This window comes from uncultured Pontibacter sp., assembly GCF_947502515.1.
GTDB lineage: Bacteria > Bacteroidota > Bacteroidia > Cytophagales > Hymenobacteraceae > Pontibacter.
This window is the reverse complement of sequence record NZ_CANNAI010000002.1, coordinates 576,714-692,056: the sequence shown is the minus strand read 5'-3', so window position 1 is coordinate 692,056 and position 115,343 is coordinate 576,714. Positions and strand designations below refer to the sequence as shown.

At 49.7% G+C, this 115,343-nt stretch carries 98 protein-coding genes and 2 tRNA genes (2 of these 100 cut by a window edge); 47 read left to right on the top strand and 53 right to left on the bottom strand.

The genetic code is table 11. The features are described 5' to 3' along the window. The 4 genes from Q1A54_RS07715 to Q1A54_RS07700 all read left to right on the top strand — a co-directional run. Positions 1 to 130 carry the 3' end of an NAD(P)H-binding protein gene (locus Q1A54_RS07715; protein WP_299986444.1) on the top strand. The gene continues 539 nt to the left of window position 1, outside the view, so the window shows 130 of its 669 coding nt (coding positions 540-669); the start codon falls outside the window, past its left edge; its stop codon occupies positions 128 to 130. 336 nt (positions 131 to 466) lie between these two features. Beyond that, entirely contained in the window at positions 467 to 3,634 is a 3,168-nt protein-coding gene (locus Q1A54_RS07710) for a SusC/RagA family TonB-linked outer membrane protein (RefSeq protein WP_299986442.1), read from the top strand. Positions 3,635 to 3,667: 33 nt separating this feature from the next. Next, positions 3,668 to 5,110 carry a SusD/RagB family nutrient-binding outer membrane lipoprotein gene (locus Q1A54_RS07705; RefSeq protein WP_299986440.1) on the top strand — a complete coding sequence of 481 codons (1,443 nt, stop codon included), beginning with the start codon at positions 3,668 to 3,670 and terminating at the stop codon, positions 5,108 to 5,110. A gap of 77 nt (positions 5,111 to 5,187) precedes the next feature. Then, positions 5,188 to 6,711, top strand: coding sequence for a calcineurin-like phosphoesterase family protein (locus tag Q1A54_RS07700; RefSeq protein WP_299986438.1), 1,524 nt, complete (start codon positions 5,188 to 5,190; stop codon positions 6,709 to 6,711). 69 nt (positions 6,712 to 6,780) lie between these two features. Here the strand turns inward: Q1A54_RS07700 and Q1A54_RS07695 are convergent, their stop codons facing one another. The 3 genes from Q1A54_RS07695 to Q1A54_RS07685 are packed head-to-tail and all read right to left on the bottom strand — an operon-like array spanning position 6,781 to position 9,781. Then, positions 6,781 to 8,604, bottom strand: coding sequence for a M64 family metallopeptidase (locus Q1A54_RS07695; protein WP_299986436.1), 1,824 nt, complete (start codon positions 8,602 to 8,604; stop codon positions 6,781 to 6,783). Next, the gene (locus tag Q1A54_RS07690; RefSeq protein ID WP_299986434.1) at positions 8,601 to 9,104 is read right to left on the bottom strand and encodes a hypothetical protein; all 504 of its coding nucleotides are present in this window, start codon (positions 9,102 to 9,104) and stop codon (positions 8,601 to 8,603) included. The genes Q1A54_RS07695 and Q1A54_RS07690 overlap by 4 nt, the downstream gene beginning before the upstream one ends. Before the next feature lie 26 nt (positions 9,105 to 9,130). Beyond that, positions 9,131 to 9,781 carry an SIMPL domain-containing protein gene (locus Q1A54_RS07685; protein ID WP_299986432.1) on the bottom strand — a complete coding sequence of 217 codons (651 nt, stop codon included), beginning with the start codon at positions 9,779 to 9,781 and terminating at the stop codon, positions 9,131 to 9,133. Between the two features lie 181 nt (positions 9,782 to 9,962). On the opposite strand from Q1A54_RS07685, the gene Q1A54_RS07680 reads away from it, so the two are divergent. Beyond that, complete coding sequence (locus Q1A54_RS07680; RefSeq protein ID WP_299986430.1) at positions 9,963 to 10,814, top strand: endonuclease/exonuclease/phosphatase family protein; 852 nt, start codon at positions 9,963 to 9,965, stop codon at positions 10,812 to 10,814. Here the strand turns inward: Q1A54_RS07680 and Q1A54_RS07675 are convergent. From Q1A54_RS07675 to Q1A54_RS07665, 3 genes are all read right to left on the bottom strand, one after another. Next, entirely contained in the window at positions 10,804 to 12,093 is a 1,290-nt protein-coding gene (locus Q1A54_RS07675) for a serine hydrolase domain-containing protein (RefSeq protein WP_299986428.1), read from the bottom strand. The genes Q1A54_RS07680 and Q1A54_RS07675 overlap by 11 nt on opposite strands. A 635-nt stretch (positions 12,094 to 12,728) precedes the next feature. After that, positions 12,729 to 14,219 carry a DUF5723 family protein gene (locus tag Q1A54_RS07670; protein ID WP_299986426.1) on the bottom strand — a complete coding sequence of 497 codons (1,491 nt, stop codon included), beginning with the start codon at positions 14,217 to 14,219 and terminating at the stop codon, positions 12,729 to 12,731. Between the two features lie 286 nt (positions 14,220 to 14,505). Beyond that, on the bottom strand, positions 14,506 to 16,392 hold the full coding sequence (locus Q1A54_RS07665; RefSeq protein WP_299986424.1) for a gamma-glutamyltransferase: 1,887 nt from the start codon (positions 16,390 to 16,392) through the stop codon (positions 14,506 to 14,508). A 510-nt stretch (positions 16,393 to 16,902) separates the two neighbouring features. Between Q1A54_RS07665 and Q1A54_RS07660 the strand changes: the two genes are divergently transcribed. Together Q1A54_RS07660 and Q1A54_RS20365 are read left to right on the top strand one after the other, a co-directional pair. Beyond that, a complete protein-coding gene (locus Q1A54_RS07660; RefSeq protein WP_299986422.1) occupies positions 16,903 to 18,078 on the top strand; it encodes an aminotransferase class I/II-fold pyridoxal phosphate-dependent enzyme in 1,176 nt (391 codons plus the stop codon). Next, complete coding sequence (locus Q1A54_RS20365) at positions 18,075 to 20,054, top strand: prephenate dehydrogenase (protein WP_366915791.1); 1,980 nt, start codon at positions 18,075 to 18,077, stop codon at positions 20,052 to 20,054. Before Q1A54_RS07660 ends, Q1A54_RS20365 begins: the two co-directional genes overlap by 4 nt. Positions 20,055 to 20,243: 189 nt before the next feature. Here Q1A54_RS20365 and Q1A54_RS07645 read toward each other — a convergent pair whose 3' ends face one another. From Q1A54_RS07645 to Q1A54_RS07625, 5 genes are all read right to left on the bottom strand, one after another. Beyond that, the gene (locus Q1A54_RS07645; RefSeq protein WP_299986420.1) at positions 20,244 to 21,491 is read right to left on the bottom strand and encodes a GTP-binding protein; all 1,248 of its coding nucleotides are present in this window, start codon (positions 21,489 to 21,491) and stop codon (positions 20,244 to 20,246) included. A 3-nt stretch (positions 21,492 to 21,494) separates the two neighbouring features. Then, complete coding sequence (cysD, locus tag Q1A54_RS07640) at positions 21,495 to 22,400, bottom strand: sulfate adenylyltransferase subunit CysD (protein WP_299986418.1); 906 nt, start codon at positions 22,398 to 22,400, stop codon at positions 21,495 to 21,497. Positions 22,401 to 22,407: 7 nt separating this feature from the next. Beyond that, positions 22,408 to 23,124, bottom strand: a complete 717-nt coding sequence (locus tag Q1A54_RS07635) for a phosphoadenylyl-sulfate reductase (protein WP_299986416.1) — start codon at positions 23,122 to 23,124, stop codon at positions 22,408 to 22,410. Further along, complete coding sequence (locus Q1A54_RS07630; RefSeq protein ID WP_299986414.1) at positions 23,090 to 23,383, bottom strand: DUF2061 domain-containing protein; 294 nt, start codon at positions 23,381 to 23,383, stop codon at positions 23,090 to 23,092. The genes Q1A54_RS07635 and Q1A54_RS07630 overlap by 35 nt, the downstream gene beginning before the upstream one ends. A 105-nt stretch (positions 23,384 to 23,488) precedes the next feature. Next, a complete protein-coding gene (locus Q1A54_RS07625; protein ID WP_299986412.1) occupies positions 23,489 to 23,908 on the bottom strand; it encodes an Rrf2 family transcriptional regulator in 420 nt (139 codons plus the stop codon). A gap of 358 nt (positions 23,909 to 24,266) precedes the next feature. Between Q1A54_RS07625 and Q1A54_RS07620 the strand changes: the two genes are divergently transcribed. Beyond that, positions 24,267 to 26,627: a TonB-dependent receptor gene (locus Q1A54_RS07620; RefSeq protein WP_299986410.1), complete on the top strand. Its 2,361-nt coding sequence runs from the start codon at positions 24,267 to 24,269 to the stop codon at positions 26,625 to 26,627. A 63-nt stretch (positions 26,628 to 26,690) separates the two neighbouring features. Here Q1A54_RS07620 and Q1A54_RS07615 read toward each other — a convergent pair whose 3' ends face one another. The 5 genes from Q1A54_RS07615 to Q1A54_RS07595 all read right to left on the bottom strand — a co-directional run bounded on the left by Q1A54_RS07615 (position 26,691) and on the right by Q1A54_RS07595 (position 30,839). After that, entirely contained in the window at positions 26,691 to 27,104 is a 414-nt protein-coding gene (locus Q1A54_RS07615; protein ID WP_299986408.1) for a cytochrome c, read from the bottom strand. A gap of 1 nt (position 27,105) precedes the next feature. Continuing rightward, positions 27,106 to 28,578: a PQQ-dependent sugar dehydrogenase gene (locus tag Q1A54_RS07610; protein ID WP_299986406.1), complete on the bottom strand. Its 1,473-nt coding sequence runs from the start codon at positions 28,576 to 28,578 to the stop codon at positions 27,106 to 27,108. A 282-nt stretch (positions 28,579 to 28,860) separates the two neighbouring features. Further along, entirely contained in the window at positions 28,861 to 29,589 is a 729-nt protein-coding gene (locus tag Q1A54_RS07605; RefSeq protein WP_299986404.1) for a LytTR family DNA-binding domain-containing protein, read from the bottom strand. Then, entirely contained in the window at positions 29,558 to 30,595 is a 1,038-nt protein-coding gene (locus tag Q1A54_RS07600; protein WP_299986402.1) for a histidine kinase, read from the bottom strand. The genes Q1A54_RS07605 and Q1A54_RS07600 overlap by 32 nt, the downstream gene beginning before the upstream one ends. Then, complete coding sequence (locus Q1A54_RS07595; RefSeq protein ID WP_299986400.1) at positions 30,588 to 30,839, bottom strand: hypothetical protein; 252 nt, start codon at positions 30,837 to 30,839, stop codon at positions 30,588 to 30,590. Before Q1A54_RS07595 ends, Q1A54_RS07600 begins: the two co-directional genes overlap by 8 nt. Positions 30,840 to 30,944: 105 nt before the next feature. Between Q1A54_RS07595 and Q1A54_RS07590 the strand changes: the two genes are divergently transcribed. From Q1A54_RS07590 to Q1A54_RS07580, 3 genes are all read left to right on the top strand, one after another. After that, entirely contained in the window at positions 30,945 to 31,862 is a 918-nt protein-coding gene (locus Q1A54_RS07590; protein WP_299986398.1) for an ABC transporter ATP-binding protein, read from the top strand. Continuing rightward, positions 31,859 to 35,452, top strand: a complete 3,594-nt coding sequence (locus tag Q1A54_RS07585) for a M1 family aminopeptidase (protein ID WP_299986396.1) — start codon at positions 31,859 to 31,861, stop codon at positions 35,450 to 35,452. Before Q1A54_RS07590 ends, Q1A54_RS07585 begins: the two co-directional genes overlap by 4 nt. An 88-nt stretch (positions 35,453 to 35,540) precedes the next feature. Further along, complete coding sequence (locus Q1A54_RS07580) at positions 35,541 to 37,250, top strand: arylsulfatase (protein WP_299986394.1); 1,710 nt, start codon at positions 35,541 to 35,543, stop codon at positions 37,248 to 37,250. A gap of 110 nt (positions 37,251 to 37,360) precedes the next feature. Here Q1A54_RS07580 and Q1A54_RS07575 read toward each other — a convergent pair whose 3' ends face one another. The 4 genes from Q1A54_RS07575 to Q1A54_RS07560 all read right to left on the bottom strand — a co-directional run bounded on the left by Q1A54_RS07575 (position 37,361) and on the right by Q1A54_RS07560 (position 43,475). Next, positions 37,361 to 38,413: a c-type cytochrome gene (locus Q1A54_RS07575; RefSeq protein WP_299986392.1), complete on the bottom strand. Its 1,053-nt coding sequence runs from the start codon at positions 38,411 to 38,413 to the stop codon at positions 37,361 to 37,363. Positions 38,414 to 38,573: 160 nt separating this feature from the next. After that, positions 38,574 to 40,226, bottom strand: coding sequence for a bifunctional metallophosphatase/5'-nucleotidase (locus tag Q1A54_RS07570; RefSeq protein ID WP_299986390.1), 1,653 nt, complete (start codon positions 40,224 to 40,226; stop codon positions 38,574 to 38,576). Positions 40,227 to 40,838: 612 nt separating this feature from the next. Continuing rightward, positions 40,839 to 40,910, bottom strand: a tRNA-Glu gene (locus tag Q1A54_RS07565). Between the two features lie 141 nt (positions 40,911 to 41,051). Continuing rightward, entirely contained in the window at positions 41,052 to 43,475 is a 2,424-nt protein-coding gene (locus tag Q1A54_RS07560) for an ABC transporter permease (RefSeq protein ID WP_299986388.1), read from the bottom strand. 243 nt (positions 43,476 to 43,718) lie between these two features. Between Q1A54_RS07560 and Q1A54_RS07555 the strand changes: the two genes are divergently transcribed. Both Q1A54_RS07555 and Q1A54_RS07550 read left to right on the top strand, forming a co-directional pair. Next, positions 43,719 to 45,107, top strand: a complete 1,389-nt coding sequence (locus tag Q1A54_RS07555) for a sigma-54 dependent transcriptional regulator (RefSeq protein ID WP_299986386.1) — start codon at positions 43,719 to 43,721, stop codon at positions 45,105 to 45,107. Further along, positions 45,097 to 46,458 (top strand): ATP-binding protein, encoded by a 1,362-nt coding sequence (locus Q1A54_RS07550; RefSeq protein ID WP_299986384.1) that lies wholly within the window; start codon positions 45,097 to 45,099, stop codon positions 46,456 to 46,458. The genes Q1A54_RS07555 and Q1A54_RS07550 overlap by 11 nt, the downstream gene beginning before the upstream one ends. A 5-nt stretch (positions 46,459 to 46,463) precedes the next feature. Here the strand turns inward: Q1A54_RS07550 and Q1A54_RS07545 are convergent, their stop codons facing one another. After that, positions 46,464 to 47,327: an SDR family oxidoreductase gene (locus Q1A54_RS07545; RefSeq protein ID WP_299986382.1), complete on the bottom strand. Its 864-nt coding sequence runs from the start codon at positions 47,325 to 47,327 to the stop codon at positions 46,464 to 46,466. A gap of 184 nt (positions 47,328 to 47,511) precedes the next feature. Here Q1A54_RS07545 and Q1A54_RS07540 point away from each other — a divergent pair, with 184 nt between their 5' ends. After that, complete coding sequence (locus Q1A54_RS07540; protein WP_299986380.1) at positions 47,512 to 48,834, top strand: DUF5103 domain-containing protein; 1,323 nt, start codon at positions 47,512 to 47,514, stop codon at positions 48,832 to 48,834. 223 nt (positions 48,835 to 49,057) lie between these two features. Here Q1A54_RS07540 and ychF read toward each other — a convergent pair whose 3' ends face one another. Both ychF and Q1A54_RS07530 read right to left on the bottom strand, forming a co-directional pair. Continuing rightward, positions 49,058 to 50,155 (bottom strand): redox-regulated ATPase YchF, encoded by a 1,098-nt coding sequence (gene ychF / locus Q1A54_RS07535; protein WP_007657540.1) that lies wholly within the window; start codon positions 50,153 to 50,155, stop codon positions 49,058 to 49,060. Positions 50,156 to 50,287: 132 nt separating this feature from the next. Next, a complete protein-coding gene (locus Q1A54_RS07530; protein WP_007657542.1) occupies positions 50,288 to 50,644 on the bottom strand; it encodes a DUF3276 family protein in 357 nt (118 codons plus the stop codon). Between the two features lie 148 nt (positions 50,645 to 50,792). On the opposite strand from Q1A54_RS07530, the gene Q1A54_RS07525 reads away from it, so the two are divergent. Together Q1A54_RS07525 and Q1A54_RS07520 are read left to right on the top strand one after the other, a co-directional pair. Beyond that, positions 50,793 to 51,203: a septal ring lytic transglycosylase RlpA family protein gene (locus tag Q1A54_RS07525; RefSeq protein ID WP_299986376.1), complete on the top strand. Its 411-nt coding sequence runs from the start codon at positions 50,793 to 50,795 to the stop codon at positions 51,201 to 51,203. Positions 51,204 to 51,215: 12 nt separating this feature from the next. Beyond that, positions 51,216 to 52,127: a DUF58 domain-containing protein gene (locus Q1A54_RS07520; RefSeq protein WP_299986375.1), complete on the top strand. Its 912-nt coding sequence runs from the start codon at positions 51,216 to 51,218 to the stop codon at positions 52,125 to 52,127. A gap of 31 nt (positions 52,128 to 52,158) precedes the next feature. Here the strand turns inward: Q1A54_RS07520 and Q1A54_RS07515 are convergent, their stop codons facing one another. The 3 genes from Q1A54_RS07515 to Q1A54_RS07505 form a co-directional block, all read right to left on the bottom strand. Then, positions 52,159 to 53,235, bottom strand: coding sequence for a hypothetical protein (locus Q1A54_RS07515; protein WP_299986373.1), 1,077 nt, complete (start codon positions 53,233 to 53,235; stop codon positions 52,159 to 52,161). A 500-nt stretch (positions 53,236 to 53,735) separates the two neighbouring features. Further along, positions 53,736 to 54,368 (bottom strand): DNA-3-methyladenine glycosylase 2 family protein, encoded by a 633-nt coding sequence (locus Q1A54_RS07510; RefSeq protein ID WP_299986371.1) that lies wholly within the window; start codon positions 54,366 to 54,368, stop codon positions 53,736 to 53,738. Between the two features lie 47 nt (positions 54,369 to 54,415). Then, positions 54,416 to 55,456, bottom strand: coding sequence for a GntG family PLP-dependent aldolase (locus tag Q1A54_RS07505; protein WP_299986369.1), 1,041 nt, complete (start codon positions 55,454 to 55,456; stop codon positions 54,416 to 54,418). A 79-nt stretch (positions 55,457 to 55,535) separates the two neighbouring features. Between Q1A54_RS07505 and Q1A54_RS07500 the strand changes: the two genes are divergently transcribed. Next, a complete protein-coding gene (locus Q1A54_RS07500; RefSeq protein ID WP_040574265.1) occupies positions 55,536 to 55,718 on the top strand; it encodes a hypothetical protein in 183 nt (60 codons plus the stop codon). 107 nt (positions 55,719 to 55,825) lie between these two features. Here Q1A54_RS07500 and Q1A54_RS07495 read toward each other — a convergent pair whose 3' ends face one another. Beyond that, positions 55,826 to 56,323, bottom strand: coding sequence for a metallophosphoesterase family protein (locus tag Q1A54_RS07495; RefSeq protein WP_299986367.1), 498 nt, complete (start codon positions 56,321 to 56,323; stop codon positions 55,826 to 55,828). A 16-nt stretch (positions 56,324 to 56,339) separates the two neighbouring features. Further along, complete coding sequence (gene pyrE, locus Q1A54_RS07490; protein WP_299986365.1) at positions 56,340 to 56,978, bottom strand: orotate phosphoribosyltransferase; 639 nt, start codon at positions 56,976 to 56,978, stop codon at positions 56,340 to 56,342. Between the two features lie 109 nt (positions 56,979 to 57,087). On the opposite strand from pyrE, the gene Q1A54_RS07485 reads away from it, so the two are divergent. Further along, entirely contained in the window at positions 57,088 to 57,768 is a 681-nt protein-coding gene (locus Q1A54_RS07485; protein WP_299986363.1) for an NUDIX hydrolase, read from the top strand. Here Q1A54_RS07485 and coaD read toward each other — a convergent pair. The 3 genes from coaD to Q1A54_RS07470 form a co-directional block, all read right to left on the bottom strand. Continuing rightward, positions 57,722 to 58,201 carry a pantetheine-phosphate adenylyltransferase gene (gene coaD, locus Q1A54_RS07480; RefSeq protein WP_299986361.1) on the bottom strand — a complete coding sequence of 160 codons (480 nt, stop codon included), beginning with the start codon at positions 58,199 to 58,201 and terminating at the stop codon, positions 57,722 to 57,724. The two genes, Q1A54_RS07485 and coaD, sit on opposite strands and share 47 nt — an antisense overlap. A gap of 1 nt (position 58,202) precedes the next feature. Then, on the bottom strand, positions 58,203 to 59,090 hold the full coding sequence (locus tag Q1A54_RS07475; RefSeq protein WP_299986359.1) for a DUF3822 family protein: 888 nt from the start codon (positions 59,088 to 59,090) through the stop codon (positions 58,203 to 58,205). Between the two features lie 65 nt (positions 59,091 to 59,155). Then, a complete protein-coding gene (locus Q1A54_RS07470) occupies positions 59,156 to 59,644 on the bottom strand; it encodes an NUDIX hydrolase (protein ID WP_299986357.1) in 489 nt (162 codons plus the stop codon). Positions 59,645 to 59,681: 37 nt separating this feature from the next. On the opposite strand from Q1A54_RS07470, the gene Q1A54_RS07465 reads away from it, so the two are divergent. The 3 genes from Q1A54_RS07465 to Q1A54_RS07455 all read left to right on the top strand — a co-directional run bounded on the left by Q1A54_RS07465 (position 59,682) and on the right by Q1A54_RS07455 (position 62,067). Beyond that, positions 59,682 to 60,131, top strand: a complete 450-nt coding sequence (locus Q1A54_RS07465; RefSeq protein WP_299986354.1) for a PaaI family thioesterase — start codon at positions 59,682 to 59,684, stop codon at positions 60,129 to 60,131. Then, a complete protein-coding gene (locus Q1A54_RS07460; RefSeq protein ID WP_366915790.1) occupies positions 60,132 to 61,541 on the top strand; it encodes an AAA family ATPase in 1,410 nt (469 codons plus the stop codon). 79 nt (positions 61,542 to 61,620) lie between these two features. Then, positions 61,621 to 62,067, top strand: a complete 447-nt coding sequence (locus tag Q1A54_RS07455; protein WP_299986352.1) for a DUF1573 domain-containing protein — start codon at positions 61,621 to 61,623, stop codon at positions 62,065 to 62,067. 77 nt (positions 62,068 to 62,144) lie between these two features. Here Q1A54_RS07455 and Q1A54_RS07450 read toward each other — a convergent pair whose 3' ends face one another. From Q1A54_RS07450 to Q1A54_RS07420, 7 genes are all read right to left on the bottom strand, one after another. Continuing rightward, positions 62,145 to 62,468, bottom strand: a complete 324-nt coding sequence (locus tag Q1A54_RS07450; RefSeq protein ID WP_299986917.1) for a DUF423 domain-containing protein — start codon at positions 62,466 to 62,468, stop codon at positions 62,145 to 62,147. Between the two features lie 109 nt (positions 62,469 to 62,577). Further along, positions 62,578 to 63,441: a glycerophosphodiester phosphodiesterase gene (locus Q1A54_RS07445; RefSeq protein ID WP_299986350.1), complete on the bottom strand. Its 864-nt coding sequence runs from the start codon at positions 63,439 to 63,441 to the stop codon at positions 62,578 to 62,580. Positions 63,442 to 63,604: 163 nt separating this feature from the next. Beyond that, positions 63,605 to 64,060 (bottom strand): DUF2750 domain-containing protein, encoded by a 456-nt coding sequence (locus Q1A54_RS07440; RefSeq protein WP_299986348.1) that lies wholly within the window; start codon positions 64,058 to 64,060, stop codon positions 63,605 to 63,607. A 42-nt stretch (positions 64,061 to 64,102) separates the two neighbouring features. Further along, positions 64,103 to 64,789, bottom strand: coding sequence for a YggS family pyridoxal phosphate-dependent enzyme (locus Q1A54_RS07435; protein ID WP_299986346.1), 687 nt, complete (start codon positions 64,787 to 64,789; stop codon positions 64,103 to 64,105). A 168-nt stretch (positions 64,790 to 64,957) separates the two neighbouring features. Further along, positions 64,958 to 66,010, bottom strand: coding sequence for a VWA domain-containing protein (locus Q1A54_RS07430; protein ID WP_299986345.1), 1,053 nt, complete (start codon positions 66,008 to 66,010; stop codon positions 64,958 to 64,960). Next, a complete protein-coding gene (locus Q1A54_RS07425) occupies positions 65,991 to 66,902 on the bottom strand; it encodes a hypothetical protein (protein ID WP_299986343.1) in 912 nt (303 codons plus the stop codon). The genes Q1A54_RS07430 and Q1A54_RS07425 overlap by 20 nt, the downstream gene beginning before the upstream one ends. Beyond that, complete coding sequence (locus Q1A54_RS07420; protein ID WP_196118053.1) at positions 66,895 to 67,776, bottom strand: DUF58 domain-containing protein; 882 nt, start codon at positions 67,774 to 67,776, stop codon at positions 66,895 to 66,897. The genes Q1A54_RS07425 and Q1A54_RS07420 overlap by 8 nt, the downstream gene beginning before the upstream one ends. 60 nt (positions 67,777 to 67,836) lie before the next feature. Here Q1A54_RS07420 and Q1A54_RS07415 point away from each other — a divergent pair, with 60 nt between their 5' ends. Next, the gene (locus Q1A54_RS07415) at positions 67,837 to 68,241 is read left to right on the top strand and encodes a DUF4296 domain-containing protein (RefSeq protein WP_299986338.1); all 405 of its coding nucleotides are present in this window, start codon (positions 67,837 to 67,839) and stop codon (positions 68,239 to 68,241) included. Position 68,242: 1 nt separating this feature from the next. Here Q1A54_RS07415 and Q1A54_RS07410 read toward each other — a convergent pair whose 3' ends face one another. After that, complete coding sequence (locus Q1A54_RS07410) at positions 68,243 to 68,599, bottom strand: tRNA-binding protein (protein WP_299986336.1); 357 nt, start codon at positions 68,597 to 68,599, stop codon at positions 68,243 to 68,245. Between the two features lie 183 nt (positions 68,600 to 68,782). Here Q1A54_RS07410 and Q1A54_RS07405 point away from each other — a divergent pair, with 183 nt between their 5' ends. Beyond that, a complete protein-coding gene (locus Q1A54_RS07405; RefSeq protein WP_299986334.1) occupies positions 68,783 to 70,324 on the top strand; it encodes an FAD-dependent oxidoreductase in 1,542 nt (513 codons plus the stop codon). A 70-nt stretch (positions 70,325 to 70,394) separates the two neighbouring features. Here the strand turns inward: Q1A54_RS07405 and Q1A54_RS07400 are convergent, their stop codons facing one another. The 4 genes from Q1A54_RS07400 to egtB form a co-directional block, all read right to left on the bottom strand. After that, positions 70,395 to 70,982 (bottom strand): DUF922 domain-containing protein, encoded by a 588-nt coding sequence (locus tag Q1A54_RS07400; protein ID WP_299986332.1) that lies wholly within the window; start codon positions 70,980 to 70,982, stop codon positions 70,395 to 70,397. A 72-nt stretch (positions 70,983 to 71,054) separates the two neighbouring features. Next, positions 71,055 to 72,395 carry an MATE family efflux transporter gene (locus Q1A54_RS07395; protein WP_299986330.1) on the bottom strand — a complete coding sequence of 447 codons (1,341 nt, stop codon included), beginning with the start codon at positions 72,393 to 72,395 and terminating at the stop codon, positions 71,055 to 71,057. Positions 72,396 to 72,613: 218 nt separating this feature from the next. Continuing rightward, the gene (gene egtD, locus Q1A54_RS07390) at positions 72,614 to 73,621 is read right to left on the bottom strand and encodes an L-histidine N(alpha)-methyltransferase (RefSeq protein WP_299986328.1); all 1,008 of its coding nucleotides are present in this window, start codon (positions 73,619 to 73,621) and stop codon (positions 72,614 to 72,616) included. A gap of 4 nt (positions 73,622 to 73,625) precedes the next feature. Beyond that, entirely contained in the window at positions 73,626 to 74,891 is a 1,266-nt protein-coding gene (gene egtB, locus Q1A54_RS07385) for an ergothioneine biosynthesis protein EgtB (protein WP_299986326.1), read from the bottom strand. A gap of 146 nt (positions 74,892 to 75,037) precedes the next feature. On the opposite strand from egtB, the gene Q1A54_RS07380 reads away from it, so the two are divergent. Further along, positions 75,038 to 76,111, top strand: coding sequence for an o-succinylbenzoate synthase (locus tag Q1A54_RS07380; RefSeq protein ID WP_299986324.1), 1,074 nt, complete (start codon positions 75,038 to 75,040; stop codon positions 76,109 to 76,111). A gap of 82 nt (positions 76,112 to 76,193) precedes the next feature. On the opposite strand, the gene Q1A54_RS07375 is transcribed toward Q1A54_RS07380, so the two are convergent. From Q1A54_RS07375 to topA, 3 genes are all read right to left on the bottom strand, one after another. Further along, positions 76,194 to 78,980 carry a TonB-dependent receptor gene (locus tag Q1A54_RS07375; protein WP_299986322.1) on the bottom strand — a complete coding sequence of 929 codons (2,787 nt, stop codon included), beginning with the start codon at positions 78,978 to 78,980 and terminating at the stop codon, positions 76,194 to 76,196. Between the two features lie 290 nt (positions 78,981 to 79,270). Continuing rightward, positions 79,271 to 79,969, bottom strand: a complete 699-nt coding sequence (locus tag Q1A54_RS07370; RefSeq protein ID WP_299986320.1) for an NAD-dependent deacylase — start codon at positions 79,967 to 79,969, stop codon at positions 79,271 to 79,273. Positions 79,970 to 80,117: 148 nt separating this feature from the next. Then, positions 80,118 to 82,550: a type I DNA topoisomerase gene (gene topA, locus Q1A54_RS07365; RefSeq protein ID WP_299986318.1), complete on the bottom strand. Its 2,433-nt coding sequence runs from the start codon at positions 82,548 to 82,550 to the stop codon at positions 80,118 to 80,120. A 166-nt stretch (positions 82,551 to 82,716) separates the two neighbouring features. Between topA and Q1A54_RS07360 the strand changes: the two genes are divergently transcribed. The 11 genes from Q1A54_RS07360 to Q1A54_RS07310 all read left to right on the top strand — a co-directional run bounded on the left by Q1A54_RS07360 (position 82,717) and on the right by Q1A54_RS07310 (position 96,226). Next, positions 82,717 to 83,205, top strand: coding sequence for a histidine phosphatase family protein (locus Q1A54_RS07360; protein ID WP_299986316.1), 489 nt, complete (start codon positions 82,717 to 82,719; stop codon positions 83,203 to 83,205). Between the two features lie 85 nt (positions 83,206 to 83,290). After that, a complete protein-coding gene (locus Q1A54_RS07355; RefSeq protein WP_299986314.1) occupies positions 83,291 to 84,037 on the top strand; it encodes a ParA family protein in 747 nt (248 codons plus the stop codon). 133 nt (positions 84,038 to 84,170) lie between these two features. After that, positions 84,171 to 88,739, top strand: coding sequence for a HAMP domain-containing protein (locus Q1A54_RS07350; RefSeq protein ID WP_299986312.1), 4,569 nt, complete (start codon positions 84,171 to 84,173; stop codon positions 88,737 to 88,739). Positions 88,740 to 88,753: 14 nt separating this feature from the next. Beyond that, positions 88,754 to 89,347 (top strand): chemotaxis protein CheW, encoded by a 594-nt coding sequence (locus tag Q1A54_RS07345; RefSeq protein ID WP_196115016.1) that lies wholly within the window; start codon positions 88,754 to 88,756, stop codon positions 89,345 to 89,347. 35 nt (positions 89,348 to 89,382) lie between these two features. After that, positions 89,383 to 89,745, top strand: coding sequence for a response regulator (locus Q1A54_RS07340; protein ID WP_007658217.1), 363 nt, complete (start codon positions 89,383 to 89,385; stop codon positions 89,743 to 89,745). 76 nt (positions 89,746 to 89,821) lie between these two features. Then, positions 89,822 to 90,919: a chemotaxis protein CheB gene (locus Q1A54_RS07335; RefSeq protein ID WP_299986307.1), complete on the top strand. Its 1,098-nt coding sequence runs from the start codon at positions 89,822 to 89,824 to the stop codon at positions 90,917 to 90,919. Beyond that, entirely contained in the window at positions 90,916 to 92,550 is a 1,635-nt protein-coding gene (locus tag Q1A54_RS07330) for a chemotaxis protein CheA (RefSeq protein ID WP_196115014.1), read from the top strand. Before Q1A54_RS07335 ends, Q1A54_RS07330 begins: the two co-directional genes overlap by 4 nt. A gap of 12 nt (positions 92,551 to 92,562) precedes the next feature. Beyond that, complete coding sequence (locus tag Q1A54_RS07325; RefSeq protein WP_299986303.1) at positions 92,563 to 93,210, top strand: chemotaxis protein CheC; 648 nt, start codon at positions 92,563 to 92,565, stop codon at positions 93,208 to 93,210. A gap of 221 nt (positions 93,211 to 93,431) precedes the next feature. Next, on the top strand, positions 93,432 to 94,760 hold the full coding sequence (speE, locus tag Q1A54_RS07320; protein WP_299986301.1) for a polyamine aminopropyltransferase: 1,329 nt from the start codon (positions 93,432 to 93,434) through the stop codon (positions 94,758 to 94,760). After that, positions 94,732 to 95,823 (top strand): agmatinase family protein, encoded by a 1,092-nt coding sequence (locus Q1A54_RS07315; protein WP_299986299.1) that lies wholly within the window; start codon positions 94,732 to 94,734, stop codon positions 95,821 to 95,823. The genes speE and Q1A54_RS07315 overlap by 29 nt, the downstream gene beginning before the upstream one ends. Before the next feature lie 70 nt (positions 95,824 to 95,893). Further along, positions 95,894 to 96,226, top strand: a complete 333-nt coding sequence (locus Q1A54_RS07310) for a phage holin family protein (protein WP_196115011.1) — start codon at positions 95,894 to 95,896, stop codon at positions 96,224 to 96,226. A gap of 74 nt (positions 96,227 to 96,300) precedes the next feature. Here the strand turns inward: Q1A54_RS07310 and Q1A54_RS07305 are convergent, their stop codons facing one another. After that, positions 96,301 to 96,633 (bottom strand): four-helix bundle copper-binding protein, encoded by a 333-nt coding sequence (locus tag Q1A54_RS07305; RefSeq protein WP_007658239.1) that lies wholly within the window; start codon positions 96,631 to 96,633, stop codon positions 96,301 to 96,303. Positions 96,634 to 96,802: 169 nt separating this feature from the next. On the opposite strand from Q1A54_RS07305, the gene recQ reads away from it, so the two are divergent. Next, positions 96,803 to 98,938 (top strand): DNA helicase RecQ, encoded by a 2,136-nt coding sequence (gene recQ, locus Q1A54_RS07300; RefSeq protein WP_196115010.1) that lies wholly within the window; start codon positions 96,803 to 96,805, stop codon positions 98,936 to 98,938. 80 nt (positions 98,939 to 99,018) lie between these two features. On the opposite strand, the gene Q1A54_RS07295 is transcribed toward recQ, so the two are convergent. Beyond that, positions 99,019 to 100,518, bottom strand: a complete 1,500-nt coding sequence (locus Q1A54_RS07295; protein ID WP_299986295.1) for a S8 family serine peptidase — start codon at positions 100,516 to 100,518, stop codon at positions 99,019 to 99,021. 525 nt (positions 100,519 to 101,043) lie between these two features. Between Q1A54_RS07295 and Q1A54_RS07290 the strand changes: the two genes are divergently transcribed. Continuing rightward, positions 101,044 to 101,817, top strand: coding sequence for a LexA family transcriptional regulator (locus Q1A54_RS07290; RefSeq protein WP_196115008.1), 774 nt, complete (start codon positions 101,044 to 101,046; stop codon positions 101,815 to 101,817). Positions 101,818 to 101,963: 146 nt separating this feature from the next. Beyond that, positions 101,964 to 102,683: a pirin family protein gene (locus Q1A54_RS07285; RefSeq protein ID WP_007653747.1), complete on the top strand. Its 720-nt coding sequence runs from the start codon at positions 101,964 to 101,966 to the stop codon at positions 102,681 to 102,683. A 66-nt stretch (positions 102,684 to 102,749) separates the two neighbouring features. Here Q1A54_RS07285 and rmuC read toward each other — a convergent pair whose 3' ends face one another. Genes rmuC through Q1A54_RS07270 form a run of 3 tightly spaced genes read right to left on the bottom strand, consistent with a single transcriptional unit; the run spans position 102,750 to position 105,339 of the window. Next, a complete protein-coding gene (rmuC, locus tag Q1A54_RS07280; protein ID WP_299986292.1) occupies positions 102,750 to 104,081 on the bottom strand; it encodes a DNA recombination protein RmuC in 1,332 nt (443 codons plus the stop codon). Between the two features lie 55 nt (positions 104,082 to 104,136). Beyond that, positions 104,137 to 104,808 carry an HD domain-containing protein gene (locus Q1A54_RS07275; protein WP_299986291.1) on the bottom strand — a complete coding sequence of 224 codons (672 nt, stop codon included), beginning with the start codon at positions 104,806 to 104,808 and terminating at the stop codon, positions 104,137 to 104,139. A gap of 57 nt (positions 104,809 to 104,865) precedes the next feature. Further along, on the bottom strand, positions 104,866 to 105,339 hold the full coding sequence (locus Q1A54_RS07270) for a hypothetical protein (RefSeq protein ID WP_299986289.1): 474 nt from the start codon (positions 105,337 to 105,339) through the stop codon (positions 104,866 to 104,868). Positions 105,340 to 105,418: 79 nt separating this feature from the next. Between Q1A54_RS07270 and Q1A54_RS07265 the strand changes: the two genes are divergently transcribed. From Q1A54_RS07265 to gmd, 3 genes are all read left to right on the top strand, one after another. Next, a complete protein-coding gene (locus Q1A54_RS07265; protein WP_299986287.1) occupies positions 105,419 to 106,327 on the top strand; it encodes a DUF481 domain-containing protein in 909 nt (302 codons plus the stop codon). A 253-nt stretch (positions 106,328 to 106,580) separates the two neighbouring features. Further along, on the top strand, positions 106,581 to 107,534 hold the full coding sequence (locus Q1A54_RS07260) for a GDP-L-fucose synthase (protein WP_299986915.1): 954 nt from the start codon (positions 106,581 to 106,583) through the stop codon (positions 107,532 to 107,534). Between the two features lie 53 nt (positions 107,535 to 107,587). After that, a complete protein-coding gene (gmd, locus tag Q1A54_RS07255; protein ID WP_299986285.1) occupies positions 107,588 to 108,700 on the top strand; it encodes a GDP-mannose 4,6-dehydratase in 1,113 nt (370 codons plus the stop codon). Positions 108,701 to 109,124: 424 nt separating this feature from the next. Here the strand turns inward: gmd and Q1A54_RS07250 are convergent. After that, a tRNA-Asp gene (locus Q1A54_RS07250) sits at positions 109,125 to 109,198 on the bottom strand. A gap of 223 nt (positions 109,199 to 109,421) precedes the next feature. Between Q1A54_RS07250 and Q1A54_RS07245 the strand changes: the two genes are divergently transcribed. The 6 genes from Q1A54_RS07245 (at position 109,422) to Q1A54_RS07220 (ending at position 113,968) form a co-directional block, all read left to right on the top strand. Beyond that, complete coding sequence (locus Q1A54_RS07245) at positions 109,422 to 110,372, top strand: acetyl-CoA carboxylase carboxyltransferase subunit alpha (RefSeq protein WP_299986283.1); 951 nt, start codon at positions 109,422 to 109,424, stop codon at positions 110,370 to 110,372. A gap of 199 nt (positions 110,373 to 110,571) precedes the next feature. After that, positions 110,572 to 111,414 (top strand): MBL fold metallo-hydrolase, encoded by an 843-nt coding sequence (locus tag Q1A54_RS07240; protein ID WP_299986280.1) that lies wholly within the window; start codon positions 110,572 to 110,574, stop codon positions 111,412 to 111,414. After that, positions 111,414 to 112,184, top strand: coding sequence for a patatin-like phospholipase family protein (locus tag Q1A54_RS07235; protein ID WP_299986278.1), 771 nt, complete (start codon positions 111,414 to 111,416; stop codon positions 112,182 to 112,184). Before Q1A54_RS07240 ends, Q1A54_RS07235 begins: the two co-directional genes overlap by 1 nt. A gap of 232 nt (positions 112,185 to 112,416) precedes the next feature. After that, entirely contained in the window at positions 112,417 to 112,953 is a 537-nt protein-coding gene (locus Q1A54_RS07230; RefSeq protein ID WP_196114997.1) for a hypothetical protein, read from the top strand. Between the two features lie 93 nt (positions 112,954 to 113,046). Beyond that, entirely contained in the window at positions 113,047 to 113,598 is a 552-nt protein-coding gene (locus tag Q1A54_RS07225) for a 1-acyl-sn-glycerol-3-phosphate acyltransferase (protein WP_196114996.1), read from the top strand. Positions 113,599 to 113,623: 25 nt separating this feature from the next. Beyond that, a complete protein-coding gene (locus Q1A54_RS07220; protein WP_299986274.1) occupies positions 113,624 to 113,968 on the top strand; it encodes an MmcQ/YjbR family DNA-binding protein in 345 nt (114 codons plus the stop codon). An 80-nt stretch (positions 113,969 to 114,048) separates the two neighbouring features. On the opposite strand, the gene smc is transcribed toward Q1A54_RS07220, so the two are convergent. Then, a protein-coding gene (gene smc / locus Q1A54_RS07215; RefSeq protein WP_299986273.1) for a chromosome segregation protein SMC crosses the window boundary here: on the bottom strand, positions 114,049 to 115,343 show its final stretch. The gene runs 2,248 nt beyond the window's last position; the window shows 1,295 of its 3,543 coding nt (coding positions 2,249-3,543); its start codon lies off the right edge, out of view — the gene reads right to left on this strand; its stop codon occupies positions 114,049 to 114,051.

Here is a 115,343-nt window from a genome sequence, read left to right as displayed (position 1 = left end):
CAAACCCTACGAAGACAGGGTAGTCGCGCAAGCCATGGTCAACGCAGGTATAGCCGCCCAGCCCGGTGTGTATACCTATACCTTAGGAGAGGTGTTTAAGCTGGCCGAACGGGAGCACCTGAGCCGGTAGTTTTTTTTCATGGCGCGAGCGTCCACGCTCGTGTCTACTATGGGGAGGCCTCTGGCCTCGTACCAACCACGCATAACTTATGTGTCATTTCGACATGCTGGAGAAATCAGAAATCGGGTATCTACCCTCACATACTCCAGATCTCTCCAGCTTGTCGAAATGACAATACGAATACGTTAGTGTTAAAACATTATCACAAGGTCAAGTTTTTTAAGAACTTCTCCTGATTCCTTAACCTTTATATAGCCTTTCCTTAATATTGGGGTAACCTGCTCAAAATAGCTTTGCGGTAGTTAAACAAACACTATCGCTATGCTATTAAAAACTTCTACACTTTTGAAACGGCACCTGCCGGCTTTGCTGCTTTTGCTGCTTTGCTGTCAGCTGGCTGTAGCACAGTCCCTGTCGGTACAGGGCAAGGTAACGGATGAACAGGGCACAGGCCTGCCCGGAGCCAGCGTGGCCGTGAAGGGCACGACAAACGGCACCATCACCGACGGCAACGGCAATTACAAACTGGCTGTCCGCAACGAAGCGGATGTACTTGTGGTGTCTTTTATCGGTTATTTGCCACAAGAAAGATTAATCGGTAACCAGGAGTTCATCAACATCCAGCTACAGCCAAATCAGAATCAGTTGAGTGAGGTCGTAGTAACCGCCTTAGGTATAGCTCGTGATCAGAAAGCCTTGGGCTATGCGGTGTCGAAAGTGGAAGGTGAGGAGCTCATGAACGCCCGCTCCAATAACTTTGCGAGTGCACTCTCCGGCAAGGTGGCCGGTCTTAACCTGACATCGCCGGGCTCTGGCCCTGTGAACTCAGTGCGCATCTCCTTGCGCGGTGACAACTCCATGGACCCGAACAAGAACAATGCACTGATCGTGCTGGACGGGGTGCCCATGAATAGCGGCATGACCAGTTCGGGCGTGGGCAATGCCTACGGTGCTGGTTCCGGCAACGACGTGCCGATCGACTTTGGCAACGGTATCTCCGACATCAACCCAGATGATATTGAAAACATCACCGTGCTGAAAGGCCCTGCTGCCGCTGCCCTTTATGGAAGCCGTGCGGCCAGTGGCGCTTTGATCATTACCACCAAGTCGGGTGCACGCAATAAGAAAGGTCTGGGCCTGACGGTGAACTCCAACCTGAGTTTTAACGACGTTTTGCGCTGGCCGGATTACCAGTACGAGTACGGTCAGGGAACAGGCCGTGCCTTCAACAAAGAGGGTGATCTGTACTACTCCTATGGTGCCTCCGAAGACGGCGCCAACACGGGTGGTACCAGCAGCGCCTTCGGTCCCCGATTCGACGGGCAGTCTTACTACCAGTATGACCCGACCCTGGAAGGGCAGTCAGCAGAGCGTCAATTGTGGCGTCCTTACAAAGATAACATCAAAGGTTTTTGGCGCACGGGCTCTACTATTACCAATAGCGTGGCGCTGGAAGGCGGCAACGACAAAGGTGGGGCAAGAGCTTCTATCACGCACTCCAAAAACGAATGGATTATGCCGAACACCGGCTTTGAGCGCATTACGGCTGCCCTTAGCCTGAACTACCAGCTGGCCGACCGTCTGAAGCTGAGCTCCAAGGTCAACTTCACGAACAAGCAGAGCGACAACCTCCCCGCCACCGGCTATAATAACCAGTCTATCGCTTATTTCATGATCTTCCAGAACCCGAACGTGGACCTGGACTGGTATGCGCCGATCTGGAAAAAAGGGCAGGAGCAGATCGACCAGGTACACCCTTTCAGCTCGTTCATAGACAACCCATACCTGATTGCCTACGAGATGACCAACGCGCAGCAAAGCTACGGTACGGTAGGTAATATCGCCGCTACTTACGAGATCTCGCCTAAGTTTGAACTGATGGTTCGCTCTGGCGTGGATATGCGCAACGAGGACCGCCAGCAGCGCCGTCCTTACAGCACGCAAAACTTCCAGCGGGGCTATTACAAAGAGCAAAACATCTTTAATTACGAGGTGAACACCGACGGTCTCTTTACATTCCGCGATAAGCTGTCGGACCGCATCGATCTGCGTGCTTCGGTGGGCGGCAACCTGATGGCCCGCAAGTACAAGCGGGTAGAAGGCTACGTGGACCAGCTCAACATTCCGGGCGTGTACAAGCTGACCAATGGCGTGAGCAACCCAATGATGAACACGGTGAGCAGCAACAAACACGTGAACAGCGTGTACGCCTTTACCTCGCTTTCTTTTGAGGACAAGATCTTTCTGGACCTGACCGGCCGCAACGATTGGTCGAGCACACTGCCTACGCAGAACAACTCTTTCTTCTACCCATCGGTGAGTTCCAGCTTTATCTTGAGTGACCTGCTCACCTTGCCACGCCAGGTATCTTACGCCAAGTTGCGACTATCCGTAGCGCAGGTAGGCAACGACACGGACCCTTACCAGACCCAGAAGTACTATGGCCGCAGCGAGTTCCCGGGTTCTGCCACGGTGCCCACCATACTACACAACGATCACTTCAAGCCGGAGATCACGACCAGCTACGAAGCCGGTTTGGAGTACATGCTCTTCGGTGGACGTGTCGGCATGGATGTGGCCGTGTATCGCAATCTGACCCGCAACCAGATTCTGGAAGTGCCGCTGGACCCTACCACCGGCTATAGCCGCGCCGTACTGAACGGGGGAGTGGTGCGCAACGAAGGGATTGAACTAGCCCTGAACCTGCGCCCGATTGACATGGGTGATCTGAAGTGGAAGAGCACCATCACCTGGGCCCGAAACCGCAACAAGGTGATTGAACTGGCCGAAGGCCTGACAGACCAGCAGGTGATCGGGATAGGAGGTAACGCGTCGATCATCGCAAAAGTTGGCGGCACGACGGGTGACATCTACGGTTTCGGCTTTATGCGTGCCCCGGACGGTCAGATCATTTACAATAGCAACGGTCTGCCTGCGCGACCATCTGAGATCCAGTACATCGGCAATGCCTACGCCGACTGGCGAGGTGGCTTCATGAACGAAGTGAGCTATAAGAACTTCCGGTTGAATGTATTGCTGGACGGTCAGTATGGTGGTATCATCTACTCCCAGACACACCACAAAATGAGTGAACAAGGCAAGCTGAAGCATACACTTAAAGGTCGCGAAGATGGCTTTATTATCGGGGAGGGCGTGGTAGATAATGGAGACGGTACTTTCTCACCGAACACCACCAAGGCTAGTTTGCCGGACTACTACGGCGACTACTACCGCCGTGCCAACGTGGAGTCCAATTCGTTCGACGCCTCATACCTGAAACTGCGTGAGCTGCGCCTGGAGTATAGCCTGCCGAAAGCCCTAACGGCCCGCACCAAAGTGCTGCAGGGTGCCAGCATAGCCCTCTACGGTCGTGACCTGGCTATGATCACCAAGTTCCCGATTTTCGATCCGGAAACAGCCGCCCTGAACGGTTCGACCATCCTGCCGGGCGTGGAAATGGGCCAGTTGCCTACACCGCGCACCTACGGCATGAACCTGACCCTGAAGCTGTAGTCTTTCCCCACCAATTTTGAAGAGCTTAACAAGATGACAACCATAAAGAAAAAGTTTTTAGTAATTGCCCTGGCCCTGAGCTGTGTCAGCGTATCCTGCACCGACGAGTTTGAAGAACTGAACATTGACCCAAACCGCATTGAACGCATCAACCCGGGCACCTTGCTCAACCCGATCGTGTACGAAATGTCCAGTTTCAATGCTTCGCGCAGCAATGGCTTTTCATTCGATCTGATGCAGGTGTCGCTGCCTTTTCCGAGCGCCTCTGGTGGCATTCACCGCTACAACCTGACGGAGAGTTCGGGCAACAGCACCTGGAACACCTATTACCGCTGGATCACCAACCTGAAGGAGATGCAGCTGGCGGCGGAGACGGCAAACGAACCGAACTACCAGGCCGTGGCCCTGACGCTGAATGCCTGGGTATACTCGCTCCTGACCGACAGCTTTGGCGACGTGCCGATGGAAGAAGCCGCCCGAGGCGACGAAGGCATCTTCTATCCGAAGTTCAACACGCAGCAGGAAGTATACACGAAAATCCTGGCCGACCTGGAGAAGGCCAACAACCTGTATGACACCGGCAGACCGATGATATACGGCGCGGATCTGCTCTACAACAATAACATCGCAAACTGGCGACGCTTCACCAACTCGCTGCGACTGCGCCTGTTGTTGCGCGTGTCGAAGCGGGGAGAGATGAACTCCTTTGCCAAGATGACCGAGATGCTGAATGATCCGGCTAAATACCCGGTGTTCACCCGCAATGAAGAAGCTGCCATTCTGAACATCACAGGCGTGACGCCTAACCTGTCGCCCTGGGGGCGTGCCATTGACTTTACGACTTTCCGGGCTGCGTCGAAATTCTTCATCGACAACCTGGTCGCTTTCAATGATCCGCGTCTGCCGAAGTTTGCCACACAGGCCCGCTCCAAGGACGGCAGCACCACCATCGGTTACAAAGGTATACCGAGCGGCTACGGCGGCAGCGATTCCCAGTTCGATTACCAGCCTTCTAACCTGAATATCGCTCTGGCTACCGCCCCAATGAAGACCCTGATCATGACCTATGCAGAGGTGGAGTTCATCAAAGCCGAACTGGCCCAGCGTGGCATTACGGGTGGCGATGCGAAGACGCACTACGAGAACGGGGTGAAAGCTGCTATCACACAGTGGGGCGCTACGGTGCCAGCAAACTATTTTGAAAACGAGGCGGCCGCATACGATGGCACCCTGGAGCGCATCATGCTGCAGAAGTATTACGCCCTATTCTTTAACGACAATCAGCAGTGGTTTGAGTACCGCCGCACTGGTTTGCCGGAACTGCCAAAAGGAAGCGACATGCTCAATAACCAGATTGTGCCGGTGCGTTTCCGCTATCCAACCACCCTGCAAACCAACAACCTCGAAAACTACCGCAAGGCAGTTGAGTCAATGGGCGGCGATGACATCAACACCAAAGTTTGGTGGGAAAAATAAGCAACAACCAGCTATGAAAACGGGAGTCGGCGCTGCACAGGTGCTGGCTCCTTTTCATGCACATCAAAACATATCTTATGTCTCAGAAAAGAAGAACCTTCCTAAAATCACTCGGCCTGACAGGTATAGGCCTGACACTGGCACCCAACATCCTGCAAGCTAAGCCTGCTATACCTGCCCGCGGCAAAGACCTGAGCACCGTTAACCTGAGCGGCAAGGTGTCCGCGAATGGCAAAGGTATAGCGGGCGTAGCCGTGACCGATGGCATCAACGTGGTGACCACCGACTCGACTGGTCGCTATGAACTGCTCAGCAATGCCACCGCTGACTTTGTATACCTGTCTATCCCGCGTGGCTATGAGTTCGAAAACGAAAAAAGCATCACCCGCTTTTATAAAAGGATCGTGCCGCAGCGTGGCCGTTTTAAGGCAGACTTTGAGCTGAAGCGCCTGGCGCAGGACGATACCCAACACAACTTTGTGGTATGGGCCGACCCGCAGATCATCTCGAAAGTTGACGCCGAGCAACTCAAGCGTGAGTCGGCACCCGACCTGAAAGCACTGGTAGCAAGCTACCCACAGGACACCCTCTTTCACGGCATTGGCTGCGGCGACCTGGTATGGGACAAGTTCGAGCTTTTTGATGATTACCAGGAGGCGCTGGCCATTGCTGGTATTCCTTTTTTCCAGGTGATTGGCAACCACGATATGAACCTGGAGGCCCGTACCGACGAGGGTTCCGCCGAGAAATTCAAAGAGTTGTTTGGCCCGACTTATTACTCTTTCAATAGGGGGGAGGTGCATTACGTTGTGCTCGATGATGTGTTCTTTATCGGCACTGCCAAGAAGTACATTGGCTACCTGACTGAGCGACAACTGGCCTGGCTGGAGCAGGACCTGGCTAATGTTAAACCCGGTGCAACCGTGGTCGTGAGCTTGCATATTCCGGTCTATACCCGACAGCATGAGCGCAATAAGGAGAAAGAGCCATCGATTGGTGGGGTAGTGTCAAACCGCAAGGAGCTCTACCGTTTGCTGCAGCCTTTTAAAACGCATATCATGTCGGGCCATACCCACTTTAATGAAAAGGTGTTTGAAGGCGACAATATCATCGAGCATGTGCACGGCACGGTGTGTGGCGCCTGGTGGACCGGCCCGATCTGCTACGACGGCACGCCGAGCGGCTATGGTGTGTATGAAGTAAAGGGCAGTGACGTGCAGTGGTATTACAAATCGACGGGTCTGCCGAAAGAGCAACAGTTACGAATATACCCGGTGGGCGCTGTAGCTGCAAAGCCGGAGCATGTGGCCGTGAACGTCTGGAACTGGGACCCGAACTGGAAAGTGGAGTGGCTGGAGGATGGCAAGCGCATGGGCGAGATGGCTCGCGAAACCAGCCTGGATCCACTCTCAGTAGAGCTGCACGAGGGAGCAGCCAAACCTGCTAAGCATAAGTGGGTGGAGCCTTTGCCAACGGATCATATGTTCTTTGCGAAGCCGTCTGGTGGAGCTTCCACTTTTGCTGTGCAGGCAACGGACCGCTTCGGGAATGTCTACCGCGAGGAACTGAAGATTAACAAACTGGAAAGCGCTGTTCGTTAGGTATAGCTTGTTGTCAGGTATAGCATCAGCAGGTATAGCCTGTTTGCATGCTACTGCCAAGCTATATGTCTACTGCAACAAAAGCTTGCGGTCTACATGACCTTTCTCCGTGATCAACCTGAGCAGGTAAATGCCTTTGGGCTGCTTGCTCAGGTCGAGTTTTTCTTTCAGTATACCTGACAGGCTATGCACCTGCTGGCTGAAGATCAATTTGCCGGTCGGGTCATATACCTGCAGGCTAGCCTCGGAGGTGCCTGTTAGCTGTGCCTCGAGCTGGACGATGGTGCTGGCGGGATTGGGGAACAGCTGTATACCTGTTGCCACTTCAGCCTCGTTTGTGTTGGTGCACACGCTCACCGTGATCTCTTTCTCGACCGTGATGGAGCAGACGTTTGCATAGGTATAGGTGATGCGGTGTGTACCCGGTCTAGCCTCAGTTGCATTGAACACGCCGTTCTGCACATGGTTTCCGCCATAGGTTCCGCCCGCCGGAGATCCGCCTGTCAGCTGGAAGTTGGTGGTGGAGGAGCATACCTGCTGGAAGTCAGCCAGGCTGACGGTTGTGAACTCCCAGACGGTGATCGATTTGGTGGCGCTGACACTGCAACCGTTTTCGGAATAGGTATAGGTCAGCTGATGTGTGCCGAGACCTGCCAAAGCGGGATCAAAAATGCCATTCGGCTTTATTCCAATACCCGACCAGACGCCCCCCGCCGGGCTAAAGCCACTTAACTCTATAAGTCCCTGCTTCAGGCAGGCGTTTTCATTCTGACCGGCCTTCACCTCCGGCATGGCTTGCGCCTGTATGTCCAGGTAGGTGCTTGCGGATTGCCCGTTGAAGTTTTGCGCTGCCACCCCAATCTGTCCATTCCTCGGGCCGATGCGCACGTTGATCGTGATGGTGCCTTGCCCTTGTATGATCTCATAGCCTTCGGGCACGGTCCAGGTATAGGCACCCGCGCCGCTCACCGGACTGATGCTGTAGGTTACGGCATCCTGCTGGGCACATACCTTGGTTGGGCCGCTGATCTTGCCCGGCTTGTCCGGTATGGTCACCTGGTTCATCAGGCTGGCGATTCGCTTCGTGATCGTGTCGTTGCAGACCAGGCAGAAATGAATGACTTCGCTTGCCGTGGAAAGGTAACGCATGCTGCAGCGCTGGTGCGGCCGGTGCCAGGTAGGGGACTCTTCATAGGGGTAAATGCCCACACCTGTATTATTCAGCCATTGCTTCCACTTCACGGTTTCAGGAGAGGAAACCTGCGTCATGTTCGGACGCTCACGCGCGTACTGCGGGCCGGCCCAGTATTCATCGGCGAGGTTGGCAAAGGAATGGCCAATCTCGTGAATGGCAATCTCTTTGGAATGAACATTGGTAGAACTGGTGGCATAAGCACCGCCTGATCCGCCGTAGTAGGGACTGTTGACGAGCACGAACACCTGATCGTACTCCGGGAAATTGCTGGCGAGTACAGACGATATGGCCATGTGATTGGTCGGCACGAGCAGCCGGTGTATGCCACCGTAGTCAAAAGTGGAGCCGAAGTAATTGTCTACTTTGGTGATTGGAATAGCTGATTGGTTGCTCTCATCATTGGCAGTGCCCGGGTGACTGGCACCGCTTTGTTTTGAAGGTACTTTGATGGCGAAAACGTTGAAGAAAACTTTGTTCTCCCTGAAAGGCGGTTTGGCAAAGATTCCATCCACGGTGCCCTTCACATCCTCTATGTATTTGCCGAGTTCGTTTGCCTGGTAGCCGTCCGCGAGAAACACAAAGTTGATATACTTGTCCGATGGTCCGTGGTAGAGGATCGTATCGACTTCAAATTTCTGTGCCTGGGCAAGCAGTACACTGCAAAGCACCAGCCATACCGTGATCAATAGCCTTTTCATAGCGTCAGTCTTGCGATTTCTTTAAGTTGTTTGTCTTCCTGTAGCTGTTCGATGAGCAGAATTTCTGTGCCTGGATAATAAGGGGCCCGGAGGGTGAAAGTAGCCTGTTGCAGTTGAAAAGTTTTCTTCTGGAGCTCGCCCGATTCAGCGGCATATTCGAGGGTGTTGGCCAGCGGGTCAGGTATAGCGGTGCTGTAGAGTACCTGCCCGGCTGAGCTTAGCAGAGAACATTGCAGGTCACCGGAACCGTTTTCATGTCCCTGGCGTGCGAGGTTTTTCATCCGGCCATCCGTCACCGTTTTGTTCAGCAATTTCACCGTGCTCTCCTTTGTCAGGCTGTCCCGGCTCAGCTCCAAGTCCAGGAAGATAATCTGGGAAGCGGGGCTTGTCATAGCTTGTCCTCCGGCCTCTGCTGTACTAGCTGTCGTGCTGGAAGTGTGGCTTGTCTGGCAGGCTGCTAAAACCATGAACAGCAAGGGGGTATACAGGTATAGGCGCATCGTATTTCTGATTCATGCATGGTAACTTAGCCAATTCGCCAGGTGATCGTCACGGTTTCGGCTACATCGATATCGTCGGGCTCGAAGTCGGGGGCAGGGGCGGAGGCCTCCATCAACACCTGGCTGTCATACACCGGGTAGTCGTGCTGCTGTGAGCGAATGGTAAGCTCGCGATAGGAGTAGTCAATGTCGAGAATCTCGCGCAACTCCACTTCGGTGGCTTCGGCGATGAGGGCGGCATTCTCTTTGGCTTTGGCGATGGCCTGCAGGATCAACTGCTGCTGGTGACCGCTGGCATCTTTCACACCGAAAGAGATGCTGAAGTCCAGGCTGTCCAGCTTTTTGGCGATCTGGCTGAGCAGTTTGTTGATGAGTTCCTTGTCAAGGGGCAGCTCCAGTTCAAGGCGGTGGGTGGCGCTGTAGCCAAGAAAGTCAGACTTCTCGGTCTTGCGGTTCCACTGGGTTTCTTTGCGGATACCGAAGTCCTTGGTCTTGAGGCTGCTGCGGCTTATACCCTGTGCTTCAATGATGCTGCGCAGTTCCTCTACTTTGGTGTTGAGGGCATCTACTGTTTTATCGTATTCCCACTCCTGTGCCACAGCACTGAAGGATAAGATCATGATATCAGGCGTAACGGAGAGTTTTCCGCGCCCCGTGATCTGTAGTTTGCGTTTCATAGCACTGGTATGTATAAGGTGAATTATTCTCCAATATATAGATTAAATTGAATAATTTGAAAAATTCAACCTTATATACTGTAAAGTTACATACGGGGGAAGGCTATACCTCAAAAGAGTGGGTGAATGCTAGTCCTGAGCTCCGGTAGATGACTATATTTACACTGCTATACCGGAAACTATGGACTTTTTTAATTCAATTCTACCCTTCCTGCTCTGCTTGGTGCTGCTGACAGCCTGTGTGTCAAAATCACCGCAGGGGATGGGGAATGAACAAGGCAAAAAGGTAGTATCGCAGCTGCGTGTCATGAGCTACAACATCCACCATGCAAATCCACCTGCTAGAAAAGGCATGATCGACCTGGAGGCAATTGCCGGGGTGATCCGGAGCGAAGAGCCGGACCTGGTGGCCCTGCAGGAAGTAGACGTGCATATTCCACGATCAGGAAGCGTGCACCAGGCGAAAGCACTGGCAGCGATGCTGGGGATGCATTTCTATTTTGCGAAAGCGATTGATTTTGGGGGAGGGGAGTATGGCGTTGCGATCCTGTCACGCTACCCGCTGTCGGATACCCGGAAGGTGGAGTTGCCTAAAGAGGATAGCCCAAAAGCCGAAGGCCGCGTGCTGGCAGTCGCCACGGTGCAATTGCCCGGCGGGCAGCGCATCCGCTTCGGCAGCACCCACCTCGACATACAGAGCAGTGCCAACCGCCAGCAGCAGGTACAGACCATCAATGCCGTGGCCGCATCTAACAAACTGCCTTTTATCCTGGCTGGTGACCTTAACGACTACCCGGACAGTCCCGCCATCGCTGCGCTGGACGAGACGTTTCAACGTACCTGCCTGGTGGCGTGCGAAGCCACCTTCCCCCAGGACAAGCCGGACCGCATCATCGATTATATTGCCTTCACGCGCTCCGCCAACTTTAAGGTGCTAGCGCATCGGGTGGTGCCTGAGCGCTACGCCTCCGATCACCGACCGGTTGTCGCGGTGCTGGGCCTCTCTGCTTCATCTGGTACCCTTACTCGTTAGAGGCCAGCTGCTCTGTTCCGTTTGGCCAGCTTTCCATGGACAGGATCTTCAGCTTTAGCGCATCGGTTACTTCGTCTGCGATCTGGTTAGGTGACCGATTATAGCGGGTGTTGGCCAGCACCACAAAGCTATACTCGTCGTTGACCCTGGAGAGTACGGCCGTAGTGCCAGGCAGAGAGCCGTAATGGGTCCAGGTATCGCCGCCAAAATAAGTACTCTGCAGCAGGTTGCTACTGATCAGATCAGGTACAGCCGGGTTACGGTCGATCAAAGCCATGAAGCGCATCAGGTCGCCTGTGCTTGAGAGCCAGCCGCCATGGGAGTCCATGCGGGTCATGTTGTAAGCGTAGGGACTGTGTTCTCGCTGATAGTATTTTACTTCCTTAGGTGCTTTTTCCGCTTCCGTATCACCTGCAATGCGCATCCCGACAACCTTGGCCGGCTGCAGAATGTCTTCCTGTATGTATTCCTGGTAGGTCTTGCCTGTCACTTTTTCGATCACCCTGCCCAGGATGCTATAGCCCAGGTTGGAGTAAGCGTTTGTCAGGCCGGGATGGTGATCCAACGCCCGGTGCAGCAACTGCTCGGTTATGATCTCTCGGGCCGTGGTAGCATACTCAACCAGCATGGGGTCGCCTGCGCTGTTGGTCCAGCCAGCAGTATGCGTGAGCAGGTGGTAGACAGTGATTAACCCGATATTCGGGTCGGCCGCAGGGGCCGGAAACTCGTCAGCCAATATGCCCTCCGGACCAAACACCTTGTCTGCCAGCGTCAGCTTGCCATCCTGTATCAGTTTGAGAATGCCTGCGCTGGTAATGGGTTTAGATAAACTGGCAATCCGGAAAAGGCTCTGGTCGCTCACGAGTTCTTCATTTTCCTTGTCTGCGTAGCCATAACTCCGGACAAACACCGGCTCCCCGTTTCGGGTGATCGAGACAGAAATTCCCGGTACGTCATAGCGCTGCATGATCGCATGAAGTGTCTCGTCGAAATCTATGAAAGCAGAGCCAGGCAGCGCTTCCTGCTGCACCACGCTTCCATCCGCTGCCACTACATTGTAGAAAATGCTCTGCTGTTCCACAGCATCTGCGTAGTTGCCTGTAGTAGTTGAGGGTGTGTTGGGAGTTAAAAAGGGAACCACGCCACCTGTGGTAGACCCGCTGGAGATTCCCTGTGCGGCAGTGTTTTTGGGAAGTGAAAGGGAAGGAAACAGACCCGCCTCCAGTTGCTGGATTTGAGAATGCTCTGGTTTTCTGAACTCGCCCTGGCAAGCAAACATGCTACACAGAAGCAGTGCGACAGTCAGCCTTCTGTACATACTGTAAAAGGTAATAGGTACTAAAAATCGTAAAAAGGCGGCGACAACAGGTATAGTTTATACCCTGGCCGTTTTTTCATAGTGTAGGTGTAGAGGGCATTTGAATCTGATCCGCCCGGAGCCTGATTCTGATGCTAATATAATTTGTGCAGGCTTCTGAAACAAAATAAATTTAAAATCGTATTTGCATTATTTTTATTATTTAGGCCTCTTTTTAATCTTAAAAGTGTATTAATTCTATAGGACTTGCTGACATTGCTCTTAATAATTATGATTATTTCTAATGATTAATTGCGAATTTTTAAGAGGTCTTTTGAATGATATGACGTGCTTTTCTATTTCATCGAATTAGGTGAAAAGGGTAGCTGTTGATTATGAGTATCTTATGTTATGAAGAAAGGTATAATTTTGACTATATAGAAAATTAAACGAATTGATTGGATTTTATAAATAATGCCCGAAACGAGAGGCAATCAATTTTTAACAGGATTTACTGCTCGCAAGTTTGGATGTAACAGTTGGGTGAAAAGTAAAAGCCCCGTACCTGTTATGGTTACGGGGCTCTGAAAAGGCAATAATAAAATGAATTGAGCAGTCTACTGTGCCGGGGTGCTCACCTTCTTCTCTTTCGGGTTACGATTCAGGAGTGGCAGTAGCGACACACCCACATAGGCATTGGCACCATAGGGCTTGCCCAGGTTAAAGGCACCACCAATGTTGTCGGAACCGATGTAGAAATTCATGAAACGAACCATCGCGCCCACAGTCAGCACCGAGTAATTGTTTTGCAGGGCAACCGGCATAGCCACTTCAAACTTCCTGAACTCCGCACGTGGCGTAATGGCAAACAACGAATTCTGGCGCATTCCGATCGCATTCTTGCCGCGCACGCCCTGGATCAGGGTAGCATTCGCGTATAGGTTGCGTGTCAGGCGATAGTCCACGTTGATGTGCAGGGCAGTAGGGAGGGCTGCGCGGAAAGAAGTTGTCTTTTCGTTTTCGCTCACGCCCAGTTGCTCGTTCAAGTAGTCCAGCATTTCCTCCGTCGTCTCTGCATCACCGAACTCAGTCAGATTGACTTCCTTGTTTGTGCGCTTCACGTCATAGGCCCACACCAGGTCCGGGTTGTTGTAATTGATGCTACCGACATCCATCAGGGACACGGCCACGCGGTACTTGTATTTGTTCTGCTCCACGTCGGTCAGCACCTGCCCGTTGCGGGTGATCTGGTAATCAGGGTTGTTGGTGCGGTACTCGTAGGTAAAGCCCAGGTCAGCACCCCAGCCATTGCCGGCGCTTTTGCTGCCGAATAACAGGCCCAGCAGGTCGCCGCTTTCGGCTGCGTCAAAATCCGGCATAGCGGCATAGCCATAGCGGGCGTGTACTTTGTCCAGATTCACCACGTAGTCGGCATCACCAGTAACTTCATTTGTTCTCTCCTCAGCCTGCAAATCAGTGTCTTCCAGGTTCAGGTAGGCAGAGGAGCCACCATTCAACCGCTTTACTGTTATACCTGCTTTCACAAAGTGCGGTCCCTGGTCCAGCACGACGCGTGCATAACTGAGGCCAAACTCTGAAAAGGCATTCACATTGAGGTTCATGTTGTTGCCAGTATAGCGCTTGTACAGGTAGCTGTCGTCTTCGCCGTCTGCTACTTTATACAGACGAGCAACTTCCTCTGACAGGTTGTTGGCCTGCGCTGCGGCACGTACACGGGTTGTTACGGCGATGCTGTGCAGGGGGCTCAACTGTACCATCAGGGCAGGACCTCTGAAGTCTGCGCCTGCCATCACGAGCTTCTGCTTGCCATTGAGGTTCTCCTGAATGTACTCGCTCTTGAACTCCTCACCCGTTCGTGCCAGCTTGAACAGCGACATCGGTGCATCGTAGCGCAAGTAGTTATTGGTAGCGCCAAACTCTGCCGAGAACAGGCTCAGGAAGAATTTGTGGCGTGAATCAGCGATGGCTGATGGGTTGGTATAGAGGCTGTTGGTGCCTGCATAGTTGCTGTTGGCTATACCTAATTGTTGTGCCTGTGCTGATTGTGATAAAAAAGGTGATGCCAGCAGGCCAAGGCATAGCCCCATTTTTAAAGCGTAAACTTTTCGATTCATGCAAAGTGAATAAGAGTGAGTAAATAGAATAAGGATAAGTTGTAGATCATAGCCTGGAAAGGCGTGCGTAAGTATGGCATTCAATAAAGGCAGTGTCAGGCTGCACAGAAAATCATCAAAAAAACAATATTTTGCATTCAGAGGCGGCAAAGGTAGTGTTATGGATTGGTTGCGCCAATACCTACATGTGGGTATTTAGTGAAAAAAAAGCCCCTTCGAATGGAAGGGGCTTTGTCGTTGATGGTATGGCAGCTATACCTTACCAGGCAATGCCGTAGTCTTCGCCGTGGTTGCTGGAGCCTCCCCAGAAGCTGCCATGTTTCCAGTCGAAGAAGACGGTATTGATCGGTCCGCTGGTACGGTCGCCAAAGCTCAAGGTATAGCCCATCTTCTTCAGTTCATTGCGGACTGCCTCCGGCGTGTTTTCATTCAGCAAGATGTGGCCGGGCTTGGGTTTGCGGTCATCGATCTTGGTACCGCCCAGCGAAAGCCAGAGCTGGTTAGTATTGAAGTTGGCCGCCTCGGCTGCCTGCTGTACATTCATGCCGAACTCGACCACATTAAGGAAAAACTGCAGCAGGTTCTGGTCCTGCGTGTCGCCTCCCTGTACGGCAAAGGACAGGTATGGCTTGCCGTCCTTTAGCGCCATGGAAGGGGTGAGGGTCACCCTCGGACGCTTGCCCGGCTCCACTACGTTGAAAGGATTGAGCTCTGCATCGAGCACGAAGCTCTGCATGCGCTGGCTCATACCGATGCCGGTGTTACCTGCAATAACAGCCGGTAGCCAGCCACCACTCGGTGTGATCGACACTACCCAGCCTTCTTTGTCAGCTGCTTCGATGGTAGTGGTACCGCGCCACAGTCTGTCCTGGTATTCGGCATCCTCCATAGAAGAACCGCTACGCTGGTCATGGGTAGGGGCAAAGTTGCGGCGCACCGTATCTGGCTCGTAGCCTCTCTTTTTCAGCATTTTCAGGTAAGGATTCTTGCGTCCTTCAAAAGGGTAGGGGTCGCCCGGGCCGATGTTCGCGTCGTTCTTATTATATTGGATCAGACTGGCACGCTGCTTGGCGTATTCCTTACTGAGCAGACCCTTCATTGGCTCTTCCGGCTTGAAGTAAGGATCGCCATAGTAGAAGTCGCGGTCTGCGAAAGACAGGTTCATGGCCTGGTACAAGGTATGGATGTAGCGGGTGCTGTTGTAGCCCATGTCTTTCAGGTCGAAGTTTTCGAGGATGTTGAGCGCCTGCAGCATGGTTGGTCCCTGCGTCCACTGCTGCAGTTTGTATACCTCCACGCCTTTGTAGTTCACCATCATGGGCTCTTCTTCGATCGGCTTCCATCTGGCCAGGTCCTGCATCGTGATCAGACCGCCCTGCTCTTTGGAACCGCGCACAAACTCTTCGGCAATATCTCCTTTGTAGAAGCGGTCGTAAGCTGCCATGATGGCCTCCTTGCGGCTTTTACCTTGTTTTAGGGCTGCTCTCTCGGCTTCTACCAGTTTGGTGAGCGTCTGTAGCAGGTCCTTTTGCACAAAGATCTCTCCGGCATTTGGTGCCTCACGTTCCTCGCCTAAATGCGTCAGGAATACCTTTTTGCTGTAAGGCCATTGCTTGATCAGTTCTTTGTTCTTCTCCATGCTGTTGGCCGTCTGCGCTTCGATCGGGTAGCCTGCTGCCATTTCCATGGCGGGTGCCAGCACCTCTTCCAGGCTCAGGGTGCCGTAATTGGCAAGCATGTGCATCAGTCCTCCTGCTGTCCCGGGTGTGGTAGCGGCCAGCGGACCGTTTTCTGGTGGGAAGTTATAGCCTTTGTCCTTGAAGTACTTGGGTGTAGCACCGGTAGGCGCAACCCCTAAGGCGTTAATGGCAATCACTTTTTTTGTTTTGGGATTGTAGATGAGGGCCTGCGTTTCACCGCCCCAGCTCAGCACGTCCCACATGGTGCAGGTGGCCGCCAGCATGGTACAGGCCGCATCTACAGCATTGCCGCCCTTCTGGAAAGTCATGGCACCGGCAGTGGCCGCAAGTGGTTTGCCGGTGATGGCCATCCAGTTCTTGCCGTGCAGCACCGGCTTCTGGGTCTGCTGCGCCGCTGCCGGGAAGAGGGGCAAGGCCAGCAGGCAAAGTGATATAAGTCGTTTCATTTGTTAAAGTTTAGGGTATCAATTTAGCTAAAAACAGAGTGCTTCACAACTGAGCTGGAATTTGATCGCTTACCGGCTATAATCAATTAACTAATTTAGCTAACAACAGTATACATCAAGCACTGCGATCTAATCCCTTGAAAAAAATCAGCCATAATTTTTTGATTGTAAGGATTATATCAGATATTAGCCAGCAGAAATGAACACAGCAAATAACCATATCACCTATTATAGCTATTACTATTTTACTTTATGTAAATAAGGGTGGCGATGCTATAGGTTGATAAACAGCTATAAATCAGAGGCCTCCCGATCGGAGGCTTTTTTTATGTAATAACATGACGCTATACCTGAACAACTATTTTACTTTTTACTATTACTACTTCTATCGCAGGAAGCAGGCGGGATTTCTATGGTAAAAAGCAAGCTGTTGTTTTGCACTTACAAAGAGTCCCCATTCGGTGGACTCTTTTTTTATTTAAAGCAATTTATTAGCACCTAAAAAAGCAGATGGTGAACATAGCAGACAGATACGGCGATGTGCAGGAGTACTACTTCTCACAAAAACTACGGGAGGTCGCACAACTTAATGCAGCCGGCAAAAACATTATTAATCTGGGTATAGGCAGCCCAGATATGGCCCCGCCGCGGCAGGCGATGGAGGCGCTTTGCGCTGCCGCCAATAATGTCAACGCACATGGCTACCAGGGTTACAAGGGGACACCGGCCCTCCGGCAGGCCTTCAGCGACTGGTACGCTACTTACTATGCCGTTGCCCCGGACCCGGAAACAGAAGTGCTGCCGCTGATGGGCTCGAAGGAAGGCATTACCTATATCTCCAACGCCTACCTGAATGCCGGTGATGAAGTGTTGGTGCCCAACCCAGGGTATCCGGCCTACTGCGCCGCGACCAAAGCGGCCGGTGGGGTTGTGCGATATTATAACCTGCGGGAAGAGACAGGTTGGCTGCCAGACCTGGAGGAATTGCAGCAGCAGGATCTCACCAAAGTAAAGCTTATGTGGGTGAACTACCCGCACATGCCTACCGGAGCGAAGGCGAGCAAAGCAGCGCTGGCTCAACTTGTGGAATTTGCCGAGCTTAATAATATCCTGCTCTGCCACGATAACCCCTACAGCTTAATCCTCAACGACAAACCCGAAAGCATCCTGTCGATCAAGGGTATTACAGCGCATGTGCTGGAACTGAACTCGCTGAGCAAATCGCATAACATGGCTGGCTGGCGGGTGGGTGTACTAGTTGGTCACCGGCAGCATATTGCTAATGTCCTGATCGCGAAAAGCAATGTCGATTCAGGTATGTTCCTGGGTATACAGCAGGCCGCCATCGAGGCTTTGAAACAGCCCCAGGCCTGGTTTGATGAGTTGAACGCACAGTATGCGGAGCGGCGGAAGCTTGTATGGCAAATCATGGACGCCCTGGATTGCAGGTATAGCACTGAGCAAGCAGGTCTCTTTGTATGGGGACGTGCACCGGAAGAAGTGAAAGTGGAGCAGCTGGTGGATCAGCTCCTCTTCGAAGCAGGGGTCTTTATCACGCCCGGTTTCATTTTCGGATCGAATGGGCAGCGCTATATCCGTGTGTCGCTGTGCGCTGACACCGGGCAGCTGCAAAGAGCATTTGAAAGAATCAAAGCATTTAAAAATACTAAAATCAAAACAACATGATCGTAGGCGTAGTAGGTATCGGACTGATTGGAGGCTCCATGGCCATGGACCTCCGGCAACGTGGTTTTGCCAGCAAAATAATCGGCACAGACAACAACCCGGAGCACCTCCGGATCGCAAAAAGTGCAGGCTTTATACAAGAAGAGGGCAGTCTGGCAGATCTGGCCAGTAGCTGTGATCTGATTATTGTGGCTATACCGGTGGATGTCTCCCCGGGCATTGTGCTTACGCTTTTAGACCAGGTAAAAGACGGAGCTGTTGTGCTGGATGTAGGGTCAACAAAAGAGCAGATTTGCCTGGCCGTCGCGAACCATCCGCGCAGAGAGCAGTTTGTCGCCTGCCACCCGATTGCCGGCACCGAAAATACCGGTCCGGGAGCGGCGCACCACAAGCTCTTCGATAACAAAGTGAACATTATTTGCAACGCAAAAGCCTCCGGTAGAGCGGCTGTCCAAAAAGTAGAGGAAGTGTTTGGTGCCCTGAAAATGGAAACGGTGCACATGGAGGCCCGAGAACATGACCGCCATATTGCCTTTGTTTCGCACTTGTCCCACATCACCTCCTTTGCCCTTGGCCTGACGGTGCTCAAGATTGAGAAAGACGAGAAGAGCATTTTCAACATGGCCGGCAGTGGTTTTGCCTCCACCGTGCGACTGGCCAAAAGCTCTCCGGATATGTGGGCGCCCATCTTCAGCCAGAACGCAGGACATGTATCGGCGGCATTGGATGCGTACATCGATCAGCTGCTGCTTTTCAAAGAAACGATTGACGAAGGACTGAGCACCGAAACCTACGACATGATCTCCAATGCCAACCAGATCAGCCGCATATTGGATGGCATCGAGCTTAAGAACCGGCAGAAACCCTTTGCTCCACCGCTCACCGGAAAAGACAAATTGGAGATTGCCCCGATCAACACCTGGCTGCCAGATCTGCAGCGGCCTTTGGTGATCAGCGGTCCCTGTAGCGCGGAGACAGAAGAGCAGGTGATGGAAACCTGCCAGCAACTTGCTGCCACAGGAAAGGTGGATGTGCTGCGAGCTGGCATCTGGAAACCACGCACACGACCCAATAACTTTGAAGGAATCGGCACAGTCGGTCTGGAGTGGCTGCGTAAAGCAAAGGAGGCGACAGGTATGAAAATAGCCGTTGAGGTGGCCAACAGGCAGCATGTGGAGGAAGCGCTGAAGTATGGTGTGGACATTCTCTGGATCGGGGCACGTACGACGGTCAACCCTTTCTCGGTGCAGGAAATTGCGGATGTGCTGCAAGGTATAGACGTGCCGGTGTTGGTCAAGAACCCGATCAATGCTGACCTGGAGCTGTGGATCGGGGCGCTGGAACGTTTGAGTGGAGCCGGTATTACCAAGCTGGGAGCCATTCATCGAGGCTTTGCTAAGTATGGCGAAACAAAGTTTCGTAATGCGCCGCAGTGGCAGCTGCCCATTGAGCTGAAACGTAGAATGCCTGACCTGCCTTTGATCTGTGATCCGAGCCATATCTGCGGCAACCGGGAGTTACTGGCAGAAATTTCGCAGCAGGCGATGGACCTGAACTATACCGGTCTGATGCTGGAAAGTCACATTGACCCAGACAAGGCCTGGAGCGATGCCAAACAGCAGGTGACGCCTGAGCGGCTGGCGGAGATCATTGATGGACTAGTGCTGCGGAACGGCTATGGCGGTAAAGTGGAGGTGGATGACACCTTGCAGGAGCTGCGCAGTCAGGTAGACCAGTTCGACAGTGAGTTGTTCACGCTACTGTCACAACGGATGCAGGTGGTGGAGAATATTGGTAGGTATAAAAAAGAAAACAAGCTGACTATTCTGCAGGCTTCCCGCTGGAACGACGTGTTGGAGAGATCATTTGAGCGGGGAGAGAAGTTGGGCCTGAGCCGGGACTTTATCCAGAAGTATCTCAAAGCCGTGCACCAGGAGTCGATCAATCACCAGAGCGCCATTATGAATGCGCAGTAAGACAAAGGACTGCTACATACTTGCTCTTTTGTCATCCTGTAAGGTTCCTGGTAAAGAGTGCCCTCATCCTCGCTATTAACTTTGGCGTAATTCTGTGATAAAGGAATGTAGAGCAAATCTTATGTAGCTAATTAAATGTAAGAAGTGATTTCAGGTCGCCTCAATCACTTCTTACATTTAAATAAAATACTACTTAATCAGGCCAACTCCCACCGTCGAATTTGTCTGCTCGTCGATGAGGATAAAAGCACCATTGGCTCTGTTTTCAGTGAAGGAATCGTAAAAGATTTCTTTTGCTGTTTTCAGCTGCACATCGGCAATCTCGTTTAGCTTCAGCTCACTTACAGCGCTATCAGCAACCAGCGTCACCACGTCTATCAGGTTGGAGAGTGCGCTGACTTTGGCTCTGGATGTATTCACGCCGTGTTGTAGCAGGTATGAACCGCCCACGCGCAGTGGCTTTTTGTCCATCCAGCAGATGGTGGCTGCGAGCTGCCTGCTTTGCTGTGGCAACTGGCTGATCGGCACGATCATATCGCCCCGGCTGATGTCCACGTCATCCTGCAGCAGTAAGCTGATCGATTCTTTGGCCTGTGCCGCCTCTATCTCACGTCCAAACTTCTCGATTTTGGCAATAGTAGTCTCCTGTCCGCTTGGCAGTACGACCACCCGTTCGCCTTTGCGCAGCAGGCCACTGGCTACCTTGCCAGCGTAGGCTCTGTAGTCATGGAACTCTTCTGACTTCGGTCGCACTACATACTGTACCGGGAAACGGCTTGCTTCCTCTGACAGGTGCTGTTCCAAAGGTATAGCCTCCAGCAAACTAAGTAGTGATATCCCCTCGTACCAAGACATGTGCGCTGACTGACGCACGAGGTTTTCGCCGTAGAGCGATGAGACAGGTATAAAGCTGATCTCCTGTCCCGGAAAGCGTACCTTTTCAGCAAAGGCCATAAAAGCTGCTTTTATTTCCTCAAACTTTGTCTGGTCATAACCTACCAGGTCCATCTTGTTCACGCAAACCACCACGTTCGGAATGCGCAGCAGGCAGGAGATGTAAAAGTGGCGGAAGGTCTGTTCCACCACGCCATTGCGGGCGTCTACCAGGATCATGGAAACATTGGCGTTGGATGCACCTGTCACCATGTTGCGGGTATACTCAAAGTGCCCCGGTGTGTCGGCTATGATAAACTTACGGGTAGGCGTGGAGAAATAAATGTGCGCCACGTCAATTGTGATACCCTGCTCGCGCTCGGCTATCAGGCCGTCTGTCAGTAGCGAAAGATCCACATAGTCGAGGCCTTTCTTTTTGCTGCTTGCCATGATGGCCTCCAGCTTATCGGTGGTGATTGAATTGGTCTCGAACAGGAGTCGCCCGATCAGGGTGCTTTTTCCATCGTCCACACTTCCGGCGGTTGCAATTTTTAGAACGTCCATACCTTAAAAATATCCTGATTGCTTTCTTTTTTCCATCGCCGCCTCGGAGCGCTTGTCGTCTATGCGGGCACCTCTTTCTGATACTGTGGCGCTCAGTATTTCTGCAATAATGTCCTCGATCGCAACGGCAGTAGATTCCACCGCTGCAGTACAGGTCATGTCGCCCACCGTTCTGAATCGGACCATGCGGGTGCTTACCGACTCGTCTTCTGACATGTTCATGAAAGGGGAGTAGGGAAGGATTTGTCCGTCACGCTCAAAGGTTTCGCGCTCGTGGGAGTAGTAAATGGAAGGTATGGCCAGTTGCTCTTCTCTGATGTAGTTCCACACATCCAGCTCTGTCCAGTTGCTGATCGGGAAAACGCGCACATTCTCGCCCAGGTTGATTTTGCCGTTCAGCATATCGAACAGCTCCGGGCGCTGCTTTTTGGCGTCCCATTCGCCGAAGTCGTTTCTGACCGAGAAGATACGCTCCTTGGCACGGGCTTTTTCTTCGTCGCGGCGGGCACCTCCGATGCAGGCGTCAAAGCCAAACTCCTCGATGGCGTCCAGCAATGTGACCGTTTGCAGCACATTGCGGCTGGCGTATTTCCCTGTTTCTTCCACCACTTTCTGCTGATCGATGCTGTCCTGCACATAGCGCACGATCAGCTCCAGGTCCAGTTCTTCCACCAGCTCGTCCCGGAATTGGATGGTTTCTTCAAAGTTGTGCCCCGTGTCGACGTGCAGCAGGGGGAAGGGTATTTTGCCTGGATAGAAAGCTTTATAGGCAAGTCTTACCAGTGTGATCGAGTCTTTTCCGCCGGAGAACAGGAGCACAGGTTTTTCAAACTGTGCGGCGACCTCTCTGATGATATAGATCGCCTCGTCTTCCAGTTCTCTGGGGAATACAGCGTTGTGAGTAGCCATATTAGTTTTATTTATTTGAATAATTTGCATGCAGACCGCATTCCTTCTGGGTCTGTTCCCACCACCATCTACCGGCACGCGGTTCTTCCCCTGGCAGTATGGCCCGGGTGCAGGGTGCGCAGCCTATGCTGACATAGCCCTGGTCATGAAGCTTATTGTAGGGTACCGCGTTATCCTGCAGGTATGCGATCATCTCATCATAAGACCAGTTGATGATCGGGTTGAATTTGATGACCTGGAAAGTCTCGTCCCATTCCAGTAAACTGAAGCTGCTGCGGTTGGCACTCTGGCCGGAGCGCAGTCCGGTTACCCAAACGTCCACTCCCTGCAATGCTCTTGTCAGCGGCAGTACCTTACGGACCTGGCAGCAGGCTTTGCGGTTATCAACTGAGTCGTAAAATCCATTTATACCTTGTCTAGCGACCAGCGACTCCACATCAGAAGCTTGCGGAAAAAAGGGTTCTATTTTGCGTTTATACTTGTATTCGGTGTCTGCCCATAAGGTATAGGTTTCCTGAAACAGGCGGCCTGTGTCGAGCGAGAAGATTCTGATCGGAAGCTGGTCGGAGAAGATGGCATGCGTGATGACCTGATCCTCCTGGCCAAGCGCTGTCGAAAAAGCAACTTTGCCGGGAAATCGGTTGGCTACCCAGGCCAGTGCTTCTGAAAGGGACAGGTCTGCCAGTTCCTCAAGCAGCGACGGGATTTGATTTTTCAAGTTCATGAGCCTCTTTTTTTACTGTGAATCGTTCCCAAATCCGTTCGTGGACATAGTAGAGCAGGATCTTGCTAAAGACCTCAATCGAGCCGATCGAGAAAGCCATTTTAAGCTCACCCGTGATCAGGTAAGAAATAACAATGGTATCAAAAGTGCCCAGGACACGCCATGAAATGGCCTTGGCAACACTTTTGAATTTGCTGTCCTTTTTCTGCGGACGTTGCTTTTTACTAAAAGCTTTTTGGAGATATCGGTCTAGTAGCATAGCGCTGCATTGAGTGCCAAAACTACACAAAACCTACAAACTTAGTAGGGTAGTAAGTCAAAAAAAACTAAAATCAGCTATGTTTAATATTTAAGAGGCTGTTTTTCAGTTGCTTGAGGTGATCAGGTCGGAGAGGGTCTTGTTTTCTACTACGGCCAGAGTCTGGTCTCTTACCTGGCACATGATGATGTGCATGTTGCAAGTCGCTTCATCTGGGCAGTCGGAGCATTTCTCGTAATAGTTGAGGCTCACGCAGGGGAGCCAGGCGATGGGACCATTGAGCAGGCGGATGATTTTGGCCAGTGTGATCTCTTCCGGTTTCCTGATGAGGTAATAGCCGCCGCCTTTGCCCTTTTTGCTACCCAGTATACCTGCTTTTTTCAGCTCGAGCAGGATGTTCTCGAGAAACTTGTGCGAGATGTTCTTACTGGATGCGATTTCCTGGATAAGCACAGCACCCTTGTCCTGGTTTTCGGCCAGGTAGGTGAGGGCATGGAAAGCATACTTGGTCTTTTTGGATAACATAAAAGAGATCGGTATCAGCAGGGCCGGCCTTTTAAAACAGGCTGTGTTATCACAAAATTAAGAAGCTTCCAGCAGAAAACTATCATAGGCACACAAGATTGCAGGTATAGCGGAGCGAAGTTGCGGCCTTGGCCGTTGCTGCGACGTCCTGTAGCTACAGGTTGTAAATAATTGTACCAGCCTGGCACCTAGTTGTTTATACCTGCTGCTGTCTGCTGAACTATACCTGCCAAACAGGCGTAGATGCTCAGAGCCGGAACTGGTGCTGCTGCCGACCCTGAAGCACACGAACTTGTAGCTGCGCTCTGGTTACCAGTGCCAAACTGATCGTAAACGCTTATCCACCAGGTATAAGAATATGTTCAAATTTCTACTCTTGGCTTGTGTGCTTAGCTTTCTCTTTGTTCATGCTGCCACTAGCCAAAGCACACTATACGGCACCGTGAAGGATGAAAATGCTGTTGCCATTCCGGGCGCTTCTGTGCACCTGCTGAACACTACCTTGGGCGCTACATCCGACAGCAGGGGCAGCTACTCGATTACAGGTATACCTGCAGGTACTTACCAGGTGAGGACCAGTGCGCTGGGTTACGCAACGCTAATCAGCTTGGTGACAATAAGTGAGGCAACGCAGCAGCTGGATGTGCAACTCAGGGAGGAGAGCAGGCAGCTGGGGCAGGTGACTGTAACGGCGCAGAAGCGGGAAGAGGACCTGCAGTGGGTGCCGTTCAGTGTCTCAACGCTCAGTGGCAGGCAAGTGCAGGAGTATAGGCTCTGGAATGTGCGTGACATCTCGGCTATCATACCTAACCTCTATGCGGCAGACCCGGGCGATAACCGGCCAGTAATTTCCATCCGGGGCATTACCACCACTTCCTATGATCCGGCTGTAGCTACTTACATCGACGGTGTGAATCAGTTTAGCCTCGACACCTACATGGCCGACCTGCTGGATATTGAGCGCATCGAAGTGCTGCGTGGTCCGCAGGGGACGCTCTATGGAAGAAACGCCATGGGAGGTGTCATGCACTTCATCACCCGGGAGCCTGACAATAAACTCGGAGGATCTGCTGAGGTCAGTGCCGGCAACTTTGGGCAGCAGCGCTACAGCGGCTCCCTGCAGACTCCGGTTGTAAAAGACCAACTTTTGCTAGGTATAGCCAGCTTGCACCGGAGGCAGAACGGCTTCTATACCAACCGCTTCGACAACAGCAATTATGACCGGCAACAGGTATGGATGGGCAACTATTACCTGAAGTACCTGGCAAGTCCCAACCTGAACCTTACACTCAATGTGAAGCACAGCGCCAACCGGAACAGCGGAGCATTTCCCTTGGTAATGGGAGTGGAAGAAGCACTGGAAAAACCATTTGAACTGAATCAGAATGCGGTGAGTGAGATGGTGGATAATACCTTCAATGCCTCCTTGTCACTGCACTATACCTCCCGTCATTTTCAACTATCCTCGCACACCGCCTACCAACGCAACTACAGATACTACGACCAGCCCTTGGATGGTGACTTCTTACCGATAGACGGTATTTCTATTGTAAATGACTTTGGCCGGGACTGGAATAAGGTACAGGTGCGCACACAGGAGCTCCGCTTTACGTCACCGGCTGCCAGCACCTCTCCCTTGCGGTGGACCGCAGGCTTCTATGGCTTCCACAGCGATAGTCCGGTAAAGCAGGGGGTATACTTCGGTGAGGATGCAGCAATGGTTGGTGCTCCTTTCTCTGATTTTAGCAGTGTGAGCATCAACAGGGGTGAAAGCTATGGAGCTGCGCTATACAGCCAGGCAACATACCGGATCAGCCCAAGGTGGGAAGTAACGACAGGGCTGCGCTATGACTACGAGCGCAAATCGCTGCAGGTAAGAGGGGAGCTTTGGATGAGCGAAGCGGAGCCGATAATCACACAGGCAGACACAGCTGCGAAAGCCAGCTTCCGGGCTTTTTCACCTAAACTCAGCCTCTCATTCCTACTGGCAGAGAATCACCAACTGTACGGCACTTACAGCCGTGGCTTCCGGGCAGGAGGCATTACCCAGCTTTCCTCTGACCCTGCGCAGCCGCCGCTTTATGCCTACGACCCCGAAAAGAGTGATAATTTCGAAGCAGGGGTAAAAAGCTTATTTCTGGAGAATCGGCTGAGACTGAACATCGCCGCATATTACGTGCAGGTGAGCGATGCGCAGGTGCCTGTGCTGGTGATGCCCGAGGCGCTTGTTATTACCCGCAACGCCGGCAGACTTAAAAGCAAGGGAATAGAGGCGGAACTGGCCAGTGTACTGCTGCAGGGGCTGGAGGCAGCCTATACCTTTGGGTATACCCATGCTGTTTATACCCACTTGAGCGGAGTTTCGGAAGGAGAGGAGGTAAGGCTGGATGGGAACAGGCAGATCTTTACACCTGATATTACCTCCATGCTGGCACTTCAATACAGCTATCGTCTATACCCTGAGAAGAATGTTAGAATGCTGGCAAGAGGGGAGTGGCATTACCTGGGCACCCAGTATTTTGATCTGGCCAACCAACTGGAGCAGCAGGGCTACCACCTTTTGAATGCCAGGGCAGGCTTTTCATATAAAGGCTATGAACTGATGTTGTGGGGCAGAAATCTGACAAACAAGCGGTATATCGCCTACGCTTACGACTTCGGTGCCGTTCGCCTCGGAAATCCTCGTACCTATGGTATAACCGGGAGCTACCGGTTCTAGACTATACCTATACCTATACCTATACCTATACCTATACCTATACCTGCCGCTGATGCAGGATTTTTATCTGGACACCAGATTCTCATCCAGAGGCTTGTTCTTTTTCATGACCTTGATGTAGCGGACCAGCGCCTCCAGGTCTTCATCCGGAATTTCATGCTCTTTGAAGGAGGGCATTCTTCCCAGGCCGAGCAGGAAAGCTTTGCTTCTTACCCTGAACTTGATCAGGCCTCCTGGAAGGGGCACATTGTTGATCGGCGGTCCCACACCAGCCTCTCCTCCCGGATGGCATTTCTGGCAATGTTGCATAAAGACCAGTTGTCCGCGTTCCAGCTGCTCGGTCTGCAGTGGCAGGGGGCCGCTGACTGGTTCGCCTCTTTTTGCTGTTCCGCATGCTGCTGTTATGATCAGGAGGATAATAAACAGGCAGTAGCTGAGCCAACCTGTAATTGTTTGTATGCTTCTGATGTGCTTCATTTCAATTGCCTCCTTCACTCGTTATTTTCCAAAGTACACCTGTCGCCTGTCTGGGAGCAGGACCCTTTTCTGTCATCGGCATGATGCCAAAATCCACCACGTACAAAGCCTGTCCGCTCGGATCGAATTCCGTGTCAATGGGCCGCTCTATACCGCCGCCACCGATCTGTGAGGCAGGCCCGTTCGTTTTGCCTTTGTTTACGGCAAAATCCGTGATCACCCCGGTTTTTACATCTACCCGCACCACTTTATAGCCAACCGGACCATAAATGCGGCCCACTTCCGGAGCCATGTCACCGAACTGTGCTATAAAGGCCTGCCCTTCGTACCCAAAAGCTGGGCTGGAAGAGAATGAGAAACCGTTTGAAGAAGAGTGAACCCCCAAGGTAGCGACAGGACGGGGAGGTTTGGCAGGATGTTTTGCCAATATGAATTTTGGATCCTCCTTGTTTGTCTGGTAGTCATCTGTATTGAGGGCATCGCCACCAGAGTAGTCCGGCCAGCCATACCAGGTACCACTGTTAACTGCCCAAAGCCAGTCGCCGTTGCCGTAGCCCGGCCGACTGCCGCGGGTATCATAGGCATTGTCTGTCACAAACAACCTGCCCTCCGGCGAGAAAGCCAGGCCGAATGGGTTACGGAAGCCCCAGGCAACCAACTCCATTTCACCCCCGGTAGCAGGTATACGAAAAACAGCACCTGAGCAAGGTATACGCCCTTTGATAATCTGTCCTGCCTGAGAGGCCTGACCGAAGGGGAGGAAAGCCCCCGTCGTAGCCTTGTCTTTGCTGTCGGGTGTGAGCGGGTTGTCCGATTCAAAATTTTGACCGGCCAGTACAATGTCTTCGCAGGGGATATCGTGAAATTCCGGTTTTCGGGAGAGCCAACCATAGTCATAATTGTCGGGTCCCACTACACCAGAATTAGTGGCCGTTCCCTGGCCAAAGTATATATACCCATCATTCCCAACAGCCGGTCCGTTGGTATGGTGGTCACCAAAGCTGGGCAGGTTCTCAACCAGTCTGGTCATTTCTCCATCCGGTGTAATTCTAAGAATTCTGCCACCTTCTATGGTGCCACCCTCTGCAACAAAAAATGCCCCGTCATGGTAGGCAACACCGAGCCAGGGTCCGTTTTTTTCGCCGGCTGCCACCTGGGTTGTTTGTCCATTCGGTTCAATCTTTAGCAGTCGTGGGGTGGTCCATATTTCACCGTAAGAATAGCCTGCTTCTACGACATACACATTGCCTGCATCATCAAAAGTTACACCAGTGGGGTAGGTCAAACCAGTAGCTACAGCTTCCATTTTATACCCTTTTGGCAGAGCCACATCGGTTGGCTGCACAGGTCGTTGTGTGGCCTCAAAACTCTGCTCGCCTCCATAGTGCCCCCTGAGCTTGTAGCAACTCTGGAAAAGCAGCAGGGCCAGCATACAAAAAATGAAAAATGATGAGTGACTGTAAAGTTTTTTCATAGGTAAGAAGCGTCAGGTTAAATGTAACATTCACAATAAGTTACAATTGTAATGTTACGTAATTCACCTTACCAGAGTAGCGTATTACCTCGAAATAATCTGATCGCTGCAGATAATGCAGTGTGCTGCAAAGTATAGGGTCGGATTTTGCTTTTAAAGAAAGACTCTCTGCTCTCAGAATAAAGGCAGACGGGTTAAAGCAATGAACATATTAAAAAGCCTCTACAGCTTAATTTGAAGCGGCTTTTAGAGATTGTGTTAGGAGCTACTTAATAATTCAGCCTAGGTCAATCCTCTTAATTTCTTGTAAAAGCTGTCGCTATAGGTTTCACTTATCGGGATGATCTGATCTGCAATGCTGATCCGGTTCTTTTCGATGTGGACGATCTTATCAATGGCAACCATATAAGAACGGTGTACACGGGCAAAGTCCTGATCTGGCAGCAGTTCTTCCATTCTGGCAAAACTCAGCAGGGTCATGATCTTTTCTTTGGCTGTGTGTATCCTCAGATAGTCTTTCATACCCTCTATGAATAGAATGTCGCGGGTTGCAATTTTTTGAATACGATGCCCGACTTTCAGAAAAATGTACTCCTGCTCATGTTTCGGCTCAGCTGTAATTTCCTTTTTATCCGGCACCTGCCGGTTACCCTGTTCCTGATACAAGCGAAATACCCCTTTGTAGAATCGCTCAAAGGAAAATGGTTTGACCAGGTAATCCTTCACTTCCAGTTCAAAGGCTTTCAGAGCATACTGATCGTAGGCAGTCGTTAGGATGATCATGGGTTTTGGGTTCAGCATAGGTATAAAACTGAGTCCATCCAGGTCAGGCATGTTGATGTCCAGGAACAGCAGGTCGGGCTTATCTTCATCTATCTGAGCGGCTGCTTCCAAGGGACTCATGAAGGTGCCTTTCAGCTCCAGGAAAGGGACTTTCGCTATATACTCTTCCAGTATTTCCTGGGCCAGGTGCTCGTCATCAATTATATAGCAGGTGAGCTTCTCTTTCATGAACCTGTGAATCTAGATTGTGAATTTTCAATGTAACTGTAAACTTTTCGCCCGTACTAATGATCTCCAGATGATGTTGGTCCGGATACAGTAAAGACAGTCTTTTCCGAACATTTGGTAGTCCGATGCCACCCGGTTCTTCCAGCTTATTTCCCTCGTTCCTTCCTTTCGGGTTCTGAATATGGAAGGTAAGGGTATTTTCTTTTATCTCCACCCGCACTTTTATATCACCTGGTTCCAGTCGGGCCGGGCTGTGTTTGTAGGCGTTTTCCATGAGGTGAATGAACAGCAGCGGGGCAATGTGACATGAATCGGTATCTCCTTCTATCTGCAGGTCCACAACCGGGCTCTTTTTATACCGGAGCTGCTGCAGACTCACATAATCTTGTAGGTAGTTCATTTCCCTTGAAAGCGGCACTGTCGGGGCATTGGATTCATAGATCATGTAGCGCATGAGAGAAGACAGGCGCATCACTGCTTCCGGTGCTGCCGGAGCCTGTTTATATACCAGCGTATGAATGTTATTGAGCGTATTGAACAGAAAGTGCGGATTGATCTGTGACTTCAGATAGTATAGCTCTGCCTCCACGGCCTGTTTCTCCAGCTGTTCTTTCCTGATCGTATTAAGCACAAGATTTTCTGTGACCCTGGCCAACCAACTGAGGAAGGTAAAGATGGGTACAATGGAGACCAGTGTCATGGCATATAACTGAAGGAAAATTGGCCAGGCATCCAATGTTTTAGGATGCAACATTAAAAAAGGTAAAGGGCCGGTTAGCATGATTCCTGCTAGCCGGAAGAAATAAGCCTCCCTTTTTCTTTTACCTAAATAGCGGGTGAGGAGAAAGAAATGACTGTAGAAAACATACAAACATGTCAGGATGAAGCCCACGGTCAAGGTAAGCCAGTGGATATCATCCTGGCTCAGTTGCAAGGCTACCAGCAAACTAAACAGGACCCAGAGAACAATGTGGATCAGCGTGAATACCTTTTTAATTCTATTCATAAAACAAAGATATTTTTTCCTGCCATTTCCTTATCACCCATTCGACCGTTGCCTTGTCTCGATCTACGAAATGGAGAGCTGAGGCTGCAAGTACTTTGGCGGAAGCAAAGCAGTCTTTGGTCGATCCATTAGTAGCATCAGCATATTGCTTTTTGCTTTTCAGTGCTACACTATTTCCTTTATTCTGAAAATGAGCGGGATAGATTTCATTCTGTCCCCTTGAGGGTATAGGCTTCTCTGTCATTTCGCTTCTTTCCTGTTAATAATGAAAGCGTGAAAGTATGGGCCAGCTTGATATTTAACGCTCTTATTTTCATCAACAACAAGATTCATATTAATGAACATAACTATGGGAAATCAAATCAGCCTGTCCATCCAAAATGTCTCTAAAACCTACGCCAATGGCGTCCAGGCATTGAACAATATTAACCTGAACATTCCTTCAGGCATGTACGGCTTGCTTGGTCCAAACGGTGCGGGAAAATCTACGCTGATGCGTATACTGGCTACACTGCAGGAACCTGACGAAGGCACCATCACCTTGGGTGAACTAGACGTGCTGCGCCAGAAGGAGGAGGTGCGTCAGACGCTCGGTTACCTGCCGCAGGAGTTCGGTGTTTATCCGAAGACGAGTGCAGAGGACCTGCTGGATTACTTTGCAGTTCTGAAAGGCATCACGAACCGTACAACCCGCAAAGAAGTGGTGGAGCGTTTACTCCGGCAGACGAACCTTTGGGACATGCGCCGGCAGAAACTAGGCGGCTATTCGGGGGGGATGCGGCAGCGCTTTGGTGTGGCAGTAGCATTGCTGGGCAATCCGAAGTTACTCATCGTGGATGAGCCTACCGCTGGTCTGGACCCGGCTGAACGGGTACGTTTTCTTAACCTGTTGAGTGAGTTGGGTGAAAATAGTGTGGTCATCCTGTCCACCCACATCGTGGAAGACGTGTCGGAGCTGTGCACGCACATGGCCATCATCAACAAAGGTCACATACTACTGGAAGCGGCGCCACAGCAGGCTGTTGCCGCACTGGAAGGCAGAATCTGGCGCAAGCTGATCAGTAAAAGCGAATTACCGATCCTGGAGCAGGACTGTAAAATCGTTTCAGTAAAGCTTCTCGGGGGGCACAAACTGGTCCACCTATACAGCGAGGAAAGTCCGGGCAATGGCTTTGAACTGATAGCGCCGGATCTGGAAGATGTTTATTTCAGCACCATGGCCGGATTTCACAAGAGCAATCAGCAAGTAGAGGAGGTAAGCATATGAAATTCCGGAAGATATTTCACCTGGAGTTCGCCTACCAGCTACGCAATGTCTCTACCTGGCTTTACTTTTTGGTGGTGGCGGGGCTCGCATTTTTATGGTTCATAGGCAATTACCTCCCTGATGCACGGGATGGTTATTTCTTACTCAATGCACCCATTGTTATAGCGGCTGTGGCTGTTTTGTGCTTCCAATTATGGTTGTTGGTAGGTGCATCTGTAGCGGGCGACGCAGCGGCCCGGGATGTGCATACGCGTATGTACTCACTTACCTACACGGCACCGGCCAGCAAGGCCGAATATTTGGGAGGACGATTCCTTGCCGCTTTCTTACTCAATGGCATAATCCTTCTCTCCATACTGCTTGGTACTCTTTTCGCCCTGTACTTTTCTGGCGTAGAGGCTGAGGTGCTGGGTCCGTTCCGTCCGGCAGCCTACCTGACGACCTTCTTCTATATCATATTACCCAATACTTTTATTGTAACGGCCATCCAGTTCTCGCTCGCTGCCCTCACACGGCAGGCTATGGTGAGCTACCTGGGTGGGGCGCTCCTTTTCGTGGCTGCGTTCATTTTGGGACAGGTTTTGCAAGACGAGGGCGAATGGGGGAATTTAATTGACCCCATCAGTTTCACCCCAATCATGAGCCAGCTGTCGAATGAATGGAGTCCATTGGAAAAAAATAACCGTCTGCTTGTGCTGGAAGGCTCACTGCTTCTGAATCGCCTTATATGGCTGGGGATTGCGCTGGTCATGTTGACTTATACCTATTTTCGTTTTCAATTCACATATCCTATCTCAGGCGATAAAAAACAGCAAAAGCCTCAGCAAGCTGCCCTGGAGTGGCTGAAATGGAGAACATCAGAATCCCTTCCGCAAGTAAGGGGAGCGTTTGGTTTCTCCACACACCTTCGCCAGTTGCGACTCATCTCCATGAAATCCTTTTTGCAGTTGGCCAAAGGTATAACAGGAATCCCTCTTCTGGCAGCACTGGCCATCCTGATGGGATTTGCCTTGCCTGGAAACCTTAAAGCTAAAGGGGTGCCATTGCTGCCCAGAACAGACTTTGTGCTGGATACGCTCATAGCACCCGTAGCGAGTCTGGATTTCTTCTGGATCATCATCGCCCTGCTTATTATTTACTATGCCGGGGAACTGGTATGGCGGGAAAGGGAAAGTGGCCTGAGCGAGATTGCGAACGCGGCACCGGTGCCGGAATGGGTTCTTTTCCTGAGCAGATTCCTGGCGCTTAGTCTCGTACTTGTGGTATGGCTGGTGTTCCTGATGCTGACTGGCATGGTGGCACAGACAATGATGGGTGCTTTTACCATTGAGATCGGATTATACCTGCAAGTTCTATTTGGGCTACAGTTGATGGATTGCCTCCTTTTTGCCATCCTTGCCCTCTTTGTACATGTGCTGGTCAATCATAAATTCCTGGGACATTTGGTAGCGCTTCTGGTCTTCGGGGGCATCATTTTCGCGACAAACCTGGGCGTTGAGCACAAACTCCTCATTTTTGGAGCCAGTCCAGGTTGGTCCTATACAGATATGATTGGTTTCGGTGCTTCCCTCGCACCCTGGCTGTGGTTCAAATTATACTGGCTTGCATGGGCACTGCTACTGGCAGTGGTAGCGAGACTGCTCTGGGTACGGGGTCGGGAGGGGAGTCTGATTTCACGAATCCATCTGGCCAAGAGCCACTTCACTCGTTCCACTGTGTTGGTTGCTGCCGCTTCAGTTGGGAGCATTCTGCTATTAGGTAGTTTCATTTTTTACAATACCAATGTGCTGAATGACTATATGTCCACGTCTGACACAATGGAGCAGCGGGCTGAATATGAAAAGCGCTACCGACAATACAACGACCGGCCACAACCCCGGTTAACAAGAACTACCCTACACGTTGAGATTTATCCAGAGCAGCGGGAGGCAGAAATACGCGGCACCTATCAATTAGTGAATTATAGTACAGTAGCCATCGACTCTATCCATCTGTCCACTGCTGCCGGAGTCCGAACAAGCAAGATTGCCTTTGACCGGCCAGCTTCACAGGTACTTGCTGACAATGAGCTAGGTCACCAGATTTATGTGCTTTCAGAATTACTTCAGCCCGGTGACTCACTCCAACTCAGTTTTAAAGTAAAAGCTAAAGCTCGCGGCTTTTCAAACAGCGGAGCAGATGCTTCTGTGATGGCCAACGGCAGCAACTTCCGGAATTATGAATTGATGCCAGCTATTGGGTACCAGGATTATCGTGAGCTGGATGATGTTGGATCCAGAAACAAGTATGGCCTTTCTCCTCGGCCCGCTACTCCTTCTCTCTATGATGAGGCCGCGCACAAAGACTCACCCTTTAGCGAGCGTATCTCATTTGAAGCAGTGGTAGGAACAGCTGGTGATCAGACCGTGGTGGCGCCGGGAACGTTGCGCCGTAGCTGGATCACTGGCGGCCGCCGATACTTTCACTATGTTACGGATTCTCCCATTCGAAATGAATATAATTTCTTTTCGGCCAACTATGCGGTGCATGAGGGGAAGTGGCGTGATGTAGCCATTCAAATTTACTATGACCCGGGCCAAACCGAGAATCTGGAGCGCATGGTGCGGAGTATACAGGCATCACTTGATTATTACACCCAACAGTTTGGTCCCTACCCACACCGGCAGATTCGATTCGTCACATATTCCGGATACAGCTTCGGAAACCACGCCGCCCCCATCAATATCACAGCCGGGGAGGGGTTCTTTCTCCTGAATCCGAAGGATGACCCGCGGGGCTTTGATCTGGTGACGGCAGTAGTGGCACACGAAGTGGCGCACCAGTGGTGGGGCAACCAGTTAGACCCGGCCCATGTAGAGGGGGCGGGGCTGCTTTCAGAAAGCCTCGCCTGGTATGCTGCCATGGGTGTGCTGGAAGATAAATATGGACCAGAACAGCTTCAACGACTCCAGAGCTTCTTGCGGGAGGAATATAAAAACCCGCGTACACGTGCTGCTGTACCGTTGCTTCAGGCCAATGACTGGTACCAAAACTACCGTAAAGGCCCCTTCGCGCTTTATGCACTGAGCCAGTACATCGGCAAGGAAAGAATGAATAATGCACTCCGGCGTCTTATCGATAAAAAAGGATCAGGAAAATCACCGCAGCCGACTTCTCTTGATCTTTATCGGGAGTTAAAGTCTGTCACCCCTGACTCGCTTCAGTATCTGCTACAAGATCTATTCGAAAAGAATACATTCTGGGAATTGGGTACGAAGCAAGTTGTGGCGAAGCAAATCCAACCAAACAACTGGCAGGTGATGCTTGAAATTCAGGCTCGGAAGTTTATGGTTGACAGTATAGGTGTAGAGACTAAGGTGCCGATGAATGATTGGGTAGAAGTTGTCGTATTTGCTCCTGCCAAAGCAAATCAGAGTCAAGGCGAAGTGCTTTACCAGAAGAAACATTTCATTAATTCAGATAAGCAGACGATTTCGGTGATGGTACAACGTAAACCTGCCCGTGCTGGCATAGATCCTGACAACCTGCTTATTGACTGGGAGTTAAAGGACAACATCGTAGAGGTGCAGTTGGAAAAGAGCGCCCATTGAGCATCGTAAATTGACAGCCCTACTTTCAAATGTGACGTATTTATAAGCTGCTTAAAGCTGGGTAGTCATTTAGATAAGTTTATAGAAAATGGAAGCGAACTCGTATCAGCGGCAACCTAATTTCCTGCTTATTGTAGTGGATGACATGGGCTATTCCGATTGTCAGCCTTTTGGCGGCGAGATCAGGACGCCCTACATGCAACAGTTGGCGGATAATGGCGTGTGTTTCCGGCATTTTCACACCTCAGCCCTCTGCGCACCCACGCGGGCTATGCTGCTGTCGGGCTGCGACAACCATGATGCCGGACTGGGGAACATGCCGACCGCGCATGCCACCAACCAATACATGCAGCCAGGCTATGAAGGCTACCTAAATGGCGATGTACTGACTCTGCCGGAAATACTGAAGGGAGCCGGTTACCATACCTATATGGCGGGCAAGTGGCACTTAGGTGAACAGGAAGCCTGGCGGCCGCATGCCCGTGGCTTTGAGCGTACGTTTTCTTTTCTGGGAGGTGGTGTCAGCCATTTTTACGACCAGCGAGCCCTGAGCGCCTACGAGCAGCCGCACACCAAGTATACAGAGGACGGTAAAACAGTCGAAAATCTATCTGAAGATTTCTACTCCTCCGAATACTACACGGATAAGATGATGCAGTATCTATCGGAGCAACAAGACGACAGTCCATTCTTCGCTTACCTGGCCTTTACCGCTCCCCACGACCCGTTACAGGTACCCGATAAATGGTTGGATAATTACAAAGGCACCTACGATGACGGGTATGATGCCATCCGGGAACAACGCCTGCAGCGGATGAAGGAACTAGGGCTGATACCTGACGAGCTAAGCCAGAACGAAGGCAGTGGCCTTTTTAATAGTTGGGATGAACTTACCGGTGAAGAACGCAGGGAAGAGGCACGGAAAATGGAAGTCTATGCTGCCATGCTAGAAAACCTGGACTGGAACCTGGGGCGCTTGTTTGATCGTCTGAAAGAGATGAACAAATACGACGACACCATCATTTTCTTTCTTTCCGATAATGGTGCTAATCCCAAAGAGCCCCATTTTTATGCGCCCAACACCGAAGAGCTGATTGAGCAGGAGTATGATAATCGTCTGGAGAATTTTGGGAAAATCAATTCCTTTATCTCTATTGGCGGGTCTTGGGCGGAAGTAGCCAACACCCCTTTGTCCTACTTCAAGTTAACTACCTACGAAGGCGGCACACAGACGCCTCTTATTGTTTCCGGAAGACGAATGCACAAACGCGGCGTGGTTACAGATCAAATGTTGCATGTTACTGACATTTTGCCTACTATTTTAGACTATGCTAATGTTTCTTTCCCGCGCACAAATGAGGATCTGAAGCCACTTTATGGCACCTCGCTGAAGCCTTACCTGCAGGAAGAAACAAAGCAGCCGATCCGAAACAATTTTGACGTGTTGTGTTTCGAAATAGCAGAATGCAAAGCCGTGCTGAAAGGCGATTGGAAGCTCATCTTCATGCCGCCACCTTATGGCAAAGGCGACGAATGGCATTTGTACAACCTGAAAGAAGACATCAAGGAAGAGAATAACTTGGCCGGGCAGTTTCCAGAAAAGTTCAAAGAACTGAAAGCGAACTGGGAAGCATACGCGTGCTCAGTCGGCTACATCCAATCCAATGGTGAGCCTGCTGTACAAAAATTAGGATATGAAGAGTTTTACCGTTTCGATCCAAAGCATCGGCTTCAAGAACATCCGAAGGAGAATAATGCATCATCCAAAGGTGATTCTCCGGCAGACCTGGTCGATTAAACGCGAATGAAACTGAATATTAATGAAGATATCAGGTTTGCTGCTAGCAAACCTGATAATTGTACTTCTTCTTGATATCTGTCTGGTGCGGCTAAGCTTTATGCCCTGCTTTACTTTACTTGTGATGCAATAATTGGCTGAAACGGGCCGTATTTATGCTGCTCTTCTGAAAATCCATCAGAAAAGGGTCCGAATGGGTGGTCATACGGCTTCTTCGAAATATCAGGCCAGTCTTTGCTGATGTCTTTCTTTGGTCTTGGGAGCGAGTTAACATAAGCGGCTACATCCCATGCTTCTTCATCGGTTAGTTGAGGTTTGTCATAGGTTGCTCCCAAAGGCATATTAGCCTTTACATACTTGGCAAAATTTGAAATACGGTATAAGCCCGCTCCGTCGTTGTAGCTGTTTTGTCCCCATAGCGGAGGGTAAACGTATACGGTATTTCCTTCAGGTTTCACTCCTTCGCCATCCTCGCCGTGGCATACCTGATATTTAAGTATGTATAATGCTTTCCCTAATTCCGGACTGGCCGCACGGTCCAGCATCTCTATATCCATCAAACCGGAGCCTTTTATACTTTCTCCTTTCTTAACATCTTTTCCAACCCATTGTATGTAAGCAACCATTGCTTTCATTTCTTTAGAGTCTTTATCAGGTGCTGTTCCATTCAAACTGCGTTCAAAGCAATCGGCTACACGCTTCGTCACATCCTCTTCCACACCTGACCGCGCCCGAACCTTCGGATACGTAGAGGCTACTAAAGCGTAGTTGTTGCCATACGGTTTTGTGCCTGCATCCAAGTGGCAGTTCTGGCAATTCATTCCATTGGATATATGTAGTACACTTCCTTCAGGGCCAAGGTATTGAGCGGTGTTTTTTACTAATTCATGGCCGTATCTGATCAGTTCGCCCTCTGGAGTTGCAGGCAGTGTTGCCAGATCAGGCGCCTTCCAGATTTCTTTGTCAGCTACAGGTAAAACAGGTGCGTCCGCAGTGCTATCTGAGAAAACCTGTGTCAGATCTGGTAGTAAAGTATGTACCGCAGTAAAACGTAAGGCCACTACTATAAATACCAGCAATATTGTGGCGATGGTGCTTAAACCTATCAAACTGGTAAACCTTACCAATAGGTTTCCAAAGTCTTGCTCCTGATCTTTTTTCATGATGAGTTACATAAGGTGAATATCAGTACAAGCTATTGTATAACCATGTCATAGACTGTGATAAATGTCACAGAGGCAGTAATTTTTAATGGTTTTCCTTAAAAATAAAAGAGCAGGAAGTATAAACTCCCTGCTCTTTCGGATACACTAAACTATGCTCTTATCTGAAAACGTAATCAATGTTTGGCAGCTGTGAAAGCACCGGTGACTCCAGGTCCAGTACTTTGGCTCTTCCATCAATCTTAGGAGAAACAGTGCCATTTTTCTTCAGATATTCTTCCATTACGTCATGTACCGTATAGTCCAGTACTTTAGGGTCTTTGGCATTTGGCATACGGCACAGCACATGGTCAGGCTCACCGGTTCTGCGGCAGGCAGCCATGGTATATTCTTTCTTCAGGTCGAGTGGCTTCCCACCAACCGTGATGGATTGCACACGCTCGCCTTTAGGAGCATTTGCTTTGAAGGTCAGTTCCATACCTGAAAAACGGATTACCCAGCCGCCAAAGCGCTCTAGAGGCTTCTCTGCGAACACATTGTGGAGTTCCTGTTCCATCCAGTTTTTAATCTGCTGGCCAGTGGCTTTTCCTGTTTTCACATTCTCGTTCACAGGCAGCATGTTCCAAATGTCGCTGTATGTAATGGGTGCTTTACCCGAAGCATCCGGCACGATCGGGGTTCCGAAACGGAAGCCATTTGAGATGGCAATGTCAGCACCTGTCTTCCAGCGAACGGCGTCGGTGATCATATTATCCAGTGCATTCTCCACTACCAGGTAGCGGTAGAGCGGTTCTGTGGTATAGCCCAGCACACGGTCCATTTGTGTTTTGTAAGGTGCCATCTGCTCATCTACAATTTTCTGCACTACTGGGTCAGCCGGATATTTCTCAGGGTCTACATCCATCAGCTCGTAGCGCTGGTCCACTATTTTTCCATCTTTTATATCCAGGTCCAGACGACCAACAAAGGAACCGAAGCCACCCGGCTCTACCACCTGTGCGTACTTGCGCTTGAGTGGTTTTCTGATTCTTTCGTGCGTATCATTTCCCAATACAAAGTCCACGCCTTCAATCTCAGGCTGATCTGCCAGGTAGATTTGCTTTGAGATACCCAGGTGCGTTACAAGGAACAGGATGTCCACCCCTTTTTCTTCTTTCAGTTCTTTGATAAGTGGCTGGAGGTTATCATCTAGCCCTTTGAAAATAAGCCCTTTGCTGAATACCGGATTTTGGCGTACCGGCACTTCCGGATCGTTATAAGAGATGAAGCCCAGCTTAACGCCTTTTATTTCCTTGATGATATAAGGAGGGTAAAGCAGCTCAGAGCTGGCTTCGTCATAGATATTGGCACATACCACTGGCTTGCCATACGACTCCAGTATACTGCGCATTTTCTGGCTGCCAAAGATCACTTCCCAGTTACCGGGAATCAGGAAATCGTAGTCCATCGCCTTGATGACCGGGGCTATGGCATCTCCTTCCGACATAGCTGCTACGGCGCTTCCCTGTATTAGGTCACCACCGTCCACAATCACAGTGCCTTCAGGATTTTCTGCCTTTACCTGCTTGAAGAGCGTCTGAATGTTGGCTACACCGCCACGTTCTTTGAATACAAATTCTCCGTTCTCCACGAACATTTCCTGGTGAGGCATTAACTGTCCGTGGATGTCGGCTGTCTGCAAGATGGTGATGGTTTCGATGCCGTCTTGGTTGGCTGTTGTTTCTCCCTGCTCTGATGTTTGGCAAGAGCTTAATGCAGCTAAGCCAATAAAGGGTAGGGCAGAAAGTAATGTCTTTTTAAATAGGTTAATCATTTTTGTGTTGTTAAGGTTGGATAACAAGGTATTGCGCCATATACCATTTGTTTTTAGCTGTAGCGGTCGTTCCAGAAGTCTTTCATAGTCTTACTTTATTATTTGATCAACACAAAGATGAGGTACTGCTTGCCGTGGTTCAGTGACATTGGTTACATAAGTCATTTGTATTTTGAATAACAGGCAGACAGGTAAATAAAAAGGCCGCACTTTTCAGCACAGCCTTCATTCTAGTAGTTTACAGTTAAGTCACGGCTAGAGCTTATTGATACTACTTCCACTTCGCCTTTTTCATGTTTCTGCAGCCTACTGCAAGGCAACATTACACCAGGTGGCAACTTCAAAAAACCCTTTTTTCTAACGCAATTGGTAACTCATAGCTTTCAGGTTTTGATGCAGGTTATCAACGATTGTTTGTTCAAAAACGCAGGGTTTACAAGAGTGTTTGAATACTCACAAGCATACCTACAAGGCATAAGTGTCAGTATAAAACTAAGAGTCTTTAAACAGTTGTAATGAGGGGTTTGCTAGACAGAATCCGGAATCTGTTAAACCTTTGTTTAGTGGGGAATAACAAAAAACCCGCTTCAGGTAAAACTGAAGCGGGTTTTGTAGTCCGTAGGGGAATCGAACCCCTGTTGCCAGAATGAAAATCTGGAGTCCTAACCCCTAGACGAACGGACCATTCTGTCGTATTGTGATGCAAATATAGCGGGTAGCTTTTATTTTGCAAAGTCTCCGGTCTTCTTTTTGATAAAAAAACAGCGCATACAGCGTAATTGCCTCACTTTTAGAGAGAAATTTTTTGCTTCATCCTGCACAGTATCACTCTGCTTTTAAAGAAAGAACCGGATTGGCGATAGCTGCCCGTACTGCCTGCGTGCTCATGGTGATCAGTGCAATGATAAGAGTGGCGGCCCCTGCCATCAGGAAAGGGATATACCCGATGCTGATACGGTAGGTAAAGTCCTGCAACCACTCACTCATCAGGTACCAGGCGATAGGGGCTGCCAGCACAAAGGCGATCAGCACCAGTTTAACAAATTCCCTGGAGAAGAGCACTATGATCTGGAACACTGAGGCCCCCATAACTTTGCGTATACCGATCTCTTTGGTACGCTGGGTGGCCATAAAGGCAATCAGCCCATATAAGCCCAGGCAGCCTATGAATATGGCAATGAAAGAGAAAATCTTGAAAAGGGTGCTCTGCCGTGACTCATCTCTGTAGAAGCGATCAAGCGTATCGTCTATAAATTCGTAATGAAATACCGCTTCCGGATAGGCCTTCTGCCATACCTGTTCAAGATGGGCCAGGGCATCCTCTGCCTGTCGCATGTCTATTTTCGCCATCATAAAGAAGTTATCACCTCCACTGGAATAAAAGATGACCGGGTCGATCGGGAAACGGAGTGAATTTTGGTGAAAGTCTTCCACTACACCTACAATAGTTGCCTTCTGTCTGCCTCCATTCAGGTATATACTCTTGCCAATTGCCTCCTCAGGCTGCTGTATGTCCAGTTTTCGGCGCATCGTCTCGTTGATGAGCACTTGCATGACAGAGTCTTTTTCAAAGCCGTCAGCCCTGAACATGCGACCCGTAATGAGCTTGATGTCAAACAACTCCAGGTAATGCTCGTCTGCGGACTTCATGTGTGCCTGGAAAGGTATGATATTTTCTGGGTTGCCAAAGCGAAACGCACTTAAGCGTGTAATTTCAGAAGAAGGGGGCGCAGAGCCGAAAGTAAGTCCATTAAGTGCTGGGTTTTTCAAGATCTCATCCCGAAGCGCTTCTATTTTGTCGCTGTTTTCGCGAGGCAAGGGTACCGTAACGACAGCATCTTTATCGAAGCCCAAATCTTTGTTGCGCAGGTATTGCATCTGCTCATTGACAATAAGTGTACAAATGATGAGAACCTGGCAAATGGTGAACTGTAATACCACCAGACTTCGTCGCAGCGAGAGTCCCCCGACCTCCTGTACCGACATGCGGCTGCGCAGCGCGGCGATCGGTTGGAAGCGCGCTAGCAGAAAAGCAGGGTATAGGCCAGCGAAGAGTGAGACCAGCAGCACCTGCAGCGTCACAAAGAGTAACAGTTGCGGGTTTTGAATAAAACTGAAAGCTATTTTCAAGCCTAGCAGCTGGTTCAGGTATGGTAAAGCCAGCTCTATTAGTATTATAGACACGAGTGTGGCAGCCAGTGTGATCAGCAGCGTTTCACCCAGGAACTGCAGCATAAGTTGCAGTTGGTTGCTGCCCATCACCTTACGTATACCGATCTCTTTCGCCCTGCGCACAGCCAGCGCCGTAGCCAGGTTGACAAAATTGATGCAGGCAGTCACTAGGAGGAGCAAGCCGATCAGGGCCATCGACCAGATCACTTCTTTGGAAATGGTGCGTTGAGAGTAGTTGCCGTATGCCGGATTGAAATGAATATCCTGGAGCGGCTGAAGGTTGATTAGTTCTCTAGCTGTTCGCTTGTCAGGTATAAGACTCTGTATGATATCGTTTGCCTGTTTTTCTGTTGCCTCCACAGCTGCCTTGTCAGGCAGTAAAGCAAATGCTGTATGGTTACTCAGGAGTGTATGCCAGGAGCTGAGATCAAAATTTATAAAGCTCTGCAGGGTAGGATAGGAGACAAGCATCGCGAACGGAAAATCGGTCGTGACCGGAAGGTCAGGTATAACGGCTGCTACCTTAAGCGTTAGTTTGTTGTTGTAGCTGATCACCTTGCCAATCACCTCGTCATCTTCCGGGAAGAATAACTCTGCCATGCTGTTTGTGAGCACCACGTTGTTTGGTTCGCGCATGTAGGGGCGAAGGTCCTGCCCACCTGTGCTGAAACTGAAAATCTCAAAAAATTCCGGTTCCACAAAGGCTAGCTGGCCCGGATTCCGGAAGTGGCGGGGCACCGAGTTGCCATTGCCCGGGATCGTAATCTGGCCATCTGCTTCTGAATATATCTGGGTTATGTTTTCAAAGCCCGGATTATTGTTGCGCAATGCATTGGTAGCCGGAAAGTGAATGGATGTAGTTTGAAAAACGCCATCGGCATAATGCGCATCAATATTCAGCCGGTAAATACGATCACCTTTGCTGTGGAAGGCATCGTAGCTGAGTTCATACTGAATAACCAGAAAGAGCAGGATGCTGCAGGTAATGCCTAGCCCCAGCCCCAGTACATTGAGCAGGCTGTAGCCTCTGCTGCGTAGCAGTGATCGGAAGGCCGTTAGAAAATAGAGCTTTAACATGTCGTGTACAGTTTTAGGAGTGGAACTGTTAGCCTCGTTAAATCCATTGTTGTGCCAGTCCTGCAAAAGGGGCTTTGCCGCCTTTATTAGGTATAGGCGTATTGTTCAACTGACCAGTTGTGGACACTTATTGTCCGTGGCTGGACAGGTATAAGCTATATTTTTCCTAAATTTATCTTAAATTAAGCATTAAACCCGACTGGCATAATTTTCTATCCTCTTTTTCTAAAACCTATACCTGTCATGGAACAAAACCTGGGAAGAATACTAGTTATCGACGACAACGAAGATGTGTTGTTTTCGGCCAAGATGCTGCTGCGCAAATATGCCAAAGAAGTAGTAATGGAAAAGAATCCGAAGAAGATTCCCTTCCTGGTTTCCAATGAAGAGTTCGATATTATTCTCCTGGACATGAACTTTAGCCAGGACATCACGAGCGGTCAGGAGGGTTTTTTCTGGCTAAAGGAAATTCTGAAATATGACCCCTCGGCCGTGGTAGTCATGATCACTGCCTTCGGGGATGTGGAGATGGCCGTGCGGGCTCTCAAAGAGGGAGCAACTGATTTTGTGCTGAAGCCCTGGCAGAACGAGAAGCTGCTGGCCACCCTGACTGCCGCCTCCAAACTGCGCCACTCCTACAAAGAGGTAAATCAGCTCCGGCAGGTAAACCGCACCCTCACCGCCGAGTTACAGAACCAGCAACCGGTCATCACAGGTGAGAGCCAGGCTATGCGCAGTCTGTTCTCCATCATCGACAAAGTTGCCCGCACCGATGCCGACATTCTGCTGCTCGGCGAGAATGGTACCGGAAAAGAAGTCATCGCCCGCACCATCCACCAACGCTCCTCCAGGGCAGATAAGGTGTTCGTGACGGTAGACATGGGGGCCATCACTGAAACCCTGTTTGAGAGTGAGCTCTTCGGGCACAAAAAAGGTGCCTTTACGGATGCGAAAGAGGACCGGGTGGGGCGCTTTGAAGCTGCAAATGGAGGGACGCTTTTTCTGGATGAGATCGGGAATCTATCGCCGGCACTGCAAAGCAAGCTGCTGACTGTACTGCAGCGTAGAGAGATTATCCGGGTAGGCACGAACAAACCCATTCCCATTGATGTGCGCCTGATCTGCGCTACCAATATGCCCTTGAAAGAAATGGTGCAGCGTCACGAATTCAGGCAAGACCTCCTCTACCGCATCAACACGGTGGAGCTGAACCTGCCGCCACTTCGTGAGCGTCTGGAGGACATTCCCTTATTTGCGGATCATTACCTGCAAACGTATGCCACCAAGTATAAGCAGCCACTCAAGCGACTCTCTGACGCCGCGCTGGCTAAGCTGCGTCGCTATACCTGGCCAGGCAATGTGCGGGAGCTGCAGCATGTGCTGGAGCGTGCCTCGATCATGAGCGATAACCGGGAGCTGCAACCCGATGATTTCTTCTTTATACCGGACGAACCAACCTTGTCTGCAAACGCCCCGGCAGCAGTGCCTAATTCCCAAAATCTGGAGGACCTGGAGCGACAGGCAGTGCAGCGGGCCATGCAGCTACATGAGGGCAATGTGTCAAAAGCAGCCAAAGAACTGGGCCTGTCCCGCGGTGCCTTGTACCGAAGACTAGAGAAATATGCGCTTTAACAACTACCGGCTACAGTTGGTGCTGCGGCTCATCATGCTGGCACTTACTGTTTTTGTGCTGGCAAAGGTAGGGCTGGATCCTGCCTACCGGGGCACATTCATTGGTCTTGTGCTCTTCCTGCTGCTACAGGTATTCCTGCTGGTGCGCTTCCATGAGCGTACAAACCGGCAATTCCTTAGCTTCCTGAACTCCATCCGGCACGACGATTTTACAGAGCTTATACCTGTATCGACAGGTGGCAGATTGCACCGGGAACTGGCAGCGGGTCTGAATGAAGTGATGAAAAAATTCAGGGCAGTAAGAGCCGAAAAAGAGGCTCACCTGCATTATTTTGAGGCTATTGTGCAGCACGTTGGTACAGGCATCATCACTTATAAAAACGATGGCAGCATCCTGCTGCTCAACCACGCTGCCCGCAAGCTACTACAGGTCGGCGCACTGCATCAGATACAGGAACTGGCTGATTTATACCCTGACTTAGCCGTTCGCCTTTCTGGACTGGACCATGGCGAGAAGGCCGTAGTTCCGCTGCGACAGGGAGGCTCGGTTATAAACCTGTCGGTGCAGGTGATCGAATTGGTGATGCTGGGGGATAAGGTCAAGCTGGCATCGGTGCAGAACATACAGCGCGAACTGGAGGACAAGGAGATGGAAGCGTGGCAGAACCTAATCAAGGTGTTGACGCATGAAATTATGAACTCTGTGACGCCGATTGCCTCACTCTCAGCTAGTGCCGGTGAGGAGATAAGTGGCTATGTTGATGATACAAATGCTGAAGAGATCACTGTTCTTCGGGATGAATTACTGGATATACGCCAGTGTCTGCATACCATCAGCCGCCGAAGCGACGGCTTGATTCACTTTGTGAATGACTTCCGCAACCTGACCCGCATTACTGTTCCGGAACTGACGTTGATCGATGTGGGGGAGCTGCTCTCAGAAATAAAGACCTTGTTGCGTGAGCAGCTGATGCAGCAGGACATTGACTTTAAGATTGAGTTGCGGTCAGGCAGCAGTCTGTTGCTATCGGCCGACAGAGGTATGGTGGAGCAGGTAATCATCAACCTGGTTAAAAATGCGATGGAAGCAGTTCAGGAAAGAGCCCACAAGCTGATAACTGTACGTGCCTACCTGGACGAGCGAAGCCGCGTGTGCCTGGAGGTGGAGGATAACGGGCAGGGTATGACGGCAGAGGCTACGACCAAGATTTTCATTCCTTTCTTCACTACAAAGAAGAGCGGATCAGGTATAGGGCTCAGCCTGTCCCGTCAGATCATGCGTCTTCATAAAGGCTCTATTTCTGTGCAGTCGGAGTTAGATAGAGGAACTACTTTCATACTGAGGTTTTGATTGGCTCATGAGCTTAGCTGTGGTTCCAGTTCAAAATAGGCCTCCAGCGTACATTGCCCAACTACAGGGGCGACGCAATCTACTTTGCTCACAGCTGTCATAAAAGCCAGTTTGTCGTAGAGGCTACGGCTGAGAAGCCGCACAAAAGGGAGAAGCGTATCCACATAATCGAAGGGAATTTCGGCTACACGTCCATTGTAACCAGCTGCTTCACATACAAGCTGAGCGAGTTCCTGCCGGGTATAGGAGGTAGGGCCGCCAAGCTCCAGGGACTGACTAGGCTTTCCAATGCAGTCGATCGCAATGCGGGCCACATCGCCATCATAAATGGGGTTTGTGAGTTTGTCTCCCTGCCCAAGCTGCCCAATGTGCCCTTTTCTGGCCATAGCTGCCATTTCTTCAAATACTGAAAACAAGGCAACCGGCTTTAGAATGGTATAGGTGAGTGAACTGTGTCGTAAGGCTTTCTCGAAAGAGGCATGTGCCTTAAAATATGCCAACTGCGGATAACGTCCTGCCCCGAATGCCGACACATAAATAAACTGCCGAACACCAGCCTGCTCCGCTTCTTTTAATAAATTGAGATTTGCCTTATAATTGATATCGTGAAACGAACCGCCGCCCTGGTGACGGAGGCTTAGATTTTTGCCCAGAGCTGAGATCACCACATCCACTCCCGTACAGCAGCCTTCCAGCGAAAAAGGTTTTGTTGCGTCGGCAAGTACGAGCTCTTCCGGATCCGGGAAAAGGGACTGTGCCTTTTTCAGATTGCGCGCCAATACACGCACTGCAAATCCATGCTGCTTTAGCTCCCGGAAAATATGCCTCCCCAGGTGCCCGGTAGCGCCGGCCAGTAGAACTTTTTTCATAGTGAAGGGCTGTTTGTTTCGCGTTAATTCCTATACGTGATAAACGATTGATACGCAGTGTATTAAAGGAAAAATACAATGCTCCACTACGCAGTTACTTCAGCTTTGTTCAAAAATTCCTATCTTCGGATATAATTGCGTGGGCTGTGTTTTTTGTAAGCCCACCAGCAGCTGATAGAATTATATGATGTTCTGGAATAAGTTTAGCAACGCCTTTGCGGTAGCTTCTATTTGTCTGGGCCTGGCAGCCTGTGTTCCGCTAGAGCAGCAGGGATATGCCACTTCAGGTAGTACGGCACAGCAGTCTGTACGCTATGAAGACTATGTGTACGATAACAGTATACGCTCTGTGCAGTGTTACCGCGGCACCGGTGGTCCAGAAGCAGTACTGGAGCCTGCCGTTATTTCCATAGGCCAGGAGCAGCCCATTCTGCTAGAGTTCGATCGTCTCAATGCCGGTCCGCAGCGTCTCGTGGCCAAGCTGGTGCACTGCAACGCCGACTGGACCCCTTCCGGACTTAATGACGCACAGTACCTCAACGACTTTAACGAGTTCTTCATTACAGATGTACAGAACTCCATCAACACCCGCGTGCCCTATGTTCATTACCGCTTTCGGGTGCCGCGCGTGAAACTGAGTGGAAATTATGTGCTGCAGGTAAGTGAGGAGGGAGGCAATCTGCTGCTGACCAGGCGAATACTGGTATACCAGAACCTGGTAGCCGTGACAGCCAAACTCGGCATGCCAACCGGTCCGGAGGGCAGAGCAGCCCGCCAGCCCGTAGAGTTCAACGTGTTTTATAAAGACTACGCCTTGGTAAATCCGGCGCAGGAGGTAAAAGCTGTCATGCGTCAGAATCACCGCTGGGATAATGCCAAGGTATACCCAAGGCCGGCTTTTGTACGCGATGATCAGCGGCGACTGGAGTATGTGTTTTTCGAGGCCAAAGATCACTTTCTGGGATTAAGCGAATTCCGTTCCTTTGATTCACGCAGTATCCGCTTTAAGGGCTTAGGTATAGAGCAGATCAACCTAGAAGCTTCGCCCGTGCATATATTGCTGCAACCTGAACGCAGCCGGGCTGGTGCAGCGTATAGCCAGGACCCCGACGCTGACGGTAAAATGTTGTTTGGGAACAGGGAGTATGGTAACTCGATCGTAAATGCTGACTATACCTGGGTGGATTTTGAACTAAAGACAGGAGAGGAGCAAGGCGAAGTATACATACAGGGTGGCTTGACTGACTGGCTGTTAAACGATGAAAGCCGAATGCGCTACGACCAGGAACAGCAGGCTTACAAAGGAAGGCTATTGCTGAAGCAGGGTTATTATAATTACTACTATGCGCTAAAGCGCGCTAATGGACAGGCAGCGGATGCCAGCTACTTTGAGGGGAGCCACTTTGCCACAGGAAACACTTATGACATCCTGATCTATTATCGCCCGCCAGGTTCCCGCGCCGACCTGCTGATCGGGTATGAGGAGATTTTGTTTAATAACAGGTAACAAGACTGCATAAATACCTAGTTGTGGGTATTTCGCTAGATGGGCAGTCGTTTTATATTTGAGTATGACAATAGACTGGTAGGATCTGATATATTTGCTATAAACCTGTCTTCCCTATTACCAACATCGGTGACTATCAGCTTAGAGTTTAGCAGTAAAGTCCATTGTTTACAAAAAAAGGCGGGATTTACCCCGCCTTTTTTATTATTTGAAACTGTGTAGTTTACACATTGAAACGGAAGTGCATGATATCACCGTCCTGCACTACATAGTCTTTGCCTTCGACAGCCATCTTACCGGCTTCTTTGATCTTGGCTTCAGTCTTGTATTCCTGATAGTCCTTGAGTTTGATCACCTCCGCACGAATGAAGCCTTTCTCGAAGTCAGAGTGTATAACACCTGCAGCCTGAGGAGCTTTCCAGCCTTTCTCGATTGTCCAGGCGCGTACCTCTTTCACACCAGCGGTGAAGTATGTGATCAGATTGAGCAACTCGTAAGAAGCACGGATCAACTTGTTCAGGCCAGACTCCTTTAAGCCATACTCCGCCAGGAACATTTCTTTTTCCTCCGGATCAGTCAGCTCTGCGATTTGCGCTTCGATGGAGGCGGATATGAGAACAACCTGCGCGTTTTCGTTTTTCACGTGCTCTTCCAGTGCCTTCGAGTATTCATTGCCGTCGTTCATGGAGTTTTCGTCCACGTTGGCAGCGTAAATCACAGGCTTGTCTGTTAGCAGGTTCAGCTCACTGATCGTTTCTTTATCGTCTTCGGTAGCGTCGAGGCTACGGGCGTTCAGGCCCTGCTCCAAATGATTTTTGTATTTCTCGAGCGAAGCCAGTTCTTTTTTGGCTTTTGCATCACCCGCCTTGGCAGAACGTTGTACCTTGATCATCATTTTCTCGATGGACTCCAGGTCTTTCAGTTGCAGCTCTGTGTCAATGATCTCTTTATCAGAAATAGGGTCTACTTTGCCAGCTACGTGTACGATGTTCGGATCCTCGAAGCAACGCACCACATGGATGATGGCATCTACCTCACGGATGTTGGCCAGAAACTTGTTACCCAGACCTTCGCCTTTGCTGGCACCTTTCACTAGACCGGCAATGTCCACAAATTCGATCACGGTAGGCAATACACGCTGCGGCGTAACCAGTTCTTCCAGGATCTGGAGGCGCTCGTCAGGCACGGTGATCACGCCCACGTTCGGTTCGATGGTACAGAAAGGGTAATTGGCAGATTCTGCCTTAGCATTCGAAATAGCGTTGAACAAAGTGGACTTGCCCACGTTTGGCAGTCCCACGATTCCGCATCTTAGTCCCATTTATCTTTATCTTGTTTTATATCAGGGCGCAAAGATACGAAATTTCAGTCAGTATAGGGCAGGGGCTGGGGGTATAAAAAAAGCCCGTGCTGGAAACACGGGCTCTCGGTCGCTAAACTAAAAACGGGGAGTCTATTCCCACTTCAGTTCTTCATCAAAAGACACCTCGGCATTGGCCACCGGTACCGGAGTTGCCTCGGTTTCGGCTGGTCTTTCGAGGGCGGCGAGGGCCTCTTCAGTCAAAAGTTCGGATTTAACGTGATCGATTGTGCCCTGCAAGGCTTCCATGAACTTCACGAAGTCTTCTTTATAAAGGAAGATCTTGTGCTTCTCGTACGAGAACTCGTCATCCTTGAACTTGCGCTTGCTCTCTGTGATGGTCACATAGAAGTCGTTTGAGCGAGTTGATTTCACATCAAAGAAATACGTTCTCTTCCCTGCTCTTACTCTTTGGGAATAAATTTCTGCTTTGTCGTTGTTCTCTTCCACCGTGTTATAGACGTTAAATTCAACTTTCTGAACCTAAAGCTAACATATTGTTCTGATATATAAAAATTTTTGAATTTAAAATTTAGCCATTTTGCAGCGCTGCAGAGATTTAATTCTATATTTGTCACCGGACCAAATATAGTATAGTATGAATTTGCTTTCACTTATACTAGTATTTCTCTTTTCTTTCAATTCCGGCACGGCCCTTTATTCTGCTGACGGCAAGGCTTCTTACTACGCCGACCGCATGCACGGACACCGAACCGCTAACGGAGAGCGCTATGACAAAACACAGCTTACGGCCGCTCACGCTACTTTGCCGTTCAACACCTATGTGCAGGTAACTAATGTGCGCAACGGTAAATCGGTGATCGTGCGCATCAACGACCGCATGGCACACAGCCGGCATCGCATCATCGACCTATCCAAGGCGGCCGCTCAGCAGATCGAGTTGATCCGGGAGGGAATCGCCTCTGTGCAATTGCACGAAGTTCCCGACGATGGACAACCCGAAATGAAAACCGTCGTTTCTGAGATAAAGCCGTCAGGAAAGAAATAAGCCTATACCTGTATGAAAAAGCCGCTCACCCTAGCCGATATTCAGAAATTTGAGAACATGGAATTTCTGGCCAAGCAGCTGGTAGAGGGTTTTATTACGGGGCTGCATCAGTCGCCTTATCATGGTTTTTCGGTAGAGTTCTCAGAACACCGGCTCTATAACAGCGGCGAAAGTACCCGCCACATTGACTGGAAAGTATTCGCGCGAACCGATAAACTATTTGTAAAACGTTTCGAGGAAGAGACCAATCTGCGCTGCCATATTCTGCTGGATGTTTCGCCTTCTATGTACTATCCGGTAGAAAGTCGTGGTAAACTCACCTTCAGTGTACTGTGTGCTGCTGCCCTGGCCACTCTGCTTCGCAAGCAGCGTGATGCCGTAGGTTTGGTGACTTTTGCAGAAGCCATACGTCAGCAAACGCCTGTTCGCTCCACAGCCTCTCACCTCCATACCTTGTTACTGCTCCTGCAAAAGCAGCTGGAGGAGGCACCATCCCGCGCCCAGACGGATGTCGCTTCTGTCATCCATCAGATAGCCCAGCAAATACCGAAACGATCGCTTGTCGTTATCTTTAGCGACATGCTTGGGCAACACGAAAACAGTGATGCCGTTTTTGCCGCCCTGCAACACCTGAAGCACCAGAAGCACGAAGTGCTGATCTTCCATGTGATGGACCGCCGTACCGAAGAGGAGTTTGACTTTGCCGAGCGGCCCTATGTATTCGTGGATGTGGAGACAGGGCAGGAACTGAAATTACAACCCTCCCAAGTGAAAGCCCATTACCAGCAGGCCGTAAGCAATTACAAGCGCGAACTTGAGCTGAAATGCGGGCAGTACAAGATTGACTTTGTGCCGGTTGATATCAGTGAACCGTTTGACAAAGTGCTCTACAGTTACTTGGTGAAGCGGGCGAAGGTGAAGTAGAATATGTTTATCAAAATTTTATCATTTTAAATTAATCAGCATTACAAAAATCTGTTGAGTTTAAGCAGGATGATATATCGTCAGCAGCTTGTTGAAGTGTTGCATTCCGTGCAGTGCCTCTCAAATCATAGATTGTAACTCCATTTGGATAGTTTTCTTCCAAATAAGTTTCAATAGTGGCTAGTGCTGCGAGAGCCCCAAAGCATTCCGTTCCTAACTGACCTTCAAGCTGCGGATTAGAGTCTAAGTTAAGTTGTAGTGCTGCAGCTTGTAAAAAAGCTTGTCTTAATGAAGACTTTCCTCCTTTTATGTAGAATACTTCACGGAGGAATGATCTGGTATAGGTTTCTCCACCAAGTTCGACTGTTCCGCATGTATATGGCCTTTGTGGTTCTTCACCACATTCACCATTCGGCCATACACTGTTAGGTTTAGCAAACCAATAACCTTGTGTGAAAAGGCAGTGATCCCCATTGCCACCATTTTCGCATACTTCATATTCGAAATAACGTTCAAATGGATATTTGCTATTATCAACTAGAGTTCCAACCCAACTTTGGCCACCTTCTACACCATCACCACCTGAGAGTTGTACATCTGTGGCAATGACAATTCTATTGCCCCTTAAATCATCCACGCTTTCATAACCTAGAGCCGTTGCTATATCTTCAAGTTTGATACATATGGGATCATCATAATTGCTACTAATTTGATGTTGGTAGTTGGTATTCGATTCAAAATGTTTAGGAGATGGGTTTACATTATCGTCATAGATATCTTCTAAGCTTATCCAAAATCCGATTCTTACATTTCCAATTGTACCCGCAGATGCTGTATAATAAAAACATAATTCTCCATTTTCTTCACATACCTCAAAACCGCCAAGTGTTGTCTCTCTCGGATTGAGTACGGGTCCTGTAGTTTTGATAATCTCGAGTTCTCCAGAGCAATTATCACACACTTCTTCTCCATCATCACCAGTATTTTGAGTAATATTTCTTGGACCAATGTTATCAGCCTCATTGTCTGGAGTACAAGCATACATAAAACAACCTACTGCGATGAACAACAGCAAGTGAATTGTTGAATAAATAGATTTTGCTTTCATAAGAATAATTTGTTTAAGGTTTATAATTTGATTTGTAAAGACAATAATATCCCTTCCAGTGCAATTTTGCATTGGTGGTTTATTAGGATTAACTCTTAATTATGAAGGGTTACTTAGCTTGAGTTGAGGAATCGAAAGAATGTACTTATTGATTTCATACAGAATAGGTGAGTAATGAAAAAGTACACGTGAATTCAAAAGTAAACAGCATCGCTTTGATACACAGATATATCAATAGGGGAATTTACAGCAATAAACTACTATCAGAACCTGAGCTTTGGCAGGCTTAGTAATTGTGGGGTAGTTATGAAATTTATACAGACGTGATTAAGATTATACCTATTTAAATCAGGATTTAAAAGTTTGTTGACTTATTAGAATGGTAAGCAGACGAAAATAAAAGGTAAACAAATATTAGTAAATTCTATTTTAAGTTATAAAATTACGAATAAAACTTATATTTAAAATAGTTAATCCTTTCATTTGTTTAACGTTAGCACTTAGCTTGGGGTATTGTTTAGCGACTGCCACAAGTGCTTACATGCAATGGTCCGATATGGGCGCCACTTCTCAGCAATCTCCAACATGCGTGCCTTAAGTTCTTTGCCTGTTTCGTTTAAATTGTATTGCCGTTTCATCGCATTCTGTATACCCAGGTCATCTACTGGCATCACGTCCGGTCTTTCCAGCGCAAACATCAGCAGCATCTCCACCGTCCAGCGGCCTATACCTTTTATTTGGGTCAGGTGCTGTATCAGGGCATCGTCCTCCATGGCATCTATAAGCGCATGCTCTAAGTTTCCACCTTGCGCAAAAGACGCCACATTGCGCACATAGCCAATTTTTTGAAAGGAAAGACCGGCTCCTCGGAGGGTCTCATCCGGCGTTTCGAGCACCAGGTGAGGGTGCGGGTAGTTGTCAGGGAAAAGTTCTTTGAAGCGCCCAAAGATGGTAGCGGCTGCTTTGGTGCTGAGCTGCTGCGATACTATAGCGCTGAGCAACCTGAAGTATATATCCTCTGATCTGGATGATTCAATTGACCGGCCCTGCTCCACGATCTGAGCCATGACCGGATCTTGTCTGAGTATCGTCAGAACTTCAGGTGAAAGGTGGTGCGTGTTTTCAGTGGCCATGGCTGCAGTGATGTAATAAGTTAGAAGAAGGTATAACAGGTGACGGACTAAACCGCCACCTGCTTTTTGTTGAGACTGTGCAGCACCTGCAGCACATGCTGCAGCATTTCTTCGCTCACATCCAGATGCGTCACAAAACGGATCATCTGCGGACCAAAACTGCTGGCACGTATTTGCTGCTCTGCCAGTGCGGCAACAAAATCTACATCCTTGTACCTGTCGTTAAGCTTGAAGATGACAATGTTAGTTTGCACGGGAAGCACATACTCCACGTAATCCGCTTCGTTTAAAACTGCCTCCAGCTGCTTCGCCTTCTGATGATCTTCAGCCAGTCGCTCGACATGGTGGTCTAGCGCATAAATGCCGGCTGCTGCCAAATAACCGCCCTGTCGGATACCGCCACCCAGCACTTTGCGGATGCGGCGTGATTTTTTGATGAATTCTTTCGTGCCCAGCAGGAGAGAGCCTACCGGCGCACCTAGTCCCTTTGAGAGACAGATTGAAATACTGTCGAAGTAAGTACCGTATTCCTGAGGGTTCTCACCAGATGCGACCAGGGCATTGAACACACGGGCACCATCCAGATGCAAGGCGATGCCATGGCGCTTGCACACCCCAGAGATAGCGGCTATCTCAGGTAAGGTATAATAGGAGCCACCTCCTTTGTTGCAGGTGTTCTCTAGCGCTACCAGGCGGGTAGGAGGGTAGTGGATGTTATCCGGACGGATATGGGCCTCTACCTGCTCCGGAGTCATTTTGCCGCGTTCGCCATGCACGAGTGCCACTGAGGCACCAGAGTTGAACATGATACCGCCACCTTCATACTGGTAAATGTGCGCCGTAATATCACAGATCACTTCCGTCATCGGCTCGGTATGGGCCTTGATGGCAATCTGGTTGGTCATGGTGCCAGAGGGGCAGAAAAGGCCGGCTTCCATTCCAAAAAGCGCTGCAGCTTTCCGTTCGAGGGCGTTTATGGTTGGGTCTTCTTCGTACACGTCGTCGCCTACCTGGGCGGCAAACATAGCTTGCAGCATGGCAGGAGTGGGCTTTGTGACGGTGTCGGAGCGGAGATCTGTTATGTTCATATCGAATTTGATGCTAGAAATACTTTACTTTGTAAAAATAATAACTTACTTTTGCCCTTCAAATTTAAATTTTGCAACGATGGGAGTTACTAGACTTAAAAGAAAAGACCGTAAGAATAAGGCAAGAGCAAACAACAAGGTTGCCAGAATTAAGCAATTGCTTTTGACGCCAGTTATTAAGAACGTGGACATGGACGAGCTGCGTGCTCAGTTCGGTGAAGCGCCTAAGAACAAGAAGGAAGAAGAAGCTTCTGCTGAGTAGTCTTTTACGGCAAAGTAAAACCATCTGCCTGCCAACGCTGTGAAAGCTTCGGTTGGCGGGTTTTCGAAAGACTTCAAAGTGTGCTTGCACCAGCAGGCACGCTTTTTTTATGCCCTCTTGCCAAGCTCAATCACCTGCAGATCGCGCACCTGTCCATTGTCGATGGCAAAGCGCACCATCGTGCGCACCTTATGAAAGCCGTGCCTGCCAGCCGCACCCGGATTGATGTGCAGCAGGTTGTTCAGACTTTTGTCGGTCATGATCTTGAGGATGTGTGAGTGTCCGGTGATGTAGAGGCTCGGAGGGTTCGCCATGATTTCCTGCCTTATATCCGGATGGTATTTTCCCGGATAACCCCCAATGTGCGTCATCAGCACATCCAGTCCATTGGCATTGAACCGCAGTACCTTTGGGTAAAGTGAGCGTATGTCTTGTCCGTCAATGTTGCCATACACGCCCCGAAGGGGTGCCACCTCGCTGAGACGCTCCGCTACCATGGCAGTGCCAAAGTCACCGGCATGCCAGATCTCGTCCCGATCGGCGAGGTGCCGTAGGATCTGATCATCCATATAGTCGTGCGTGTCAGAAAGGAGGCCTATTTTCATGCTATACCTTGTGTGTTTATACCTTCCAGGTTTCAGGGGATTGACGCCACTCAGCCAGTGTAGGCATGGCTGACTCCGGGATGTAGCCGTTCTGCATGGCGGCTTCGGTCAGCGCCTGGTAATCGCTGAGACAGTGCAACGGTATACCTGCTTCCCTGAAGTTATCTTCAGCCAAAGCAAACCCATAGGTGAAGATCGCTGCCATACCTACTACATTGCCGCCTGCCGATCGCACTGCTTCTGCTGCTTTCAGCGAGCTGCCTCCTGTCGATATCAGGTCTTCCACCATCACTACTTTCTGGCCGGAGATCAGTTTCCCCTCTATCTGGTTGGCCATACCGTGACTCTTTGGCTGCGGGCGCACGTACAAGAAAGGCATTTCCAGTAGATCGGCGACCAGTGCTCCCTGGGCAATACCTGCCGTGGCAACTCCTGCAATGGCTTCAGCTTCCGGAAAGTTCTGTTTGATCATTTCGGCTAATTGCTGCTTGATGTAGCTTCGGATGTGCGGAAAGGATAAGGTCACGCGGTTATCGCAGTAGATGGGCGAATTCCAACCGGAGCTCCATTTAAAGGGCTGTTCTGGTCTCAATTTCACGGCCTCGGTTTCCAGCAGGAAAGAGGCTACCTGATGTGCTGTCGTCTGATTATCCATGGCCGAATTTAAGAAATATTTCCCCTTTTTAGCGACCTGTATTTTCTTTACAGCGAAATATTGATTGATTTGTGTAAATTTCAAGCCTGATATACGAGCACTTGACCCTATGAACGTTTTTATTAACGATATTCCGCTTATCCTCAAAAAGTCAAACGAGAAGGTACACCGTCATCACTACGACCTGGTGCTCGCTGCTGACAACCACTTCACCTCTAAAGATCTGGTAGGGGACGTGCTGATTAAAGGGGCTGACCCGCAGTTAATAGATCGTATTGTGCGGCTTATGGAAGTGAAAAAGCTAAAAAAGCTAAATTCGCTTACACTGGTCGCCAACAAGAAAAAGCAATTGATCGAGCATCTCAAAGATCAGTTCAAGATCGTGAAAGCCGGAGGCGGGCTGGTGCTGAAAGATGGAAAAATCCTGATGATCTACCGTCTGGGGGTTTGGGACCTGCCTAAAGGCAAGCTGAACAAGGGCGAGAAGACGCAGGATGGTGCTGTGCGCGAAGTAGAGGAGGAGTGCAATATCTCGGTAGAAGTGTTAAATAAACTTCCAAAGACCTGGCATTCTTATGCTTTTAAAGGCAAGAAGATCCTCAAGAAGACAAGCTGGTACCTGATGGGCTGCACGGATGACAGTCTGATGAAGCCGCAAGCGGAGGAGTTTATAGAAGAAGTGCGCTGGATGACACCGGAAGAGGCCATGGAAGTACTGCCCAAAGCCTATACCTCGATTGCCTTTATTGTACGGGAATATCTCCAATCGCTGAAATCTGGAAAGGTATAAATTCATCTACATTGCCACCAAAGCGATGAATTTCGCGGATGATCGTAGAGCTGATGGCCGCCAATGCTGGTGAGGTGATCAGGAACACGGTCTCCAGGTCTTTGTTGATGTGACGGTTAGCCTGGGCTATCGTGTTTTCATATTCGAAGTCGGTGGTGTTGCGTAGCCCGCGCAGCAAAAAAGTAGCATTCACTTCACGGGCAAATTCTGCTGTAAGTCCTTTATAAGAGCGTGCCGTAATATTGGGCTTATCTTTGAAAACCTCTCCGATAATATCCACCATCTTCTCTACTGGAATGTAGCGTTGTTTGCTGCTGTTGTTGCCAATGGCGATAATGATCTCATCAAACATTTTGGAGCCCCGCAGCACCACATCCAGGTGGCCATTGGTAAAGGGATCAAACGAACCTGGGAAAATGGCGACTTTTTTCATTTTATTCACAAAAGTGTAAGCTGAACAGTTCGAAATAGCGATGTTCGAAGAGGTCATCGAACTTGTAGCTGTAGCCCACATCAGCAGGGCGTTTGCCGAAGCGTACCTGCCGGATGTATTTTTTGAGCATATTGAAGAGGCTGGAATCCGGCGTGATATCGCCCCAGGCGGTGATCGTCTCCTGCTCGGGATTCATTTTCTGCTCCTGCATCACAAAGATGACGAAATAAATGAAGTCTTCCGGGCTCAGGTAATGGAATACGTTACAGAACTGCAGCCCGTTTTCATCCACTACCAGCACGGTGACATAATTCCGCTCCACAAACAGGTGCATGATGCGGCCTGCATTACGGTCAGTCTGGTGCAGCACACTCTTGATCAGCGAGCTGGTCTGGTGGGTAAACTGTACGTTGCGCTCCGGGAAAATGCTTTGAGCCATTCGGTAAATCACTCCATCGATCGCAAAAATGTTAACTGCATCCAGTCCCAGGGTACGGTTGTAAAGAATGACATGCTGCTGAGGGTCAAGGTTGCTGTGCAGGCGCAGGTAGTCTTCCTGGTGAGCCGGGTCAAAAAGTGTTTCCGGTACCAGGGTGAAGAACTGATTGCTCACGCTGATGCGGACATCCAGCCAGCGCTGCTCCTGCAGGATGGGACTTTGGTCGGCGATCAAACGCAGCTGCTCTGCTATTTGAAGCGGCGTGAATACCGTTATGAGCTCATAATCTTCCAGCGCGACAAACTTGTTGCGCTCCACGTCAGCAACGGCCAGTCGCATGGCTCTGGAGCTGATGGCAATGTATAGGTTGCAATTGCCTGCCTGCGAAAGCTTAAAAGCCTCATCCTGTATCTGGTAGGACAGCCGAAAGTGCGTGTTGATGGTGTTCAAGGTATATGAGCTCCAGGTAATACTATATTGTGCTATGCAAGTATACTAAAAATATAGTAAAATGATCATGCCTGTACAAAGCGATGTGGCATCCCGAACAGATCATCCAGTGAAAACAGGTAATGCAGCACACGGTGTTTGTCTGCCAACGGAATCTGCCGGATCTCGGCCAGGCTTAGAAAAGCCACCTCTTCGATCAGCTGCTGTTCGGGGCTTGCTTCCGGATCTATACCTCTTACCAGTTCACCGCCTATCAGTTCCAACTCAAAGAACAGCTCAACAGCCTGGAGCGGCTCCTGGAGGAATTCATTCACGAAAAGGAAACGCTTTACTTTCGTCTGCAATCCTGTTTCCTCCAGCACTTCACGCACCAGACAGGCCTCTACAGTTTCGCCATATTGCAGTCCACCTCCAGGCGGAGCCCAGAAAGCTTCATTGTTGAGTGTTGACTGATGGCGCACGAGTAGAAGTTTGTCGTCTTGCAGGCAAATGCCGCACACGCGGAGCCTTACTTTGCCGGCATAAGCAGCGGCATTGGGGTTTAGTGTGTTCATGTTTGCGATAGCGGGGTATAGGTGGTAAATTTACAAAATGATTCAGACCTATAACCCCGATTTTCGGGCAGATATAAAAGAAAAGCTGCAGCGCCAGGAGTTTATGAAGCTCATGGGCTTTGAAGTAACTAAAATAGAAGTAGGCAGGGTAGAAGGGGAACTTGTGCTGGAGCAGAAGCATAAGCAACACAAGGGCTTCGCGCATGGTGGCGTTATCGCGACGCTGGCTGACATTGTAGCAGGTTTTGCCGCCGTGAGTCTGGTGCCCAAGGGTCATCACGTGGTCACAGCCGAGATCAAAGTATCCTATTTCCATCCGGGTGTGGGAGACAAACTGATTGCCAAAGGCTTTGTGCTGAAGCAGGGGCGTAAGCTAAATTTCTGTGAGGCGGAAGTATATGTTGTGAAAGGTGCGCAGGAGCCCCTACTGATCGCCAAAGCAAGTGCTTCCATGGCGAACATTGCACCAGAAGAGTTGAGGAGTTAAATGATGCGTCCAGTAGAGGCACTTAGAACAAGTTTCCCGTTTGAGCCTACCCAGGACCAGGCGCGGCTCTTCGCCAAGCTTGATGAATTTATAATGGACTCCGACTCCGAGAAATCGGTGTTTTTGCTCAAAGGCTATGCCGGTACGGGTAAGACTACGGTCGTAACGTCGCTGGTGAAGATACTCCGCACCTTTGGGTACAAGTATGTGCTGCTGGCTCCAACCGGTCGTGCTGCCAAGGTGATGGCTTCTTACAGTGGCCGCAAGGCTTTTACCATCCATAAAAAGATCTACCGGCAGACAGCAAATCCATACTCCGAGGGATTGTCTTTTACCCGCATGCCAAACAAATCGGACAAGACCTTCTATATCGTGGACGAGTCTTCGATGATCTCGGATGACAGCGGCTTTGGGCAGAACGGCCTGCTGCAGGATTTGCTCGGTTATGTTTTTGAGAACAAGAACAACAAACTGCTGCTGATCGGCGATACAGCCCAGTTGCCTCCGGTGAACCAAACGCTGAGCCCGGCCCTTAATGCGGATTACCTGAAGCATAACTTCCGCTGCAAGGTGCACGAACTGGAGCTGCGCCAGGTAATGCGACAGGCCGAAGCCTCCGGTATACTCATGAATGCCACGCAGCTGCGCAACCAGCTGCAGGGTGACAAGCCCGACATCAAACTGCACACCAAAGGCTGGCGCGATATCTATCGCATGACAGGCGAGAAGCTGGAAGACGGTCTGCGCTATGCTTATGATAAATTTGGCATCGAGAACTCCATCGTGATCTGCCGTTCCAACAAATCAGCTAACCTTTACAACCAGCATATCCGTCGCCAGATCTTTTTCTCTGAAGATGAGATAGGGGTAGGGGATTTTCTGATGATCGTGCGTAACAACTACTTCTGGTTGCCAAAGGAATCTAATATCGGCTTTATGGCCAATGGCGACTTTGTGGAAATCACGAAGATCATCCGCTACGAGGACATGTATGACCTTCGGTTTGCGGATGTGCGTGTGCGCTTTGTCGATTATCCGGAGGAAGAAGAGTTGGAGGTGAAGATCATGCTTGATACGCTGTACACTGATGCGCCGGCCCTGCCCGCCGACCAGAACAAAAAGCTCTACGATGCGGTGCTGCAGGACTACCTGGACATCAAAAACAAACGGGATCGGGCAAAAGAAATGAAGCAAAATCCTTACCTGAATGCGTTGCAGGTCAAATTTGCCTATGCCCTGACCTGCCACAAGGCGCAGGGTGGTCAGTGGAAGGCGGTGTTCGTAGACCAAGGCTTTTTGAAGGACGAGATGGTGAACGAGGAGTTTGCCCGCTGGCTCTATACAGCCCTTACCCGTTCGTCAGAAGAGCTGTACCTGCTGAACTTTAGTAAGCAACTATTGGTTGACTGATATATTTGGAAGGTTTACCAAAACGTTAGAACTTAACAACGGACGAATCGTAACAGCATTAGCTAAACCCTTTATACGTATGAAAAAATTAATCCTTTCTTTTGCAATGGCCGCACTGGTAGCCGGTGGTGCCGTAGCGCAGCAAGGTCCTGCCAAACAAACGGCAGCTCCGCAAGCGCAAGCTAAATCAGGTCCTGCCATCACGTTTGAGGCAACTGAGCACAACTTCGGTGATATCGCGCAAGGAGATGTGGTGGAGCATACCTTTACCTTCACAAACACAGGTACACAGCCAGTAGTCATCGACCGTGTTGACGTAACCTGCGGTTGTACATCACCTGCCTGGACCAAAGAGGCTGTAATGCCGGGTAAGACTGGCTTTGTGAAAGCGAAGTATAACAGCGCTGGTCGCATGGGGCAGCAGAAGAAAGCCATTACGATCCATTCCAACACAGGGGAGCCAACCTATGTGTACATCGTAGCCAATATCAAGGAGAAGCCCGCCTCTGCCGCGAAAGCGCAATAAGCAGCTATACTCTTTTAAAACAGAAAGGCTCCCGGTTATTTGCCGGGAGCCTTTCTGTTTTTGTAAGTTCCTATACCTTAAAGCGTTTTGAGAACGGCATAGAACAAAGCAGCCCAACCTACAATAAGGGCCGTTCCACCGATTGGCGTGATGGCACCCAGCCAGGTAATACCTGTCATTGTTAGGGTATAGAGAGAGCCTGAGAAGATGATGATGCCGATCAAGAAGGCCCAGGCGGCAATCTGTAGCGCAGGGTGCTCTACTTTGAAAAGCAGCAGGCCGACCACCAGCAGGGCCAGGGTATGGTACATCTGGTATTTCACGGCCGTTTCAAAGGTCTCGACACGGTTGGTGGCACGCAGCATTGGAGCCAGGGCATGCGCTCCGAAGGCACCGATCATCACGCTAAGTGCGCCAAAGGCACTTGCTATTAAGAGTATGGCTTTTTGAGTCACAGTAGAAGAGAGTTTGGTTTAATCGGTTGCTAATTTCCGACATAAATCAACCAATTCATAATTCCCGGTACAGGTTTGGGTAATCGGATATCAATCCGTCCACGCCCATTTCTTTTAACCGCTGCATTTCCTTCAGCTCGTTAATGGTCCAGGGAACTACCTTCATACCTTTCGCATGACAATTCCTGATCAGACTTGGGGTTACCAGCTTGTAGTAGGGACTATAGATGTCAGGTATAAAACCCAGGGCATCCAGGTTCTTGTTCAGCCCTTTCAGATTTTCAACCAACAGTGAAGTTTTGATGTGCGGATAGCGCCGTTGCAGCACCTGCAGCGTACGCACATCAAACGACTGAATAATCACCCACTCGCTGATACCTTTTGCCTCTATCACACCCATCAGCAGTTCAACAAACTCCTCGGGAGCGGGATGCAGCTTACCGTCGCCGCGTGGCTTCGATTTGGTTTCGATGTTGTAGTACACCTGTGGCAGTTCTTTTTGCTGCAGGTAGGTCTGCACCGAGTCGATCAGGTCGGAGAGGAGCGGTTTGTAAGTCGGGAGCTTCTCCTGCTGTGGAAACTTGTCATAGAATTTAGAGCCCGCATCGAATGTTTTGATGGTATCATAGTCTAGCTGGTAGAGCACATACCTGTGCTTGTGCGCAGCCGGTATTTCGCTGCCGTCGGGTAGGAGGTCGTGTTCCGGGTTGATGTACGGGTCGTGGGATAGCACTACCTGCTTGTCTTTGGTGATGTGCACGTCCATCTCCAGGGTCGTGACGCCCAGGTCCAGCGCCATGATCATGGCCGGAATGGTGTTTTCAGGCACCAGGCCGCGTGCACCCCGGTGGCCTTCCAGGTCGAAGGCGGGGAGGTGCCGGGCTGTTGTGTCAGGTATAGCGCCGTGTTGTGCAGACATGGTGCATGAGCTTATCAGGTATAGGCAAGAGGCAACTAGTAGGTTTTTGAACATGCGGAATCCTTTTCAGCAAAAAAAGCGCATGGGTAGGTATGGCTATACCTCTTAGCCGTTAACAAATCGTTAATTCTTTTAGCTGCCTCCTGCCTGGTTCGGCTTAAGCCTATTCGTCTTCGCCTTCCAGCGCTTCAATCACCTGCTCTTCAAATTCGTCCTGGCTGTCGTACTGGGTGAACTCTATGGTTTTGCCTTTGTGCTTCAGCTCCTGTACCACGTCCAGCGCCACTACCAGCGGTTCCATTTCACGGCCTACCAGACTAGCATCCCAGTCCGGGCCGAGCAGCAATTGGTCGCCGTACATACCCACGCACCAGTTTTCCAGAAACTCTACCAGTGTAATAGACTCTGGCTTGTATTCTGACCAGTCGTCTTCGGCACAGGCTTTGGCGCCATCTGCATTGGACCAGAACAGGATCACCTCTGCATCTTCGTACTCAGCAGAACTGGAAGTAGCCCAGGTTTCGTCGTGTGTCAGGCCCCAAACGCTCTCTGTCTCAACGATGCGCTGGATGAATTTTCTGTAATTGGCTTCCATGTTTTCGTTGGTATTCTCTTGCATGGTGATGGTTGGTTTAGCGTGAAAAGATCGTCTAAGGTATGATTATTTGTTGTAATTGCGCGCTCCGAATATGCCGCTGCCGACACGTATGAAGGTACTGCCCTCAGCTAAAGCAAGTTCCCAGTCTGAGGTCATGCCCATCGAGATTTCTTTGAAGTCGTCGTTGGCGATAAAAAACGTTTCTTTCAGTTTCTCAAAGTAGCCACGCAGCGTTCGGAATTCGCCCCTGAGTTTATCCTGGTCATCTGTATTGGTGGCGATGCCCATTACTCCAGTGATACGTATAAAGTGCATGTTGCGGTATTCTTCGCTTTGCAGCAATGCTACTGCCTCATCATAGCGCATGCCATACTTGGTTTCTTCATCGGCGATGTCGAACTGCAGCATACAGTTGACAGGCAGCGTACGGTTGAACTGCTCCGCTCTTTTATTGATTTCTATCAGCAGTTTGAGGCTGTCCACCGACTGGATGGTGTCGATGAACTGAGCGATCTGCTTTACTTTATTTGTCTGCAAGTGCCCAATGAGGTGCCAGGCGATGTCGTGCGGCAACTCGTCCCGTTTCTCCAGCAACTCCTGGACTTTGTTTTCGCCAAAAATGCGGTGGCCTGCGTTGTAAGCTTCCATGATCATTTCGGGCGGATGTGTCTTAGATACAGCTACCAGGCGACAGGGCGTGTCACGAAGTTTCTCGTCAAAAAAGCGGATATTATCAGCAATTGCAGACATAGTTTTATGTGGTGTGTTCAATGTTTGTATAGTACCTGTATAGTTTTGGTATAGCTGTTGGTCACGTGCTATACCTGAGAACTTAAGCTGATCAAAAGGTCTGGCAACAAGGTGGATCAATTCTGTACTCCTGTATTTTCCAACTTTCCATACCTTCTCTAAACTGTCCTAGTCTTCCAGTACATTGGTCATAAAGGTATTCTTAAGCGCCATCCAGCCAACTAGCAGTAACAGAGCCCATTTCAGGTATACCTGGTAATAGTCGTAAGTGTCTCGGAAGCGTTTCTCCCGTACCTCCGTTTTCTCGTACTGGTTGATGTTTTGGAATACTTCCTGCAATCCGTCACGGGAGTCAGCTCTGAAAAAACGGCCTTCTCCGGTTTCCGATATTTCACGCAGGCTTTTTTCGTCTAACTGCGTTTCTACTAACAAGGTTTTGCCATTGGCGTCAACGTCGTAGGGCACGAGGCCGTCTTTTCCTATTCCTATGGTGTATACCTTGATTTGGTGCGCATAGGCCAGACGAGCAGCCATGGTGGGGTCGAGACTGCCTGCTGTGTTTTCTCCATCACTGATCAGTATTGCAACTTTACTCTTCGCGTTAGAGTCGCGCATACGGTTGATGGCCACTGCCAGGGCACTGCCGATGGCCGTACCATCATTCGGGATCATGCCATTTTCGATGGAGCGGATGCTTTCGCGCAGCAGTTCGTAGTCAGTAGTAAGAGGAGCCAGGGAGTAAGCGTCGCCGGCAAACACCACCACCCCGATACGGTCAGCTACGCGACCGTCAATGAAGTTAATAGCAACATCTTTGGCCGCTTCGAGACGGCTCGGCTTGATGTCCTGTAGTTCCATGGATCCTGATACGTCCAGCACCAGCACGATGTCTATGCCTTCAGCAGTTTGCTCAACTTGCTCATTTATACGCTGAGGTCGGGCCAGGGCCAGTAGCACCAGCATCACAAACAGCATGTAAACCACATCAGGTACAAAGCGCAGCAGACTGGACCACTGCCAGCGCACGGTGCCTTCAAACATCGCCATATCGAGCTTGCTGCGTGATTTTAAACGAAGCAGCCCCTTGATCAGGAAAAGGAGAGGCACTACTGGCAGGGCATACAGCACCAGTGGGTATACCCAGTCAAAAGAGCGCAAAGTGCTCAGGCTAAACCATTCCAGGCTGAGCCAGTCCAGCATGTTATCGTTTAGTCCTAGCATTTCCGGTTATTTCGCGGTGAGTTTTATATCTGCTTCTGGCAAAGCGGCGCAGCATGCCCAACGCCTGGATTGTTTCCTGATCGGGTTCGGCCGTTACGTTGCCGTATATGGCTTTGTCGCACAGACGAAGCGCCACGTTCACTTGCTCGTCGTCATTGTAATACTCCACAATTTCTTTTGTCGTGAACGAATTGATGGCGCTTCGCTCCAGTTTGGTGAGGTAGTTTTTCCAAAGGGCCACCGCTTTCTCCATACTCGATGGAACGCCCGTCTTCACGAAACGATCGACATGGGAGTTATACCTGGAGTTGAAGTACAAGTGGTCTTTGCGTAGTCGGTAGAGCTGGTATTTTGTCTTGATCGTTTGCCCGAACACGAGCCATACCAGTGTAATGAATGCTGCGATGGTGACGATCCAGAGCAGCAGCACAGGCCAGTCGAAACGTTCCTCCACCGGCGACAGGGTGGTTTGGGTGCGCAGTTGCAGTGGCGTGGAAACCTCCTGCACCAACTGCCGCAATACCACCGACTGTTTCGGCGATACCACCTGCAGGGTGTCTGTGCCCCGTAGTACAATGGCAGGTAATTCCAGCGACTGAACAGGCGAGGTATCAAAGGTGCGTAAGGTATACACGGTACTGTCCGTGCTGATGCCTGCGCGTGTAGCGGTAGGGTAAAACTCCTGCCGCACCAACTCGAAGGGAGCGAAATTATAGCTGGAGTCTGGCAGGATGACTTCCTGCACTGCCGGGTGCCGGTGCACCAATGTATAGCGCACAAGCTCTCCGATATGCACCGAGTCCTTGCTGAAGCTGCCAGCCGGTGGCAGTAACTGCTGCGCCTGCGCACTCAGCGTAAAGAAACAAAAAAGTATAAGCAGGGAGTTACGCACTTTTCTTGGATGTTCGGTTACGAAGGCGAAACAGGTTTACCAGCTGCATCACATAGTCTTCATTGGCCTGTATGGCCAGGTAGTTGGCCTGGTATTTCTGGCAAATCCGGATTACCCTGTCCTGATTCTGTTTGTACTGGGCAAAATAATGTTCTTTGAATTCCGCTCCTGAGGTATTGAGCCAGATTGTCTTACCCGTCTCCTTATCAACCACCGGCACGATGCCCAGGCTTGGCATATTGCGCTCACGCAGATCGAGCAGCTGAATCACGATCAGGTCATGCCGCTTAGCCAGCATGGCCAGTTCCTTCTCATAGTTTACATCAATGAAATCGGAGATAAGCAGGATGATGCTGCGGCGCTTTACAATATCGAGTGTAAGCTTGATGCCGGCAGCCAGATTGGTTTTTACTGATTTGGGATTCAGTTCGTGAAGTGCCTTGATCAAGGTATATGCCTGTTCTATACCTTTGGCGGGCTTGATGTATTTCTCTTTCTGATCACTGAAGCAGATAATGCCGATCTGGCTTTGCTGACGGGCGGCTGCAAGGGCAAGTACCCCGCATATCTCTTTGCCAACGTCCAGCTTGTGCTGTCGCCCTGTACCCACCGTCTGGGAGGCGCTTACGTCCAGCATCAGAAACACCGACTGCTCTTTTTCCTCCCGGTAGGTTTTCACAAAGGTGCCATGCCCCTTGGCCGATACGTGCCAGTCGATCGAGCGCACGTCGTCGCCGTACTGGTAAGCGCGCACGTCATCAAACTCCAGGCCTGTTCCTTTAAAAACAGAATGGAAGTCACCCTGCATCTGGGTGTTGATGGCTTTACGTATGCGTATCTCGTACTTGCGCAGCTTTTGAACAAGTTCCTTCATAAGGGTAGGGGCTTTGCCTCAGATTTTAAAATTAGGACATATTCCCGTAATATTACATTCGTGAAACGAATTTTATACCTACTTTCCTTTGTCGTGCTGACTGGCTGTGGCCAGAGCAGCGAAAAGCGGCCTGCTGACCTGCTGCCTGAGCAGAAGATGGTGCAGATCCTGGCTGATGTGCATATTGCCGAAGCCCGCATCGAAAATCATGTTCTGTACCCGGACACCGCCCTGATGGTCTTTAATAAAGAACAAAAGCAGATTCTGGCGCAGCATGGTGTAGAAGAAGAAGACTTCAGGAAAACCTATCGCTACTATCTGAGCAACCTTGGGCAGATGGACCGCCTCTACGAAATCATCCTGGATACCCTGAGCGTGCGCGAAGCAAAACTTCGTTCCATCGATACAACTGGAGCTGTGCCTGGTCGCAGGCCCAGACTGGAGGGCATGCAGGAGGCCTATTAATTTACATCAGTTTGCTTCCGTTTGGTACGGGGCCAGCCGGTTGCGCCAGCACTATATCCCCGTGCTCGTCCGCAAAGCCGGTCACCAATACCTCTGACATGTATTTCCCGATCTGCTTGTTTCCCAGGTTGGCGACACACAGTACCTGCTTCCCAGGCAGGTCATCTAAGGTATAGTGCTTTGTGATCTGGGCACTCGATCTTTTCATACCCAACGGACCCAGGTCGATCAGGAGCTTATAAGCAGGTTTACGTGCTTCCGGATACTCTGTGGCCTCTATTATGGTGCCTACCCGGATATCTGTTTGTTCAAAATGCTGCCACGAAATGGTCGGCATGGCGTGTGCGGGTGTGTGCATGGTATTGTCTATTTTTCTCAGCCAAGTTACAGATTTTGCTTTAAAAATTAGCCTGTTGCGGGTTGGTGCTGTGCGCCACGGTAACATTAGGCCTATACCCGCGTATCCTATGCAACTGGCTTTCTTACTGTTAAAAGAGCTAAAAGTATAAGTCAGACGAAGCTATTGCAAAACCTTAAAACTATGAAAAGAGAATCCGGAGCTAGTTTTCCCGTGTGGGTAGAGAATATATCGATGCCTGTTACCAACCCCTTAGTCGACAACATAAAATGTGATGTGTGTGTTGTCGGCGCAGGTATAGCAGGTCTTACAACGGCCTACCTGCTGGCCAAAGAAGGCCGTGACGTGGTATTGCTCGAGGCCAAGGAGATAGGCGGTGGAGAAACCAGCCGCACGACGGCTCACCTTTCCAATGCCCTGGATGAGCGATTCGACGAACTTATCCGTCTTTTTGGAGAAGATGGAGCCCGCCTGGCCGCCCAAAGCCACGGGAAAGCGATTGATAAGATTGAAGAAATCATCAAAGATGAAAAAATAGACTGTGATTTTGCAAGGGTAGACGGCTACCTCTTTGCCACCGACAACCAGCAGCAGGAAGACCTGATGCGGGAACTGGAGGCGGTCCAGAAAATAGGCTGGCTGGATGTTGTACTGCGAAAGCACAGTCCGCTGAACACCCTCACCGAATTCCCTTGTCTGCAATACCCGAATCAGGCGCACTTTCATGTGCTGAAATACCTGTCTGCCCTGGCAAATGCCTTTATCAATGCGGGCGGCCGCATCTTTACCAAAACCAAGGTGGAACGATTCGATACTGGTCCGGTTGTATCCGTAGTATCCCATGACGGACATGCTGTTGCAGCAAACCACCTCGTCGTGGCTACTAACACACCGATCAATGACATGGTGACGATGCACACGAAACAGGCGCCCTACCGTACCTACGCCATTGGTCTGGCAGTGCGTCAGGGGGAGGTGCCTGATGCATTGTACTGGGACATGGAAAATCCGTATCACTATGTCCGGTTGCTTAGAGGCAAGGCTGGTGGAGAGGATGGAGAGGGACTGGATCTGCTGATCGTAGGAGGCGAAGATCATAAAACCGGGCAGGCCGATCACCTGAGTCAGCGATTTGACTCACTGGAGCGCTGGACCCGTAAGCATTTTCCGATGGCTAAAGACGTAATGTACCGCTGGTCTGGTCAGGTGTTTGAGCCAGTGGATGGCCTTGCTTTCATTGGCCGCAATCCGGGAGACAGTGATAATGTGTACATCGCCACCGGTGACTCGGGCCATGGCATGACCCACGGTACGATAGCCGGTATGCTAATCACAGACCTGATACAGGGCAGGCCGAACCCATGGGAGAAGCTGTACGACCCGAGCCGCAAGAGCACCAAGTCTGTAGGGGAGTTTTTGAAGGAAAACATTAACGTAGCCGCGCAGTTCAAAGACTATGTGACGCCAGGAGAAGTAGAGGACCCCATGGAAGTACTGCCAGGAACTGGCCGAATTATGCGTAAAGGAATGGCTAAAGTGGCGGTCTACTGCGATCAGGACGGGGTGCGGCACCAATGCTCGGCAGTATGCACCCATTTGGGTTGCGTCGTACACTGGAACGAAGTTGAAAGCTCCTGGGACTGCCCATGCCACGGCTCCCGTTTCGATCCTTTTGGGAGAGTTATTACCGGACCAGCCAGCAAGGACCTGGGCCCGGCATCCTAAGGAACTGTAACCGGAAACAGAAAGCCCTGCTTTACGATTGCGTAAAGCAGGGCTATTTTTGAATCATGTTTTATTTCCAGGCGTCTAATTCCTGCAGGCGATGCGAGATCCGCTCCGACCAATCCTGCTGTACCTGTGCATCCAGACCATGGCGTGACAGCTTGTCGAACTGATCCTGCTCTGCTTTCCAAGCCTTGAATGCGTTGCCAACGGTTGTGTTCAGGTTTGTCTTCAGGTTACCGCAGGAGATTCCCAGTTCCTTCAGTTCCTTTCGCAGCATGCGGGCATGTACTTCCGTCAGATCGAAATGCAGTTGCTCATGGGCCAGCAGCTTCTCAGACTGCTTGTTCTTGGACCAGGACTCTCTGGGAAGGAACACGCACTTCACCTCGTAATAAAACTTATTGTCTTTACAACGGGCGTCCACGGCCAGGTTGGCAGCCGTCAGGGCATGGTGTGGGTTGTTCGACTCAGGCGTCCCCCTGAAATCTTCCCAGTTTAGCTTCCGGGTTGCAGACCAAGCCAACTGTTCATTGTTAGAAACATTGAGGCTAGCTGGGTTCGGAACATAAATAACAGAGGCCGGCGAACCGGCTGGGGTTGGATAGGGCATAAGCAGACCTACCAACAGGCTAAGGAGTAGAGTGATAATAAACATCGGCTAAAAGTTTAAAAAGTCTCTATCGGGGCAACACTGGCCCCTTTAAATAGGTGCCACTATTGCATTATTTTATTTACTAAGCCTACTGCTTAGCATTTTAAAGCGCCAGAATAGTAATATAGCAGCAACTGATAAGCCAACTAACAGACCAGTCCAGACACCGTTCACACCGAAATCAAGTTTAAAGCAAAGCACATAACCAACCGGCAGACCAATTACCCAATAAGCAATCAGGGAGATCAGGCTAGGTATCCGCACATCTTCCAAACCACGCAGAGCACCAAGTCCCACTACCTGCACACCGTCCGAGATCTGGAAAAGTGCAGCAATAATCAGCAGGGTAGCGGCTATCTCGATCACTACCGGGTCGTCTATGTACAGGGAAGGTATGAAATTTTTGCCAGCAATCATAAGAAGACCGCTGCCCATCATGAACAGGGTACCCATGACAAAGCTACTGATACCGGCCACCTGCATGGACCTGTAGTTTCGGAGTCCTTTCTGGTTGCCTACCCGTATGGTCGCCGCCGCCGCGATGCCGCTGGCCATCATATAAGTAACGGAAGCCACATTGATGGCAATCTGATGTGCGGCCAGTTCACGTGCACCCAGCCAGCCGATCATAATAGCCGAGAAACTGAAAGCACCCATTTCAAACACCATTTGGCCTGAGATGGGAAGTCCCAGACGGAAAATGTGGTACATGTGCACGAGAGATAGGTGCCGGAAGGTAAGGAAGCGGTGGAATGCAGCAAACCGTTTGGCATAGAGGACATAGCCTCCCATCATCATGGCCATGATGATGCGCGAGATCAGGGTTGCCCAGCCTGCGCCTACCAGTCCCATTGGCTCAAAACCCAGTTTGCCAAATATCAGAATATAGTTGAGCACCACGTTGAGAGCATTAGCCAGGATGGAGATGTACATGGCCTGCTTGGTGAGCGAGAGCCCTTCCGCAAACTGGCGGAAAGCCTGAAACACCATTAGCGGTACCATGGACAGGAACAGGATATTGATGTAAGGTATAGCCTGTCGGACTACTTCATCTGGTTGCTGGAGCAGGGTGATGTAAGGAGAAAGAAGGTAACCGGCTATAAAAAGAACGACCCCCAGCAACAGGTTGGAAAATAAGCCATTGAGCAGAAGCAGGGAAATGCGGGTATAATTTCGCCGGCCGTCCGCTGCAGCAATCAGTGGTGTGATACTATAGGAAACTCCCAGACCGAAGACCAGTGTAATCGTAAAAATACTGTTGCCCAGTGAGGCAGCCGCCAGGGGGATCGTACCGATCTGCCCCACCATCAGGCTGTCGAACACACTCACCATAATGTGTCCCAGCTGACTTAGCACGACAGGGTATGCCAGCAGGAAATTTTTACGGAAGTGCTCTTTGTATTCTTCGGATCTCATAGGGGCTTCTGGAAAAGGACTGCAAAATTAGCTTTTTTTCCCTTGCCCTGCACCTTATGATTTAATAGTGCTTTATGTTGATATGGTCAGCTGGCTTTTTTGAGGTTGCGCAGTTTCGTCAGGATTGCCTTAGCCGGTATTGGAAGCAGCACAAGCGCAGCTGTCAGGATGATCTTTTTTGTATTCATGGGAGTGGTGAAATGGGTATCGCAAAGAGATTAAACAGCTCTAAAAAGCATATCTGCAAAGCCGCCTTCTTCATCCAGGTAGGAGGTAACGAATTCGAATCCGGCCAGGCGACCCATTTCAGTGGCTTGCGGCAGTGTATACTTATGTGAGCTTTCCGTATGGATCGCCTCCCAGGCAGTAAAGGTATAACGCTCCTGGGTAGCTTCCAGGTATACCTCTTGGTCAACTTGGCTTACCAGAAAACTTTTCATTACCCCCAGCTCCGGATCATACAACGCATAGTGTATGAAGCCATTCAGGTCAAAATTACCTCCTAATTCTCTGTTGATGCGCTCCAGCAGGTTCATATTAAAGGCAGCAGTTATACCGCTGGCATCGTTGTAGGCTGCCAGAATAATCCCTGGATCTTTGCGTAGATCCACGCCGAGCATAAAAAGATCCCCTGGCTGCAGGTGCTGCCTGATCTGGCAGATAAAGTCCTGCCCGTCTTCACGCTCAAAGTTGCCGATGTTGGAGCCCAGGAAGAGGACGACCTTTCGTTCGTTCAAGTGTTGCTCGAGCCACTTCAGGCCTGTGATGTACTCTGCCACTACTGCACGCACGTGCATTTCCGGATGCTCCTGCTGCAGGTCCTTACCCAGTTCCTGCATCGCGGACCCCGATATATCCATGGGCACATAATCAAAGGTCTTATCCTGCTTTACCAGTTCCTGCAACAGCAGCTTGGTTTTCATGGCATCTCCTGCACCCAAGTCTACCAGGTGAAAGAAGCCATCAGCGGCAAAAGCACTGACCATGCACGACCGGTGCCGCTGCATCAGACTGTACTCGGCCCGTGTCAGGTAGTACTCGGGCAGGGCCATGATCTGCTGAAACAGCCTGCTTCCCTTGGCATCATAAAAGTAGCGGGAAGATAACTGCTTTGGGCTCTGCCCTAAGCCTTCGGCTACATCTTTGGCAAACTCAGCTCTGTCCTGGCTGCCGTCTGTCTTTCTGGAGAGGTCAATCAGCGTATTAGGGGTTGTTTGTAAAAGCATAGTTTTATTGTGCCAGCCTTATTCCGGAGAACTGCCAGCGTTTGTCAGGGTGAAAGAAATTACGGTAAGTGGTTCTGATATGGCGTTCAGGCGTCGCGCAGGAACCACCCCGCAACACCATCTGGTTGACCATAAACTTCCCATTGTACTCACCCAGTGCACCGGGCGCCGTCGAGAATCCAGGGTAGGGGTGATAGGCACTGTAGGTCCATTCCCAAGCATCCCCATAAAGCTGCTGCATACCTGTGCCTGAGGTAGCCGCCTTGGGTTCAAACATCCCCGATTCCTGGAAATTGCCCGCAACCGGTGGGTATACCTGCGAAGCCGCCTCCCATTCAAATTCAGTCAGAAGTCGTTTGCCGGCCCAGGTGGCATAGGCCTGCGCTTCATAAAAACTGATGTGGCTGACAGGTTTGTGCAAATCTAGCTTCTCCAGCCCATGCATGGTAAACTGATACCAGTCCCCGTCCTGCTCCAGCCAGTATAAGGGGGCCTTGAGCTTATTACTCCGCACCATGGCCAGTCCCTCGTCCAGCCAGAAACGGAAATCGCTATACCCGCCATCCTGCATAAACTCCAGGTATTCGGCATTGGTCACCAGTCGATTCATGATCTGAAAATCCGTGAGCAGCACCTCGTGCACACCTAGCTCGTTGTCGAAACTGAAGCCCTCTCCCTGAAAACCGATGCGATAGATGCCGCCGGGCACTTCCAGAAATGTTGCCTCTCCCGGATTGGTTGCCTGAGGAACTGACCCTGCTGCGTGGTAAGCCGGTAAAAGCGGGTTGGTGCTAAGAATGTACTTGATATCGGTGATGAGGAGTTCCTGGTGCTGCTGTTCGTGTTGCAGGCCCAGTTCCAGTACAGGCAGCAAATTTTCCAGCTTTTCGTCGCTCAGTGTGTTCAGTAGCTCACCCATGTGTTCATTCACATGGCGCCGGTAAGCATACACATCCCTGAGGGGAGGTCGGGTAAGTGTGCTTCGCTCTGCCCGCTGCACCCGGTTGCCTACCGTATTATAGTAGGAGTTGAATAAAAAGGCATAGTCCGGATGAAACACCTTGTAGTTTTTGAGGTATGGCCCTAACACAAACTGCTCAAAAAACCAGGTAGAATGGGCCATGTGCCATTTTGGGGGACTCACATCCACCATCGGTTGCACCACGGTATCTTCTGGTTCGAGGGGAGCGCAAATTTGTTCAGTCTGAGTCCGGATCTGGTTAAACCGCTCGAGCGTGGTCTGGTTGATAGAAGCAGTCAATATGTTCATAGGCATCTGGGGTAAGCGGGAGATACAGAAGCAGGATAATGCAGCGGAGAGAATGCATTAAAGTGCTTCTAACTGTCGTATTAACTCATTTTCTACGTACTTTGTTTTCGATAAGCCGATATTGGCAAGACTAATCTGATGCTATTATGCCTTTATTCCTGAGAGTCACGCCTCATCAACTTCAGTTTAAATTTGATGCACGCACCTCACGTGGCGCTATGCGAACGCATCAGGTATACTACCTGCACCTGCACGATTCAGAAAGGCCTGGCATAACAGGAGTGGGTGAATGTGCGCCACTCCCGGGTTTGAGCATTGATGCACGTCCTGACCTGGAGTCAAAACTCAACCAGTTGGCAGAGCAAGTCGGTCAGCAGCAACTGAAAGCAGATGATTGGCAGGGATTTTTAAAATCTGATGACCTCCTTGAATGGCCAGCTATACGGTTTGCATTGGAAACAGCCTGGCTGGACCTACTACGTGGGGGAAGAAAGATTCTATATGAAAACAGCTTCAGCCAAGGCACCACAGGTATACCGATCAATGGTTTGGTCTGGATGGGGGAGAAGGATTTCATGCAGCAGCAGATTAGCAAGAAACTGAAAGAAGGCTATACCTGCCTGAAACTGAAAATCGGCAGTCTGGATTTTGCCACCGAGCTTGAAATACTGCATCAGATACGTGAGGTGGCCGTGCCAGAAGATCTGACGATTAGAGTAGACGCAAACGGTGCTTTTGCCCCGGATGAAGCTTTCCGGAAACTGGAGCGCCTTGCCAGGTATAGCCTGCATTCTATCGAACAACCCATCCGGCAGGGGCAACTTGAACAGATGCAGCAACTCTGTGCCTATACGCCTATACCCATCGCCCTCGACGAAGAACTGATCGGGGTGCAGGATGCCACTAAACAGGCTGAATTATTAGACTTTGTAAAGCCGCAATACATCATCCTAAAACCAACCCTAGTAGGTGGATTGCAAGCGAGTGCTGGCTGGATCGATATGGCAGCACAGCGCAGCATTGGCTGGTGGATGACTTCAGCACTGGAATCAAACATCGGGCTCAACGCGATCAGCCAGTTCACAGCTAATTATGCCATCAATATGCCGCAGGGGCTGGGCACTGGCCAGCTATACCACAACAATGTAGCTTCTCCACTTCAGATAGACAAAGGCTGGCTCTGGTATGGCGATAGCGCCTGGGGCGAACTGCCGCAATAGGTCGTCTATACCTTAGTAACAGATATAAACAGAAGCGGCCTGCAAATCTTGCAGGCCGCTTCTGTCTGGGCTGGTATGTCTATTAGTTTGATCCCGGTCGACCGCGGTACATGCCCGGACCACGCTGCATGTTATCTTCAGTAGCCGGCGCTCCTTTGAAGCTGCGGATGTTGTAAGAGAAAGTGAGCATGAAGAAGCGCTGCAGCACCGTGGACTGCACATCCTCTACATAAGACTCTGTGATATTGCGACGAATGCTCACGTTCTGGTTCATCAGGTCATTCACGCTCAGGCTGATCTCTCCTTGTTTGTCTTTAAAGATCTTCTTACCAAGGCTCATATTCCAAAGCAGGAAGCTGTTGTCCACGCCGGCAGACAAACCAGAGTTGTACTGGTGGTTCAGTTCAGTACGGTATACCAGGTCTTTCCAAAGGATCCAGTTGTAGCGAACACTGGTGTTTTGGTTGAAGAAGTTGTTGTTCTGAGTCGTACGAAGTGTGTTTGACACAATGTTGTAGCTCGAGAAAGTAGAAACTGAAAAGTCTATCTTTTCGCTGATGTTGCTGCTGATGTTAATACCGGCACCCAGGTTGGTGTTGTTGGCATAGTTGATCTGCTCGTCAATCATACCTGGTATTCTGGAGTAACCCACCGTACCGTTCACATTAAAGTTAGAGCTGATAAAGTTAAGCGGCTGTCCGTAGTTGAAGAATGAACGCACATTGTAGTGCCCATTCAGGTTTACAGGGCGGCTCAGGCGGGCACCCGGACGCAATTCATATCCTTCGGCTATACCTTCGGGTACGTTGGTGGTGTACACGCTGTTGGCCACATAGTTGTTGGTCATCGTACCGAACATGCCGATAAAGAACACGCGGTTGGTCTCCGCATTGAAGTTGCGGTAGCGGATGTTCAGACGGCTCTGGTAGTCCTGGTCCAGGTCTGCGTTTCCGATACGTGCCTGCAGTGGGTTAGAGATGTCCAGCACTTCCTGCAACTGCTCAACAGAAGGCACGTTGGTGCTGGTTCTGAAATTCAGGGTCAGGTTCTGAGAGTTAGAGAACTTGTACTCATACTCAGCTGATGGCAGGAAATTGTTGAACTTACGCTCCAGCGGTGCCAGGTCAACCGGGAACTGGCTATCAGTATTCAGGGTGGCATACTGGTAACGTGCATTCACTTGAAGTCTTGCCTTGTCATCACGGTACTGGTAGCTTGGGCCTATGTTCTGAGACAGGTAATCGCTCTTGAAGGTGCTGCTAAGCGGTGTATTGAAGTTTGTATACCCACCGGCTGTTTCCATGTAGTCGTAGGTTCTGCGGTCTGAGTCACGCATCTGGTTACCAATGCTGTACTCTAACTGCCAACGGGATTTTTCACCCAGGCGCTGCGAGTAGTTGGTACTTCCTGACCAGCTGAAGTTTTTGCGGTCCAGACGAATGTACTGGTCGCGAAGCACGTTTCTGTCAGGGTTTTCAAAGTTCTCGGTCTGCTCAAACTGGTAGCCATCTCCTTCTACATTGTTGATGCTCGTGTTGAAGTTGGTTGTCAGGATGCGTCCGGAGTCACCGAAGCGCTTCGAGTAGAGGATGTTATTGTTGAAGTTGAAAGAGGTATTGTCAGAGCTTGCGCGGTTAAGCGACTCCGAAAGGGTGCCCTCCAGATCAAAGGTGCGGGCGTTTCTGCCAGTAAAGCTGTTATCATTCTGCACACGCAGGCTAGGCGTTACCAACAGGCGGTTGTTCTCGTTTATGTTGTATTGCAAACGCATGTTCAGGCGGTGACCGTCTTCACGATCCCTGTTGTCTGCATTCTCAGTATACTGCAGACCAGCATCATCCGAAACAAAGTCACGGAAGCGGTACTGGTCGTTGATGATATCGCGGTTGGTGTAGTTGTAATTTGCGCTCACATCCATTTTCTTGCCCCACTTATCCTGGTAGTTGATGCCAAAGTTGTTGGTGTTGATGATACCAATCGGGGAGCCACCGCCCCAGCCACCTCTACGACCACGCATGCCACCACCTGGTGTTTCACCGATCGAGAAGTCAAACATGTTGATGTTGTTGGTTAGGCCTGTAACCGTGATGCGACGGTCGTTGTTAAAGTAGTTGACAGCGGCACCTGCCATGTAACGGTCATCAGTACCGTAGCCCGCGGAGATCTTACCCGTATAGCCCTGACGGCGGTCTTTGCGGGTGATGAAGTTGATTGTCTTGAGGCGGTTGCCATCCTCAAAACCACTGAAGGAAGCCTGATCGCTCTGTGCGTCAAAGATCTGCACGTTCTCGATCATATCTGAAGAGATGTTGCGCATGGCAGAGGTCACATCCTCACCTGTATAGCGCTTTCCGTCGATCATCACCTGGCGTACTTCCTCACCCTGCGCCTGAATACGGCCATCCTGTACCTGTACACCCGGCATTTTGGTCACTAAGTCTTCGCCACTGGCATCCGGCGCTGTCTTAAAGGCCTTGGCATTGAACTGGGAAGTATCACCTTTCTGCTCACCAAGTGGTGCACGCCCGATAATCTGCACTTCACCCAGTCTGGTGTTTTGCTCCTGCATACTCAGCACACCCAAATTGACAGGTGCCTGTGCAACCTGCACCGGCTTTGATAGCATGTCATAACCCAGGAAGCGAACCTCCAGGGTATAATTGCCAGAGGGAACGCGCTCAAAGCGGAACGCGCCCTGACCATCAGTCATCGTGGTCAGGATTGCCTCGCTGGCAGCACGCTTCATCACGACGCTCGCGCCCGGCAAGCCGCTCTTGTCCGTGGCGCTCTGCACCGTGCCGGTTACGGTTTGTGCGTATACCTGTGAAAAGCCGATCAACATGATCAGCAGAGAGAATAATTTTCTCATCAGATTGTAGAATTGAGTAGTAGTGTTGGTCTATTAAGTAATCGGATAATAAAGCGTAAAATCAGCAGCGAACGGTATGAAGCTCTGCTGTTGGTATCTTTAGAATACAGAAGGGAGGCTAAGGTTTAAACATTAGCTAGAAATATTTTTAGAACAGGATGAACAGGCAAATTATGCCGATAAACTGCGTTGGCAGGCAGACAAACCTGCCCCAACGAGACTGTCGTCAAATCTCGCAGATAGGCGTACAAGCTCTTGCGGCCTTAAAACAGAAGGGATATAATATATGGCTAGCGGTGCTTTTCCCGTAACAGTTCAGCTACTTTTACCATACCTGTGCTGGCTTTCTCTTCGATCAGGTGCAGATTTGGCCGGGGCCGCATATAGGGGAGGTTGGGGTCTACCACAAAGATCGGCGCTTCATCCGGAACCAGGTCCACAAGTCCGGCAGCGGGATATACCACCAGAGAGGTGCCCACAACCAGAAAGATATCTGCACACAAGGTTTCTTCCATGGCCTGCTCCATCATCGGAACGGGCTCTCCGAACCACACGATATTGGGGCGCAGTTGGGAGCCGCGCGCACATTTATCACCCAGATTCAATTGCCAGCCTTCTATCGGATAAACCAGCTTAGGATCAAGTGTACTACGGCTCTCGAAAAGTTTTCCATGGAGGTGGATTACATCAGTAGAGCCGGCACGCTCGTGCAGGTCATCTACGTTCTGCGTAATGATCTTGACTTCAAAGTCCTGCTCCAGTTCAGCCAGCATCTTGTGGCCGGCATTGGGCTGAACGTTGTGCGCATTTTTCCGACGCTGGTTGTAGAAGTCCAGCACAAGTTCCGGATTCTTACGCCAGCCCTGTGGAGAGGCCACTTCCATCACATCATGCCCTTCCCAAAGTCCGTTTGCATCGCGGAAGGTAGCGATGCCACTTTCCGCACTTATACCTGCTCCTGTAAGCGCCACGATTCTTTTCTTAGCCATGCATCTGCTGATTTGATCTGCTATAATTTACTCTGTGTACGCCATTCGGGTTTTTCGTCCGCAGGGTGGCGAGGTATGTAAAATCTGTATACCTATACCTGCAAACGGGACGTAAAAAAGCCGCTCAGTTTAGAGCGGCTTTTCCTGCTTATTTCTTCTTAGCTGTGCCTGTTTTCTTGGCGGCCGGTTTTTTAGCGGCGGCTTTCTTGGCAGCTGGTTTCTTGGTGGCCGGTTTCTTGTCAGCTGTGGCTGTTTCGGTTTTCTTCTTGAATCCGCCACGGCCCTTCTTCTCTGGTGTCTGCTCCGCCAAGTCCAGACATTCCTGCAGGGTCAGATCAGCCGGTTCTTTCCCTTTCGGGATCTTCACGTTTTTCTTGCCCACTACGATGTAAGGGCCATACCTGCCGTTGAGTACCTGCACATCCGGATTCTCCGGGAAAGTCTTGATGAGCTTCTCAGCATCGGCCTTGCGCTTGGCCTCGATGAGGGCTATAGCCTCATCTGCTGTTACCGTCATCGGGTCCAGTGTCTTTGGCAGAGAGTAGAACTTGCTGGCATGACTGATATAGGGACCGAAGCGACCAATAGCAGCCTTCATTTCCTTGTCTTCATACACCCCGACAATGCGTGGCAGTTTGAACAAGTCCAAGGCGTCTTCCAATGTCAGGCTTTCAATGAACTGGCCTTTGCGCAGACTGGCATAAACTGGTTTATCACCTGTCTCAGGATTTTCTTCTCCTAGCTGTACGTAAGGGCCGAAGCGTCCTAGTTTGGCAATGATCTTCTGACCGGATACAGGGTCTATACCTATTTCACGGGCACCAGAGACATCGGCACGGTTGATATTTTCGCTGTTTTCAATGCGCTTGTGGAATTTCTCGTAGAAATTTTCCAGCATTTGTTCCCATTCCTGCTGTCCATGGGCGATCTCATCAAATTCAGCCTCTACACGGGCAGTGAAAGAATAGTCGATCACGTTCGGGAAATGCTCTACCAGGAAGTCATTTACCACCATGGCCATATCAGTAGGGAAGAGCTTGCTCTTCTCAGCACCGGTGATTTCAGTTTTGGTCTGCGCGCTGATCTGGTCGTTTTTCAGGGTCAGGACGTTGAAATTACGCTCTTTGCCTTCACGGCTATCTTTCTCTACGTAGCCACGCTTTTGGATCGTCGAAATGGTAGGAGCGTAGGTAGACGGTCGGCCTATCCCCATTTCCTCCAGTTTCTTTACCAAGCTGGCTTCTGTATACCTTGGCGCAGGACGCGAGTAGCGCTGTGTTGCCTGCATCTGACGTAAGCCAAGCTGCTGGCCTATACTCAATGGTGGCAACATGCCCTTTACATCCTCGTCACTGCCTTCTTCTTCATCTTTCGACTCGATGTATACCTTCAGGAATCCTTCGAACTTGATCACCTCTCCGGTCGCCACCAGTTTGTCGGGCTGCGTGGAGATATCGATCGTGGCAGTTGTTTTCTCGATTTCGGCATCAGCCATTTGCGAGGCAATGGCCCGCTTCCAGATCAACTCGTACAGGCGCTGCTCGTTGCGATCGCTGCTTGCTACCATCTGTGAGAAGTCGGTTGGACGGATGGCCTCGTGTGCCTCCTGAGCTCCCGAAGACTTGGTTTTGAAACGACGGGTCTTCACGAACTTCTCCCCAAAGGAGTTGCGTATCGCACTGGATGCACCCTGGATCGCCTCGTCCGATAGGTTGAGGGAGTCAGTACGCATGTAAGAGATTTTACCTGCCTCGTACAGACGCTGTGCCACAGTCATGGTCTGGGCAACTGAGAAGTACAGTTTACGGCTGGCTTCCTGCTGCAAGGTAGAGGTCGTAAAAGGAGGGGCGGGGCTGCGCTTGAGCGGCTTTGTCTCGAGGTTACCGATCGTATAATCAGCTCCGACACAACGTTGCAGAAATTGCTGCGCCTCTTCCTCGGTTTTGAATTTAGCAGGCAACTCCGCTTCCAGGGTTTTGCCCTGAACATCAAACTGGGCTGTGATCCGGAAGCTCGACTCGGCGTTGAACTTCTCGATTTCACGCTCACGTTCCACCACCAGGCGCACAGCTACGGACTGCACACGGCCAGCTGAGAGGCCTGTTTTGATTTTTTTCCAGAGCACCGGTGACAGCTCGAAACCTACCAGGCGGTCCAGCACGCGGCGGGCCTGCTGCGCATTTACCAGGTCCATGTCGATGCCACGCGGTGTGCTGATGGCGTTAAGGATAGCGTTTTTGGTAATCTCGCGGAAAACGATGCGGCGTGTTTTGGCTTCGTTCAGGTTAAGGGCTTCGGTCAGGTGCCACGAAATGGCTTCTCCTTCGCGGTCATCGTCCGATGCGAGCCATACCGTTTCGGCTTCCTTGGCAAGTTTCTTTAGCTGCGAAACGACGTCTTTTTTGTCGCTCGATATCACATAAGTTGGTTTAAACTTATTTTTGATATCGATGGCGTTGTTGTCTTTAGGCAGGTCCCGCACATGGCCGAAACTCGATTTCACCACAAAATCTTTTCCCAGGTATCCTTCAATCGTTTTGGCCTTGGCCGGTGACTCGACTATGACTAGATTTTTTATCATCCTTTATATTTAGGGGCGATTCATTTGAATTTTGCCCAAAGTTCAAATTTTTTTTCAAACATATACAACCTGAAATTGATAACATAGGTTTAACATGCCATCATTGTTTTGGTGAACAGGCTGTTTTATTAGCTTAACTATCTATACGGACCACTTTTATAATTATATGCAACGATTGTTAGTCATTTGCCGCCACGCAGAGTCAAATGATCCCTTCCCGCTCCAACCAGACTTTGAACGGGAACTCACAAAAAATGGACAGCATCAGGCGAGAATAACCGGGCAGTGGCTCCGTGACACGTTCCAGAAGGTCGATATGATCCTGAGCAGCCCGGCTCCCCGTGCTGGGTTGACTGCCAGGCTATTGGCTGACAAGCTTTACTTTGATGAGGAGCGGATTGAATACGTCCCTGACTTCTACAATGCACGTGAAAGTGTGCTGGCTAATGTACTGGGCAAGCTTCCGGACCATGTGTCGCGTGTGCTCCTGGTCGGTCACAATCCAGGTATAACAAGCCTTGTTCGTACACTGACTGAGCAGCACGTCGCATACCTGGAACCGGCTGGTGCCTACGCCATCAAGCTCGATCTGGACACCTGGCAGGACCTGCATGTTAAAAGCGGAAAGCTGGAATCGCACTTTACGCAAGCTTAAAGTGCAGGCATCATATGTCAGTTTTTTTTGATAGTTTTAGAAACTCATTACTATTTGCACCTATACCTGATCATCAAGAAGCTGGATGAAAACTAAAATAGTAGCTGTGATTAACCAAAAAGGTGGCACAGGTAAAACAACCACCACGATCAACCTGGGCAGTGCGCTAAGCAAACTAGGATATAAGGTCCTGCTGGTTGATCTCGATCCTCAAAGCAATTTATCATATAGTCTTGACGTCTCTTCGCCTGATCAGACACTGGCCGAGGCTTTTCTGGGGTCACAATCCTTCAAAAACATTATCGTTGAAAAAGATGGCCTTTGGGTAGCTCCGGGATCGAACGAATTGGTGGATGTAGAGATATCGCTGGTGTCGCAGCCGGACCGGGAGCAGTTTCTCAAAACCATGCTCTCCCAGGTCAAAGGGTTTGACTATGTGTTGATTGACTGCCCACCTTCACTTTCGGTCCTAACACTAAATGCACTGACAGCCTCGCACGAAGTACTCATACCTTTACAAATGGAAGTTCTGACCCTACAAGGCCTGGACCAGATCATGCAGACGATCGCTAAAGTAAAAAAAGCATTTAACCCGAAACTTAAAATCAAAGGAATCGTAGTGGTCATGTTTGATATGCGTCGCAAGCTGAGTCAGGAAGTGCTCGCATACTTGCGCGAGAACGTGAAAGAAAAAATATTCGACAGTCAGATCAGACTCAATGTAAAGCTGGCAGAAGCACCTTCTTTTGGCAAAAGCGTGTTGGACTATGATAATGCTTCCAATGGGGCTAAAGACTACACAGCACTTGCCGCTGAGTTTTGCCAGGTATAACGTTAGCTTGCAAACAATCGCTATTTTTGAGTAAATTGCCGTAACATTCCCCTTGTACTGTTCAGCCTGTCAGTCTAAAACTGATGCTGACGAAGGGTCGGACAGATGACAAACCCCATACAACCCTAAACATATGGCCTTAGGTAAAAATTTGAAGCTGAGCAAGGAAAAGCTCATCAGTGACGTAGAAACCAGCCAGTCAGAAAAGTCGACTCCGTCGCGTGCGAAAGCCAAGCAGCAGACGCCCGCTGCCACAACTACCGTGGAAGAGAAGCCGGAGACGTCCAAGCCAAAACAGGAAGGCGCAACTGCCGCTGCCTCGTCAGCCAGGCCAGAAGCAGCTGAGGCTTCTGGCAAAAAAGATTCTGGAACCAGCTCGCTAGCAGTTAAAAGTGCGCCTAATGGCAAGCAAAGCCGCAAGCAGGTGTTGCCTTCAAGCCCTGAGTACATCAGCGAACAGCTCAATAAAGTACTTTACGCACTTGATGCCTTTAAGAAGGGGGATATCTCAGTTCGTCTGACAAAGCAGAACGACGACATATTTGCTGAGATCGCCGAAGCCTACAATTCGATGGTGGAAATGATCGGTGGTGTAGGTGGGGAGGTGTCCCGCATCTCGAAAGTAGCCGGTGTGGAGGGTAACCTGAAAGCCCGCGCCTCGGCCGAGAATGCTTCCGGTTTCTGGAAGGACATGATCAATAACATCAACGGCCTGGTAGACTCCATTGCGGTTCCGGTACTTGAAGTGGGTAAAGTACTGAAGAACATCTCGCGTGGTAATCTGGATGAAACATTCCAGATTCCGGTATCGGGAGACTTCAAGGTCATGGCCGAAACCATCAACCGCACGATCGACAACCTGAACCTGTTTGCAGGTGAGGTAACGCGTGTGGCCTTGGAAGTGGGTACGGAGGGTAAACTAGGTGGCCAGGCATCGGTGCCAAATGTGGCCGGTGTATGGAAAGACCTGACCGATAATGTAAATACCATGGCCAGTAACCTGACATCCCAGGTACGCGACATTTCTAGTGTGGCGACTGCGGTAGCGAAAGGTAACCTGGCTCAAAAAATATCAGTGGATGTACGCGGTGAGTTTGCCCAGCTGAAGGACAACATGAACCAGATGGTGGACTCCCTGAACATCTTCGCTGACGAAGTAACCCGTGTGGCACGTGAAGTGGGTACGGAAGGACGCCTCGGCGGACAAGCCAAAGTGCCGAACGTGGGTGGGGTTTGGAAGGACCTGACCGATAACGTGAACACCATGGCCTCCAACCTGACCTCTCAGATGCGTGACATTGCAAACGTATCTACTGCTGTTGCGAAAGGCGACCTGACGCAGAAGATCACGGTGAATGTACGCGGTGAGATGGCTGAGCTGAAGGATATCATCAACCAAATGGTGGACTCCCTGAACATTTTCGCAGGTGAGGTAACCCGTGTTGCCCGCGAAGTAGGAACAGAAGGTAAACTGGGTGGTCAGGCTGCTGTACCAAATGTAGAAGGTACCTGGAAAGAACTGACCGATAATGTGAACCTGATGGCCGGTAACCTGACCCTGCAGGTACGCGACATTGCCGAGGTAGCAACCGCCGTGGCAAAAGGTGACCTGACCCAGAAAGTGTCCGTGGACGTGAAAGGGGAGCTGGGTGACCTGAAAGACATATTGAATGAAATGGTGGACCGACTGAATGTGTTTGGCGCGGAAGTAACCCGTGTGGCACGTGAGGTAGGCACCGAAGGCATACTGGGTGGCCAGGCAAACGTGCCAAACGTAGCCGGCATCTGGAAAGAGCTTACCGACAACGTGAACTACATGGCCTCCAACCTGACGCTGCAGGTACGTGACATTGCCAACGTAGCTACTGCGGTGGCGAAAGGTGACCTGAGCCAGAAAATCACGGTGAATGTGAAAGGCGAACTAGCCGACCTGAAGGAGAACTTAAACCAGATGGTGGACTCGCTCAACATTTTTGCTGACGAGGTAACCAGAGTGGCACGTGAGGTAGGTACAGAAGGTCGCTTGGGTGGTCAGGCATCGGTACCGAATGTGGGCGGTGTTTGGAAAGACCTCACCGACAACGTGAACACCATGGCCAGCAACCTGACCTTACAGGTACGCGACATTGCCAATGTAGCCACTGCGGTGGCGAAAGGCGATTTGGCGCAGAAAGTGTCTGTGGATGTGAAAGGTGAGCTGGGTGAGTTGAAGGAAAACATCAACCGCATGGTGGACTCACTGAATATCTTCGCCGGTGAGGTAACCCGTGTGGCGCTCGAGGTAGGTACAGAGGGTAAGCTGGGCGGCCAGGCCAACGTGCCAAACGTGGCCGGTGTATGGAAAGACTTAACAGACAATGTAAACACGATGGCCTCCAACCTGACAACACAGGTACGAGGTATAGCAAAAGTGGCCACCGCAGTTGCGAAAGGTGACTTAAGCCAGAAAATCACGGTTGAGGCAAGAGGCGAGATCTTGGATCTGAAAGAAAACCTCAACCAGATGGTGGACTCACTCAATATCTTCGGTGACGAAGTAACAAGAGTGGCCCGCGAAGTAGGTACGGAGGGTAAGTTAGGCGGACAGGCGAATGTACCAAACGTAGCCGGTACCTGGAAGGACCTGACCGACAATGTGAACTACATGGCCTCCAACCTGACCTCTCAGGTACGGGACATTGCCAAGGTTGCGACTGCGGTAGCGAAAGGTGACCTGAGTCAGAAAATTACCGTGGAAGCCCGCGGTGAGATCCTGGACCTGAAGGAGAACCTGAACCAGATGGTGGACTCGCTCAATATCTTCGCTGACGAGGTAACTCGTGTGGCACGTGAGGTGGGTACAGAAGGACGCTTGGGTGGTCAAGCCAATGTGCCGAAAGTACGCGGTACCTGGAAGGAGTTGACCGACAACGTGAACACCATGGCCTCGAATTTAACACTGCAAGTACGTGACATCGCTAAGGTGGCAACTGCAGTGGCGAAAGGTGACCTGACTCAGAAAGTGTCTGTGGATGTGAAAGGTGAGCTCGGCGAGTTGAAGGAAAACATCAACCGCATGGTGGACTCCCTGAACATCTTCGCCGGTGAGGTAACCCGTGTGGCGCTCGAGGTAGGAACAGAAGGTAAGCTTGGCGGCCAAGCGAATGTGCCAAACGTAGGCGGTACCTGGAAAGACCTGACCGATAATGTAAATACCATGGCCTCCAACCTGACAACTCAGGTACGTGGTATAGTGCGTGTAGTAACAGCGGTATCGAAAGGTGACTTGACCCAAAAACTGACCCTCGAAGCACGAGGCGAAGTAGCGGAACTAGCCGATACGATTAACACGATGGTGGTGGACCTGAACCGTCTGGCGGGTGAGGTTAGCCGCGTGGCAAGAGTTGCTGGTGTGGAAGGAAAACTGACTGAGCGGGCGACACTTGCAGGCGTAGGCGGTAGCTGGAAAGAACTGGTGGATACCCTGAACGACCTATTGGAGTCCATTGTAACCCCAGTACTGGAAGTATCCCGCGTGGTGCGTGCGATCTCTGAAGGTGATTTAACGCAGAAAGTAGAAGCCCATACTGCAGGTGATATCCTTGACATGGCCAACGCCCTGAACCTGGCCGTTGATAACCTGAACGCCCTGCTTGGTGAGATCAATGACTCTTCACTTGTAGTGGGAAGCTCTTCAGAAGAGATGGCAGATAAAGGCCTTGAAATGAACCGTGTAACGCTGGATGTGGCGCTTGCCATGCAGCAAATGGCGGAAGGTGCCCAGAATCAGGCCCTCAAGACGGACCAAGCCTTCAAACTGATAGAAGAAATCATGAAAACCACGAAAGACACGGCTAACCGTGCGGAAGTGGTGAACAAATCAGCTTTACTAGGTGAGGAAACTTCACAGCTCGGTCTGAAGACAGTGGCGGAAGTGGTGAAAAACATGGAAGAAATCTCCAGCTCTGCTTCGCTTACCTCTAAAACAATTGAAGTACTAAGCGCCCGTTCGCAGGAAATCTCCAAGTCACTTGGTGTGATCACCGACATTGCCGCACAAACCAACTTGCTGGCCCTGAACGCTGCCATTGAGGCGGCCCGTGCAGGTGAGGCAGGGCGTGGTTTCGCAGTAGTAGCCGAGGAGATTCGTAAATTGGCCGAAGGATCACGCAAGTCAGCCAGCGAAATTGCGACACTAGTAGATGATGTGAAAAAAGATACTGCATCAGCTGCGATGGCGATCTCAACCATGGAAGGTCGTGTATTGAAAGGAAAGAATGCGACATTCGAAGCATCCGGCGCCTTCAAAAACATTGCTGCTTCAAGTGGTGAAACACTACGCACCGCACAGGACATCCTGACAGCGACTGAAGTTCAGAAATCATCGATCGGCGACGTAGTGAAATACGTGGAAGAGGTAGTAGCCATTGCCGAGCAAACGGCTTCCGGCACACAGCAGGTGGCTAGCACTGCCAAGCAACTTTCCACTTCGATGCAGGAGCTGACGTCATCTTCTCAGAACCTGAACGACATTGCTGCGGATCTGCAAATCAGTATCTCCGCCTTCAAGCTGGTGGATGGCAACCTGGTGTTTAACCACAGCCCGAACAATCGTCGCCTGGCTTCCATGCCGACTAAGCCGAAGCAAAAGCAGCTCACCGGCAATGCACGCCTGAGCTCGGTTAGCTCCAGAAACAAGAGCAGCGAGGACAACAGCAAATAAACCGTTCCGGACTGATGAAAGAAAAGACGAACAAAAAAGAGGCGCCATCAGCAGCCGTTGAATCCGGAACGGATAAGACAGCTGAGACTGCAGTGGCTTCTGCCAAAGATAATCCGGCCAAGCCTGAAGCGGTAAAGGAGGAAATGATTCACCTGATCGTTTTCAAGCTTGGGGCGGAAGAATATGGTATCAAGATAGATCAGGTAAAAGAGGTAACCGTTACGCCAAATGTAACCCGCATGCCCCGAACGCCTGATTTCATTAAAGGGGTAGCCAATATCCGTGGTGATATTATCGCGATCATGGATCTGGAAGAGCGCTTTGGCATTCGTCCTGTTCCACTGGCCGGAGACCTGAATCCGCACATTACCTATACCCTGGTGATTGAAGCAAAGGAGTACAGCATTGGGGTGATCGTGCGCGAAGTACCGCAGTCCCTGAACCTGTCTATGACCAAAATTGACAAGACTCCCTCGTTTCTGCAGGACATCAATATCCATGAGAATTACATAGAAGGCATTGCCAAGGTGAACAACCGCCTTATCATTGTACTGGATATGTACAAGATCCTGACACAGGACGAGATCAGAGAGTTGAAAAGTAACTAAAGCAATTCATTCACATTGAAGCTATACTTTAAAGTATGAAAAGAATTCTGATTGTAGATGACTCTTTCTACATGCGCACAATGCTCAAAAATATGCTCACCGATGCGGGCTATGAGATCGTTGGGGAAGCGCCCAATGGGCAGACAGCACTTGAGCTGGCCAAAGAAACAAATCCTGACCTGATTACCCTCGATGTGATCCTGCCAGACAATACAGGGCTTGATGTGCTGAAAGGCATCAAAGCAGAGCAGCCTGATATGAAAATCGTGATTGTGAGTGCCGTAGGGCAGGAAGTGATCGTGAATGAGGCGCTGGAGTATGGTGCACTTTCTTACATCGTAAAGCCTTTCTCGGAAGAGAAGGTGCTGGAAGTAGTGAAGAAAGCGCTGGACGAATAGCGCTGATCTGACTTATAAAGTACTCATTGTTGGCAGTAGGAAAGGAATCGTACTTTGAAAGGACAGCAAGCTAAAAGTGCTCGTTGCTGACAGCTCAAGCCATGCCCGCCTGGTGCTGGAAAGCATCCTGAGTGGTTCAGCTGATCTGGAAGTGACAGGCCTTGCTTCAAATGGAACCCAGTTACTGGAATCATTGCGCCACCATCAGGTGGATGTGATCCTGGCTTCAGTAGATCTACGAAAGAACGAGCAATTGCTCGTTTTTAAGCAGATTTTCAGCGAATGTCCTACACCGATTGTGATGGTGGTGGAGAAGGAGCAACTAAGCCTGGAACTTCTCAAGGATGCGATAGACCTGGGTGTTTACAGTGTCATCGTTAAACCTGGCCCTCCGGCAAGATCTGCTTACAGAACGATGGCAGAAGAGATTTGCAGGAAGGTATCAGCAGTGCGTGACACTGAATACTGGGATCCTCAAAAACGTTTGAGTATGCTGGGAGAGGAAATGCTGATTTTCCCGCAGGCAGCTCAAAAAGATGCCAGGAATGTGACAGCGGACACCATCATTGTGATAGGAGCTTCGACTGGAGGCACCCAGGCCGTAGAGCAGATCATCCGGCAGTTAGACACGGGGCTCAAAGCTGCAGTTCTGGTTGCCATACACCTGCCGCCGAAGTTTACGCACAGTTACTCACGCAGGCTCAAGGGTATGACCGAGCTAACCGTACTTGAAGGCCGCACGGGGCTTATACCTAAGCCCGGGAAAGTTATAATAGCACCTGGTGGCAGAAACATGATTGTACACACGGTCATGGGAAACGCCTCTAGTCTGAAAATAGGTTTTAGTGAAGACAATGGCGCAGAGCATGATCTGCCTTCGGTGGACAAACTGATGCAGGCGGTGGCACAAAGTGGCGTAAGGCGCGTGATCGGTGTCATCCTGACAGGTATGGGGAGAGACGGCACAGCTGGAGCCAAAGCCATTGCACTTCGAAAAGGAGGACATGTGATAGCGCAGGATGAAGCCTCATCAGCCATTTTTGGAATGGCAAAATCTGCGATAGAAAGCGGAAATACCGACAAAGTGCTGCCTTTGTCAAAAATTGCCCAGTACCTGAACCGGTACGTGGCAGCAGAACAGCAGCAAGTCAGTACAACTGACGTGAATTCATGAAATCGAGAGAGCAGGAGTATAAAGAGATATTTATAGCAGAAGCGCTGGAATACTTCGACGCCCTAAACAGGCTCATCAGCGAACTGGAAAAACGACCGCAGGACGATCAGGTGCTGGCGGAGATATTCCGTATGCTGCATAACCTGAAGGCGAATGCGAAGGCGATCGGCTATCTGCAGATCTCAGACGTATCCCATAAGCTCGAAACCGCCTTTGGCCTCATACGCAATAAGGAACTGAGCTTCAGCGACGAGGTAGTAGGCGTTCTTTTTGACGGCATCGATCTGCTTGGCGAGTTGATCAAGAGCATTGACAGCGAACGGCAGGTGGAAGTTGATCCGGTGCTGATCCGCAACCTCGACATTATTGTCGACAGCTTATCAGACAGCACAGTAGAGTTGGCAAAGGTGCAGAAATTTAGCACTTCACGCAATCTGACACTCTCCGACCTGATTTACATTCAGGTAAAGAAGCTGGATCACCTCATGAACCTGGTAGGGGAGCTGATCATTGACCGTGACCGCATCCTTTCACTAAGTCGTGAACTGGATAGCGATGAACTAAAGACGGTGGGTTCTCACCTGTATCGCATTACAGAAGATCTGCAGTACAGTGTAATGGATGCACGCCTGGTAAGCATCGGTACTTTGTTCAACAAGTTTCCGAGGGTGGTGCGTGATATTGCCACTGCCGAAAAAAAGGAAATTGACCTGGAGCTGAGCGGGCAGGATATTCAGATTGACCGCAATATTCTGCAGATCATGACAGACTCATTGCTGCACCTGGTGCGCAACGCCATTACGCATGGCATTGAGAAACCTGAGCAGCGTGTGAGGGCAGATAAAACAAAGGCCGGATTACTGCAACTCTCAGCCCGCAGTGACCGCGAAAGTGTGGTGATTACGCTTACTGATGATGGAAAAGGTATAGACATCGGGAAAGTGAAGAAAGCAGCAGTGGCCCAGCAGTTAGTGCCAGCCGATGTGGCTGAAAACCTTCCTGATTCAGAGGTATATTCTTTCCTGTTTGAGCCAGGCTTCTCTCTAGCCAAAGAAGTAACCGAATTTTCGGGTCGTGGTGTGGGATTGGATGTGGTGAAGAATGCAATTGATTCAATAGGCGGGCGCATCCGTATAGAATCAGAGAAAGGAAAGGGGACCAGCTTTATACTGCAATTACCAACTTCTATTGCAGTAAAAGGCGCTCTTTTGTTTGAGATAGACAGTATTTTCTACGCCATTCCACTGATCCACACAGATTCAGTGGTGGCACTGGACAAAGACGAACTCCATGAGGTAGGCGAGGTGCTTGTTGCCGATATCAAAGGGGAAACAGTGACTGTCGTATACCTGGACGAACTCCTGAATGTGGAGGAAAGCCAGATGCGTCTGGGTGACAAAACACGGTTGAAGGGCCAGGTGCAGAACATTATCATTGTTTCGTACAACAACCGTAAGCTTGGTCTGATCGTGGACAAACTTTACCGTCAGCAGGACATTGTGGTAAAGCCACTTAGCAAACCGCTGGATAGCATAGATTTATATGGTGGTGTCACACTGCTTGGTACAGGCAAAGTATGCCTGGTACTGGATGTGCCTGCCATAACCAGATACTTTGTGAATAGAAGATGAGGAAATGAGGCGATGGATAACAGAACTAATAACACGACGAACATGATGGATACGCATGTAACCGAGTTGGAAAAGGACATTATCAAGGAGATCCTGAATATAGGACTGGCCCGGGCTGCCGATTCTTTCGCTGTGATCGCCAAAGATAAAGTCATGCTGAAGGTGCCTGATGTGCAGCTCATTGAAGTAAAGGACCTTATTGCGCTCATCGCTAAATATGAAGACACACATTTTATTATTCAGTCTGATATAAAAGGTGATTTCAATGGAGCTACGCTCATGCTCTTTTCAGAGGAGCACATCAGCCTGCTCTCCAGTGTGTGCCTGAGCATGCTGAATGTGCAGAAGGGCGAACTGAGTGTCATGCAGGAGTCCCTTTTGCTCGAGATCAGTAACATTATTACCGGTGCTTTGGTCACCCAGCTTGCCAATATCCTCAAAAGCAATATTTACGGTTCGCCACCAAAGGCACCCAAAAATCATATAGCTAACTCGCTGAAAGACATCCTGGTACAGCACCCACTTTTCCAACCTCTCGTGTTTACTGTGATCACCAAGTTTCAGCACAATTCAAAAGACGTGGAGCTTCCGCTGCTTTTGTTCTTCGACACCAGCACCCTGCTTAAAATGCTTGAAATCATCAGAACTTTTAAGGTATAGATTTACCTGATCGAATTTTTTGAAATAAAATATCTGACGAGCTATACCTGTCGGGATGTCCCCACCAGGTATAGCTCGTTCACTTTTTACGCTATCCCTGCCATAATTCAGACCCCATTGACGACCCGATGCGTAAAGTCTAATTGATAGGTCCTGTTTGAATATAGCGCCAGTTTTCGTTTTTTTGCATTTTTATATATTTGAAACCACACAGTCAATTAATGAACGCCTTAGGAAGACACATTTTAGTTGAATTTTACGATTGCTCTCCTGAACTGATGAACGATGTGATGCACATCGAAAACAGCATGGTTGCCGCTGCCGAAACAGCCGGAGCCACTGTCATCAACAGTACTTTCCATCACTTCTCGCCTTATGGCGTGTCAGGTGTGGTGGTAATTCAGGAAAGCCACCTGGCCATCCATACCTGGCCTGAGTATGGCTATGCAGCCGTAGACCTTTTCACCTGTGGCGACTCTGTTGACCCATGGGTATCTTATACCTATCTGAAAGAAGCATTTCAGTCTGGCCATGGCTCTTCTATGGAGCTACGTCGCGGCCAGCTAAGTCTGCTGAAGCGCAATGATTTCAACTTGGAGACCCTGCGTGATGCGACCGCAAAGACGATAGAAGCCGATGGCTCCATTACAAGAGATGTCTGGTTCACGGAGCGCGATGAAAACATCGCTCTTTCGTTGAAGCACACAGGTAACCAGCTTTATAAGAAAGATTCGGAGTACCAGCGTGTAGAAATTTATGAAACGCTTGCTTACGGCAATATGCTGACGCTGGATGGCATGGTGATGTGCACACAGAAAGATGAGTATGTTTACCATGAGATGATCACCCATGTGCCGATGTTCAGTAACCGCTCAGCCAAGCGCGCCCTGGTGATCGGTGGTGGTGACGGTGGTACGGTACGCGAACTCCTGCGCCACGAGCAGCTGGAAGAGGTGACACTTGTAGAGATCGATGAACTGGTGATCGAAGCCTGTAAACTGCACCTTCCGGAAACAGCCGTGGCGTTTGACAATCCGCGCCTGAACCTGCTGGTAGCGGATGGCATCAAGTATATTAAAGAATGCGCCGACGAGCATTACGACCTCATCATCGTGGACTCAGCTGATCCGGTTGGCCCGGGAGAAGGTCTGTTCACAGCAGAATTTTACCAGGAGGTATACCGCTGCCTGACGAAAGACGGTGTGATGATCACACAGAGTGAGTCTCCGCGCTTCAACTCTGCTGTGTTTGTAGAGATCTACGATACCTACAAGAAGATATTCGGACAGGAGAAAGTACACTGTTACCTGGCCGCTATACCTACTTATCCGACAGGCACCTGGAGTTTCTCTTATTCAGCGAAGGGCAGTGCGAATCCATTGCAATTCGATAGAGAGGAAGCTGCAGCTTTCTCCCAGAAAGAAGGCCTTAAATATTACAATGAAGCTGTGCATGCGGCTTCATTTGCCCTTCCGAACTTTGTGAAGGAGCTTTTAAACACAAAACCTGAAAATGTAACTGATGAGTACTCAGCAGAACCAACCAACTAACAGCAAGCAGCAAAAAATCGCAGCCTTTGACCCCAATGGTGTTGGCGATGTAAATGGTGGCCTATTTGGTCTGCCTTTTACAGTAGAAGAATCGGAGGTTGTGCTTATACCTGTGCCTTGGGAAGTAACCGTGTCTTACAGTGCCGGTACTGCAGCCGGACCACAGGCCATCAAGGAAGCCTCACCTCAGCTTGACCTGTTTGAGCCCGCCATCAAAGAAGCCTGGAAGCTAGGTATAGCCATGGAGGAGATTTCAGAAGAATGGGCTGCTGTGAGCGATAACCTGCGTCAGCGGGCTGAGAATTACATCAACTGGCTGGAGGAGGGAAGCCCCGAGTCTGACAGAGCTGAGTTTGAGAACCTGCCAACAGATGTAACTGAAAAGGGGGAAGAACTACTGCATTGGCTGAAGTCGAAGGCGCATTCCTACCTGGATCAAGGCAAACTGGTTGGCGTAGTTGGCGGTGATCACAGCACACCGCTTGGTCTGATGCATGCGCTGGCTGAACGCCACGAGGAGTACGGCATTCTGCAGGTGGATGCGCATGCCGATTTGCGTGACGCTTATGAGGGCTTCAAATATTCGCATGCCTCTATCATGTACAATGCCTTGCAACTGCCTCAGGTTAAAAAGCTGGTGCAGGTAGGTATACGCGACATCTGCCAGGCAGAAGCAGAACTGGCTAATCAGTCCAACGGACGAGTAGCTATTTTCTACGACAGCGTACTGAAAGAGAATATGTACGAGGGCGACAGCTGGAAGAAAGAGTGTAAAAAGATCATTGCCCAGCTTCCTCAAAAGGTATACATCAGCTTTGACATTGACGGGCTGGACCCGAAACTTTGCCCAGCCACAGGCACACCTGTGCCAGGCGGTCTGGAGTTTGAAGAAGCTGTATACCTGATCAAGGCACTGGTTCGCTCAGGCCGAGAGATCATCGGTTTTGACCTGTGCGAAGTAGCGCCGGGCGACAGTGAGTGGAATGGCAATGTTGGTGCCCGATTGCTTTACAAGCTCTGCAACTGGATGGCTGTCTCTCAAAAACGCTTAGAGGTACAGTAATTCACCTTTATTCCCGCTTTGTCGTATAGCGTGATAGGAATAATATACTATCACTATATATCGAAACAAAATGGGAATCATTATTAAGATTTTATTGACGGGTGTAGCCGCCCTTATTGGAGCCTATATTTTGCCTGGTGTGCAGATCGACGGTTTCGGGTCGGCTTTGATCCTGGCTGTAGTACTGGCCTTGCTCAACGCCGTTGTTCGTCCGATCCTGGTTATCCTGACGATACCTGTGACTGTGCTGACACTCGGTCTGTTCTTGCTGGTCATCAATGCGCTGATCATCCTGTTAGCTGATTCCCTTGTGGGTGGCTTTAATGTGGATGGTTTTCTCTGGGCCCTTGTCTTCAGTTTGGTGCTTTCACTGATTGAAGCGCTATTGGATATGATTTTCTAGCATCCGAACCTTGCAAAAACAGAAAAGCCCCTGGTGTAAATCAGGGGCTTTTCTGTTTTCATTGTTTTGATCGTTTACCGGGTCATCCAGGCTTCGCAGGCGTCCGCACACTCACGGCAGGCGTCCGCACATTTCTGGCAATGGTCATGGTCATGCTTGCGGCACTCCTCTTCGCATAGGCGACAAATCTCGATACACTCTTTCATAACGTGCTTGGCATGGGCCGAGTCGCGGGCTACAAAGCGTGCTGTGATGGTACAGATGTCTGCGCAGTCGCGGTCCAGCATGATGCAGCGCACCATCATTTTTACATTATCTTCCTGCAGACAGGCAGTTGCGCAGGCTTCACAGGCAGTGATACATTTTATGAGCACATGCTCTAATTCATTTGTTCTCTCTGATTTCATAGTTTACAGGTTATAAGGTTTATACTCTAATTAAAGTACGGCTGCATAAAGTCATTGTTTATTTATTGACTAAGCACCACCAAAACAGGAACCTATTTCACACCGATTATGGTTAACTTTGGGTTTAGTACAGCAATTCTATTTCGTATCGTTACACTTTCTACAGAGCATGAGTTTAGGTATAAGAGAAGCACGTGAGGCATTAAAACTGTATTTTGGCTATGAGCAGTTCAGGCCCATGCAGGAGCAGATCATCACGAATATTCTACAGCAGAAAGACGTAGTGGTGCTGATGCCGACCGGTGGCGGAAAATCTGTCTGTTATCAGGTGCCTGCCGTGGTGATGCCCGGTCTATGCGTAGTAGTTTCTCCCTTGATCGCCCTGATGAAAGACCAGGTGGAAGCGCTCCTGGCAAACGGTATACCTGCCGCATACCTGAACAGCTCCCAGACAGCAGATGAACAGTACCAGATTGAGGAGAAGAGCCTGGCAGGTCAGATCAAATTGCTGTATGTTTCTCCGGAAAAATTACTTTCCGCTGGCTTTTTCTCTTTCCTGAAACGGTTGCAGGTATCCCTTTTCGCTGTAGATGAGGCCCACTGTATCTCGGCTTGGGGACATGACTTCAGACCAGAGTATACCCAGCTTCGCGCCCTCAAGCAGCAGTTCCCTGCTGTACCTGTGGTAGCGCTGACTGCTACAGCTGATAAGCTGACCCAGAAAGACATCCAGGAGCAGCTCCAGCTACGACAGCCTGAAGTTTTTGTAGCTTCATTTGACCGGCCAAACATTAACCTCATGGTGCTGCCCGGCCAAAACAGATTCAATAAGATCACCGATTTCCTCTCACGCCGACATGGCCAGCCGGGCATTATCTATTGTCTGAGCCGAAAAGCGACTGAAAGCCTGGCAGGCAAGTTGCGCGAAAATGGCTACAACGCTACATTTTATCATGCCGGTATGAGTGCCCAGCAGCGTTCAAAAGCCCAGGAATCGTTTTTGCGTGACGATGTGCAGATCGTTTGCGCCACCATCGCATTCGGTATGGGGATTGACAAGTCGAATGTACGTTGGGTGATTCATTACAACTTGCCTAAAAATGTAGAAGGCTATTATCAGGAGATCGGACGTGCCGGTCGTGATGGTGCCAAATCGGATGCACTCCTGTTTTACAGTTTCGCTGATGTGATGAATTTGCGCACCATGCTGTCAGATAATGATAAGTCGCAGAATGAGCTGCAACTCGTTAAGCTGGAGCGTATGCAGCAGTTTGCTGAAGCCACCTTCTGTAGAAGACGAATTTTGCTGCAGTACTTCGGGGAGCAGATGAGCAAGGATTGTGGCAACTGCGATATTTGCCGTAATCCTCCCAGTCGATTTGACGGGACTTTAATTGCACAGAAAGCATTGTCAGCTATAGCGCGTTCACAGGAAAAGCTCAACATGAGCCTGCTGGTAGATGTATTGCGCGGCTCACGCAATAGCCAGGTAATGGCAGGCGGCTACGACCGCATCAAAACGTATGGTGCCGGACGTGACATTGGCACCCTGGACTGGCACCGTTATCTGCACCAAATGCTCAATGCAGGCTTGGTAGAGCTTGCCTATGACCAGAATTATACCTTGAAACTGACCGAGCAGAGCAGGCAGGTACTATTTGATGGACGCAAAATAGAACTGGTTAAGTTCGAGGACGCCAAGCAACAGACAGAAACCTTACAGAGAGAAAAACCGAAAAGAGAAATTATCAAGGATGCGCTGTTCGAGCGACTGCGTGCTTTGCGAAAGCGCCTGGCAGACGAGCAGAATGTGCCTCCTTACGTTGTATTTACAGATAGTACGCTGCAGGAAATGGCAGCAGAAAAGCCGGCGAATCGCATCGCAATGTTGGCGATCAGTGGGGTCGGAGCTCAGAAGTTTGAGCGCTACGGGCATAATTTTATCAATGAGATCATCGCCTTTCTGACAGAAGAGCAGGCAAAAGGCAGTGCAATCAAAGGGGCTACCCATTTAGTTACTTGGGAGGCTTATCAGCAGGGGCTAAGTCCAGAAGAGATTGCAAGACGACGTAATCTCAATCCTGTCACTATCTATTCGCACCTGGCTACTTTGCTGGAACAGGGTTACGATGTGCCTGTGCACGATTTTGTTTCAAAGCGAGAATACGAGTCTATCGTCGAAGCGATTGAGAGGCTTGGCAAAGATGCCAAACTGAAGGATTTGTATGAACACCTGGAGGAACGCTATGAGTACTTTAAGATTCGGCTTTCGCTAGCCATGCACAAAATGCAGTACGCCTGGTAGTTTTCAGGTATAGTCAACAAAAAGAAGGCCGTCCAAATCTGGACGGCCTTCTTTTTTATAGTAATAAGGAGTATGAATTATTACTCTACAGAAGCGATTGGATCTGGCCAGCTGTCTTTGTCACCGTTTACGATACCTTGTGAGAACACCTCGCCACGAAGCAACAGGATACCAGCCACGTGAGGCGCAGCATAGGAAGTGCCGCTTCCGACGCTACCGATACCACCACCAATGCGGGTAGATGTTACGCTTACACCAGGAGCTGTATAATCAACAGGTGCGCCATAGTTGGAGCTTGACCAGAAGTTCTGGTAACGGTCCATCGCAGACACTGTGTATACTCCCGGGGCATTCACACGGGCCGGAGAATTAACAGAGCAGTCTACAGCGCTATTGCCAGCTGCGATTGCAAACAGGATGCCTCTGCCAGCTGCAGTAGTAACGGCATTGTCAAGTGTGCTGGAGATGCCACTACCCAGGCTCATGTTTACCACATCACCAGGCTTGGCCATGTTGATCACATAGTTTACGGCACTGATGGCACGCGACACAGTGCCATATCCTGTGTTATCAAACACACGCAGAGCTACAACATTTGCATTTGCAGCTACGCCCACCATGCCAGTACCATTGTTTTTGGCGGCGATAATACCGGATACATACGTACCATGACCGAAGCCGTCTTCAATAGAAGCATCACCATAAATAAGTGACGTACTGCGCTGGAAGTCTACATTCAGATCAGGGTGATCGGTATCTATACCTGAGTCAATTACCCACACCGTTTTGCCAGTGCCGTCTCCGTAGCCATTCATGGCTATGTGCCAAGGCAGGGTCTCACCTGCAAGGGGAGTTATTTTAGCATATGGGCTGCTGATTGGCTGCTCAGGCTGTGGCTCTGGTTCTGGCTCTGTTGGAGTCGGCTCAGTCGGAGTTGGCTCTGTTGGAGTTGGTTCAGTAGGTGTCGGCTCAGTCGGAGCAGGTTCGGTAGGAGTTGGTTCTGACGGGGCTGGCTGGGTAGGTGCAGGCTCTGTGTTTTTATTCTTTCCATTGCCATTGCCATTACCATTGCCATTACCATTACCATTGCCATTCGTCGTTGTTTTGTCGTCTTTCGTTTTGCCGTTGCCTTTCGTTGTCGTATTGTCAGTACCCGGCTTTGCAAGCATAATAATACGGTCTTGTTCAACGTAGGCTACTTCCTGGTTTTTGCGCAACTGATCTAACTGTTCTTTAGAGAGTCGGGCTGCAAAACCGTTTACATTTCCTTCAAAAGTTTGTTGTATAGCTTCACGCTCAATTCCTGCTGTAAGCAGCAGTCGTTCACGAAGGGCAACGGTTGCGGTGCGGCCGGCTATGGTCATGGCACTTACACCGGTTGCGTTTAAGTTATTTCCTCCATTTTTAAATACTACAATGTACTGGCCAGGTATAGCCTGTCCATGTTGAGTATCGACCTGAACAGAATCAGTCTGAAACTGCTCTTCCATGAAGTCCTCTTTCTGACAGCTTGAGAGGGTGAATACTGACGCCAGAGCTAAACCTGACAACGCCTTTAATAGTGTAGAATTGTTCATCATATAAGTTTGGTTGGATTGGGTAAATTATTGTATTAAAATTTTCACAATGCCTCGTAACAACGCGAGATTTTGAAAAGTTTAGAGATGCGATAAAATTGTAAAAATTTTATGCTGTTGATGGATTAAATAGGGCGTAGTATTCCTGTCTACATTTTTAAATGTGGATTCTTAAAGATGTGGCTCATGTAATGAGCCCGGCAGGATGTGAAGGTTTAGTAGATTTTAATCATATAATATGCGTTAAGGTTTACTTTTCACGAAAGATAATTGGATAAAAAGTAAGTTTGCAAACTTTATGGTAAATAAATTTTAATAGGACTATTTGGTGTATGTATTAAATCGATTTAAATGATTATGCACTACTACAATTGTACTTTGTGGTTGTATATTAGTTTTTGCAAATATCACTGAAATTCATGCCAATTATTTGCTAATAAAATTAGTATAATACGTATAAATTTAGTAAGTTTACATGCCAGCACCCAGTGTGCTCTATTATTATCAGGACACGAACAAAGAAGAACAGTGGAAAAGGTAACATCGAATATAAGACACCTTCGGAAGCAGGCCGGCTATACCCAAGCGCAGCTTGCCGAGAAATTAGAGATCAAGCGTTCGTTGGTGGGAGCGTACGAGGAGGGAAGGGCAGAGCCAAAACTAAGCACGCTGGTCAACGTTGCGCGTCTTTTTGAGGTTTCTCTTGATGAACTTATTACTGCTGACTTATCTGATCCGGCTTACAAACCTGAACCAGGTCAGGCCGGTGGTGGTAAACTGCGGGTATTAGCCATTACGGTAGATCAGGAAGATCGAGAAAATATAGAGTTGGTTCCTTATAAGGCAAGTGCCGGCTACCTGAACGGTTATGCCGATCCTGAGTTTATTGAGGAATTGCCTCGTTTCCGCCTTCCTACCCTGGGCAGCGGCGGGACTTACCGTGCCTTTGAGATCAGTGGTGACTCTATGTTGCCTCTGGCTTCAGGTACTGTCATTGTTGGCCGTTTTGTTGAGGACTGGAGTACGTTAAAGGATGGTACTCCCTGTATCATTGTCAGTGGTAAAGAGGGGGTCGTGTTCAAGCGGGTCTATAATAAAGTGAAAGAGGCTTCTACCTTGCGCCTGCACTCTGACAATCCGCTCTACTCTCCTTACGAGTTGCCAGTTGATGATGTAGTGGAAATCTGGGAAGCCAAATCTTATATCAGTTCTACTTTCCCGATTGCTGATATTTCACTTGATAAGCTGTCATCCATTGTGCTTGATCTGCAGAAGGAGATGCTTAAACTGAAAAAAGCTTAATGCTTTAACAGCACTTTAAGGTATTGTATAAACAGCGCATCCTGCTTCTGATAGGGCAGGATGCGCTGTTTTAGCGCAGTTTTATGCGACCAGTTAACTACAAACGCCATTATCCGTAAAGGCATAGCATAAAACAAAAGCGCGATATGATACGATTAATTACCGCTTCCCAAAGATATGAGGCCCAGGTGGAGGGCTGGCTCCGTTCCCACTATCTCTTCTCTTTTGCAGATTATTATGATCCGGAAAACATGGAGTTCGGTCCACTGCGCGTCTTTAATGATGATTACGTAAGTCCACGCTCGGGTTTTCCAACCCATCCTCATTCTGAATTAGAGATTGTGACCATTGTACTGTCAGGAGATCTGACTCACAAGGACAACATCGGAAATGAGACAACGGTGTCTCCGGGCCAGGTACAGCGTATGACGGCTGGCACTGGTGTGAGCCATTCTGAAACAAACGATACAGATGATGAGATCCACCTGCTTCAGCTATGGTTTATGCCAAACAAGCGAGGGCTTGCACCATCCTATGAAGTGATGGATGTAGGGTTTCTGAAGGCAAAAGACGAGCTTATACCTTTGGTAACAGGTCAGAAGGTACTGGAAGATGTCACTTACATCAACTCCAATTCCACGGTTTACTATGGCAGCGTATCGCAGGGAGAGGAAATAACTTTCAGAACATTCAAGATTCGTAGAACACTGATCTATGTACTAACAGGAAGCCTGCTCGTTAATAATGTCGAAGCTGACAGCCATGACCAGATCAGACTTGATGAGCAGGAGGTGATTGCCATCCGGGGAACTGCAGATGCCACTTTTATCCTGGTGGATGTTCCTGCTCTTGAGGCGAACTACTAATAGATTTCATTATCAATAAAGCGGTGGGCAGGTCATCTAATGGCCTGACCACCGCTTTATTGATTTTTACTCATTGTCATCACCTGGAGTAGCAATAGCTTCCTGAAGAAGGTGCTCGTCCAGGTGTTTACTTGTCTTGGCTCCTAACTCCCGCAATATCTCCACTCTGCGAATCAGGTTGCCTTTACCTTCGGTTAATTTATTCATGGCCCCGTTATAGGCACTTTGGCTTTGTTCCAGGTGGCGCCCGACCGTTTTGAGATCTTCCACAAAACCCACAAACTTATCATAGAGCTTCCCACTTTCCTCTGCAATCTTCAGCACGTTTCTTTTCTGGTCTTCCTGCCGCCATACGCCAGCCACCGTGCGCAAAGTGGCCAGTAGGGTAGAGGTGGTTACCAGCACAATGTTTTTGTCAAAGGCATCTGTAAAAATGTTCTGGTCGTGCTGCAGTGCCAGGTTAAAAGCCGGCTCAATGGGAATGTACATCAGCACAAAGTCCGGAGAGTTTATGCCGCTCAGGCGGTGGTAGTTTTTGCGGCCAAGATCAGTGTAGTGTGTCCGGATAGAACTGATGTGACTGCGCAGGTATGTCTCCAACTGCGCCTCATCATCACAACTGCAGTAGGCTTCATAAGCCACCAGCGAAAGCTTGGAGTCGATCACCAGGTGCTTGGAGTCAGGCAATCGCACGATCACATCGGGCCGGTATACCTTCTGCTCGTCATTCTGCCGCACCTCTTCACGCTCGTAGTGCACGCCCTTGCGTAAGCCGGATTTTTCAAGGAGGCTTTCCAACAGGTATTCGCCCCAGTTGCCCTGCGTCTTACTTTCGCCTTTCAGGGCTTTCGTCAAATTGAGCGCATCCTGACTCATTTGCTGATTCAGGGCCGACAACTGGTTGATCTGTTCTTTCAGCGAAATGCTATCCTTCAGTGTTTTCTCATAGGTAAGATCTACTTTAGCCTCAAACTCACGGATGCGTTCTTTAAGTGGTGTAAGGATCCGTTCGAGATTTTCAGAAGAAGCCTTATTGAAATGCTCGGCATTGGTCATGAGCACCTGGTTAGAGATATGCTGGAACTGCTGCAGGAATTTTTCTCGCAATTGCTCCAGTTCCCTGGCCTGCTCATGCATGCGCTGGTGTAGGTGTTCGTAGTCTGTTTCCGTCTTGGTCAGCGCATTGGTCAGCTCAATTGTTTCTGTCTGGGCCTCCCTCAGCTGGTTTTTCAGGACTTCCGCTTCCTGTGCCTGGTGCCGGGCCTGGCCCTCCAAAACGCCCTGCGCTACCACTGCCTGATTAAACTTATCTTGCAGTGCATTTATTTTGCCCTTCATAGCCAGATACGTTACAACGAGACCAGTTAGAAATGCTGCTATACCTACCAATATCTCCATACAGTAAAGGTATGTTTTTTTAGCATTTCAAACCAGATGCTAACCTTTTTAGTTTTCAGGAGCCTTCCAAATGATTGGTAGCATTCCACTCTGCATAAAATTGGGCCAGGAAATCCTCCATATAACGGTGGCGCTTTTCAGCCATTTCGCGGGCAGTAGGGGTGTGCATCCGGTCTTTGAGGAGCAGCAGCTTTTCGTAGAAATGGTTGATGGTGGGTGCTGTGTTTGATTTATAGGCTTCAAAATTATCATGAAGCACAGGGACTATGGCTGGGTTGTACAGTTCGCGTCCTTTATGACCGCCGTAGGCAAAGGTGCGGGCTATACCTATAGCGCCAATGGCATCGAGCCGGTCTGCATCCTGCACGATACGGCCTTCCAGGGTAGGCATTTCTGAAGAGGTACCCGCTCCTTTATAAGACAGGCCACTGACAATGGCACAGATCTCGGCAATCAGTTCTTCATTTACCTGCATCTTCTCAAGCCATTCCCGCACCATGCGCGGCCCCACGGTGTGGTCGCCATTATAAAACTTATGATCGCCGATGTCGTGCAGCAGTGCCGCTAGCTCTACTTTAAAGGTATCGGCTCCTTTTTCCTGTGAGGCAATGTAAAGGGCGTTTTTCCATACTCGGTAGATATGCCACCAATCATGGCCGGAGCCTTCGCCTTCCAGTTGTTCTCTTACATAGTTTGCGGTTGCGTCGATTATGGCTTGTTGCTGCATGGTATGAGGTATATTTCCCAAAACTGCGAAATATCCTGCAAAGGCACAAAGGCGGTTCTATACCTTTATACCTGACGCAGCTTCAGCGGCTATAGCTTGTATGGTCGGTATTGGTAACAAATCCAGCTCGAGCAGCTCAGCCCAGGTGTTCAGGTATAGCACCACATCGTCTCGCTCGTTGTGTTTTAAGTAGCGTCTGTCAGGCGGCAGCATCTCGATAACTTTGGCATCGGAGAGTCGCTCCAGGTGAGCCAGGTCATCTTTGGTGAGTCCCCAGGAGAGCATTTGGTCGATGATCTCATCCATAGGAAAACCGCTTTGCGGGCAGTAGTCCCGCAGCTGTTCGCTCCAGTCGCCATGTCGCCACATGGCTGCTCCATGTATGTAACCCTTTTCAAGTTGGGTAATGGTTTGGGCCAGGTGGCCGCAATTGCAGCTGCCCATATGACCCCATTGGTAGTTGGCGCCTTGTGCCAGTCGCTTGGCTGTCTGACGAATAGCTGCCACCAGTTGTGCTGAACTTCTTGCCATATGCTTTATGCTTAAAGGTGAACGTGTTAAGGGAGGTATCATCTCCTTCTATTATAAAACGGCAGATACTCCAAAGGTTATGAATGTAAGCCTGATTTTCATAGCTCCCCCGGGCTTTATACCTTTGCAGCTATACCTTCTCACTTGCAAGTCAACCATCATGCGTACTATACCTGCCATATTTTTTATTCTGTTGCTCTCTCTCTTGTATACTACTCCAGAGGCTGATGCCCAGATTCTAAATATTGAACGTTCGAGGGTAGAGCGTGATACGGCTGATTTTCTGACAGGCAAGGCAGGGCTTAACTTTTCGATGTTCAACCGCAATGCGGGTCGTAACAACCCTAACAACTTTCTGCAGCTGACTTTCAACGGGGACCTGGCGTATATTTCCAAAAATCATACTTACCTGCTGCTCAACTATTATAACTACCTGCTGGTAAACTATGACTCACGCGAAATGCGCAATACCGTAGCCAGCAATGGTTACTCGCATTTCAGAGTGAATCTGTTTAGTCGCCGCAAGATGTCTTATGAGCTTTTTACCCAATACCAGACAGACCTGGCCCGAGGACTGGAGCGGCGTATTTTGACAGGCGGTGGATTGCGATGGCTACTTTATCGCACTGACAATACTTCCTGGTTTGCGGGCACAGGGTTGATGCACGAGCACGAAAGCTGGAAAGATCCGGAGCAGGAAGGTGTAACCCGTGTGGCGGATTTGCTCAAGTCGACTAATTACATCAGTCTGCGCTCCAAATTATCAGAGCATGTGGAGACAAATAACATAGCCTATTTTCAGACGGGTTATGACGATGATATCAGCCGGTTCCGTAATCGCATCAGCGGTGATTTGGGGCTGACCGTGCGGTTGGTAGGTCGTGTATCGATGCGCACCAACTTCAACTTCACCTACGAGGACAGACCCATTGTTCCTGTTACAAAATTTATCTACGCCATCACGAATGGACTGCAGGTTGATTTTTAGCAATTAGCCAATTCATAACAGTAAGTGCAGTATTTGCACCGCTCATTCCTAAGTTTATATCAATCTTTTTTAATATTATTTGCATTGAGTTAAACAATGCAGTCGACTTTGGCGTAAGCTGCGTCATGGGATATGTGTTACGAGCAAGTGCCTGCTGTGCATTTAAGTAATTTTCCCGCTATCAGAACGCACAATTCTGATTCGTGACGTTAAACAATATAACTGGTAAGTCCAGCGTGCTTCAACTGCACACATTTGTACTTTTTTATCGATGGAAAAAACTTCTAAAATCTACATTGCTGGCCACCGGGGCATGGTAGGCTCTGCCATTCTGCGCCGTTTGGAGGCCGATGGGTATACAAACATCATTACAAGAACTTCTTCTGAACTGGACCTGCGCAACCAGCAGGCTGTACAGGAGTTTTTTGAGAACGAGCAGCCAGACTACGTGTTTCTGGCTGCCGCCAAGGTAGGGGGCATTCACGCCAACAACACCTTCCGGGCAGAGTTCCTGTATGACAACCTGATGATCGAGGCCAACATCATCCACGCCGCACACCTGAGCGGGGTGAAGAAGCTGATGTTCCTGGGATCCTCCTGCATCTACCCGAAAATGGCCCCGCAGCCCCTCAAGGAAGAATACCTGCTCACCGGACCGCTGGAGCAGACAAACGAGCCCTACGCCATTGCCAAAATAGCGGGCATCAAGCTTTGCGAATCCTACCGCGACCAATACGACAGCAATTTTATCAGCGTGATGCCGACCAACCTTTACGGCTATAACGACAACTATGATCTTCAAAATTCGCATGTGCTGCCGGCCCTGATCCGAAAAATACATGAGGCCAAAGACAACGGCGCACCCACTGTTACCGTATGGGGTACGGGCAGTCCGAAACGCGAGTTCCTGTTTGCCGATGATCTGGCAGCCGCCTGTGTATACCTGATGGACAATTACGACGGTCGCGAGCTCGTAAATATTGGAACAGGGGAGGACATCTCCATCAAGGACCTCGCCCTGCTGATCAAAGAGGTGATAGGCTATGAAGGCGAGCTGGAGTTTGATACGTCGAAGCCGGATGGTACGCCCCGCAAGCTGATGGATGTGGGCAAACTGCACAGCCTAGGTTTCAAACATAAAATTGAACTGCGAGAAGGTATAGCACTGGCCTATGCCGATTTCAAAGAAAAATACGTGACTGCTTAGTCATACCTTATATACAACCATAAAAAGAGAATTACATTAAACAAGTATATCACATGAAGACAGCCCTTATCACTGGCGTAACCGGACAGGACGGTGCCTACTTAGCGGAGCTTTTACTGAGCAAAGGATATAAAGTACACGGTGTGAAGCGCCGTAGCTCGATGTTCAACACAGAGCGCATCGATCACCTCTACCAGGACCCACACGAGAAGAACATCAACTTCAAGCTCCACTACGGTGACCTGACCGACTCGACCAACCTGATCCGTATCATCCAAGAAACGCAGCCGGACGAGATCTACAACCTGGCCGCTATGAGCCACGTGAAGGTGAGCTTTGACACACCAGAATATACCGCCAATGCTGACGGCTTGGGCACACTACGTATACTCGAAGCCATCCGCATCCTGGGGCTGACAAACAAAACAAAGGTATACCAGGCTTCCACTTCAGAGCTCTACGGTCTGGTGCAGGCCGTACCGCAGACGGAGACCACGCCGTTCTACCCGCGCTCTCCTTACGCAGTGGCCAAGCTTTACGCTTACTGGATCACGGTGAACTATCGCGAAGCTTATGGCATGTTTGCTTGCAACGGCATCCTCTTCAACCACGAATCACCACTTAGAGGCGAGACCTTCGTGACGCGCAAGATCACCCGCGCAGCCGCCCGTATAGCGATGGGTCTGCAGGACGGCTTATACCTGGGTAACCTGGACGCCAAACGTGACTGGGGCCATGCCAAGGACTACGTAGAAGCTATGTGGCGCATCCTGCAGCAGGACGAGCCGGAGGACTTCGTGATTGCCACCGGCGTGACCACTACTGTGCGTGACTTTGTGAAGATGTCATTTGCCGAGGTGGGCATCGAGATCGAGTTCAAGGGCGAAGGCGTGGACGAGAAGGGCTACGTAGCCGCCTGCAACAATCCGGAGTACCAGATCGAGATCGGCAAAGAGGTGGTATGTGTAGATCCGAATTACTTCCGTCCGACTGAGGTGGAGCTGTTGATCGGTGATGCGACCAAGTCGAAGGAGAAACTGGGCTGGACGCCGAAGTACGACCTGCCGGCGCTGGTAAAAGACATGATGCAGAACGACATCGAGCTCTTCAAGCGCGACACTTATCTCATGGAAGGCGGTCACCGCATCCTGAACTACCACGAGTAATACAGTATTATAGCACTCAAAGAAAAAGGCAGTTCCGTATAACGGGGCTGCCTTTTTTGTTTTTCTGGCGTTATACCTTATTTATTTTATAAAAGATATTTAATTCAGCTTTGAGGCTAATCTATACGCTGAGTTATTAGATGCTCCTTTGTAATGTGAAGGTGTCTCAAGGTATAGTAAGTATAAACTCAAATTGAATTAAACTGTTACCTCGAATGAAATGAGTAATCTGAAATATCTCATTTTTCTCTCAACACTCCCGATTTCTCCTAAGAGTCGAAATGCTTGAGTTAATGCCGATAGATCACGATTTGTTTGAACCTACATAGGTATAGGTATAGGTATAGGATAGGTATAGGTATAGGCAGTAGAAGGGGAGAGGCTATAAACGCAAAAAGCCCTTGCTTTCACAAGAGCTTTTAAGCGGTCTGGACGGGACTCGAACCCGCGACCTCCGCCGTGACAGGGCGGCATTCTAACCAACTGAACTACCAGACCAAATGTTTTTCGATAACGCTATCCGTTAAAGTGTCACAAATGTAGAGGGTAAATTTTGATTCTGCAAGTGTAGGTACATATTTTGGCGCTATATTTTTGCCTTAAAAACGTAACTTGCTCAAAACCAAATATTCTTTTTTTGTAATAGACGATAATTTTCGAAGATTGGCAATTCAGTAACTGTAATCTATTAAATTTGTGCTTCAATCAGCAATGAGGAATTATGCTTTTGGATTTTGAACAACCTATAGCGGCCCTGGAGGGCAAACTGCAGGAAATGAAAAAACTGGCCAGCGAAAGCCAGGTAGACGTTTCGGAAGCAGTCAAAGCGCTTGAAGAAAAGATAAAGACGCTCAAGAAAGAGACCTATGCCAACTTGACCCGTTGGCAGCGTGTCCAGCTTTCCCGCCACCCGGACAGGCCCTATACCCTGGATTATATTGCAGGTTTAACATCTAAATTCGTGGAGTTGCACGGTGATCGTACCGTAAGCGACGACAAAGCCATGGTAGGTGGGTTTGGTGAAGTAGATGGACGCAGCATTATGTTTATTGGTCAGCAGAAAGGCCGTAACACGAAGCAGCGCCAGATGCGCAACTTTGGTATGGCCAACCCGGAAGGATATCGTAAGGCGCTTCGTCTCATGAAAATGGCTGAGAAGTTTGGTCGCCCGATCGTTACTTTCATCGATACACCGGGTGCCTTTCCTGGTCTGGAGGCGGAAGAACGTGGACAGGGCGAGGCAATTGCCCGCAACCTGAAAGAGATGTTCATGCTGAAAGTGCCGGTGATCTGTATCATTATAGGAGAGGGCGCCTCTGGTGGTGCGCTGGGTATAGCAATCGGCGACCGTGTCATGATGCTCGAGAACACCTGGTACTCTGTGATATCGCCTGAGTCTTGCTCCTCTATACTCTGGCGCAGCTGGAATTACAAAGAGCAGGCTGCCGAAGCACTGAAACTGACAGCTACCGACATGCTGCAGCACAAACTGATTGACGGAATTATCAAGGAACCACTAGGTGGAGCGCACACAGAACCAGACAAAATGATGCGTACCCTCAAGAAGGAGATCTGCAAAATGCTGGATGAGTTGGACGGTATAGCTCCTGAAGACCGCATCATGCAGCGCATCGAAAAGTTCTCTGCCATGGGCGTGGTTCTGGAAAGCTGATTTTTAGTTTTAGACTTTGAGGATTCCTGAACATCGGTTTCTCATATAGCAAATATATAAGAGGTGGCAGCCTGCAGAGGTTTTGCCACCTCTTTTTGTTTTGGTAACTTTAGGCAGATGACAGTAACCATTTGTAAATACCGCAGTAAAAAGCGGTGCTTGCGATGCTAACTCCTAAACATTGTAACACTATAGAATTATGAAACTACACGTGATCGATACAGGATTTTTTAAGCTGGACGGAGGTGCCATGTTTGGCGTAGTGCCCAAATCTCTGTGGCAGCGTACTAATCCTGCCGATGAAAATAATTTATGTACCTGGGCGATGCGCTGTCTGTTAATCGAGGACGGAGACCGTCTCATCCTGATCGACAATGGCATTGGCGACAAGCAGGATGCCAAGTTTTATAGTCACTACTACCTGCACGGTGACGCTACACTCGAAAAGTCCCTCCATGCTGCTGGCTTTTCCCACAGCGATATAACTGATGTCTTTCTGTCGCACCTGCATTTTGATCACTGCGGCGGTGGGGTGAAATATAAAAACAACGACAGGTCCCTGGAACTGGTATTCCCGAATGCCACCTACTGGTCAAATGCTGATCACTGGAAATGGGCAACAGAGCCGAATGCCCGTGAGAAAGCGTCTTTTTTAAAAGAAAACATAATGCCGATGCAGGAGAGCGGGCATTTACAGTTCGTAGACCCCGACAAACCATCGCCTTTCCCGCAGTTTGATATCTTTTATGCAGACGGCCATACCGATAAAATGATGGTGCCAATCATCTCTTACAAAGGTCGTAAAGTGGCCTTCATGGCTGATCTGCTGCCCTCGACTGGACATATTCCACTGCCTTATGTCATGGGTTACGACACACGCCCTCTGCTGACACTGGATGAGAAAGCCCGGTTTCTGAACATGGCAGCCGACGAGAACTTCGTGTTATACCTGGAGCATGACGCTGTGAATGAATGCTGCACTGTGCAGCACACCGAGAAAGGTGTGAGGCTTGATACAGCTTTCTCATTGAGCGAACTTTAATGAAGCGTATAGGGCTGGCACTTTCGGGAGGCGCTGCCAGGGGCATTGCCCATTTGGGTGTACTCAAGGCTTTTGACGAATTAGGTATAAAGCCAGCCATACTTTCAGGAGTGAGTTCTGGCGCTATAGTGGGCGTGTTCTATGCGGCCGGCTATAGCCCCGATGACACACTGCGTCTAATCAAGGAGCTGCGCATCTATCGCATCATGCGGCTGGCCATTGGGCAGGTGGGCATCCTGCACCTGGATGAGGTGGAAAAGCTCTACCACCGCTACCTGGGTGATCAGGCCACCTTCGAGGACTTGTCTATCCCTATCATTATAGGGGCAACAGATATGCATGCCGGTGTAACCGTTAATTTTTCGAGTGGAAACCTGATCAAGCCCCTGATCGCCTCTTCTGCCGTGCCTGTCCTTTACAGACCGGTACAGTACGAGGGGATGTTGCTCAATGACGGCGGTTTACTGGACAATCTGCCCTTGCAAGCCCTGACAGGAAAGTGTGATTTTAAAATAGGTGTGCACAGCAATCCCCTCAATCACGATGTACGCATTACCAGCCTTCGGAGCATGGTTGAGCGGACGGCTCACCTTGCGATAAATAACAACGTGCAACTACGACGCCATCTCTGTGATTATTTCATTGAACCACCCGCGCTAAAGCATTACAGATTAATGAGTTTCAGTAAAGCGGATGAGCTTTTTGAGATCGGCTATACCTACACGATGAGCATTAAAAAAGAGTTATTGCAGGTAACTATTTCGACCTAGCGGAGTAAGCAGAAAAAACATTTCTTTATCTGATGTTATTCTGTTAATATTAAAAGATAATTTTTAATCTATTTTTAGTGTTGATCGTAAAATCCTGCATATACAACCCCACTCTACTATGCTACAACGTACCTTTATCCTTATTGTAGCCCTACTTTTTATTACTGTTTTTTCGCTTAGGGCCCAGGAAAATGAGAGTTCACTTATAAGAGCTAAAATAAAACATGGCTCTTTGTTGTTAGGCGGTAACCTTCAAGGGAGTTACAAGGTTACCTCCAGTGAACTAAACAATACTGGACAGGAAGTTACTGGTCGCCGGATAGATTTTAACCTGCGAAGTAAGAACGGCTATTTTGTGCGGGAAGACTTAGCTGTTGGCCTCGATCTGAGTGTACTGCACCAGAGTAACAAGATCACTGATGCGACTGATAGTGATCGGGAGCCAAGTAGAGAAACTTTCGTTTTGGCTGGTCCTTTTATCCGATACTACATGCTTAACGGTGTCTTTGGTGAGGTGACCATGCTGGCGGGGCTGAATAATTTTAATGATGTAAACCGCAAGTACAAAGCATTGGAGGGCGGAGTAGGCCTCGGGTATGCATTTTTCATTAACAAGCAATTTTCCCTGGAGCCGGTGCTTTCTGTTCGTTACTTCCGCAAAGTAGACAGAGACGGAAGAGCTTATACCGAATTAGGCCCTATGATTGGCTTTGGTTTGCAGGCTTACTTACTGCGCCAGAAATCACATGTGATTAAACGCGCCCTCTAAGATTCTGTTTTTACTGAGAATACACTATATTTGAAATGCTAATCCATTTGCTCGGCTTGAGTCATGGATTAGCATTTTTTTATAGCCTATTATATGTTAGCAAAAGCAATCTCTAAACTCCTCTTCAAAATTGCAGGCTGGAAACTAAACGGGAACCTGGCTCCAGACCAACGCCGTTGCGTGATGGTAGCCGCACCTCATACCAGTAACTGGGATTTCATTTACGCCCGTGCCGCATTTTACATGATGGAGGCTCCCATCCGTTTTACGATCAAAAAGGAATTCATGAAATTCCCATTTGGCGGTCTTCTCAAATCGATGGGCGCTTTGCCTATTGACCGTTCGAAGAACACGCGCATGGTAGATGCCATGATCAAGATCATAAAGGAAACACCTGGCGATATGTGTGTGCTCGTAACACCGGAAGGCACCCGCAAATACCAACCGCGCTGGCGCTTAGGTTTTTACCATGTTGCAGTAGGAGCCGGTGTGCCCATCGTGCTAGGTTATGTCGATTATGCTAAGAAGGAAGCAGGTATAGGACCGTCCATTTACCCTACGGGTGATATAGAAGCAGATCTGGAGAAAATCAAAGCTTTTTACCGAACCAAGCAAGGCAAATTCCCTGAAAATGGTGTGCTGTGATGTGTTGCATTAAGCTGAATTTCATATGAACATAGAAAGTCTAAGAACCTTTTGTCTGGGGCTGAAAGGTGTAACGGAAGATGTGAAGTGGGGAAATGATCTATGCTTTCTGGTTGGTGGCAAAATGTTTTGTGTCACGAACCTCGAAGGCGCTCCGAGTGTGTCTTTCAAAGTATCTGATGCAGATTTTGATGAACTTTCAACTTCTGTAGGTATAATCCCGGCCCCCTACATGGCCCGTAACAAGTGGGTGCAGGTACAGTCATGGGAGAGGTTAAGTATGCAGGAGTGGGAAACTTATGTTAAACAGTCGTATGAACTGGTGAAATCAAAACTCACAAAGAAGTTGCAAAAAGAGATAGACGCTTAACAGCAATAGTTTCAATCCATTTATAAAGCAGAAGAGCCGCTGATTATCAGCGGCTCTTCTGCTTTATATAAGGTGGCTTTTTAGGCGATCTGCCTTAGATCCACTGGTATAACCCGTGATATACCTGCCTCGATCATGGTGATGCCATACATCACGTCTGTGGAGGCCATTGTGCGCTTGTTGTGTGTTACCACAATGAACTGCGACTCGTTGGAGAAAGTGCGGATGATGTTGTTGAACTTGTCAATGTTGGCATCATCCAGCGGTGCATCCACCTCGTCGAAGATACAGAACGGTGCCGGCTTGAGCAGGTAGATCGCAAATAGGAGGGATATGGCTGTCAACGTCTTCTCACCACCTGACAACTGGTTGATAGTCAGAGGTCGCTTCCCTTTAGGCTGTGCCATGATCTCAATGCGCGAGTCCAGTGGATTCTTTGGATCAGTTAGTACCAGGTCACAGTTATCTTCTTCCGTAAACAGGCTACGGAACACCCGGATAAAGTTCTGCTTGATCTCGTTGAATGAAGACAGGAACTTCTCTTTCGCTACGGTATCGATCTCGTTTATAGTATCAATTAACGCATTTTTGGCGTTCACAAGGTCGTCACGTTGCTCTGTGATAAATCTGTTTCGCTCCTCGATCTCGACATAGGCCTCTGCTGCCATGGCATTCACAGGCCCCATTCTGTCGAGCGACGACTTGATTTCAGAGATGTTCTTGTTCAGTTCCTCATTGCTCAATTGGAACAAGCCATCGTGTTCCATTTCAGGTATAGGCTGCTCCAACTCTGCTGTGGCAATATTGAATTCAGCTCCCAAACGCTCCTGCACCGATACAAGCTTGATGCGCGTATCATTGATGGTCTGCTGCATGCGCATCAGAAGTTCGTCTGCGTTCTGGCGCTTGCGTTGTAGCTCCCGTATGGTCTTGTCCTTCTCATCCAACTCACCGCGCAGACTAAAGTATTTTTTCTCTACGGCATCCAGTTCGTAACCAAATTCACGGCGGGCTTCCACCATGGTCTGCACCAGTGCCTCGTTCTCTTCAATGAAGTCCGTTGCTTCAACCGTTTCTTCTTCGGATTTCTGGAGCTCCTGACGTAGGCCGGCTATGCGCTCCTGGTTGGTCTCTACTGTTTTCTGCTTGTAACTGATTTCCTGCTGCAGGGAGCCAAAGCGGTTTTTGAGCTGGTGGAACTGAATGTTCTCCTGGTTATACATCCCCGAGATCACCGTGATCTGCTCTTGCTGCTGGTTGATCTGCGAGTTAAGCACTGCCAATTGCTCCTCCAACTGCTTCAGTTCCTGCATATCCTCCTCCGCCTGCGGCGATACCTGCTGACTCTGCACGTAGAGGTCGTCGAGGCGCTGCT

Coding starts and splice junctions, on each gene's coding strand:
- Q1A54_RS07460 (WP_366915790.1), top strand. CDS start 60,132: ATGATGCGTCCAGTAGAGGCACTTAGAACAAGTTTCCCGTTTGAGCCT.
- Q1A54_RS07285 (WP_007653747.1), top strand. CDS start 101,964: ATGATACGATTAATTACCGCTTCCCAAAGATATGAGGCCCAGGTGGAG.
- Q1A54_RS07375 (WP_299986322.1), bottom strand. CDS start 78,980: ATGAGAAAATTATTCTCTCTGCTGATCATGTTGATCGGCTTTTCACAG.
- Q1A54_RS07505 (WP_299986369.1), bottom strand. CDS start 55,456: ATGAACATAACAGATCTCCGCTCCGACACCGTCACAAAGCCCACTCCT.
- Q1A54_RS07625 (WP_299986412.1), bottom strand. CDS start 23,908: ATGTTATCCAAAAAGACCAAGTATGCTTTCCATGCCCTCACCTACCTG.
- Q1A54_RS07550 (WP_299986384.1), top strand. CDS start 45,097: ATGCGCTTTAACAACTACCGGCTACAGTTGGTGCTGCGGCTCATCATG.
- Q1A54_RS07465 (WP_299986354.1), top strand. CDS start 59,682: ATGATTCAGACCTATAACCCCGATTTTCGGGCAGATATAAAAGAAAAG.
- Q1A54_RS07615 (WP_299986408.1), bottom strand. CDS start 27,104: ATGAAGCACATCAGAAGCATACAAACAATTACAGGTTGGCTCAGCTAC.
- topA (WP_299986318.1), bottom strand. CDS start 82,550: ATGATAAAAAATCTAGTCATAGTCGAGTCACCGGCCAAGGCCAAAACG.
- Q1A54_RS07235 (WP_299986278.1), top strand. CDS start 111,414: ATGAAGCGTATAGGGCTGGCACTTTCGGGAGGCGCTGCCAGGGGCATT.
- Q1A54_RS07340 (WP_007658217.1), top strand. CDS start 89,383: ATGAAAAGAATTCTGATTGTAGATGACTCTTTCTACATGCGCACAATG.
- Q1A54_RS07445 (WP_299986350.1), bottom strand. CDS start 63,441: ATGTCTGCACAACACGGCGCTATACCTGACACAACAGCCCGGCACCTC.
- Q1A54_RS07295 (WP_299986295.1), bottom strand. CDS start 100,518: ATGATGAACAATTCTACACTATTAAAGGCGTTGTCAGGTTTAGCTCTG.
- Q1A54_RS07575 (WP_299986392.1), bottom strand. CDS start 38,413: ATGAAAAAAGATCAGGAGCAAGACTTTGGAAACCTATTGGTAAGGTTT.
- Q1A54_RS07600 (WP_299986402.1), bottom strand. CDS start 30,595: ATGAATAGAATTAAAAAGGTATTCACGCTGATCCACATTGTTCTCTGG.
- Q1A54_RS07325 (WP_299986303.1), top strand. CDS start 92,563: ATGGATAACAGAACTAATAACACGACGAACATGATGGATACGCATGTA.
- rmuC (WP_299986292.1), bottom strand. CDS start 104,081: ATGGAGATATTGGTAGGTATAGCAGCATTTCTAACTGGTCTCGTTGTA.
- Q1A54_RS07495 (WP_299986367.1), bottom strand. CDS start 56,323: ATGAAAATAGGCCTCCTTTCTGACACGCACGACTATATGGATGATCAG.
- Q1A54_RS07610 (WP_299986406.1), bottom strand. CDS start 28,578: ATGAAAAAACTTTACAGTCACTCATCATTTTTCATTTTTTGTATGCTG.
- Q1A54_RS07240 (WP_299986280.1), top strand. CDS start 110,572: ATGAAACTACACGTGATCGATACAGGATTTTTTAAGCTGGACGGAGGT.
- Q1A54_RS07275 (WP_299986291.1), bottom strand. CDS start 104,808: ATGCAGCAACAAGCCATAATCGACGCAACCGCAAACTATGTAAGAGAA.
- Q1A54_RS07590 (WP_299986398.1), top strand. CDS start 30,945: ATGGGAAATCAAATCAGCCTGTCCATCCAAAATGTCTCTAAAACCTAC.
- Q1A54_RS07580 (WP_299986394.1), top strand. CDS start 35,541: ATGGAAGCGAACTCGTATCAGCGGCAACCTAATTTCCTGCTTATTGTA.
- Q1A54_RS07675 (WP_299986428.1), bottom strand. CDS start 12,093: ATGTTTGCTTGCCAGGGCGAGTTCAGAAAACCAGAGCATTCTCAAATC.
- egtD (WP_299986328.1), bottom strand. CDS start 73,621: ATGCTTTTACAAACAACCCCTAATACGCTGATTGACCTCTCCAGAAAG.
- Q1A54_RS07380 (WP_299986324.1), top strand. CDS start 75,038: ATGCCTTTATTCCTGAGAGTCACGCCTCATCAACTTCAGTTTAAATTT.
- Q1A54_RS07570 (WP_299986390.1), bottom strand. CDS start 40,226: ATGATTAACCTATTTAAAAAGACATTACTTTCTGCCCTACCCTTTATT.
- Q1A54_RS07520 (WP_299986375.1), top strand. CDS start 51,216: ATGAAAAAGCCGCTCACCCTAGCCGATATTCAGAAATTTGAGAACATG.
- Q1A54_RS07330 (WP_196115014.1), top strand. CDS start 90,916: ATGAAATCGAGAGAGCAGGAGTATAAAGAGATATTTATAGCAGAAGCG.
- Q1A54_RS07310 (WP_196115011.1), top strand. CDS start 95,894: ATGGGAATCATTATTAAGATTTTATTGACGGGTGTAGCCGCCCTTATT.
- Q1A54_RS07665 (WP_299986424.1), bottom strand. CDS start 16,392: ATGAAACGACTTATATCACTTTGCCTGCTGGCCTTGCCCCTCTTCCCG.
- Q1A54_RS07660 (WP_299986422.1), top strand. CDS start 16,903: ATGGTGAACATAGCAGACAGATACGGCGATGTGCAGGAGTACTACTTC.
- Q1A54_RS07620 (WP_299986410.1), top strand. CDS start 24,267: ATGTTCAAATTTCTACTCTTGGCTTGTGTGCTTAGCTTTCTCTTTGTT.
- Q1A54_RS07360 (WP_299986316.1), top strand. CDS start 82,717: ATGCAACGATTGTTAGTCATTTGCCGCCACGCAGAGTCAAATGATCCC.
- Q1A54_RS07440 (WP_299986348.1), bottom strand. CDS start 64,060: ATGCAAGAGAATACCAACGAAAACATGGAAGCCAATTACAGAAAATTC.
- Q1A54_RS07270 (WP_299986289.1), bottom strand. CDS start 105,339: ATGGCAAGAAGTTCAGCACAACTGGTGGCAGCTATTCGTCAGACAGCC.
- Q1A54_RS07395 (WP_299986330.1), bottom strand. CDS start 72,395: ATGAGATCCGAAGAATACAAAGAGCACTTCCGTAAAAATTTCCTGCTG.
- Q1A54_RS07245 (WP_299986283.1), top strand. CDS start 109,422: ATGCTTTTGGATTTTGAACAACCTATAGCGGCCCTGGAGGGCAAACTG.
- Q1A54_RS07370 (WP_299986320.1), bottom strand. CDS start 79,969: ATGGCTAAGAAAAGAATCGTGGCGCTTACAGGAGCAGGTATAAGTGCG.
- Q1A54_RS07705 (WP_299986440.1), top strand. CDS start 3,668: ATGACAACCATAAAGAAAAAGTTTTTAGTAATTGCCCTGGCCCTGAGC.
- Q1A54_RS07485 (WP_299986363.1), top strand. CDS start 57,088: ATGAACGTTTTTATTAACGATATTCCGCTTATCCTCAAAAAGTCAAAC.
- Q1A54_RS07350 (WP_299986312.1), top strand. CDS start 84,171: ATGGCCTTAGGTAAAAATTTGAAGCTGAGCAAGGAAAAGCTCATCAGT.
- Q1A54_RS07525 (WP_299986376.1), top strand. CDS start 50,793: ATGAATTTGCTTTCACTTATACTAGTATTTCTCTTTTCTTTCAATTCC.
- Q1A54_RS07265 (WP_299986287.1), top strand. CDS start 105,419: ATGAATGTAAGCCTGATTTTCATAGCTCCCCCGGGCTTTATACCTTTG.
- Q1A54_RS07645 (WP_299986420.1), bottom strand. CDS start 21,491: ATGGACGTTCTAAAAATTGCAACCGCCGGAAGTGTGGACGATGGAAAA.
- Q1A54_RS07585 (WP_299986396.1), top strand. CDS start 31,859: ATGAAATTCCGGAAGATATTTCACCTGGAGTTCGCCTACCAGCTACGC.
- Q1A54_RS07400 (WP_299986332.1), bottom strand. CDS start 70,982: ATGTTTATTATCACTCTACTCCTTAGCCTGTTGGTAGGTCTGCTTATG.
- pyrE (WP_299986365.1), bottom strand. CDS start 56,978: ATGGATAATCAGACGACAGCACATCAGGTAGCCTCTTTCCTGCTGGAA.
- Q1A54_RS07555 (WP_299986386.1), top strand. CDS start 43,719: ATGGAACAAAACCTGGGAAGAATACTAGTTATCGACGACAACGAAGAT.
- Q1A54_RS07510 (WP_299986371.1), bottom strand. CDS start 54,368: ATGGCCACTGAAAACACGCACCACCTTTCACCTGAAGTTCTGACGATA.
- Q1A54_RS07450 (WP_299986917.1), bottom strand. CDS start 62,468: ATGATCGGTGCCTTCGGAGCGCATGCCCTGGCTCCAATGCTGCGTGCC.
- Q1A54_RS07345 (WP_196115016.1), top strand. CDS start 88,754: ATGAAAGAAAAGACGAACAAAAAAGAGGCGCCATCAGCAGCCGTTGAA.
- Q1A54_RS07515 (WP_299986373.1), bottom strand. CDS start 53,235: ATGAAAGCAAAATCTATTTATTCAACAATTCACTTGCTGTTGTTCATC.
- Q1A54_RS20365 (WP_366915791.1), top strand. CDS start 18,075: ATGATCGTAGGCGTAGTAGGTATCGGACTGATTGGAGGCTCCATGGCC.
- coaD (WP_299986361.1), bottom strand. CDS start 58,201: ATGAAAAAAGTCGCCATTTTCCCAGGTTCGTTTGATCCCTTTACCAAT.
- Q1A54_RS07630 (WP_299986414.1), bottom strand. CDS start 23,383: ATGCTACTAGACCGATATCTCCAAAAAGCTTTTAGTAAAAAGCAACGT.
- Q1A54_RS07405 (WP_299986334.1), top strand. CDS start 68,783: ATGAAAAGAGAATCCGGAGCTAGTTTTCCCGTGTGGGTAGAGAATATA.
- Q1A54_RS07225 (WP_196114996.1), top strand. CDS start 113,047: ATGTTAGCAAAAGCAATCTCTAAACTCCTCTTCAAAATTGCAGGCTGG.
- Q1A54_RS07420 (WP_196118053.1), bottom strand. CDS start 67,776: ATGAAGGAACTTGTTCAAAAGCTGCGCAAGTACGAGATACGCATACGT.
- ychF (WP_007657540.1), bottom strand. CDS start 50,155: ATGGGACTAAGATGCGGAATCGTGGGACTGCCAAACGTGGGCAAGTCC.
- Q1A54_RS07315 (WP_299986299.1), top strand. CDS start 94,732: ATGAGTACTCAGCAGAACCAACCAACTAACAGCAAGCAGCAAAAAATC.
- Q1A54_RS07685 (WP_299986432.1), bottom strand. CDS start 9,781: ATGAAACGCAAACTACAGATCACGGGGCGCGGAAAACTCTCCGTTACG.
- cysD (WP_299986418.1), bottom strand. CDS start 22,400: ATGGCTACTCACAACGCTGTATTCCCCAGAGAACTGGAAGACGAGGCG.
- Q1A54_RS07455 (WP_299986352.1), top strand. CDS start 61,621: ATGAAAAAATTAATCCTTTCTTTTGCAATGGCCGCACTGGTAGCCGGT.
- Q1A54_RS07690 (WP_299986434.1), bottom strand. CDS start 9,104: ATGCGCCTATACCTGTATACCCCCTTGCTGTTCATGGTTTTAGCAGCC.
- Q1A54_RS07540 (WP_299986380.1), top strand. CDS start 47,512: ATGATGTTCTGGAATAAGTTTAGCAACGCCTTTGCGGTAGCTTCTATT.
- Q1A54_RS07700 (WP_299986438.1), top strand. CDS start 5,188: ATGTCTCAGAAAAGAAGAACCTTCCTAAAATCACTCGGCCTGACAGGT.
- Q1A54_RS07560 (WP_299986388.1), bottom strand. CDS start 43,475: ATGTTAAAGCTCTATTTTCTAACGGCCTTCCGATCACTGCTACGCAGC.
- Q1A54_RS07305 (WP_007658239.1), bottom strand. CDS start 96,633: ATGAAATCAGAGAGAACAAATGAATTAGAGCATGTGCTCATAAAATGT.
- Q1A54_RS07355 (WP_299986314.1), top strand. CDS start 83,291: ATGAAAACTAAAATAGTAGCTGTGATTAACCAAAAAGGTGGCACAGGT.
- Q1A54_RS07430 (WP_299986345.1), bottom strand. CDS start 66,010: ATGCTAGGACTAAACGATAACATGCTGGACTGGCTCAGCCTGGAATGG.
- Q1A54_RS07545 (WP_299986382.1), bottom strand. CDS start 47,327: ATGAAAAAAGTTCTACTGGCCGGCGCTACCGGGCACCTGGGGAGGCAT.
- egtB (WP_299986326.1), bottom strand. CDS start 74,891: ATGAACATATTGACTGCTTCTATCAACCAGACCACGCTCGAGCGGTTT.
- gmd (WP_299986285.1), top strand. CDS start 107,588: ATGAAGACAGCCCTTATCACTGGCGTAACCGGACAGGACGGTGCCTAC.
- recQ (WP_196115010.1), top strand. CDS start 96,803: ATGAGTTTAGGTATAAGAGAAGCACGTGAGGCATTAAAACTGTATTTT.
- Q1A54_RS07680 (WP_299986430.1), top strand. CDS start 9,963: ATGGACTTTTTTAATTCAATTCTACCCTTCCTGCTCTGCTTGGTGCTG.
- Q1A54_RS07635 (WP_299986416.1), bottom strand. CDS start 23,124: ATGAACTTGAAAAATCAAATCCCGTCGCTGCTTGAGGAACTGGCAGAC.
- Q1A54_RS07410 (WP_299986336.1), bottom strand. CDS start 68,599: ATGCACACACCCGCACACGCCATGCCGACCATTTCGTGGCAGCATTTT.
- speE (WP_299986301.1), top strand. CDS start 93,432: ATGAACGCCTTAGGAAGACACATTTTAGTTGAATTTTACGATTGCTCT.
- Q1A54_RS07595 (WP_299986400.1), bottom strand. CDS start 30,839: ATGACAGAGAAGCCTATACCCTCAAGGGGACAGAATGAAATCTATCCC.
- Q1A54_RS07695 (WP_299986436.1), bottom strand. CDS start 8,604: ATGAAAAGGCTATTGATCACGGTATGGCTGGTGCTTTGCAGTGTACTG.
- Q1A54_RS07220 (WP_299986274.1), top strand. CDS start 113,624: ATGAACATAGAAAGTCTAAGAACCTTTTGTCTGGGGCTGAAAGGTGTA.
- Q1A54_RS07435 (WP_299986346.1), bottom strand. CDS start 64,789: ATGTCTGCAATTGCTGATAATATCCGCTTTTTTGACGAGAAACTTCGT.
- Q1A54_RS07500 (WP_040574265.1), top strand. CDS start 55,536: ATGGGAGTTACTAGACTTAAAAGAAAAGACCGTAAGAATAAGGCAAGA.
- Q1A54_RS07470 (WP_299986357.1), bottom strand. CDS start 59,644: ATGAACACACTAAACCCCAATGCCGCTGCTTATGCCGGCAAAGTAAGG.
- Q1A54_RS07605 (WP_299986404.1), bottom strand. CDS start 29,589: ATGAAAGAGAAGCTCACCTGCTATATAATTGATGACGAGCACCTGGCC.
- Q1A54_RS07670 (WP_299986426.1), bottom strand. CDS start 14,219: ATGGGGCTATGCCTTGGCCTGCTGGCATCACCTTTTTTATCACAATCA.